The following is a 115,343-nucleotide window of genomic DNA, read 5'->3' on the forward strand; positions in this document are numbered from 1 at the left end:
GAAGGCATGGGCACGGTTTTACCGTCTTTAACAGCCACCATTGTAAAATAACAGCTATTGGTGTGTGTAGCGGTTTTGTTTTTAAAATCCTCACAAACCACTTTAATCCCCACCTCACAACTTTTAGTGCCCACATAATTCACACAGGCATAACAGGTTACTAAAGTCCCGATTGGAATGGGGTGTTTAAACAGCACGCGATCTACACTTAAGGTAACAGTAGGGCAACCACAATAACGAGTAGAGCACACATAAGCCACTTTATCTAAGAGATTTAAGAGCTCTCCGCCATGCATGACACTATTAAAATTAACCATCGTAGGGGTTACTAGAAAGGACATGACTAATTGTCTTGCATCTCCGATACTAGACATTGTATCAGCCACTAGATCTGTTGTATTGCTCATAACAGCTCCTTAGAAAAAAATAGGGTTATTTTAGTAAATTTTGGATAATGTCAGTCAAATTTTACTAAGGTTGTTTATGTTACTTTTTACCGGTGCTTGTGGGTATATTGGTTCGAGTGTGGCGCGCTATTTTTTAGAATACACGGCTTATAAAATCTGGATTGTAGATAATTTGAGTACAGGTTTTGCTATCCATGCACAGATTTTAAAAAAGCTTTATCCGGATCGTGTGTATTTTGATCAGATAGATTTAAAAGAAAGCGCTAAGCTTGAGTTTGCCTTGCAAGAAAAAGAAGCGCAGGGGCATCAAATTTTAGGGGTATTACACTTTGCAGCTAAAATTTTAGTTGAAGAATCCACCCATAAGCCTTTAGAGTACTATGAAAATAACACCCTTAACACCCTTAAATTAGCGCAGTTTTGCCTCCAGCATAATATAAAATATTTTCTTTTCTCCTCCAGCGCAGCCACTTACAAGGCTAGTTCAGAGCCTGTAAGTGAAAATGCCCCTCTTGATCCGCTTAATCCTTATGGGGCTTCTAAAATGATGAGTGAGCGCATGCTTTTAGATTTGAGTTTAGCCTCTTCTTTTAATTGCGTGATTCTGCGCTATTTTAATGTGGCAGGCGCGATACACTTTAATGATTATAAAAACGCGCTTGCACTAGGCCAGCGTACACAAAATGCCACGCATTTAATTAAGATTGCTTGCGAGTGTGCGGTGGGTAAACGCGCCTCTATGGCTATTTTTGGCTCAGATTATCCAACCCCAGATGGAACATGTATTCGTGATTATATCCACATTGATGATTTAGCGCTTGCGCATTTAGAGGCCTTTAAAACTTTGCTTGAGAAACAAACGAGCGAGGTTTACAATGTAGGCTATGGCAGGGGTTATAGTGTGGCTGAGGTTATCAATAAAGTTAAAGAAATTTCAGGGATCAATTTTTTAGTGCGCAAACAAAACAGGCGCGCAGGTGATCCTAGCTCTTTAATCGCTAATGCGCATAAAATCCTCACACAAACCACTTTTAAACCCCGCTTTGATAGTTTGGATTTGATCATACAAAGCGCCTACGAATGGGAAAAGTATTTAAGTAAATGTTAGAGGTGGTACTCACAGGGGCAAGCAGTGGCATAGGTTTAGAGAGTACACGCCTACTACTTAACAAGGGCTATAAAGTGTATGCTCTTTCTAGAAAAAGTAGCACGATTAAAGAATTAGATCACCCAAATTGCACCCGTATTGATTGTGATTTACAAGATCAAAAGCAGATAGAACAAGCTGCGCATTTTATCCTCAAGCAAAGCAATGTACTTTTTGCCCTAATTAATAATGCCGGCTATGGCCTTTTTGGCGCACTTGAAGAACAAGAAATACAGCAGGCTAAAGCTCTTTTTCAAACTAATCTTTTTGGGCTAGCTAGACTTAGCGCACTATTATTGCCTAAACTACGCACTAACGCCACCCTTAAGCCTAAAATTATCAATGTAGCCTCTAGTGCAGGGAGATCTACCACACTTTTTTTAGGCTGGTATCATGCGAGTAAATACGCCCTAGAAGGCTATAGCGATTGTTTGCGCGCTGAGCTTTTGCCTTTGGGAGTTTCTGTAATACTCATTGAACCCGGGGCGATTAAAACTAAATGGGATGAGGGTTTAAGTGAGCCTGCTTTTAAAGGGGTTTATGCTAAGGAACTAGAAAAAACCCACGCTTTTTTTAAACAAGTTTATGCTAGCGCGAGTCCTGCAAGTGAGGTTGCTAACACCCTTATAAAGGCCTTAGAATCGCCTAATCCTAAGACGCGCTATTTGGTGGGAAAATACGCGTATCTATTAGTCTATGGTAAAAAATTTTTACCGGATAAAATTTATGATCGTTTTATGCGTTGGTTTATTTTAAGGTGAGTGGTACGGAAGAGAGGAATCGAACCTCCACGCCTTGCGGCGTCAGATCCTAAGTCTGGTGCGTCTACCAATTTCGCCACTTCCGCTTAAAAAGCGATCATTGTAATTTCTACCCCTTTAAAATACGCTTAAAAGTGTTTTTAAACCTTTTAGTGTGGTTGTTTGTAGGGGATACAATTTTAATTAAAACTTAAAATCTATAGAAAAAATGGGGAGATTTTGGTAAAAAGCTTTCCTTTTTCTAGGGAGGGAATTAAATGGGTTAAAAACGCCCCCCACCCTTATAAAAGCGCTAATAGAAAATAAAGAAAGGTATGGGCTTATAAGTTTCTAGTAAAAATTTGATTATACTAGATCCTTTTTAGGAGGAAATGATGGATCATCTGAGCCGCAAGAAAATTTATAACCCCCAGAGCCAAGAGCAGGTGAGCGATCGCCAAATTTTTGGGGGTAACCCGACAAGTATGTTTGATCTAAACAAAATCAAATACCCTTGGGCGTCTAAACTGTGGAAAACCATGCTCACTAATACTTGGTTTCCTGAGGAAGTGAGCATGCATGGGGATAAAAACCACTATTTACACCTTAGCCCCCAAGAAAAAATAGGCTACGATCGCGCCCTCGCCCAGCTTATTTTTATGGATAGTTTGCAAACCAATAATTTAATTGATAATATCAACCCCTTTATCACTAGCCCAGAGATTAATTTATGTTTGGTACGCCAAGCTTATGAGGAGGCTTTACATAGCCATAGTTATGCGGTGATGGTGGAGAGCATTTCGGCTAATAGTGATAGTATTTATGAGATGTGGCGTACCGATGTGGCTTTAAAGAATAAAAATGATTGTATCGCCCAAATTTATATGGATCTCTCTAATAACCCCACCGAGTACAATTTACTTAAAGCCCTTTTTGCTAACCAAATTTTAGAGGGGATTTATTTTTATAGCGGCTTTAGTTTCTTTTATGCTCTAGCGCGCAGTGGTAGAATGCTAGGCAGTGCCCAGATGATTCGCTTTATCCAGCGCGATGAACTCACCCATTTACACCTTTTTCAAAACATGATCAACACTTTACGCAAGGAAAGAAGCGATCTGTTTAGTCCGGATCTCATCGCTGAGGTTAATGAAATGTTTAAACAAGCAGTGGATTTAGAAAGCGCTTGGGGGGCTTATATTACACAGGGTGAAATGCTAGATTTAAGCCCACAAATCCTTAGAACCTATACAGAATACCTAGCCGATACCCGTTTAGCTGTTGTAGGACTACCTAAACTCTATCACAGCCAAAACCCCATTAAATGGGTTGATCAATTTGCTAATTTTAATAGCCACCGCTCTAACTTCTTTGAGGCCAAAGTAAGCAACTACTCTAAGGGTAGTCTAAATTTTGAGGGATTTTAAGTGCATCGCATTAAAAACGCCCACATGTGCGAGGCTATTGCTAAACATTTTCCCTTAGAAGAATCGATTAAAAAAGCCATGTGTGCTATTGATCGCGAGGAATTTGTCTCCCCCAAACATTTAGCCTATAGTTTAAATGCTTTGCCTATGGGAGGGGATCAATTTGTCAGCTCCCCGCTTACTGTGGCTAAAATGACGCAATATTTAGAACCAAGTGGGGCCGATAGCGTGTTAGAAATTGGCTGTGGGAGTGGTTATCAGGCAATGGTGCTTTCTAAACTTTTTCGCCGTGTTTTTAGCATAGAGCGCATAGAAAAACTGCTTTTGCAGGCTAAAGAGCGCTTTAGAAAATTACAAGTTACTAATATCCACACTAAACTTGGCGATGGACAAGAAGGCTGGAAAGAATTTGCCCCCTACGATCGCATTCTCTTTTCAGCCTGTGCGACACATATCCCACAAACTCTTTTTGATCAACTCCTAGAGGGGGGGATTTTAGTTGCGCCTATGCAGACAGAAAAGGGGCAGATTATTACGCGTTTTAAAAAGCACAATAGCCGCTTACTAACAGAAAGCCTAGAGCCCTGCCAATTTGTACCTATCCTAGATGGAATAGAACGGGGCACTTAGGAAGGTTACATGGATTTAGCCAAAACCTGCATGTTTAATGCTATTTCTCAGATTTTCTTTTCCTTCTTTTTAGTACTCTTTTTTATCGCCTCTATGGTGATGCTTATTGGTATTGCCAGCGTTACGCTTGTAGTTAAACTTAGCTTTTTAGATTTAGCCCAGCTCTACATCTACTCTCTCCCGGGCACCATTTTTTTTATCATTCCCATTACCTTTTTTGGGGCTTGCGCTATTGGTTTAGCTAGACTTTCTTACGATCATGAATTACTAGTCTTTTTCTCACTAGGCATCGCGCCTAAACAGATTGTTAAAGCCTTTTTGCCGCTTTGTATTTTTGTTAGTCTCGTGCTTTTAATCTTTTCTCTTATTTTAATCCCGGCTTCTAAAAGCGCTTATTATTCTTTCTTGCGGGCTAAAAAAGATCGCGTAGATGTGAATATCCAAGCGGGCGAATTTGGGCAAAAACTAGGCGATTGGTTGGTGTATGTGGGGCATAAAAAGAAAGATATTTTTAGTGATCTCGTACTTTTCTCGCATAAGGGTCTTGCCTTTGAAAGTTTTATGATCGCACAATCCGGGCAAATTAAAAATCAAGAGGGCATTTTTGGGATAGAGCTTAAAAAAGGAGATGCTTATTTTGCGGATAAAAACCAGTTGCGCAAAGTCCACTTTGAGACGCTTAATCTGCGCAATAAGCTAGCTTTTTCTGCTAGAAAAGATGCCGCTTATTTGCACTCCCATGACTATATCTCTTACTGGAAAAAGGCCTTTGGACCTCATCCTGATAAAAACCAACAACGCCGTTTTACACAGGCTATTTTAGTCTCTCTTTTTCCACTCGCTAGCCTTTTTCTCATTCCTCTTTTTGGGATTGCTAACCCTCGCTTTTCTAAAAACCTCTCTTATGTTTATGTGCTTTTGGCAGTGGGGTTATATTTTTTAGGCATGCATGTAGCTAGCCAAGATGCCCCCATTAGTGGTACGATTCTTTTGCCCATTGTGTGGATGCTTGGCGCTTATGGGCTTTATAGACGCATTATTGTACGCTTTTATTAATGCGCCGTTTTAAACTTGTGCTAGCCTATGATGGTAGCGCCTTTTGTGGCTTTGCTAAACAAGCAGGTTTTCACACCATAGAGGGTAGGCTTATAAAGGCTTTAGAGAGTTTGCAAATACCAAGCAAAATTTTAGCCGCTGGGCGCACCGATAAGGGTGTACACGCCACCCACCAAGTGATTGCTTTTAATACTTGTGATATTTGGAGTCCCTCTAAACTTCTCAAACACCTAGCCCCCAAGTTAGGATATTTTATTACCTGTAAAAGTTTAGAAGAAGTACCGCTTTCTTTTCACCCTAGATTTGAAGCCACAAAGAGGCGTTATCGCTATTTTTTAAGCTTAGCCAAACCCAGCCCTTTTTTAAGCCGCTTTGTGGGCTATCACTCTTGCGGGGACATGGGTATTTTAAAACAGGCTTTAGAACTTTTTAAAGGAGAACATGACTTTAAGTTTTTTAGTAAAAGTGGGAGTGATCCTAAAAGCACAGTTCGCAGTATCTACAAAGCCTTTTGCTATCCCTACATGCTTTATAACCTGCCTTGTTTGGTACTGGTATTTGAGGCTAATTCTTTTTTGCGATCACAGGTACGGCTGATGTTAGGCGCAGCCCTAGCTTGTTCTTTAAAGCAAATCTCTTTAGAGGATTTGTACAAACAAATCACGCTCCAAAGGCGCTTTTTAATGCGATCAGTTTCGCCTACAGGACTTTATTTAAGCTCTGTGTTTTATTAATTCATTAGCTTAAGTTTGTGGGCTTATAGGGTGGGTTGGTAGGTTTAAGTTTATAGTAGAGTTTACGCTCATATAAAAACTTATACCAATAAACACCCCAAAGTATCTTAGTGGAAATGTTGCCACAGATTTAGTACAAAGGACTTTTTAGCCGACTTATGCGCTAAGTTAAATGTGAATGCCACTAAAAGCATAGCCCAAACCACCGCCAACATCATTGAGAAGTTAGAGCAATGAGAAACGATCTTAATGATTGATGAGGCTGAACACTTGCCGGTATCAAGTTTAAAGGTGTTGTGCCGTTTGCATGATTTCACAGAAACGCCTGTAATTTTGGGCGGTACGCATGAATTGTTGAAAATTTTAAAAAGGTGCAAAAAACACTACTATAGCGCTACAAACTCGAGCATGGTAATTTCTAACCATGCCTTTTAATTCCCTACAAATGCGAAATGATCACCTCGCCAAATTCAGAACTAGAAACCTCGCTAGCTCCCTCCATCAAACGGGCAAAGTCATAGGTAACTTTTTTACTAGCAATAGCCCCTTGCATGCCCTTTACAACTAAATCTGCTGCCTCAATCCAGCCTAAGTGGCGCAACATCATCTCCGCACTCAAAATAATTGATCCAGGATTGACCTTATTTTGCCCTGCGTATTTGGGTGCGGTGCCATGCGTGGCCTCAAAGAGCGCGACGCTATCATTCAAATTAGCCCCCGGAGCAATGCCAATACCCCCCACCATAGCAGCTAGCGCATCTGAGATATAATCCCCGTTTAAATTCATGGTGGCAATCACATCATATTCTGCGGGGCGTAATAAAATTTGTTGCAAGAAGGCATCTGCAATCATGTCCTTAATCACAATTTCTTTACCGGTTTTAGGGTTTTTAAGGGTGCACCATGGGCCCTTATCTAGCAACTTAGCGCCAAATTCTCTTTGTGCTAGGGCATAACCCCACTTCATAAATGCCCCCTCAGTGTATTTCATGATATTGCCCTTGTGCACAAAGGTGAGGCTACTTCGATCATTATCAATGGCGTATTCAATGGCTTTGCGCACAAGTCTTTCTGTGCCTTCTAAACTAATGGGCTTGATACCAACACCACTGGTATTAGGGAAACGGATTTTAGAAACCTTGAGTTCTTCTTGTAAAAATTTGATGAGCTTTTTGGCCTCTTGACTGCCTTGAGCAAACTCAATACCCGCATAGATATCCTCGCTATTTTCTCTAAAGATAACCATATCCACTTTACCCGGTTCCTTAACAGGACTAGGGCTACCATACCAACGCACAGGTCTTAAGCACACATAAAGGTCCATTTTTTGACGCAAAGCCACATTTAAGGAGCGAAAACCCTCCCCCACAGGAGTGGTCAAAGGCCCCTTAATAGAGACTTTAAAATGGTTGATCGCCTCAATAGTATCAGGCAAGAGCCATTGCTCCTCTGGAGTGAGCGCACTCTCATTTTTAAATTTGTTATAGCACTTCTCGCCTACAAACACTTCATACCACGCGATTTTTTTAGCTCCCTTATAAGCTTTTTGCACGCTAGCATCCACCACCTTTTGCATCACAGGCGTAATATCCACACCAATCCCATCGCCCTCAATAAAAGGAATAATAGGGTTATTTGGCACATGCAATTTGCCCTCTTTAAAAGTAATGGCCTCCCCTTCTGTGGGCTGAGATAGGTATTTTGGGTTATAAGACATAGATTCTCCTTAGAATTAAGATTGCCCAGCATTCTAGCATGAAATTTTAACACTAAAGTCAGGCGATTTGGCACATCTTCTAGGCTGTGCTGTGTTGTAAGCGGTTCTTCTAACTTGTTGTAGCCAAAACCTAGCCTCTTTAAATTTGGCCGGCTTTATAAATACAATACCAACGCAAGAGACAAACAATTAGTGGTTTTAAGGACTTCTTTAGGGAAAATCTTAGCCATGAGCGCGTGAATCTGCTATACCTACTAACCTGTGCTTAGCGCTCACGCAGGCCAGATTGAAGTGCGAAGTTATTAATAATGTGAGCAATAAAAACGCTCATTAATGCTTTATCTTGTATAATATTGCAAAAAAAGGAGTTGCATGTCTATTACGCTAATTAACAACGAGACTAATGAAAAGTTTGAGTTTGAAACTATTCCGCGCACAAGAGGTCCTCTGGCGGTGGATTTTTCTAAGCTGTATGAAACTGCTGGAATCGTTTCTTATGATCCAGGTTACTCCTCTACGGCTGGATGCCAGTCTACTATTAGCTATATTGATGGCAAAAAGGGTGAGCTTTACTATAAGGGTTATCCTATTGAGGAACTGGTAGCCAAATACAAGTATGTAGATGTGTGTAAACTTTTACTCACCGATGAGCTGCCCAAAAATGAGGAAGAGTCTTTAGCCTTTGAATTAGAATTGCGCCACAGAAGTTTTATCCATTCTACACTCATGAACATGTTTTCAGCCTTCCCCACTAATGCCCACCCTATGGCTAAACTCAGTAGCGGGGTTTCTATTTTAGCCACCCTCTATTTTGAACATGACACCATGAAAAATGAGGAGGATTACCAGACTATGGCTAGGCGTATTGTGGCTAAGATGCCTACTTTAGCAGCCATTTGCTACCGCAATGAAATTGGCGCGCCCATTATTTACCCTGATGTAGGCCGTAACTATGTGGAAAATATTTTATTTATGCTACGGGCTTATCCCCATGAGCGCTTGCGCTACACCACAAGGGGTGAAACACAGATCACTCCCCTAGAAGTAGAAGCCTTTGATAAGATTTTGACCTTACATGCCGATCACGGGCAAAATGCTTCCTCAACAACCGTGCGCAATGTCGCCTCTACAGGGGTACACCCCTATGCTGCTATTAGTGCGGGGATCTCTGCACTCTGGGGACATTTGCATGGCGGGGCTAATGAAAAAACCTTGATCCAACTCCAAGAAATTGGCGATGTGAAGAATGTGGATAAATACATTGCCCGCGCTAAGGATAGAAACGATCCCTTTAGACTTGTAGGCTTTGGGCACCGGGTGTATAAAAGTTATGACCCCAGAGCGCGGATTTTAAAACAACTCAAAGATGATTTACAGGCTAGGGGCATTAAGATGAATCCAAGACTTGATGAAATTGCTGCTAAAATTGAGGAAGTTGCCCTTAAAGATGATTATTTTATTGAGCACAACCTCTATCCTAATGTGGATTTTTACTCTGGCACTATTCTAACAGCCCTTAAAATCCCCACCCGCTTTTTTACCCCCGTCTTTGTGATTGCGCGCACGGTGGGCTGGTGTGCCCAACTTCTTGAGCATGTCAAAAATCCTAAAGCGCGCATCACACGCCCCAGACAAGTTTATATGGGTAGATAGTTGTCGTTGTATACCCGTGTTTTAGGGCTTTTTAGACCCGCTCCTTTTTTTATCGCCTTGCTTTTTTATAGCATGATCTCTTTGATCATCTTCCATGTGCCCCTCTTGCACTACATTACAGATCACAAGGGGGGATTTGGCATTATTTTTAGCCTAAGCATTGCCTACATTTGCACAACCAACATGGTTTTAGTGGCTCTCTCTTGTTTAGGTCTTAAATTTTTGCGTATAAGTTTAGCTTTTTTAACCCTTTGTAACGGGATAGCGCTTTATTTTATCAAGACTTACCGCGTGTTTTTAACCAAAAGCATGATGGGCAATGTTTTACACACTAATTTTTATGAAACCAGAGACTTATTAGGTTTGCATCTAGGGTTTTTCATGCTTTTAGGTTTGGCTTTAGGGAGTTTGTTTTTTTTTATCCCATCAAGAATACAACACTCAAAAATAAATCTCTTATTTTTCTAGGCTCAGCCTTGCTCTTTTTTACTTGGAGTTTTACCCACGCTAAGCAGTGGCTTTTTTTAGATAAGCATGCTAAATACATAGGAGGGTTAACTCTACCCTATAGCTATAGTATCAATTTAATCCGTGCTGCTTTTAACTCCCTGAACACCTCCCCCCCTAAACTTTTTTCTAACGCTAAGGCACAAAGCAAAAACCAAGTCGTGGTTTTAGTCATTGGGGAAAGTGCAAGACGGGCAAATTATGGCATTTATGGTTATAACAGACCCACCACACCCAAATTACAAGCACGATTAAACAGCCATGAAATTCTAGCCCTTAAAGCCACTTCTTGTGCCACTTATACCACCGCTGCGCTGGAGTGTATGCTCAGCTCTAAAAAAGGCTATGAAAATTTACCCTCTTTTTTGCACAGACAGGGAGTTAGTGTGGTGTTATTAAGCCTTAATAATGCCGAACCACCCATGCGCATTGATTGGCATCCTAAAAAATACAAGTGGCAAGAGTGGCTACACTCTTTAGGCGTGCCTCCCCCCTTTAATTTTGATGAAGCATTAGCCAAATCTCTTCCTTTTTTACTTAAACGCTATGAAAATAACCTTTTAGTCATTTTGCACCTCAAGGGCTCACACGGCCCACTTTATGTAGATAAAGTGCCTCCAAATTTTGCCCCCTTTAAGCCCATTTGTACCCACAAAGAACCCCACACCTGTAGCCTTCCTAGTCTAATTAATGCTTATGATAACACCATTGCCTATAACGATTTAGTACTCGATCTTTTAATCCAAGAATTAGAACAAAGCAAACGACCCGCCTTACTGCTTTACATGAGCGATCATGGCGAGAGTTTAGGCGAACATGGCATGTATTTACACGGCACACCTTTTTTAATTGCCCCTGATTTTCAAAAACAAATTCCCTTTATTATCTTTACTCATGGCTTTAAACCCTCCCACCTCCCCTCAGATCAAATTTCTTATACCCAAGATATGATTTTCTCAAGTATCTTAAATGCCTTTGGCATGCAAAAAAGCAACGCCTACAACCCCGCATGCGATCTATTCAAATGAAATTTAAAACCCTCTATTTACAAAGCTTTCCTAAATACCTCCCCATTAAAAGCCTCATCTGCTTTTTTTTAATCTTTCTTATCGGAGTGATTACCCCCTTTCCTAAAGTACCCAAACAAGAGCGCGTACCGATAGTCTTTGAGATCACAGAACACTACGCTCGCTTTGTGCCTACTTTACTCTCCTTTGCCTACCCCATATTTAAAAAAGATCCGGTAGGTTTGATTCAAATTATCCATGTAAGCATCGCCACCACCCTTACCACACACTCTCTTAAATGGGCGCTTAATTCTGTACGCCTTTTTGATCGCCGCCTAGGGCAAAGACCCAATGGGGGGAGTAAAAACATGCCAAGTGGGCATTCCTCTATGATTTTTTGCGCACTGGGTTTTTTAGTGCGCCGTTATGGTGCTCTTTGGCTGTGGTTTTTACCTCTAGCTTTTTTGACTATGGGTGCGCGTATTTACTATAACGCTCATACTATCGGCGCGCTTTTAGCCGGTCTAGCTGTGGGGGTGATCTGTGCGCTTTTTTTAACTAGTCCTAAAGAAAAATCCAAGTTTTAACATAAGTTTCTTTTTATTTCTCTATTTAAAAATCCATTCACACCCGCCCCACATTTAGCGGTTGTAGAGTTAAGCTTGCAGGTTTATAGTGCTAGGGTAAGAATTTTACTTGCGTTTATAAATCTCTGGATGGGTGGTTTTAAAACGCCTGTGAAACCAAAACCAGCTTTCCGGATGCTCTCTAATAATTTGCTCACTCAAACTTGCTTGGGCTTGCGTGGCTTCTAAAATATCTGCTTGGCTATCCTCTGTATTTTTGGCTCTAATTGGGGGATAGTAGCGTACATAGTAGTGGCTATAATCCTCGTTAAAATCAATGATCACGGCCACAATATCTATATTAAAGCGCCTTGAGAGCAAAGAGGCGATAGTGGTGTGTGTGGCCTCTTCTCCAAAGAATTTAACCACCACGCCCTCTTTAGGCGAAATATTTTGATCGACTAAAATCCCTACTAAACCCCTGCCTTGATTATAAATTTTTAATAGCTCTTTAAACGCCCCTGTTTTATTGATAAAGCGCACTCCAAAATCCTCGCGGTGTTTGATCAAAAGGCGATTAATCGCTTCTATTCTTGTCAAACGACCCAAAGACCCGCGGTAATATTGGCTGTAATACTGCGCTAAAGAAGTCCCCACCGCCTCCCAGTATCCAAAATGCATGCCCATTACCACCGCTTGGTTATTTTGCTCTAAAGACTTAAGTACATTTTCCTCATCAATGCGGGTAAAACGCGCGTCATAAATATCTTTTTTCAAAAACACCACCCGCATGCTCTCTAGAATCATAAAAGCAAAATTAGAATAACCCCGCCTAATAATGGCTTTTTTTTCTGCTTCGCTTAAGCTATCTTTAAAAGCAAAATCTAAATTAGCTTTGGCATCAAAATAACGCCGTCTATCTAGTTTGGCTAACACAAAACCCACAAAATGCACACAACCCACAAACCAGCGATGGGGGATTTTAGCCAAACAAAAGCCTAGTAAATTTGTAATCCACTCTAGCGCGTAGATACAAAAAATCTGCCATTCTTTCTTTAATACTTCTTTCATACCTTCCTTTCTAAAACCTGTAAAATCGCCTCTTTAATCGCAATAGGGGGGATCTCTTGGATAGAAAAATCTTTTTTGTCGTAGTTGGCTTTAGGATTGGCACATAAATAAACATGCCCCTCTCCTTCTAATTTAAAACGCTCAGAAGGGGTGTTGCCATAAAGAGTTACTGAGGGGATATTAAGCGCCCAAGAGAGGTGTACCACGCCTGTATCCCCACCCACCACTACAGAGGCCTGTGTGATCACAGATTTAACCTGATTTAAAGTCAGAGGGGGGAGTAATTGTGTGGGCAAATGGGGGTTAAGTTTTTCATAGAGTTCTTGGGCTTGCTCTCTTTGCTTGTGGGCTAAAAGCCACACTTCTAGCGCATACTCTTTTAAAGCAAGCCCTAATTCATAAAAACGCTCTAAGGGGTAGGTTTTATTAGGCCTAGAGGTTTCAAGCACAAAGAGCACTTTTTGGGAGTCTTTTTTAATAAAATCTAAAGGAGGGCATGGGGGGCAGAAGAAAGCTTGTTGTCTTTTTTGCAAACAATTTTGCCAATCACAAGGTAAGTAGAGGAGATTAAACGCCTCTTGCAGGATTTTTTGGTTGCGCTTGAGAATGTGCTGCTGATAGGGAATGTGCACTGTATGGCTGTAAAACAAACTGGCTAGTGATTCTCTAATAGATTGCCTATCAAAGCCTATAAATTGCCTCTTTCTTAAGAAAAAACCTAGTAAGGCAGATTTGATCAAACCTTGCATGTCAATGACTAAATCAAAAACACCTAAAGATCGCAAACTTTTATAAAAGCGCCAGATTTTTAAGGGGTTTTTAGAGTGTAGGGTTTTTTTATAGGGCAGAGCGTGCAACATATCAATACAGGGGCAGTTTTTTAAAAGGGGCGCAAAGGTTTCATCAATAAACCAGTGGATTGTTACCTTGTAGCGTTCTTTAAGAAAGGGCAAAAAAACAGCGCTTAGCACAACATCACCCAGAGAAGAAAGCCTAATAATAGCAACGGTCATACAAACTCAATAGAAAGAGCAACGGGTTTAACAAGTTTACCCACCATTTCCTGACACAAATAAGGATCGCTTTGGCAGTGAATCTTAAGGGTTTTATTCTGGAGGCTGTAGTGTATTTTAGGAAGGCGAATCAAACATAGACTTTCTGCTAGACCTAAAAGAAAGCTAAGCCATTGCAAGGTGAGAATGGGGGGCATAATGGCGCTTAAATGGGCGATATTGCTATCTTTGGGGATTTTTTTATGGCTAAATTGTACTAAAAGACAAATAATTGCCCTATCTTGGTGAGAAAAGCCATAACTTAGAGCGTTTAAACTCAAATAAGCGCTGTGTTTATGGGCATTGTAGAAATTTAAGATTTTGCCAATGCTAGAGAGTTGCCCGGCGATTTTAAGGTGGTAGAGGTATTTTTCATCTACGCCATGTAAGGGTTTGAGGGCTTCAAATAATTTAACACATTCCTTTTTAACCTCTTGGCTGTGTTTGGAGTGGGGTAAAAAGCGATCAAGCAGAGAAAGTAAAGAGGGATTAATGCCCTTTGGAAAGCTATGGTTATGCGATCTAAGCATGTCGCTTAAAAACACGCCTTCGCGCACACCCACCCCGCTAGCCACCACCACGCTTGCCTTAAAATACTCCAAAAGCATGGTAAAAATAAGTGTCCCACTTCTAATGCTATCAATGCGATCCTCGCCTACTCCTAATTCTTCTAACTCTGTATCAGAACTTGTAATGATTTGGGTTAAAAGCTTGAGATTGGGGGCAACTTGCATTTCAAAGCCGTGTACGATCTCAATGGGGTAGTTACTCTGCAACATCACCACTTTAGCCAAAGCGCGGATTGTCCCACCTACACCAAAAATACAGGTTGTTTTAAAATGGGAGGGGATTTTGGCAAATTCGGTGCGGATAAAATCTCTAGCTAAACTTAAATTACTTTTTTTATCAAAGAAAAGCTCTTTTAAGCGGATTGTGCCTAAGTTGAGTGAAATTAAATCCTTGATCTTGCCATTTTCAATAAGAGCACACTCGGTACTTCCCCCGCCAATATCAACAGTAATCCCGTCTCTGCGGTGTAATAAATTGGCGCAAGCAACCCCTCCATAAAACGCCTCTTTAGCCCCATCAATGACTCTAACCTGCAGGCCACACACCCGTTTAACTAAAGCGATAAATTCTTGAGCATTGGGCGCATCGCGTACTGCAGAAGTGGCCACGCATAAAATCTTACGGCTTTTATATTTTTGCGCAATTTCTTTAAAATCATTTAAGGCCCGCAAGGCGCGTTTCATGGGGTTTTTTTGCAAAACTCCCTTGTGTTCGTAAGTACTCTGAGAGATACGCACCTTAGATTTGATCTCATAGAGTAGATAAAATCCAAATTGGCTAGTCTTTTTAAAGATAGCCATGCGTACAGAATTTGAACCAATATCAATAACCGTTGTAACCTTTGCCATGAAGGGTTAGATTTTTTCTTGGAGAGTCAGGTATTTATACTGGAGTTCCTCTTGGCTTTCTGTATTGTGTGGATCAAGAATGATCGCATCCACAGGGCACACACTCACACAACCGGGCTCATCGCTATAACCCACGCATTCTGTGCAACGATCCGGATCAATGCTATAAATCGGATCATCTTGATCAATAGCATCTGTGGGGCATTCCTCACGGCAAGCATCGCAGGCGATACATTCTTGATTAACTAGTAAAGACATATAAAACTCCTTGTATTTTAGGGATTTTCAAAGACAACAGACAAACTCACCCCCACTAAAGCCTTTTGGCAAGCTTGGGGTTTTTTAATACCCATGTCAATTTTATAAATAACCGGGAAACATTGCTTAAGCCAGCTTGTAATCTCTAATAAAGCCTCCTCTAAAAGCCCATAATGGGCTGTGGAAAACTTATTTTGTACCACTTCTAAAACATCCATGTAGTCTAAGTATTCAGGGGCTTTTTGTTCTTTAGCAGGTGTGTAGCGATAATCAATACACAAATCCACAACAATGGGCTGGGGGTTTTTCTGTTCGCTCTCAAGAGTGCCAATAATAACCTCTAGCTGGTAGTCTTCTATGTGTAGCGTCATGGAATTAGAGTACCTTTTTTTCCTGCCCGCTTAATAGTTTTAATAAATTAGGCCAGTGCTTATAAAGCGTGATACAAAAAACAAGCACCATAGGGGTTTGTGTACCCACTTGACTTAGAATATTAATAGAGGCGGGTAGCCCTAGTTTAGGCAAAAAGAAAATAAGAAGAGTGGCGCTACCCACCCCTACAATGGAGGCCAAAGAGGAAATTTTTAACACTTTGCCTACAAAAGCCCAAAGAGCTAGCCCTAATAAACTCTCTACTGGGATTAACAGTACCACCGCACCCATTGTAGTACTCACTCCCTTACCCCCACTAAAGTTTAAATAAGGTGAATAACAATGCCCTATAATGGTTAAAATAGCCACCATCCACTGGGCTGAAAAATTAAGCCCGGCAAGTTTAGCAAGAAATACCGTAAACACTCCCTTTAATAAATCCAGCAATAAAACTGCCGTGCCTATTTTCTTGGCTTTAGAAGAATCAATGGTAGTTACTACGCGCATGACATTAGTCGCGCCAATGCCTTTACTCCCCTGTTTAGTAATATCTACATTGTAAAGCACCTTCATGATCACATAACCAAAAGGAATCCCTCCAATAAGATAACTAAGAACATAAAAAATCACATTGATATTAGTAATAAATACCAAGAAATTCTCCATCAACCACCTCTACTTAAATTGGGCGCATTATAACACATTTAAAAGGTGCGGGTATAAGGACCTGTTATCCATACACCCTGATTCCCTAATAAAAAATTGACCTTATAACCTTCTTTGATCCCTTGCTTTTTATTCTTTAAAGTGTGTTTGATAACTAGTTCTACAGGTGGGAGTTTTAGGGCAGTGTTAGGCTTAACTTTAAAGGCTAAAAAAAGCGGGCGATTATGATTAAAATCCCAACCTGTGCGCCATCTGGGCAGAGTCGTTTGGCTTTTAAGCAAACGATTACCCACCTGCACCTCAAAAGAGGCTAAATAGTAGGTACCGGGTTCTAAAAAGCGGCTTTCAATCTTAGCCTTTTTAAAAGTATCGCGCCAGAGTAAAAAAAACCAATTATTGCTCCCCAGTACAAATTCCTTTGAATTCTTTTCCCCTAGTTTGCGCCAATAAGTTTTAACCGCTGAACCTTGATAGCCAATATCAAAAGTAACCAAACTAGCAGTATGGGAGGGTTTTAGCGCGCATCCAAAAAGCAATAAAATAAAAAACAAGCGAAATATCTTCATGTCTAAACTATAGTACGCACGCCCTTTCAAAGATTAGCCGGTATCTTTTAATTTCTTTTTAGTTTTAAATCTTTACTGGCTAAAAAAATATCCACTTCTTTAGCATGCCCTAGCAATAAAAGAATATCGCCTTGCTTGAGAATCAGAGGGGATTGTAAATTGTACTCCCACTGGTTAGCATGTTTGAGGGCTACAACTTTGAGGTCTGCTTTAAACGATTCTAGAAAATCTTGTAAAGCCATATCCGCATGGGTTGCATCTACACTTAAACGCACCATGCGCATATGAGTTGTGATTTCCATGACATCTAAAAGCGGGTTTAAACTTAGTCCCTTCACTAATCTTTTAGCCGCATCTCTTTCTGGATAAATCACGCGATCTGTGCCAATTTTAGAAAGGATTTTTCCATGAATTAGAGTAGAGGCCTTTGCAATCACTTCAGAAACACCGCATTCCTTAAGAGCCATGACGCTTAAAATGGAGGCTTCTACATTTTGCCCGATACTCACAATAGCCGTATCTACTTGGGCAATTCCGGTATCTTTAAGCGCTGCAATATCTGTAGTATCAATAATAAAGAGATTATCACAAATCCCTCTAAAATTTTTAATGCTATCTTGATTAATATCAGCTGCGATTACTTGTTCTCCATTTTCTATCAATCCGCGCGCTACATGCGATCCAAATTTGCCCAAACCTAAAACCGCATAAGTATTCATAAGACCACTCCTTCTTCTGGATATTTAACGCTATGTGTCTTGCTTTTACGCACTAAAGCCATGCTAAAGGCTAAGACGCCCACCCTTCCCATAAACATTAAAACCATTAAATATAGCTTACCAAAATGGCTAAAATTAGCCGCTAAAGAAAGATCGCCCCCATTGCCTGTACTAGCCCCTACTGTGCCAAAGGCTGAACAAACCTCAAAGAGTAAATTGATGAAAAACTGGTTGTGCCTATCCTCTGTAGCGCTTAAAACCATGATAGAGATAGTGATATAAAACATGGCAATGATGAAAATTAAAAAAGATTTTTTCACAAGGTCTTGAGGGATAGCGCGTTGGAATAAAACCACTTCTTTATCTTTAAGAGCGCAATAAGCATAACCAAGTAACAAAGTTAGGGTTGTAACTTTAATGCCTCCTGCTGTACTCCCCGGTGCTGCTCCAATTACCATGAGTAAGGAACTAAAAAATAAGCTTTGATCATGCAAACCGGACATATCAATGGTGTTAAAACCTGCCGTTCTAAGATTAACTGATAGGAAAAACACACTCATGATCTTATGTGGCCAACTTAAAGTACCTATGCTAGTAGGATCATCCCACTCAAAGAGCAATAAAACCGCCATACCAAGCAGAATACAAACGCTTGTAGCGATGAGTACGATGCGCGCATGGACACTGAGTCGTGAGTGTTTGTTATAATTATAGCATTCATTCAACACCAAAAACCCTAGCCCCCCTAGAATAATCAATGCACAAATAACCAAATTCACCGCTACATTATCCCGGTAATCTGCCAAATTAGAGGAAAATATACTAAAACCGGCATTATTAAAAGCCGAAATTGCGTGGAAAATCCCCGCCCAAAATGCTTGTTTAAAAGGCATTTTAAAGATAAAACAACCCGTTAAAACTAAAGCCCCAATTCCCTCTATAACTAAAGTGAAAATAAAGATCTTTTTTAAATAAGCAATAACCCCCTGCATGTTTGGATAATCTAATGATTCTTTGAGTAAAAGCCGCCCTTTAAAATTGACCTTTTTACCAATGAGTAAAAGCAAGAAAGTAGCTAACCCCATGTAACCAAAGCCACCAGCTTGAATCAAGCCTAAGATCACAGCCTGCCCATAGCCTGTTAGATCAGTAGCCGGATTAATTGTAATGAGCCCAGTTAAACAAACCGCTGAGGTAGCCGTGAAAAAGAGATCTAAAAAAGCAATGGGTTTAGTGTGCATGGGAGTAAGCCCTAATAAAACAGCCCCCATAAGAGCTAAGAATACATAGCTGATAACAATGCTTCCAAAGATTTTATTCACAACCGCTATCTAATCCTAGAATTAATGCGTGTTGAAAAATTCTTGGATTTGTGTAGTTTGGTGGGTTTTTAATAAGGCTAATTGTAATAGCACGCGGGCTTTTTGGGCATTAAGATTATCAGGGGTAACAAAGCCATAAGCTAAATCATCAACTTCTCCTAACTCCACTACTCCGCTTCCGGTACGGCTTGCGCGCACCACAACAATTCCTTGTTTTACCGCCTCTGCCATAGCCTCAAGCATAGCGCTACTAGGATTGCCATTACCCATACCAGCCACCACAACCCCCATAACCCCTTGATTTATAGCTGCTTTTAATGAAGAAACACCACAATCTACATGGGTATAAACTAAAGCAACTGGGGGGAGGGGTTGTAAACTAGTTAGGGCTAACTGGCTTTGTAAAGTGTGTTTTCTTAAGGGTTGCATGTAGAAGTGTACTTTTGCATAATAAACACTCCCTATAGGCCCACAATTTGGCGAAATAAAGGTATGTAAACTGCTGGTATTAGATTTGGTTACTTCGCGTGCTGCGTGGATAGTATCATCCATAGCCACTAAAACCCCCTTGCCCGCACTCTCAGGGTGGGCGGCTATGGCTAAGGCGTTATAAATATTTAAAGGCCCATCTGCGCCCATGCTTGAGCCATTACGCATCGCCCCTACAAGTACCACCGGTTTATAAGTTTGCACGGTTAAATTAAGAAAATAAGCACTCTCTTCCATAGAATCTGTGCCATGCGTGATTACAAAACCTTTTATATCTTCTCTAGCTGCTAGGGTGTGGATTTGTTCTAATAATTCAAACCAAATGGAGGCGCTAATATCTTGTGAGCCGACATTGCTCACCTGCTGGCTTTCAACACATACCCCCTCTGGAATTTTTAAAGATTGCATGAGATCAGAAATTCCAACCTGAGCACTTTTATAAGTCCCGCCTGTAGAACTCTGCCCAGCCCCTGCAATTGTCCCACCTGTAGCTAACACCATCACCTTTTGCACGCACTAACTCCTTTTAGAAGCATTTTATCTAAATACGCTTAATCGTGTAAAAGAAACTAGGAAATCTCTAAAAACTTTTGGGTTGTTTTAAGTTGGCGCATTTGTAAGGCTAAAGTTTGTTGCTTTTGTTTAAGGCGCTCAATCGTAGTGCCAATCAATGTTTTAGCGCTCTCTAAAACCTCCAAATCTAAACAGCTGTGATCTAAAAATGGGCAGGCTTCTACTAGATAAGAGGCTTTTTCTAAATTATCCTCTAGTAGCGCAATTTTAAGTTCATCGGCCCAATTCATGTTGGTGAATCTCTCTCCAAGCTTCTAATAGCCCTTTGGCTACGCGCATCACTAAATCGATCTTGCTACAGTCATTTTCTACATTGGCTTGGGTTAGTACTTTAATTTGGTGGGTATACAGCCCTGTTAAATACACCGCAACTTCTCCACCTCTTTCATAATCTAGGATATTTAGAAGTTCTGTAAAGATATCCGTTACCTTATTAATGTAAGTGATTTTTCTCTCAATATCCTCCGCTTCCATGTAACGCTTGGCTTGGGCGGCAAATTTTAAGATACCTTCATAGAGCATCTCAATGAGTTTAGCCGGAGACTCTACCGTTACGGCATTTTGCTGGTACATGCTGTATGCATTTGCTTTAAACATCATTTTCCCTTTCAGATTTTAATTCTTTTTAGCGGCTGCTTGATCGATCATCATCTGCACCGCATCAAAGGATTTATTTGCCTTAGAAATACGCTCATCATAAGCTGCAAAGCGTTCTGCCATCATGTCATAACGGGTTTTAAGCATCTCCATTGCATTCTCCTTATCTCTTTTTAAGTTTTTAGCGTCTTGATCTAAAGAATCCTCGTATAACTTCAATCTCGCGTTACCACCATCGACCAAACCTTGTAAAACTTTATCTAACTTGATAAAAATCCCGTCTTGGTGAATCTCCTTACCCCCCATACTTTTAACATCGCCACCATAGAAAAAATCTTGAGCGGCTTGTGGATCGGCATTAAGCGCGTTTGTAAGTCTGCCCTCATCTAAACTCATCTTTCCATGCTCATCAAGTGTAATCCCATATTTCATGAGACTATCTACACCCTTAGCTGTTGTGATTGTAAAAGCAATGGCATTATTAATTGATGAGCGAATTGTGCGGATATCCCCCACGCCGTTAAACACGCCCGCAATTTTAGTATCTGGATCGTAACGGGTTGTTTCATCTAATTTAGGGATCAATGCATTATAGGCTTTGACAAATTCTTTAACATGATCAACAATGGCCTTGCTATCACGGGTAATACTAATAATGGCTGGTTTACCCGGTTCAGTTTTGGCTAATAAACTTAAAGAGACGCCGTTAATCACATCGTTTACTTCATTTGTAGGGCGGGTGATCGTTGCGCCATTGTAAGTAAATCTAGCATCAGAGGCACTTTGTAGCTTTTTAAAAGCAAAGAGATCGTGTAATTTAGCATAAGATTGGCTTAAGCCCTCAGACAAACCTAAACTATTTACAGCCGCTTTACCATCAGCTCCCACACCGGTTATACGCAACTCGCCGCTTTCACTATTAAGGATTAATTTCCCGTCTGTACCTACAGAAGCGTGTAACCCCTGAATGCCATTAATGGCTTTAACAATGGCTTGAGCGTTAACATCGCTAGAATTGCCCGCTGCAGTGATAGCCCCTAAATTAATAGCTTGCCCATTAAAATTAATAGTGCCCTTGATTTGACCGGATGCAATTCCTGTTGTACCTTTGAGTAAATCTTCTTGATCTGATTTAGTTTTAATAAAACCTAGTTCAGCTGCTTTAGCCCCCCCAACCTCAACTTCTAACCCTCTTTGATCATTAAGCACTAAAGATTTGCCATCATTAATTAAGCCGATATTGATTTGTCCGCTATCTACTAGGTCTTTGGTTTGTGCATTATCCTCTAGGGCTTTTTTAATAGCTGTTTGCAGGGCTTTATTTTTATCTTGTACGGAGGCCTTATCAAGATTAAGGCTAATAGGGATTTTAACCACCCCACCCTTCTCATCTCTAACCTTGATAAAAAAATCATCTTCTGTACTTTTTCCATCTGCAGTAGCGCCCCCTATGGCTAAATTAATAGGCGCATCACTAGCAAGTGTAGAAATCACACTAGAGCCAAAATACAAGCGGTTATTAGCCCCGGGGTTTTTGGTGTTAATCATTAACTGGTAGGGTTTATCCCCCCCGGTTTTCATCACAATCCCCATCACCTCGCCTCCCGTAGCATCTGTAATGGCTTGGGCGACATCGCCTACACTCATGCCAGCCTTAATATCCACCGTGTAGTTCTTATTATTGGTATAAAAGTGTAATTTAGTGTTGGCTTGGCTAAAGGCATCATCGCGATCTCTAAAATGTGTACCCACTTCATTAATATCGCCTTGAGCCAGATCCTCAACTTCTACTTTAATATCTTGCACAGGGATACCCGGGCTTACACTAGCTTTAAGCGCTCCACTGCTCACGCTACTACTGCGGCTTGTATAAGTTGAATAATCCGTTAAGGCACTAACGGGCGCTTTAAGATTGGCAAGCAAAGTTTTAATCTCAACCAAAGCTTTTTGTTTTTCAAGATTGACTTCCATTTTTCGATCAATGGGAGCCACCATAGTTTTTTCATCAGCGCTTTTAAGCTTATCAATCACATCGTAGTTTAAAACTTTGCTCCCAATCCCTAAAGAACTTAACTTTCCAATCGCCATGTTTCACTCCACCTAGTGAACTCTAACCTCTTTTATCAAAGATAATCCCCACAATATCATGCATTTTTTCTGCCAACTTAATCACCTCTTGCGAAGGAATTTGACGGATAATCTTATCTCCATTTGAATCCTTGATAGTAACCACTAAACTGCGAATCTCTTCATTGTAGCTAAAGGTCAAATCAGATCGAATCCGTCTCATTTCCTCGTTGAGCTCTTTGCTTAGCTTCTGCAAATCCTGTTCCTTTGGAGGCGAGACTTCTTGTTTAACCTCTGGCTTGACTTGTTTAGATAAAGAGACCTGATCAGCGTGGACAACTTGATCGGGGTGGTGTGTATCTAGGTGGGTCGTAAGAGCCGTGGAGATAGTCCCAATTTCACTAGACACGGGCATTCCTTATTAGATTATTTACCCAATCTAGATCGGCACTCCCTTATTTTTGTTTATACTAGACTTATTGTGTCCGCGCGATGATTTCTAAGGGATTGATGTGTTTATCTCTAAGCGTTACTTCAAAACCCAAGCGTTGATCGATACGGCCAATCACATAACCTTTTTGTATTCTAAGTCCATGTTTGATCGTGGGGGCGATTTTATCTAACTGAGAATAGATTGTGTGCATGCCATCTTTATGCTCAATGATGATAACTTTTTTAAGAATCGGCACTTCTTTAGCATAAACCACCCGCCCATCAAAGATATTGCGTACAACGGCATTAGGTTTAGTAGAGACAAGCGTAACAGATTCATTAAAAACTTTAAGCTTATAGACTGGATCAAAATAAGGGCCAAATTTTTGCACAATCCTATAGCTAGCTAGAGGCGCGATGGTTTTAGGCCCCGTATAAGAGATAGTCACAATATCACGATAAGAACTAGCCACTTGCCGTACTTCTAAAGGCGCTTCTATACCATCAATAGAGGGTGTAGGGGTTTTTAGTTTGCTTTTACGCTGTTTTTCTAATTCTTTTTCTTTAATAATATTAAGCGAGGCTAATAGCTGATCTAATCCCCTGCGCTCTTTATCTAAAGTTTCTAACTTTTTATTATAAACCACCAATTCAGCGCGCATATTTTCAATTAATTTCTTTTGCGCAGACACCATGCTTTGTAAATTCTGTTTGCGATCTCTTTGCGCATTAATAGCCGCGCTGATTTGGTTAATGTTGTTTGTGATTTGGGCAATTCTAGCGCTAATTTGCTCCTCTTGTAAAGTGAGATTGGCTAGTTGCGTCCGTGAATTTCTGTTGAGATAAGTAAAAACGGTTTGTAAAATAATATCCTCAGTGCTAGCCAAATGCTGTTTATCCAAAACCATAGCAAATAAAATATCTTTTAATAAGATATTAGTCATCGCATCTTGGATTTTATGGCGACTCTTTTTCAAATTTTCTAAAAAAATGCGGTGTTCCTCTAAAGATTTTTCTTGGGCGAGATTTTGGACTTGGTTTTTATCAATATTTCTTTGGATACCCTGAATTTGTCTGGATAGCTCCTTACTTTGCTGGTATTTTTGATTAATTGCATTCCCCAAGCTATTTAAATGGTTACTGAGTTTGGTTTTTTCTAAAGTGGTTTCTTGTAGTTTACTTTGATTAAAGCTAATATTTTTATCAATTTCCTCAATTGCCTGCCCGTATAATGTTCCTACAAATAAACACCATAAACCCACTTTCCATGTTTTCATACCGCTCTCCTTTGAATCACAACCACCCACACGCACACCAAAGATACGCTGATTGAAGCGCTTAAAAAAATGAATAGATCTTCTTGCCATATAAATAGATCGTGATCGATCTCTAAAACTTGTAAAATCATTTGGAATTTCTCTTGCATAGATAAATATAAACTTCCCAATGCAACAACTACGCTAGCTAAAATTGAATCTATTAAAGCTAATTTGAATAAAAAGCCATTTTTAATACGCATAGGCGCTCCTAAAAGCTCCATGATCTCAATGCGTTTAGCATATTTTAAATTCCACACGCTGATTTGTTTGATCAATAATAAAACAGAGAGAATCACCACAATAGAGGCAAATGCTAGGGTATTCTTTTTGAGTAGCAATAAAAGCCTATATTCTTGATCATGGGTTTTACTAAAAACTTCTACTTTCTCCACACCCGGAATTCTAAGGAGTTTTTTATGGATAGCATCTAGTTGCTCTAGAGTAGGAAACACGGCTAGTTTTAGAGAATAAAAGAGGGGTAGACTCTTTTTAAGATTAGCGATATTGGCTTGGGTGAAGTTTTGCTTAAGTCTTTCTAATAGAGTGTCTGGACTAATTAAAGTTAAAGAAGCGCTGTTGGGAATGTTCTGGCGGATAAACTGCAAAGAAAGGGGTTGTCTACTAACAATGGTAATGGCATAATTCTTAGACAATTTATCCTCTCTAATACTAACGGCGCGTTCCACAAATAAAATACTTTCTAAACTAAATAGCAAGGCAATCAAAGGGAGGAGAAAAGCCAAATGCTCCTTAAGTGTATTCATGTATCTCTCCATCCTTGATATAAATCTTGCGATAAGGGATATTAAAATTACTCGGAATTCTGTGCGTAACCACCACAATTGTAATATCTAGTTGTTTATTAGCCCCCTTTAATAAGCTCCAAATCATATCACTAGAATAGTCATCTAAATTACCCGTAGGCTCATCGGCTAGAATTAAAAAGGGCTTATGGGCAATGGCTCTAGCCATAGCCACGCGTTGTTGTTCGCCTCCGCTAAGCTCTAAGGGATAGCGATTAGACTTATAAAGTAAATCCACATGGGCTAAGAGTTTTTCAGCCTGAATACTGCATTCTTCTTTTTTATAGCCATTGATAATCATAGGCAATTTAATATTTTGCTCCACCGTCCATTCTTCAATGAGTTTATAATCTTGAAACACCACCCCAATATTGCGCCGCAGCTCGTTGATAAAAGTTTTAGAAGCCTTGTTAACACTGATATTACACACCTCCAAATCTCCGCCTAAAATAGGCAAATCCCCATATAAAGAACGCAGTAAAGTACTCTTTCCACTCCCACTAGCCCCCGAAATAAACACAAAATCCTTGCGTTCGATCTTAAAATGCGCGCCCTTAATCACCCATTCATCGCGCTTATAACCTAAAGATAAATCTCTAGCAAAAATAATACTGCTCAAAGTACACCTCCTACCCCAATATTTCCTCTAACTTTTGGTGAGCATAGCGGTGGGCTTTTGTGTTAAAAGGCAAACCCCCTATATACTCTAAACTCCCTTTATTTTTATCCAATACAAGAACTTTATTCAAGGGTGCTTGGAGATCCCCTAGACTCACCACCAGTAGCCACAAATTCTTATATTCTAGCACATCTACAACTTTCAAAAAGTAATCTTGCTCTATAACCTGATTGTGCCACAAAGTACAAGCCTTAAGAAAAGGGTTAATAGAAATTTTTGTAGTGCATTTCAACAGCAAGGGTTGTTGTGATTTATCCGGCATATCCTCTATTTGTAAATGCAAATCATAAATATCTTTATGCTGTCTCTTCCAACGGGCTTCATACTTGCTTACTACCATTTTCTGCGCGCTATTTTTAAAAATTTGCATGGTGCAATGGGGTAAATCAAGTGCTAAATGTAAACTCTCTTTGAAATAATCAAGATTATCTGTTCTAAGCCATAACAAGCTTTTGGGGCGTAGTATAGCTAGCATGTGCGCAAGGGTTTTTGCAGTCCAAATACGGCGTTGTGGATTTTTAGGCCAAGGCACTGGAAAATGTACATCTAAACCCACACAGCGCTTTGGTAAAACTTCTAAAAGGGTTCTAGCATCGGCATAGGTGATATAAAGATTTTGTAGCCCTAAGATTTTAATCTGGCGCAACACTTGTTCTATAGAGGGTGTATGCACTTCCACACCGATATAAAATTCCTCTGGATTAGACATGGCTTTATTTAATAAGTGGCGGCCTGATCCAAAACCAATTTCAAGATGAAAAGAAGAAGGGATTTTAAAAACACTCCAATCAATTAAACAAGCGCAAGGCTTAACTAGATCAAAGCCTAAATTCCCTTCTATATTTTGGCAATAACGCGCTAAAACATGGAGGGCTTGTTTGAGAATACTAATAGGAATAGGCCGTGTGGATTTTTCCCCTTTAAATAAAAGCCCTCTTTCTTGTTTTATCTTTAGAATACAAAAATCATAAAGCCCATGTTCACTAGGATAATTCACACGCAACATGCTTAAGTGTGGATTTCTCAAGCTTCTAGCTTCATAAAGAAATATAAACCCTCTTTCTTCAAAGGGAAAAGCAGGTAATTTAGCACTACTAGCGATCAAATGTGGCATAGGCTACATAAAAATACCCTGTATTTAGCGATCCAAACGCAACTCTACTTCTTTACTTGGCCGCGATTCTAACCCGTCTGCATCTACACTCACCACCTGATAGCGGTATTTTCTGCCACTTACCATATTTTTATCAATAAATTGGGTATTTAAAATATTGCCAAACCTTAAGGGCTGAGAATTAGAATTGCCATCAAAACGATAAACCGCGTAATCTTTTACCCGTCCATCTTGGATACTCTGCCACTGAATAATAGCCCGTCCATCTTCAATCGTGCCCTTAGTGATAACAGGCGTTGTGGGTCGTGGTAAAGTCATGCCACTAATTGCTCCAGCTGGCATAGCCCCCTCTAGTCCATATTTATCCACAGCCACTACTTTATAAAATCTTTGTACTCCATCTAAATCTACTAAGTCTGTATAATTTGTATTTTTCGTCTCTGCAATGCTTTTAAATTTTCCATCTGCATGATCGGCTGCATAGATTCTATAATCCACAACATCGCTTTGCTCTGAAGGACTCCATGTAAGTTTGATCTTGCGTGTTAGATCTGTACTAGCCTGCACATTAGATAAATCTCTAGGCGCAGCTTTTGTTCTGCCCACCACCACTACACTAGGTAAAGACTTAGCGCCTTCAAAACTTTCAGCAATCACGCGGTAGCGGTGCTCTTGTCCATCTGGTAGATTCTTATCAAAATACTCCACATACAACCTGTTTTTAACCACCCCAATATTAGAAAATTTCCCATCAGGACCCTCTCTTTGGATAATATAGCGCGAAATGCTTGGGTTAGGGTGTGGACTCCAAAAAATTTTAACCTCTTTGGGCCCCTCTTGGCTAGCAAAAACACTTTCTACAGGGTTAATATAAGATGTATTCACACTAATGGCCTGAGACATGTTAGAAACCCCGCCATTTTTGCCAATGGTAGCGATTTTGTAATAATACTGCGTCTGTGGCGTTAAACCCTCATCGTAGTAATGGGTGGCAAGTGGATTTTTAACCACTCCCACCCGCCTATAGGTCTGATCTTTTTGCATGCGATAGATCGCAAAACCATCAATAAGAGAGGGGACAGAGATAGGTTGCCACTCAAACCCTACAGATTGTACATCATTAATTGTTTTAATGCCCTCAACTACTGGTAAATTCGCATCAATTGTTTCTTCTCCCTTGAGGAATGAGAGGGTGTGGTTTTTATGAGGGGTTGAACAGTTCACAAATAGCAGTGTCAAACAAGTCAAGAATATAATTTTCCCGGATGAGGCCATCCCAAGCAACCCCTTGAAATTCTTTTTCTAGGCATTCTACCATATCCTCTAGAATTTGGGCTTTAAAAAGTAGTTTCTCTTGGCTTGTAGGGTGGGTCATATAGAGTAAATAAGCATGCAATAAAATACGCCCCTTGTAGTTATCTTTTTTCCCATATAGGCTATCCCCTAAAATGTGGCGACCTAAACTTTCTAAATGGGCGCGTACTTGGTGTGTACGGCCACTGTATAACTTAGCCGCAATAAGCTGGATTCCTCGCGCATTGCTAAGCAAAGGAATAAAATCTGTTTTAGAATACCTGCCTCCTTTGATATTTTGTCTTAGCGCGTTTAAATTAGTCATCTTTAAACGATTTTTAGGGTGTCGCCCTAAATAACACTCCACACGCACAGGTTTTTTTAAAGGTTCTGTAATGAGGGCTAAATAATAACGCCCCATTTCTCTTATTTGTAATTGGGTGGCTAAGTTAGCATGGGTGGTGTTATTTTTAGCAATCACAACTGCCCCACTTGTATTTTTATCTAAGCGGTGCACAATACCACAGCGTAATGCACCACTAAGAGTAGAAAGAGTAACCCCCTTAGCTTGTAAATAATCCACTAAAGTGGGTTCGTGTAGACTTGTGGCCGGGTGCATCGCCAAATAAGGGGGTTTATTAAGCACTAAAATATCCTCATCTTCATAAAGAATTTCTATTTTTAAATCCGTAGGCTTATAAACTTCTAGGGGCGCTTGAGAGGGTTTTAACACCACCTTATCGCCTATTTTAAGCTTTAATCCTCCCTTTAAAATTGTTTTATCATTAACCTGTACCCGTGAGGACTTAATGCATTGTAAGATTTGATTTTTTGCCACCCCTAAGGATTGAGTTAAAAAAGTGTCTAAGCGCTCCTCTTGCATAGCAATAAAAGTGCGTTCAATTTGTACCATTGCTATCCATTATTGTTGTGATCTTATCCTTAAGATTTTAGGCTAAGCCTCTAAGCACCATGCCCACATACTCCACTATTCCTTTAAAATAGACTTCATTGTCTTTTAAGCACAAGCTTAGCTTTTCTTGGCTGGGGGGTATGAGGGTGGCTTGTGGCATTAGATTATGTTCTTTATAAGCAGCCATAAAAACAGCAGCCATACCTGTACCACAAGCTAGGGTAATATCCTCAACTCCTCTTTCATAGGTGGCTAGTTGGATCGTGTGATTATCTATAACACAGGCGATATTGACATTGGCATTAAAACGCTCCCGCAGTGTTTGCATTAAGGCTATCTTAGTGCTAGGAATTTGTTTGAGAGAGGGCACGAAATGTACTAAATGAGGCACGCCGGTATCTAATAAAAACCAAGTTTTCCCCTCTAAATTGAGGGTTTGTAACCATTTGGGTACACCTAAATTACTTTCTACTAGGGCTGATGTTTGGCCTAAACTTTGCACCTCTACCCGGATAACTCCAGCCTTACTTAAAAAAGCATGCTGGCAGGGGGCTAAACCTTGTTTGTAAGCATAAAACCCAGCACAACGGCTAGCATTCCCACACATGCTAGCCTCGCTCCCATCAGCATTATAAAACTCCCAAGTGTAGGCTAATTCATGATGAGGGAGCAACACCACTAAACCATCTGCACCAAAACCATAATGGCGGTGGCAAAGTTGCTTGGCTAGCGCGCTATAATCACCTGATTTAAATTGGCTAGTAATTAAAAAATCATTGCCACTTGCGCAGTACTTATACAGGTGCATGCTTAACCTTTTTAGGTATTATAGTGCAAAAAATGGGTTAAATGGATGCGACCGGTATACTTCTTTTGGCTTCTTTTTGGCATTGCTTTTTATTGGATGCTTTACCTGTATGAGGATTTCTTAATGGATTTACTCATTGCTGGGTTACTTTGTGTAACTGTGTTTTGGCTTAAAGAATTTTTTGATAAACACATGCGCAATCTTTTTAGCTCTTTGCTCTGTGTATTAGTGCTATTAAGTTGTCTGGTTATTCCGCTTTATTTTCTTATTTATAAAAGCATGGATTTTATCTTCCATCTAAATTTAGAACGGCTCTCTTTCTTTATCAATAAATTTAAAACCGATCTACTGATGTATGTACAAGACTTCCCCACCTTTAGCCAATACGCGCATAAGATTTTATCCAATGTTTCTGCGCAGGCTGTCATGTCTTATATTTTGCATTTTAGTAGCGATATTGGCAAGTATAGCTTGAAATTTGCTAGCGATACGGTGATGGTTTTGGTATTTCTGTTTTTATGTTTTTTCTATGGACAGACTTTTTATAGTTATATTTTAGAAGTACTCCCTTTTGAAAAAATCCAAAGCAAGGGTATTTTTAGAGAAGTAGCCGGAATTTTACGGGTGGTATTACTCACCTCTGTTATTAATGTTGTACTGCAAGGGGTTGCTTTTGCGGGGCTTGTGGTGTGGTTTAAACTTGATTGGCTCTCTTTGGGGGTTTTATACGGATTATCCGCGCTCATTCCTATTGTAGGCGGGGCGTTAGTGTGGATACCTGTAGCGCTTTATGAGATGTACCGGGGTAATCTCACAGGCGCGGTGGTGATTGCGCTTTATTCTCTTATTTTAATCGGAGGGTTAATTGATAGCTTAATTAAGCCATGGCTTATTGGGTTTATCAAACGGCGGGTACTTAAAATTTCTCTTAAGATCAATGAAATATTAATATTCTTTTCTATTCTGGCTGGCATTAGTAAATTTGGATTTTGGGGAATTGCTGTAGGCCCAACGATCACCGCCTTTTTTATCGTGCTCTTGCGAGTCTATGAACAAGTCTTCACCTCCACAGCGCGCAAAATGCCCTCACAAGGAATTTAATTAATTTGATCGCCTTTTATACTCTTAATAATCTCTTGAAAAATCTTTAAATAGCGCAAGGGGTAAAGCGGCATTTTTGCTCCCACTTCTCAAAAGACAGGCAATCAAAAAATAACCCCAAAAATTTTAACGATCTTAGATTGGGGGTATCCCCCAATAGAAAAGTACCGTGGTTTTCTTTAAATATCTTAAATTTGTGGGGGTTGTCTTGCGGAATTGAAAAATATATTTGAGAGCCAAAAACAAAGATACAATAATCAAAAGCGCCTAATGCAAGATCGCAACATAAAAAAATATTTGCCCGAAGCTATAGAATACGCTACAGACATGGTAAAAATGGTGGCTGTGATATTCGAGCTTGCGAAGTGCCTTTTTTAGTGTGCATAGTGTGCCATGCACCCCTAAAGGGGTCGTTTCGTAAACTCACTTGCATAATGTGCCCTGCGGGGCTTTTGTTGTAGCGTGCTTATAAAGTTATCCAGGAAGCTTTATAAGCGCATGTTTGCGTATTTTTCTAAACATTATCACTTCCAGCTCCAGCCCCTAAAACTCCAGCCGTTCTCTTTGTTATATCTTTCTCTCCTTTTCTCCTCTTGCTTTTCGTGTTCTTTGTAAGCGTAATACCATTTTTCAGCGTCTTTATCGCTCAGTGCAGCGGATAAATCACAGCCCCCGTTTACATTGTCGATGACCTCCATAATTTTAGCGACAAGTTGCCCGTCTTTTTTGGGATTGCCGTCCTCGTAGGGTTTGAGAAATTCTCTTAAATCCTCTGTACACATGGTTATCATATCTGTATCCCGAGATGTGTTAGTTGGCTTGGTATTTGATATGGCTTATTGTTGTTGGGGTGGGTCTTTTGGGCAAGCATTGAGCGAGAATACAGCAGAACTTGACATTTTCTTTGGTAATAGATTGGTCAAGGTAAGGGGACTAGCAGGACTAACAGAAGAACAGGTGAAGCGTTTGGAGCGTGTGGGGGTGGTGGTTTATTTGTATGCAAAAGCTAGAGAAAAAGATAATTTTGAATTTAAGTCTAATAACCTTCCTTTGATTAGAGAAGCATTTTGTAGCGCTCTTGAAGAATGTTGGGCTTCAGATCAAATTAGTTTAGATGAAATGGTGCAGGTTGCTAAGAATGAGCTGGGGACGGAGGAAGTTGAAGCTGTGTTGGCTGGGGATTATAGATTTGCTAATGTAGATCAACATATTCTATATATATTGCTTAACGAAGTGGGCGGGATAACAAATTCGGAGCTAACAGAAGAACAGGTGGAGAGTTTGGAGCGTGTGGGGGCGATGGTTTATTTTTATGTAAAAGCTAGAGAAAAAGATAATTTTGAATTTAAGATTAGTAATTTTCCTTTGATTAAAGAAGCATTTGCTAGCACTTTTTATCGTCTTATTTCAGGTGAAATTAGTTTAGGTAAAATGATGCAGGTTGCTAAGAATGAGCTGGAGGTAGAGGATGTACAAGCCTCGTTGAATGGGAATTATAAATTTTTAAGTAAAAAGGAATTTAACGCTGGCAATAACACTGTAAGGTCTGGCAAGGGCAATGATGAGGGCAAGCATGATAAAGGGCAAAACGCAGATCAGAGACGAGCAAATGCTAATCGGGGCGAGCAAAGAGGGGAGGGACAAAGAGAGGATAGCAAAAAAGCGATAGGGGGGGATAGCAAAAAGAGCGATAAGGGGTTATCTTTTATGAGAAATCCTAGAGATGGTTTTGATCCGCTCGAATTTAGCAATGCCCACCCGATTCTTTCTAAAACCCCGTTTTTAGGCTTTCTGTGTTTGGTTGTAGATGCGTTCCGCGTGGGTAAAAAAGTTATTTCTGAGACCTCTAAGCATGGCAGTCTTTTAGAATCGATTAAGGCTAACTCTAAGTATATTCTGCCCCCCACTAAAGAGTATTTGAGCGCAAAGTGGTTAGATAGGGTCAACACGGGCGAGTCGGTGGTTAATGAGATCACTCTGGCAAAACAACATAGAATTTTGGCTTACGAGGTTTTTAATGCCTCAGAGGGGTTGGCTGGGTTTGTAGCGGATTTGGCGTATAAGGCTACTAAGTATGCACAAGATTTAATCTCTGAAAGCGCGGATGTAGGAAAAGATGTAATGGCGCGGTGTGAAAAAGATATAGCGAGTTTAAAAAGCGTTTGCTTGGAAAAATGTTTTGATATATCTGCGCTTTGCAAGAAGTTAAATGGGATTAAGGCTAAAGGTATGGCGAGGTTAACACTGGGGACAGAAATTTTAGAGCGTATTGCTGAGCTAAACGAGGAAATGAAGCAGGGGTTTGCTAATATCCAGTGGAATAGTAATTATATTCGCTCGCGGATGTTGCAATCTGTGCGTTTGCAAGAATTTGATCGCCTCGTTAAAAATGTTGAGCTCACTAATGGGCACTACCATGCCTTTGATCAGGGGGAGGTTATCAAAGAGGCAGAGGCGATGTATCCAGAGGTTAAGGCAGAGTTTGATAAGGCTAGCGATGTTTTGAGCGAAGCGGGCAAGCGTATTTCAGGTGGTTTGGAGGGGCGTGTGGATAAAATAGAGGCGATGTTAGAGGCGTTGATGTCTAAAATGGATCAAGTTGTGGGCAAGAGCCAACGCCCGCCTGAACATGGTGGTGATGATCGTTGACTTGTGCGATGTGCGCGTTATAGCTGGCTGTAAAATGAGGGGTATTAAAACTTTGTGAGTTTATCTAATGGTTTGCAGATTAAAGCTCCCAAACCCTTAACTAAGCTCACAAGGAGGCTTAAAAGACTTGGAGAGCTTAAGAGTGGATAACAGCTTGAAAACCATAAAATAGCTAAGTCTTTAGCAGATGTGAGTATTTCTACCTTTAACACCTTGTTAGAGTAAAGGGCTAGGTATTTTAGCAAAGAGATTAAAAGGGCTAATCCTTTTTATCCAAGCTCTAGGACTTGTTCTGGTTGTGGGCATTTAAAAACAGATCTAAGCTTGAGTGATCGCGTGTATTCTTGCTCTCATTGTGATTTAGTTCTTGATAGAGATTATAATGCTAGTTTAAATCTAGCTAAACATTTAGTAGGTAAAGCTCTTGCTAAATTAGCCTAGCGGACATGACGGCTGTTGGCTAAAATTCCCAAGGGCTATTTTACCAAAAAGCCACCCCTTAACTTTTTCTTGTTAGAATGCTTGCCTTTTTAAACCTATTTTTAAGGAATTGTATGCGCGCATTTAAAACTTTTTTTTGGGCTATAACACTTACATTTCCCCTTTTAGCCTTAGATAACCCGCCTCCTCCCTTAATGGGCAAACAACACCCTATTAATCTTGAAGGTGTGGGGCATAAACATTTAAATATCGCCTATGCTAGCCAATCAAAAGCCCAAAAGCTAGATATTTATTTGCCCAAACAAGGCAAAGCCCCCTACCCAGTGATTTTAGCCATTCATGGGGGTGGGTTTGCCTTTGGGGATAAAAATAGCGGGGAAGTCAACCCTTCTATGCAAGCTCTTAAAAGAGGCTATGCTGTGATCTCGGCTAACTACCGCCTCTCTAAAGAAGCCCCTTTTCCCGCCCCTATTTTTGATCTTAAAGCAGCCGTGCGCTTTATTAAAGCCCACGCATCAGCCTACCATCTCAACCCTCGCATTATCATCGCTTGGGGCTATTCTGCTGGAGGTAATTTAGCTGCCATGCTAGGCACTACAGCAGGACATCCTGAGCTTGAGGATTTAAGTTTAGGCAATGCAAGGGAAAATAGCCACATAAGCGCGGTGATAGATTTTTATGGCCCCATTGATTTTAAAACTATGTATACACAAAAACAAGAAGCGCATATGCATTTGGGCAATCCAGATACTTCCCCTGAATCGCAATATCTAGGCCAACCCCTTAGTAAAATCAAAAACTTTGTAGATTTCTCCAGTCCACAAAGCTATGTCTGCAAAAAAAGCGTACCCTTTTTTATCATGCACGGACTTTCTGATCCTTTTGTACCTCCCAAACAAAGCGCTATTTTTGCTCAAGTTTTAGAAAAAGCTATTGGGACTAATCAAGTGCGCTTTGTGGCTCTCAAGGGAGCAGGGCATGGCGGAGCAGCCTTTGAAAAACCTCAAAATTTAAATTTAGTTTTTGATTTTCTTAAAGGTCTGCATTTAGCGCCTTAAAAATCTAAAGAAAAGCAAAACTAAAAACTCTAGGTCAAGGGCTTTAATTTCTATTTTAGATTAAATTTATAGAATAGCCCGCCTTGTTACATCATTTAGAAAGGAAAACATGAAAACCTTAGTTGTTCTAGCTCATCCAGATTTAAGTACTTCTCGTGTCAATAAGGCTTTGAAAAATGCCGTTGAGAACGAAGTTATTTGGAGTGATCTTTATGGTAAGTACAAAGACTTTAAGTTTAATATTCCAGCCGAACAAGAGCTTTTAGTACAAAGTAATAAAATTGTCTTCCAATTCCCTATCTTTTGGTATTCCTATCCACCCTTGCTTAAAAAATATTTTGATGATGTTTTTGCCTATGGTTTTGCTTATGGTTCTTCTGGACAGGCTTTAAAGGATAAAGAACTTGCGCTTTGTGTGAGTTTAGGCGGTAAAGAAGAAGCCTATAGCGCACAAGGGATGATGGGCTTTGGCTTAGAAGAACTGCTTAGCCCCTTTAAAGCCACTAGCAAATTTGTAGGGGCTAAATACGGGGGGCATTTGGCTGTTTTTGGGGCCACACAAGGCCTAAGCGATACAGAACTAGCCCAAAAATGCCAAGAATATAAAGGTTTTGTTGCTTAAAGTTTGTCTTGTACAACCCGTTTAAGCAGGGGTAGCTGGGCTTGCATGCACAGGTGCTTAGCTGCTTGGGCGGCTTTGATTTTAGCCTGCATGATTTGATCTAAATCTAGCGTATATAGGATTTTTAAAAGAGATTGGATCGTAAAGTCCACCCCCACTCTTCCAATCTCATAATTTTCTATTAAAGTTTTGATCTCTACTAGTGGCGTACTCAGAACACATAAAGCACTTTGGATATATTCAAAGAATTTATTAGGCAAAGCGTATAAATGATTAAGAGAATTATTAGGGAGGGTTAATAGCCCAATATCATAGCTTTGTGTTGAAGGAATGATAGATTCTAAGGGGAAGGGTTGTTTAAAATCTATAGGCAAACCTTGAGATTGGAGGGCTTTTAAACGGCTTTTAAAGTCTTGTAAAAAGCTAGGGTGTTTACTTAAACCTATAATTGTTAAATGATAGGGCAAGGGCAAATCTTTAAGCCCTTTAGCTAATTCTAATAGATTATCAGAATGGCGCTCTGGGGCTAAAAGACCATGGTAGATCAAGCGGATACATTTAGGGTTTATAGGACTTGCAGAGAGATTAGCATAAAAGGGCGTAGAGTAGATTGTGTAGTTATTTTCTAGCTTAAAATTTGGATAAGTTGTGGCATAGAGTTTAGCAATGGAGGCATTCACACTCATGGTTTTATGTACCTTAGGCAGATAGTGGTTACAGATATGGGCAAATAGGGGGGCTGTGAAATGATGGTGGTTAATTAGGGCGGGGTAAAACTCCCGTAAATCTACAATAAGAGGGGCGGTATTTTGTATCTGTTCTAAAATAGCCGGCAATAAGGCTAAATCCTCCACAAAGAGCGCTTTAATTTGAATACGCTTGCGGTGTAAGTTTTGTATGAGGGTTTTTAGTTTTTGAGCCATTTCTAGGCGATTTTTTGTCCATAAAAGAGGAGTGAAGTTTTTTTGTTCCACCCAAGTTTTTAATTGTTCTTGCTTGGCTTGGCTACGGCTAGCTGAATTTAGCAAAGGAGCAAAGGGGATAAAATGAGCGCTAAAATCACAAGGAGGCGGTGAGAGAATAAAAAATTGTGCTTTTGGATAAAGTTGCATGAGAGCTAAAGCTAAGCGTCTAGGTCTAGGGCTAGTAGATAAACTACTCTCAGAAACCATGATTAAGGCATTAATGGTTTTTTCCTTAAAATGGCATAACTAGCCGCTACTTTATTCTTGTAATAAATTTTAATTGTTGCATGTTTACTTTGTTCAATGAGGAATAAATCGCCTCCGGAATTAATCCCATAAAATTTTAAGCGCAGGGCCATTTTAGGGGAGGTGGTGTTGATAGTTTCAATCCCTCTTTTATGAAGGGCTAGGGCTAACTCTTTGGCCACATAGTGCGTGCTTACAAATTTATTATACCCTCCCCATAAAAACATGCTTTCTAATACCAATGTCCCAAAAACTAGACTATAACGGATATAGTAGTGGCTGCGGAAAATAGGCAGATGTAAGCGGATACTACTAAGGGCTTTTTGTAATAAAACAGGCATGCCAAGAGGCCCATAACTTAAAAATTCTGGGCTTAATTCTTGGCGCAAGGAGAGCAATAAAGGCAATAAAAACCCCACAGCCCCCACCACACCAATTAAACTATCTTGTTTATATTCCTTGATTGCTTGGGCATAAAGTGCGTAGGGGTAATAGATACACAAACAAGGCGAGTATAAAATGAGCATGGTAAAGAGTGTGTTTAAAAAAAAGCCCTGTGGCATGCCTGAGACAGATTTAAAGGCGTATAAATTAATCCATAAGGCTAGAAATAAGATCAGCATGTGTGTCATTTGCTTGTGTTTAAAGGCGTATAAAAAAAACCCGGTTAGTAAAACCACATAACTTGCATCTAAAAAGGCAACTACAAGACTTAAAACATAAAAAAGCCATGTTCTGTAAGCTAATAAAGATAAAAGCGAAAGTGTAATGAGTAAACTTGCCTTACCTAGTAAAATCGCCCCTAATTGCACTCCGGGTAATAAGGCAAAGGTAAGAGCGACAAAAAGGGGATCGTAGGGTTTTTGGGGTTTTTCTTTAAGGCTTAATATATAAATTAAAATGATGTTAAGCGCATGGAAAAATAGACCGGGTAAGCGCAAGGCTAGATCTTTTTGCAAGAAATAGGCTATTTTGACAAAGGTATGCAAAGCGCGTAATAAATAGCGATCTAATAAGAATTCAGGGGTGCTAAAATAAAGTAGCGCCTCTCTATAACTCACTGAAATTTCTAGACTTTTATAAACCCCCATAGCAAGGCTAGCAGCCACCACAAGGATTAAATAAACAAAGTAAAGAGGTTTATTAGAGCTACTTGGAAGACTCAATTTCTAGCCTATTTAGATCAACTAAACTATTTTTGATTTCTAATCGCAATTAAAACCCCCGAACACACAATAAGCCCCATGCCAATTCCTACCCACAAGCTTGGCCATGGATCTCCAAGCAAAATACCAAAAAGGGTACTCCAAAGAAGACGGCTATAAACCATAGGTGAGATAAGCCCGATAGGGGCAATCATGTAGGCTCTGGTTAAAAAATATTGCCCAAATACCCCGCTTAAACCAATACCAGCCAAGCGCCACAAATCCCAATGCCAAATATCCCCACTAAAGCGCATGGGGTGATAACCTGTAGCAAAGGGTGGCAAATGGATAAAAAAACCTAAAAAGCCCAAAAAACACATGCACGAGGCAACAGCAAAGACAATCAAAGAGCCGTCATAATATTCTTTTAAGCGGTGCAAACTTGAGTAGGCAATTGCCACAATCAAGCCATTAAGTACACCCGGGAAAATCTGTATCCATGTTAATCCGCTTGTGTGGGGGTTTGAGATCAAAATCACCCCAAACATTCCTAGTAAGCCTGCTAAAAATACCCGAAAACCCACCGGTTCTTTAAATAGAAAAAAGGCAATTGCAATAGAAAAGATAGGAGAACTTTGGTTAAAGGCAGTAGCATTTGCTAAGGACATAGTGTAAATGTTGTAGGAAAATAAAGACATGCCAAGCGCTCCTAAAGACATGCGCCATAATAAAAGTAAAGTAGCGCCTTTTTTGCGGGGCTTAAAACTAAAGGGTTTGAAACAATAAAAGATCATCAAAAATACTAGCATGAAAAAAGCGCGGTAAAAGATATTTTCAGAGGGGGAAAAATACCCGCTTGCTATCTTCATTAAAGCCCCCATGATTCCTAAAGCCAGCCCGCTTAAAAACATATACAATAAACCTAGTTTGATATTCATGATAAACTCCTAAAGGGCATATACTAACACGGATTGTTAAAGGCTTTGGAGGATTTTAAATAGCAAATCTTGATTCTGCAGAGCGCAAAGTTCTTTAGCAGCTTGGTTGGTGTTTTGCTTATAAAGTGTGATGTCTTCTAAGCGCAGCTGGTGCAAGGCTAGGGCTAAATCTTGTGGGCTACTTGTTTGGCTAACCACCCCGATTTCATAGCGCTTGATAATGGCTTGCATTTCAAAATTGGGTACAACACAGAGGGCTAAACGGCTTTGGATGTATTCAAAAAATTTATTGGGCATGGCGTATTTGATATTGAGATTGCGCGGTGGGCTAAAATAAAGCCCAATATCAAAAGCATTACTAAAGGGAATGATTTGTTTAAATTCCACAGGCGAGATAATCCGGATTTGTTCCATGTTTAGGATTTGTTTGAGCTCTTTTAAGCGTGCAGGAGTACCCACTAACATTAAAGTCAGAGAAAAGCGCTGATCGCCTAAAGTTTGTGTGAGATATTCCATCATGGGTTTAAGGATTTCAAAACTGCGGTTTAAACTAGCGCCCCCATGGTAGAGAATTTGGATTTTATGAGGGTTAGTAGGCGTGGGGGTGAGGGCGTGATAAAAGGGCATGGAGTAAAATACACTGCTTTGTATTCTCTTTTTAGCATAAAGCGCCTGCACGCCTTTAGAGACGCTTAAAATATGATCGCATTTTGGCATGTAGGTCTCAACTAAACGGGTAAAAAAACCTTTAAAAAGATAGCGCCAACGGATATTACTACTATCTTGATCGGGGTAGTATTCTCGCGCATCTAAGATCACCTTAGCCTGTTTTTTATAGGTTAACACAATGGGCAAAAGCACCAAATCAAAGCAAAAGATAAAATCAAAACTTGTTTCATTTAAAACCTCTATAATTTTTAAGCGGTTGGTGGTGTAGATGAGGGCATGATCGTTTTTTAACAATACATCTAAGTAAAGCTTACATTCTTGTAAAAAATTGCGTTTAGGATAGGGTGGATAGGTGAAAATTTGCGTGCCATTTTTAGATTCTAAAGGGGTTTTACTAATCCCCATGAGGCTTAAATGGTGTTGTCCTTCTAGAAGTTTATAGATACGATAAGGGCGCGGGCTAGTTAATGGATTAGCCGCCACAAGTAAAAGGGTTTTTGGTTTCAAAATATACGCTTTTATGAGGCATTATACAAAAAAGTAAGAGGGGATAGGTTTTGAACTTTAAGGCTAATGAACCTCTGGTATTGCTCGTGGATGGCAAGAAAGAGCCCTACAAACCAAGTATTTCCCGGCTTTGTTGGGTTTATAATCTATTCCAAGTAACCCTTGTTTATAGGCTTGAAAGGCATTTTCCTCTAGACTCCATCTTTTTTCAGACGGGCTAATTTTTCTGGTCAGTTTTGTTTTGCCTCCACAGCTTATAAAATCCCAAGTGTGCCCAAAAATCTCTACCTTGCCTTTATAAGAACAATCAATATCTTCAAAGCTTAAGCCATATTGATCGGCCTCTGGATCGCTTGGATATTCCTTAGAATTTAAGAAATACTTCTCCATGTCCTTTGTATTTTTTGGGTGGGGAAAACAAACGCCTCTTGCTACTTTTCCTGAGTTATTGACACAGCGATCATGTTTGGCATCATATTGCAAATCATGGGTTTTGCATATTTTTTTCAGATCTTCTACCCTCTGTAAAGAGAGAACATGTATCTCTCCTGTAGCTTTTTTGAGCCGTTTTAAGGGTTTATAAAAATAAGATTTGAGAAAAGAATCAAGCGTTGCTTGTTCAGGGGACTCATATAACTCATACATGTCTTCATTCCAGTTCCAGTAGTGATTTCTTGCCAGCAAAGGCAAGCACAAAATTAAGATGATGAGAAAATTTTTAAGATTCATAAATATCCTTTCTTTTACGACGCTTTGCGTGTATATATCCTGATCATGTAAATAAAATCCCTCTTAGAGGCGTTATTAATTTGATCTTAAGAGATACTTATCAAGAACGCTATATACTACCCAAATGAAAAAAATATTATGGATTTTTGTGCCCTTTAGCTTTTCTTGTTTGCAGGCTTATTGTTTTGAGGGTAAGGTAGATTCTAGTTTTAATACTTTTGCAGCTTTGGCCAAGTGGACTAAGCAACTTTTAGTGGAGGCGGGGAATAAAGGGCCTTCTGTTTCCTTTAAATGTGGTTATTTTAGTGTACTTGGAAACACGCAGTTTGGCGATTCATACTACACTTTCCTAGTCCTCTTTGCAGAAGCCTACCAATATAAGAAGAAAAAGGACGAAGGATTTTGTTTAGGGGTTATAGAGAAAAAAGGGGAGGAAAGCGTGCTTTATAAGGGCTTTTGCTTGGAGGGCTTTAGTCAAATAGATCTTCATAATACCAATAATCCTAAAGTCATTAACCTTGTTCTTTATAAAAATAAGGCGCTTCTTGTTGCACAAAAACCCCCAAAGCCAGATACAAAAAAACCTCTTGTAAATTACCTCACCTTCCAGTTTTTCAAAGATCGTTTTTATTTGACCCACTTCTCAGATAACACAAACATCTTTTTTAACCATGTAGGCCATGAGTTTCCCATGTATGCGGTTAATAACGCGCTTTTAAATGATCTCTTATCTAAACAAACAAATACGGAGTTCAGCAGAACAGATACTTACACAACAAAGATCACACTTGATGGTTTGCTTTACACGCTTATTAACCAGACTACAAGTGATCAATCTCAAAAGAAACTCTCTAGTTGTTTAGAAATTAAAAGGGGGAATACAACGCTACGGGGCAAATTTTGCTTAGATGGCTTAAGTAAGGCTAACTTTGTTTATAAGAAAAATTATATCACCCTAGAATTTTCAGGGCCTTTAGGCCATGAGATTAACCGCAAAGCCTATCTCACCTTTAAAGTGGTACGCGGGATTTTTTATTTGCACCAATACAGCGAGCAAAATTTTAAGGTCAATAAAGATGGCTCTATGAAAGTCTTAAAAACACAGATTATCTACTGCCAAAATAGAGACGATCCGCAAAACAAAAACCCTATCACGCTTGATACTCTTAATAGCAACTACCAACACCAACTACTTGAGCAATGCATCAAGCGGGGCTATTGTATGTAGCCCCAAGTGCGCTTATTTACTTGCCAAAGCGCCCGCCGGTAGTAGGATAACCATAAATTGAGCCATCTTTAATTTTCATGTGATCTTCCCAAGGCAATTTATATTTACCTGCAGCTAAGTCTTTGATATAGGTTAAACCGGCATCTGGTTCACCGCCCGGTTTAGCCACATATCCGCGGTGGCCTAAATTGTAGATATTATTTTCTAAACCCCAGCTCAAACGGGCGTTATCCGCCATTTTAGGATAAATTTCTCCGGTTACAATTTCCCATGGGTTTCTATGGCCTTGAACTAGGGTTGTACCATCAAAGTTACAGATTTGTCCTTCACCAAAATAGTAAAAGACATTATCATAACCGGCTAAATTCACACTCACGGTATACATCAGGTTATGCCATGCATTAGAGCGGTTGGTTAAAATCCATTGATCATTAACCTGTGTGCTATAACCTGAGATGCGGATATACACATTACAACCCTTATAAGCCGCCTCGCGTGCTAATTCTGGAATCATGCCATCATGGCAAATACACACAGCTAACTTAGATCCGCCCGGACCCTCACATACGGGCATACCTAAATCCCCCGGATACCAAGGCTCGATAGGATTCCAAGGAAAGAGTTTGCGGTATTTTAAAATGATTTCGCCCTTAGGGTTAATGATAATAGCGGTGTTATAGGGGTTTTTGTTGGGATCGGGATTGCGCTCCATAATAGAAAATACGCCAAAAACGCCCGCTTCTTTACAAGCTTTAGCATACATTTCTGTTTCTTTTCCCGGTACATCTAAAATAAATTCTTCACTGATCCATTTAGCGGTGTTTAAACCTTGCGTACTGTATTCAGGGAAAATAATGAGTTCTACACCCGGATAACCCGCTTTAGTGGCATGCAAGGTTCTAATAATGCTTTCAATGTTTTTATCAATATCTGCCCGGCCATTAACCACAGGAACGGGAAACTGAATTGCTGCGACTAAAAACCCTTCAATGGGTTTGCCCATACTGCCAATACTGCCCATGAAAACTCCTTAGAATAAGATAAGTGGCCTAGCCACAAAAGCATACTAGGGCAGCAGTTCTAATTGAGGGTAAATAAGAAAGGGGTAACTTTTTTTGAGGTGTAGTTTATTGCGCCCCCACCCCCTCCTAGTAGATTTTTAAGATTTTTTAGTGGTGTTTCTGATGTATTGATCAGCTAAATACAAGCCATGCCCACTTTCACCCATCAACTTGATTTTATCCAAGAGATTTTTAAAGAGCACTTCTTCTTCATGCTGTTCAGCCACATACCATTGCAAAAAGTTAAAAGTAGCGTAATCTTTGTGATTTAGCATGTGATCTACCAAAGTGTTGATAGAGTGGGTGATGTGTTGTTCATGCTTATAAGCTTTTTCAAAGATTTCTACTAAACTTTGAAACGCATGCTCGGGGGCTTTCACTTCCTTGAGGTGTACGCCTACTTCATTTTCATTTAAATAGGTGATGATTTTAGTCGCATGGGCGTATTCATCACTTGCATGATCAAATAAAAACAACCCAGCTCCATCAAAACTATGGGTATAACACCAAGAACTCATGCTCATATACAAATTAGCAGAATAAAACTCATCCATCACTTGGCTATTGAGCAACTTAACGGTTTCTTGAGGCAACATAAAAACTCCTTTTACTAATTTTGTATCATTATTATATACTAAATGAGAAAACAAAGTCAAGAGTTTTTGCCTAATTTTTCTTATAATTTTATATATTTTGAGAATTTAAAGAGCAACGCAGAATTGAGTTACATAATAGGCTAAAAGAGAAAAGATATAGGCTACAGCTGTAGTAAAGACGAATAAATAGAGTACAAACTTAGTCCCGCCTGCTTCTTTGCCAAAGGTAATGGTGGCCGCAAAGCAGGGAATATAAAACATGATAAAAACAATAAAGGCAATAGCTGAGGGCAAACTTACATTTTGGGCTAGGGTTTTTCTAAAGCGCATTTGATCTTGGGGGTTATTGCCCAAAGAGTAAAGCACGCCCAAAGTAGAGACAACCACCTCTTTAGCCATAAAGCCGGTAACTAATGAAATAGAGAGTTGCCAATTAAAATCCATAGGTTTAAAAACGCCATGGATAGCCTGCCCTATGCGCCCTACTAGACTATACTCGAGATTGCTTTTTTGTAAGTTTTCTTCTAGCAGATTAAGGGCTTGTTCTTGTTTGGGAGTTTCTAGGGGGTGGGCTTTGAGCTCCTTATATGCGGTTTTATAAGTTGTAAGCGCTTGGGGGTCTTTAGGATATTGCGAGGCAAACCAAATCAAAAGAGCTCCGGCTAAAATATAAGTACCTGCCTTTTTAAGATAAGAAAGAGATCGTGTATAAATACTCATCCAGATCACTTTAGGGCTTGGCATGCGATATTTTGGCATTTCCATAACAAAGGATTCTTCTTGCCCTCTAAAAACACTGAGTTTAAGAAATTTTGCCATGAAAAGCGCGACTAATGCCCCGGTTATATAAATCATGAATAGCACAAAAGAGGCGTATTTATCAGGGAAAAATGTCCCTACAAAGAGTACATAAATAGGTAGCCTTGCGCTACAACTCATAAAACCAATGACAAAGAGAGTAATGAGCCTTTCATGCTGGTTTTGTAGCGTTCGAGTTGCCATGTAAGCAGGTACAGAACAGCCAAAGCCTGTAACAAGCGGGATAAAACTTTTACCATGCAAGCCAAACTTATGGAAAATCCCGTCTAAAAGAAAAGCGACGCGACTCATGTAGCCTGTGGCCTCTAGGAGTGAAATACCCAAATAAAGCACCATAATGAGTGGCAAAAAGGAGAGTACCGCTCCCACTCCACCGATGATTCCATCGCCTAAAAGTGAACCTAAACTTGCATTACTGATATGTGTTTTAAGATAATCACTTAGTAGAGTAAACCCCGTTTCTATAAAACCCTGTAAACCTCCCCCTAGCAAAAAGCTTAAAGAAAACACTAAAAACATCAGCGCTAAAAAGATAGGGATACCATACACCTCGTGCATGAGGTATTTATCAATGGCTTTTGTGTAGTTAGTAGAAGCGGGGGTTTGTTTACAAACTTGTTTGGCTAGTTGTTTACTAAACTTAAGGGTTTCTTGGTTGAGAATGACAGAAAGAGAGCCTTCTTTTAAGGCATGGCATAAACGCTTTTCTGCTTGTTCTTTGAGTTGTATAACAAGCTCTAATGGATTTAAAACACTCTGTGGCAAAGCCTGCTCTAATAAAAGATAAGCGCCTTGTTCTAGGCTAAGATTATGCGAATTTAAGTAAGCATGCAAATTTTCTAAGGGCTTGGTGTTAAGCTGTTTGGCTAAATGATTTAATTCTAGTTTAAAGGCCGGGCTATAGGTGATTGTGGGGGGGGTGTAGGCTTGCTGGTGTAGTGTGATGAGGTGTTCTAGGATTTTTTCTGTATTTAGATGCGTGTGAGCGGAGGTAGAAATGCAGGGAGCGCCTAGAGTTTTAGAAAGCATTTTAGTATCAATTTCTAGCCCTTCTTTACATGCTTCATCCCACATATTAAGGGCGATGAGAATTTTATGTTGCCTATTTAAAAGCTGAGTGGTGAGGGTGAGGTTGCGCTCTAAATTGGTACAATCTAATACATTTAAGATCAAATCATAATGTTCATGTTCTAAAAAGCGCTTGGTGATTTTTTCCTCAATAGTAAAATCATTGAGCGCATAAATACCGGGTAAATCAATAATATTGATTGTATAGCCACCATAAGTAACGCTAATTTCTGTTTTTTCTACGGTAACCCCTGCAAAATTACCCACTTTTAAATGCGCGCCACTAATAGCATTAATGAGCGAACTTTTCCCTACATTGGGCTGTCCTACTAGTGCAACAACGATAGTTTCCATAAAGCTAAAACCCTTAATTCTATTATGATTATCAAAATTATAACTAACTGATTATACCCAAATTACGCCACTTTTAGCACTTGCGCCATAAAACCTTTAAGCCTATTTTTAAAGTTATAGATTAGTAGAGTGAGTAGCAACACTAAGTTACAAGTTAAAAAAACCTCACTCTTTTAAATTAGCTAGTTGTAGTATCTGGCAACTCCCTTCAATTAAATCAAAGATTTTTAATAACCCCTGTAATTCGCGGTGATACACCACAATCCCACAACCTCTAATAAAAATAAAATGCTGTTTGCTAGTTTGCAAGTAGTGTAAAATATCTGTAGAGCATCGATCCCGCCAATCTTTATAATTTTTAGGATCATAGATTTCAATTTTTTGCCCTAAGAGCGAACAACCTAAATAATCTTTAGGGATTAGATAATCATGGTTTAATGAGTAGGCAATAGCATGGGGAGGTCTTGCATAGGCAATAAAACGGGCTTCTGTAAAATACTGGTAGATACTTGCATGGATACTTGTATCCATGCTTGATTCTTGCCAGCGATAATCTAACTTGTCATGTAAGATAATAAAAGACTCTTCATCTAAATTATCAAAGACGGCGTTATTTTTATTAATGATAAAACGAGTAGCGCCCATGCGCGCTGAAATAGAACCGCGAAAGATGCTAAAAAACCCTTTGCGAAACATAGAAAGCGAGACTTTTTGGAGTTGCTCTAATAACTTTTGATCCACTTCGCGTACATAGACATTCATGGCAAAGATTCTAACACATCTAATTTAAAGGGGGTAGACCATTTAAGTAGGACACTACTTCCATGCGCTAAAGAAGTCTTGATTGGGAGAGATAAAACCTGAGATTCAAGCATGAGAGTAAGCGTATTGGCATCGCTATTTAAGACTTTAGCGAGTAATCCGTCATTACAATGCGTGGGGATTTTTATTTGGCACACATGGCGCTTTGTTTGTTCTTGTATGCATACAAGAATATCAGCCATTTTATAGGCTTCTATTGGGTCGTGGGTGATTATAAAAGTTGTGAGATTAAAATGCGCACTTAAAGACTTGATCTCTTCTTGTAATTTTGCACGCATGTTTAAATCAAGAGCGTTAAGCGGTTCATCTAAACATAAAATTCCTTGTGGGCTATCAAGCGCTCTAAGAATGGCACGCCCTAAGGCAATTCTTTGGGCTTGTCCACCTGAGAGGGTGTTAATTTTGCGTTTTAAAAGCCCTTTTAATTCCATTAAATCAATAATGGCATGTATTTTTTCTAGATCGCGCTTATTAGCAAAGGTGATATTTTGATACACATTTAAATGGGGAAACAGCCCATAATCTTGGAAGACAAAGCCTACGCGGCGTTTTTGAGGGGGAATATAGATTTTTTGATCCGTATCTAGCCACACTTCCTCATTCAAACAAATCCGCCCGCTATCTGGCTTTTCTAATCCAGCTAATATACGCAACAAAGTACTTTTACCCGCTCCAGATTTGCCTAAAATCCCTATAATTTGCGGGGTTTTTAATTTAAGATTAATTTCTAAATCAAAATCCCCACCAGCGCCACTAAGCTGCTTTTTAACCGCTATCTCTAGCACCATGCCCCCTTTTTGCTATTTTAAGAAAGACTTAAGTCTAAGGCTATAGTGCAGATGATAGAGGGTAAAATCAAGCCCGTTAGCCTCCAAAGCTAAATGTGGCTTAAAGGCAGCGTAAGAACCTTTGAAATCTTGCTTTTTAGCGTCTAAATAGGCGCGCGCATAGTTATCTTCTGTATAAAGGGGCTCGCCAATAATAGGAAAGCCTAACGCACTTAAATGCAGGCGAATCTGGTGTGTACGCCCCGTGAGTGGGGAAATTTGGAGTAAAGTTTGGTTATTAAAAACATCAAAGCAAAGGATTTTAATAGTAGTGGCGCTAAACTTGCCTTGCTTATGGATTTGTGATCGCACACCTAGATCGCCTCGCAAATTAGAGGGCTCTAAAATGGGCAAAATGACACTAAAATCCCCGCTCGCATAGCTATACATATTTCCTTGTACTAAGGCGGTGTATGTTTTAATGATTTGGTGGTTGCTAAAGAGGGCGCGTAAACTCTTTTCATGTTCTTTATTCTGGCTTACTAAAATAATGCCGCTAGTTTCATAATCAAGGCGGTGGATTAAGCGCGCTTCTTGGTTATGGCTATAAACACTCTCATAAAGGCTAAAGCTGTGGTAGTTTTTAGGGTGGGAGTAGAGATTTTTAGGCTTGTAGTAGGCCTCAAAAAAGGGAGTAGAGAAAAAGGGCTTATACAGGGCTGAGGGGAGTGCTTTAAAAAAAGTAAGGGCGATTAAACCTTGAATGTTTTGGGATTTTTTAAGAGGGCTTTGATCTAGGGCTTGCAAACGACCCCTATCAATATGGCTTTGGGCTTTGGCAACACTACAACGCAGGGTATTTGCGACAAATTTCCATGCCTTAATGGGTTCTTTAATCTCAAAGATTTGGCGTACAAAGGGCATTACATGCAGGCTTGCACAAAGGCTTTTAAAAGAGGATTAGGGGCAATAAGACGGGAGGTAAACTCAGGGTGATATTGCACCCCTACATAAAAGGGGTATTTTTCTAAAGCCATAGCTTCAATCACAACTTGCCCATTTGTATCCACACTCTGCCCCATAACTTTAAGCCCATATTGTTCGTAATCTTTAAGATAGCTCTTGTTAATGGTGTAGCGGTGGCGGTGGCGCTCCTCTATTTCTAAAGTGTTGTAGGCTTTAGCAAGAATAGAGTTTTCTTTGAGGGTGATTTTATGCGTGCCAAGGCGCATGCTAGAACCCTTAAGGGTGGTGTTTTCTTGTGTTTGGAGTAAATCAATGACCTTATGCGGGGTGTCTTGTTTAAATTCTAAAGAGTGCGCGCCTTTTAAACCTAGTACCTCCCTTGCAAATTCTACGACCATGAGTTGTGCTCCCAGACACACGCCTAAAAAGGGCATTTTATTTTCTCGTGCATGCGTGATAGCCTGTATCATTCCCTCCACCCCACGCCCTCCAAATCCACCGGGTACTAAAACCCCCTGCATGCCCTGCATTTTTAAAGCCACCCTTTGTTTTAACTGCTCTATGCTTTCCCCCTCTTTGAGTTCTAACTCCTCACTATTGATAAAAACCACCTCTACTTTAACCTGTAAATGCGCCCCCACGCAAACCATGCTCTCTAAATAGCTTTTATAAGATTCGCTTAAATGGGTGTATTTACCCACAAAGGCAATAGAAATCGTGCGTTGCGGGCTAAGGATATTGTGCACTAGATCTTCCCAGATTTGTAGCTCTCTTTGATCTAAGGAGGCTTGCATAGAGAAATGTGCAAAGAGGGCTTTAAGTAGCCCCTCTTGTAAATAATTAGAAGGGCAGGCATAAATACTAGGGGCGTCTTTGGCTTGAATCACATTTTCCACGCACACATCACAGCTACTTGCAATCTTAGCCTTCAAATCTGCTCCCAAATCCTGAGCACAGCGGGCTAAAATAATATTAGCGCTCACCCCCAAACGGCGCAACTCAATAATAGAGTGCTGGGTTGGTTTGGTTTTAAGCTCCTGACTGGTGGCAATGAAGGGTACTAAAGTAACATGGATATTAGCCACTTGTACACTGCCTAGAGTGTTTTTAAGCTCACGGATAGCCTCTAAGTACACCATTCCCTCAATATCTCCCACAGTACCCCCCACTTCCACGATTAAAAAATCCTTCCCCTGCCCTAGTTTTAAAATGCGCTCTTTGATCTCCTCTACGATATGAGGAATCACCTGTATTGTTTTGCCTAAATATTTCCCCTGCCTTTCCTTTTCAATTACGCTTAAATAAATTTGCCCTGTAGTGAAATTATTCTCTTTAGAAAAGTTTTTATTTAAAAAGCGCTCATAATGCCCAATATCTAAATCTGTCTCGCTCCCATCAGCGGTTACAAAAACCTCGCCATGTTCAAAGGGGCTAAGCGTACCCGGATCAATGTTGATATAAGGATCAATTTTTAAAATATCTACTTTAAAATGACAGAGTTTAAGCAAATGGGCTAGTGAGCTACTAGCTACGCCCTTGCCTAAAGAACTTAATACCCCACCTGTAATAAAAATAAAACGCGTGTGCATGTCCCTTCCTTTTTGGATTTAATAAAGGTCTACAACTAAATAATTTGTCTTTTGATCAATCTTATACTTATACTGCCCATCTAAGATAATAAAAAAGCGATAAAAATTATCATGGGTTTCTAGCGCGATCTGCTCTACATATTTTTGATCCACCACAAGCCGTTTATCAAAACTTTCCTCGCCTCGATCAATGTCTAGTACCAAACGATAGGGTTTTGTCAAGATAAAAGAGCGCTGGATTTTAGCAGCGGTGCGCAGATAAAGCTTATTTTTATGAGCCCAAAAATCAAAATTACCTATATGATAGATATTTTCCTTAGGGCCTAAAATAGCCCCTTCTTGGCTGAATGTGAAAGGATAGTGCCAGTCAATATACTGGTTAACATCAATTGTTTTTGTATGCATTGAGGCATCTAAATCTTTATAAGTGAGGGTGATTTTAGTGAGTACTCTAGCAGTGGTTGGTAAAGTGATTTTGACATGCCTAAAATAATCTGGTATCTCATCTCCTAAATGATTTGTCATGTTATTTCCAGACTTCATCAGCGGTTCAAAAGGATCTTCACGAGCAATTAAAGCCCCTAGCAATAAAAGTACACATAATTGTTTTAACATCAAATACCCATCATCTTTTAGGAGGCTCTAACTCTTTGAGTTCAAAGAGCTGTTTTTGGAGTTTAGCATTTTCATATTGCAGATTTTGTACGCGGGCTTGTAAATCATTTTGTTTGCGTTTGAGGGCTAAAAGCACCTCAATAGAACTATCCCCAAAAAGCAAACTCCCAATATACATTCCAAAAGCAACAATGAGTGAAAACCCCAGCAACACACCCCTATAAATATAGAGAAATTGCCAAGTTTTACCCATTTATTCCCCTTCTGGCATAGCCCACTCTACATCAGACTTATTAAAAAGTTTTTCTTTAATTTTACCAGCAATTTCTGTTGCTAAATCCCCGTCATTCTTTAAGCTTAACTTAGCTGCTTCTCTTCCCTGCCCTAATTTTTTATCCAGATAGCTAAACCACGCCCCGCTTTTTTCTATCACCTCTAGCTTAACGCCATAGTCAATTAATTCCCCCGCTTGGCTAATCCCATCTCCATACATAATATCAAATTCCGCCTCTTTAAAAGGGGGCGCTACTTTATTTTTAACCACCTTGACTCTTACGCGATTACCAATGGGGTGTTCGTTTTGTTTAAGAGTAGCGATGCGGCGGATGTCTATGCGTACACTGGCATAAAATTTAAGCGCATTGCCCCCTGTGGTGGTTTCAGGACTTCCATAGCCCATAGTTCCAATTTTCATGCGAATCTGGTTGATAAAAATTAAGGTGGTGTTCATTTTGTGTAAAATTCCGGTGATCTTGCGCAAGGCCTGACTCATCAAGCGCGCCTGCAAACCTACATGTTGATCGCCCATGTCGCCTTCAATTTCTGCGCGGGGAGTGAGCGCGGCTACTGAATCTACTACAATCACATCTACTGCTCCACTGCGCGCTAAAGTCTCTAAAATTTCTAGGGCTTCTTCTCCGGTATCTGGTTGAGAAATGAGTAAATTATCTGTATCCACCCCTAATTTTTTGGCATACTGCACATCTAAAGCATGCTCGGCATCAATAAAGGCACAAGTGCCCCCCTCTTTTTGTGCCTGCGCGATAATATGTAAAGTCAGGGTGGTTTTCCCGCTTGATTCTGGTCCATAAACCTCTACAATGCGCCCCTTAGGCACGCCCCCAATCCCTAAAGCCATATCTAAACCTAGCGATCCAGTAGAGGTAGCCTCAATGTGCTCAATTTCTTTATCGCCCAAACGCATCAGCGCCCCCTTACCAAATTGCTTATCAATCTGTTTAATCGCTAACTCTAACGCCTTTTGTTTTTGTTCGTCCACAACAACCCCTTACTCAAATTTTACAGCCAAAGATTTTAACAAAAAATGACTAAAACTAACTTACATAGGCGGTTTTAAACAAAGGTTTATTTTTTATATGGCAGAATTGGGGCAATTTTTGTGATTTTTGGGAGAGGATGCGCGGTATTGCGGTGGCTTTAATAGTGGCGCTGTGTTATGCGGGGTGCTTACAACCCATGCAAGACCCCCAAGATGAAAAAGTAGACTCGCAGGTACGCTGTGGCTTTGGCTCTAGTGGGTGTTAAGCTCAAATGTTAAGGATTAATTTTTGGCAGAGGTGATAGGTGTTAAAAAGGGGGGGCTTGTTTTAGATTTGCAAAGTGAGGATTTGGAGGCTGGAGAGGCGATTTATTTTGATAATAGCCCGCCTGCTTTAGAGATTATCCGCCACTCTTGCGCGCATTTGCTAGCTCAGGCAATTAAACAGCTTTATCCGGATGCGCAATTTTTTGTAGGGCCTGTGGTGCAGGAGGGGTTTTACTATGATTTTAAAACCGCTTCTAAAATTTCTGAGGATGATTTAGGCGTGATTGAGGCAAAAATGCAAGAGATCGCCAAAAAAAAGCACCCCATTCTCAAACAAACCATGAGTCGCCAAGAAGCCTTAGAGCGGTTTAAAAACGATCCGCTTAAACACGCCGTGATGTCTAAAATTGAAGGCGATTGTTTTAGTGTTTACACGCAAGGAGAATTTGAAGATCTGTGTAGAGGCCCCCATCTACCCCATACCGCTCTTTTACAGCATTTTAAACTTACCAAACTTGCTGGGGCTTATTTGGGCGGTGATGAAAAGGCAGAAATGCTCCAGCGCATTTATGGAATTGCCTTTGCCACTAAAGAGGCGCTTAAGGAGTATTTATACCAACTAGAGGAGGCTAAAAAGCGCGATCACCGCAAACTCGGGCAAGAATTAGGGCTTTTTTGCTTTGATGAGAATTTGGGGGCGGGTTTGCCTGTTTGGTTGCCAAATGGAATGCGTTTGCGTGTGCGTCTTGAAAATCTCTTAACAAAAGCTTTACTGCAATATGGCTATGAGCCGGTAAGAGGGCCTGAAATATTAAAAAGTTCTTTATGGCAAAAAAGCGGGCATTATCAAAACTACAAAGAAAACATGTATTTTACAACCATTGATGAGGTAGAATACGGCATTAAGCCGATGAATTGCGTGGGGCATATTAAAGTTTATGAGCACGCTTTGCGATCGTATCGCGAGTTGCCCTTGCGTTTTTATGAGTACGGCGTGGTGCACCGGCATGAAAAAAGCGGGGTTTTGCATGGGCTTTTGCGCGTACGCGAATTTACACAAGATGACGCCCATATTTTTTGCCGCTTTGATCAGATCAAAACAGAAGTACTTTCTATTTTAGAATTTACTAAAAAGGTTATGGGTGTTTTTGGCTTTGAGTATGAAATGGAATTATCTACTAAACCTACTAAGTATATTGGAGAGGATCATATCTGGGAGCAGGCAACTAATGCGCTTAAACAAGCCCTAGAGGAACATAATATTTCTTTTGGAATTGATGCAGGTGGGGGGGCGTTTTATGGACCCAAGATTGATATTAAAATCACCGATGCGATTAGGCGCAAATGGCAATGTGGAACCGTGCAGGTGGATATGAATTTACCCGCGCGCTTTGAGTTAAGTTATACCAATGAAGCGGGGAATTTAGAACAACCGGTCATGATTCATCGCGCAATACTGGGTTCTTTTGAGCGCTTTATTGCCATTTTAACCGAACATTACAGCGGGAATTATCCCTTCTTCATCGCGCCGGTGCAAATTGCTTTAGTGCCGGTTTCTATAGATCAACTAGAGTATGCACAAGAAATTTATCACAAACTTAATAAACGGGGCTTTTTTGTGTGCATGGCAGATAAAAATGAGACTTTAAGCAAGCGCATCCGCTCCCTAGAAAAACAAAAAATCCCCTTTATTGTGGTGGTGGGAAAAGAGGAAGTGGCACAGGGCAGTTTAGCCATTCGTGATCGCGCTTTGGGCAAGCAATATACAATGTTGCAAGAGGAATTTTTTCAATCTATGGAGGCAAAAATGCAAGAGGTTAGTTTTTGAGTAAAGAGGAAGTTTTATTAAACCAAGCGATTCGTTTAAAAGAAGTGCGCTGTGTGGGGGAGAGAGGCGAGCAGTTTGGAATTATTTCCTCAGAAGAAGCTTTGCGTATTGCGATGAGTAAGGGCATGGACTTAGTACTCATCTCACCCACAGCTAAGCCCCCGGTGTGTAAGGTTATGGATTATGGCAAATTTTGCTACCAAAGCGAGAAAAAGCAAAAAGAGGCTAGAAAGAAACAAAGGCAGATTGAAATTAAAGAGATCAAACTTTCTACTCAAATTGCCCAAAATGATATTAATTATAAAGTCAAGCATGCCAGAGAATTTATTGAGGAGGGCAAACATGTTAAATTTAAGGTGGTGCTTAGGGGTAGAGAGAGCCACGATCCTAAAGCGGGTTTAGCGGTTTTAGAAAAGGTAGCAGAGATGATGCAAGATATTGCCAATGCCGAGAAAGAACCCAAAGCGGAGGGTCGTTTTGTGATGTGGCTTTTTGTACCACAAAAAAAGTAAATTTGTTAGAAAGGAGAGAAAATGCCCAAGATGAAGACTAACCGCGGAGCAGCGAAGCGTTTCAAGGTGAAAAAAAACCTGATTAAGCGGGGCAGTGCTTTTAAAAGCCATATTTTGACTAAAAAAAGCCCGCAAAGAAAAGCCAACCTCAACGCCCCCCACTATGTGCATGCTACAAATTTGCGCTCTGTAGCAGGGCTTTTATGTAAAGCTTAAGTTTTTCCCCCTTGTACTCAAGCAAAAAGGGAAAGTTTGGTAATAATCACACCTCAAAGGTAAAGGAAAATTATGAGAGTTAAAACCGGAGTGGTGCGCCATCGCCGCCACAAGAAAGTTCTAAAGCAAGCCCGAGGGTTTTATAGCGGGCGTAGGAAACATTTTAGAAAAGCCAAAGAACAGCTTGAACGCAGTTTGTGCTACGCTTTTAGAGATCGCAAGCAGAAAAAACGCGATTTTAGGAGTTTGTGGATTGTGCGAATCAACGCCGCTTGCCACATGCACAACACGAGTTATTCGCGCTTCATGCACGCGCTTAAAAGCAGTAGCATAGAACTAGATAGAAAAATCCTAGCCGATATGGCAATGAATGATATGCCGGCCTTTTCTAATCTGATAGAGCAGGTTAAAGCCCATTTATCACCCAGTGCATAAAAACTCTGATTCTTGGATTGGAATAAAAAACGCCCCCTTTTTAAAGGGGGGTGGTTTGCAAGAAAAGGCATTTGCCGGTTTCGTCGTGATTGCTATAAAAATTAATTTTATAATATTATTTTTTTCTGGTTAGTTTTTGTATTTTTATGTTTTTTTTAATAGCATAATGCTAGAATTCTGGCGCTAGAAATCCATTTAAACTGAAGGAACCTAATGAAAAGAACAATAATAGCCATTCCCTTAGCTACAGCACTTCTAGGTGCTGCAGAGAGCCCGCAGTCCCCGTCGAAGAAGTCTGATCACAAACATGCTCAGCATGTGCGGATCTCTAAAAAAATGCGAGCCTCTAGCTCAGGGCGCGGGGAGAGGAACGCCTTTTTTGTAGGCGCAGATTACCAACTGGGTATGTTTACCTCCACTGAACAGGCTTGTGCAAACGCGGAGCAATGTAGTGAGACAGGTGGAAAAACCGGTTATGGCAACATGGGTGAACACACCTTTAAAGGAAATATAAATGCTCGCAACCATGTGAGTAATGGTTTTGGGATTGTGGTTGGGTACAAGCACTTCTTTAAAAAGTTGCCTGAGCTTGGAATGCGTTATTATGGCTTTTTTGACTATAACGCTTCTGATTACCGCTACTTTAAAAGCATTGATCCTAATAGCAACTGGAACAATAGCATGTATCACCCTACCAATATTTTTGCCTACGGCGTAGGGACAGATGTCCTTTTTAACCCCCAAATTTTCAATAAAGAAAATTTCCATTTTGGTTTCTTTGCTGGGGCTGCCATTGGTGGATCTTCTTTTGGTCCTATGAACTGGTATTATAAAGAGTTAATGCAAACTTATGCTGGGCATATGCGAATCTCTAGTTTTAACTTCTTCCTTAATGGCGGGATTCGCTTTGGCACAAGGCATAATGGCTTTGAAGTGGGCATTAAAATTCCGCTTATCCGCACTAACTACTACACCGCTTTAGGTGATATCCCCGCCGGTCTTCCCTTTAAAGCAACTTTACAACGCGACTTTGCTTTCTACTGGCGCTATCTCGTTGACTTCTAAGATTTTACTTTTGCCCCTTATAGGGGCTCTTATGGAGAGCAAGCAACACTGGTGTGTGCCTTGGGCTTCAAACCCAAAGAGCGTTTAGGTGTTCTAGGCGCTGCGAAGTTCGATTCTTTGGCTCTCTTGCCAATCTAAGGTTTTTTACATGCAACAGATTTTTTTATGCTCTATCTCTAATGTGAGTAGCGGGGATTGTAGCGAAGATTGTGCTTACTGCACCCAAAGTTCTCACCATCAAGGCAAAATCCGCCGTTATAAATTTAAAAAGACTGAGGAAGTTGTGCAAGAGGCTAAGAGATTACATCAATTAGGCGCGCTTGGCTTTTGTTTGGTAACCTCTGGGCGTGATTTAGACTTACAAAAATGCGAGTATATCGCTAGATTAGCCCAAGCCATTAAGCAAGAAATCCCGCATCTGCATTTAATTGCTTGTTGCGGGCGCGCTGATGTATCCTCTTTAAAATTTCTCAAGCAACACGGCATAGATAGCTACAACCACAATTTAGAAACCTCAGAAAAGTTTTTCAAAAACATCTGCACCACCCACCCTTGGGAAGAGCGTTATCAAACTTGTGAAAACACCCTTGAGGCGGGTTTGAGCTTGTGTTCGGGGGGGATTTTTGGCTTAGGGGAGAGTATAGAACATCGCATAGAACTTTTAAAAGTTTTGCGATCTCTTACCCCCGCTACCACCCCTATTAACTTTTTTATCCCAAACCCTTCTTTGCCCATTAAAGAGCCGGTTTTAAGCCAAGAAGAAGCCCTAGAGTGTCTAATTTTAGCGAGGGAATTTCTCCCAAAAACGCGCTTAATGGTGGCTGGGGGGCGCGAGGTGGTTTTTGGCAAGAACCAAAGAGAGATTTTTGAGTACGGCGTGGATGCCATTGTTTTAGGGGATTATCTCACCACTAAAGGTGATTCCCCTCATCACGATCTACAAATGCTTAAAGAGTATGGCCTAAGCATTGCTACTAGCTGTGATGGGTAGGCTTTTAGAGCACATACAACAAATTTTTAAAGGCATTTTGGGTTTCTTTTATGCCTGCAGTGCCTTAACTTCTGATCGCATAAAAAAACGCTTTGAGGAAATGGCCTCGCTTTTTTATTATGCCTCCTCACTAAGCTTTTATACCATTCTCTCCCTCTCTCCTATTTTGCTCTTTATTGCTTTAGTTTTTGTTAGCCCCTTTTCCCAAGCCTTTGAAGTAGAAAAATTGCTTTTTCCAGATAGCCCGGATTTTATCAAAGTAACCCGCTCTTTTTTTAAATCCTTCATGCAAAATAACCGCGCTTTAGGCATTGTAGAAATTTCCTTTATTGCCCTTGCCTTCTTTTTATTCTGTGAAAACTACCGCTACATCGCCTCTAAAATTTTTAATGCCGAACCGCGCGATTACTTCACTTTTAAAGGAAAAAGGATTTTTGTTTTTTGGGGATTTGGTACGGGGATTGTGTTCATGCTTGTTTTACCCTGTATTCTAATTTATGATCTTAAAATGCAGGATTTAGCACAAGGGTGGCAACTCTCTTTTTTACATTGGCTAGGTTCTTATGTTTTCTTTGTTTTACTCTTTCTTATCCCCACTAATAAAACCTTTAAACGGCTTTCATGGTCTCTTGTGTGGAGTTTTATCACGAGCATTTGTTGGAATTTGATGAAATGGGGTTTTGTTTATTATGTGCTTTATAACCGCACCTACCACGAACTCTATGGCTCAATTTCTATCCTATGGTTTTTAATGTCTTATATTTATGTTTCTTGGCTACTTTTGCTCTTTGGCATGTATGGGTGTGAGGTGTGTGATCAGAATAGTAAACCCTTACTAAAGCGTTTTAATGCCAAAGATAATTGCATTAAAAAAGATAGCAACGGGTAAGCTCTCTACACTCTGCTACTTTCTCTCTAAGAGCTTTATTATTAAAGCTATTTGTTCTAAAGATTTTATCAAAGAAAAGATATAACTGCATGACTACGATGTTTTGTTGCTGTTTGGTTAGGCACTTGGTTCTTAAGATATTTTCAAGTTTTTTAAAACGGCGATACAGAGACTTATTTTCTTTATAGGCAAGCGCTTTAAAGTCCCCCATGTATTTTATAATATGCTCTATGTCATGGGGGTCTATTTTTTCAAAAGGGCAACTCTCTTGCTCCTTGGGTTTTCTAAAATCGTTTGTGAAATATTCTTGAAATTGCTTTTTAGTTAACATAGCTGATTATCTCCAATATAAGGCTTTTAATTTTTTATTGTCCATGTTTATCCTTTAAAAGGGTATTAGGCTTTTTGTTTGGCTAAAACATCTAAAATGGCATTGATAAGTTTAGGGGCTTGATCTTCGCCGTATTGTTTGGCTAATTCAATGGCCTCGTTAATCACAATGGGAGGCTTAGTACTCGTATAAAGCACTTCATAAGCCCCTAAGCGCAAAATCGCCCTTTCCATACTCCCAATACGCCTTATAGGCCAATCTTTTAATAAGGGCTGTAAAATTTGATCTAAACTTTCTAAGCGATCTAATGTCCCTTTTAAAAGTTCTAAAGCAAATTGTTGTTGGGCGTTTTTGATCTTTCTTTGGTTTAAAAAATCAGAGGCCTTTTCTAACACCGCTTCATTCCCGCTTTCATAGGCATACAATAAGCCCACAACCGCTTCTCTAGCTTGACTTCTAGTAGCCATTATAACTTCGTATAGAGATTAAGTAATTCAATCAAGGTTTGCATCGCTTCAAAACCCTTATTGCCCGCTTTACTCCCGGCGCGTTCTAATGCCTGCTCTATATTCTCTGTAGTGAGTAAGCCAAAGCTAACAGGCAACCCGTATTTTAAAGTGGTGTTAGCAATGCCCTTTGTAGCCTCTGCGCTGATATAATCAAAATGCGGTGTTCCCCCTCTAATAAGTGCGCCTAGCACGCATACCCCATCGTATTTTTTAGAAACAAGCAATTTATCTAATACAAAGGGCAATTCGTAAGCCCCCGGAACTCTAATCACGCTTAGATTTTCTAAATTGCCTCCATGCCGTTTAAAATTATCTAGTGCGCCTTCTATAAGCCTATCGCTAATTAAATGATTAAAACGAGAGGCCAAGATCGCCACTCTTTCATGCCCTTGTAAATTCAATGCCCCTTCAATGCTTTTAAATGCCGCCATGAACATCCTTTAAATAGTGTTGTGGGCAACTTTGCAGGGCTAATAAATCCTCTATCAAAGGTTGTAAATGCGCAACATCAATCATATTAGCCCCATCGCTTAAAGCATTTTTAGGATCGATATGGGTTTCCATAAAAAACCCATCTACTCCCACTGCTGCACTTGCCCTAGCTAAAAAGGGTACAAAAGAACTATCCCCCGTACTTTTACCCCCAGCACCTCCGGGCATTTGCACGCTATGGGTGGCATCAAAGATCACTGGGGCAAAGGCGCGCATGATCACAAGTGAGCGCATATCCACCACCAAATTAGCATACCCAAAACTAGCCCCCCTCTCACAAAGATAAATCCCATGCTCTAAACACGCTTGATAATGGGGGGTTTTATAATTTTTAGCACGGGTTTTTAATGCCTTCAGCGCGCTATATTGCATGTCTTTAGGGTGCATAAACTGCCCTTTTTTGATATTTAAAATCCGCTTAGTCTGTGCGGCTGCAACAATTAAATCAGTTTGGCGGCATAAAAACGCCGGGATTTGTAGCACATCTACTACTTCAGCTACTCTACCTGCCTGTGCGCTTTCATGAATATCTGTTAAGAGTTTATAGCCAAATTTATTCTTGATACTCTCTAGCATTGATAAACCCTTTTGCAATCCAGGTCCGCGGTAACTCTCTAAACTGGTGCGATTAGCCTTATCAAAACTAGCTTTAAAGTAAAAATCAATTCTAGGGTCTGTTGCTAGAGGTTTAAGAGCGTTGGCAATAGATTCTAATACAGACATTTCCTCAATCACACAAGGGCCAGCGATCAAGACGCATTTAGCCAAACTCTTTCCTTAATAATGTGGTGTATAATGGGACATTGTAGTTTGTTTTTGCTAAAAAAGGGATATGATGCAGCTGTGTTTGGCGCTAGATTTAGACAATAAGCGTGCATGCCTAGATTTATTAAAACAACTCCAAGGGTTAAATCTATGGGTCAAACTAGGTTTAAGAGGATTTATCCGCGAGGGGCCACAATTTATTCAAGAAATTAAAAACTTAGGCTTTAAAATTTTTTTAGATTTAAAATTACATGACATCAGCTCTACCATGCAAAAGGCCGCTTTAGAGTGTGCTAAATTAGGTGTGGATATGATCACTTTACATGCCAGTGCCGGGAGTGAGGCGCTAGTAGGTGTGGTAGAAAAAATGCGCGCGCTAGAAAAACCCCCCCTTTTAATGGGGGTGAGTATTTTAACGAGTTTAGAAGAGTCTCAGGTAGAACAAATTTATCATATGCCTCTGCAAGATCAAGTTTTACACCTCGCACAAATCTGTTTTAAAAGTGGTTTAGACGGCGTGGTGTGCTCTGTTTTTGAAAGTAAGGCCATTAAACAGGCTACTAGCACGCATTTTTTAACTCTAACCCCTGCCATTCGCCCCTTTACATATTCTTTAGACGATCAAAAACGGGTGGGTAATTTAGAAGATGCTAAACGCGCCCTAGCTGATTTTATTGTTATTGGCCGCCCGATTTATAACGATTCTAACCCTCTACAAATCACCATTAAGATTTTAGAAAAGATAGGAGAATAACATGGAGTTTTGCACTAGGGGGAGTGATCTTATTAGCTTTAGAGGCCAAGAAATTGGATTTGTACCTACAATGGGGGCTTTACACTCCGGGCATGCTAGCTTGATTCAAAAGGCTAGGGCGCAAAATAAGATCGTGATTGTTTCTATCTTTGTTAACCCGACCCAATTTGGCCCCCATGAGGATTACAACCAATACCCTAGAACGCTGCAAGCTGATTTAGAACTGTGTGAAGATCTAGGGGTAAGCGCTGTTTTTGCCCCAGAACCTAGCGAAATTTATCCTTTTAAACAGAAAATCACTCTCCAACCGCCCCCCTACTTGCTAGGTTTTGAAAATGATGCGCGCCCACATCATTTTGAGGGCGTTTTACAGGTGGTGCTTAAACTCTTTAATCTAGTGCGCCCGAAGCGGGCGTATTTTGGACGCAAAGACGCCCAACAACTTTTAATTATCCAGCATATGGTGGCTGATTTATTTTTAGAGATAGAAATTGTACCTTGTGAGATTGTGCGCGATTCTGATGGGCTAGCTTTAAGCTCGCGCAATGTGTATTTAAGCCAAGAGCAACGCCAAAGCGCGCTTAAACTCCCTCAGGCCTTAATGCGCATTAAAAAAGCTATCCAAGCAGACGAAAATCAGTGCGCTAATTTAATCCAACTAGGTTTAGAGACCTTAGAAGGGCTGAAGGTGCATTATTTAAGTATCTGTGATCACCACTTAACGCCCTTAGATCAAATACAACCAACAAAAACCCTTATTTTATGCGCGATTCAAGTAGGGGCTGTGCGTTTATTAGATAATTTATGGGTGTGATGAGAGCTAAAGATTTATTTTATAAGCGCTAAAATCTATTTACAATTTAGAAAATTCACTTAAAGGCAGCATGATGCTTTTAAATGCCATTATTGAAAAAGATGAGTTTGGGTATTTTGCCTATGTGCCTACCTTGCAAGGTTGCATGACGCAAGGAAAAACTTACGAGGAAATTCTAAAAAACATCAAAGAAGCTATTGAGCTTTATTTAGAAAGTTTGAGAGCTGATGCGTTAGTTCTTATTTCTAATAAAAAGATTTAGCAAGTTGCTATTAAAGTGGCTATTAATGGCTGATCTGCCTAGACTTACAGGTTTGACAAGTTTTACCCTTTATTCAAGTGAAATTTTACACCCCTATAAGACCTAACTTAAGAAAATTACCAAGCGCGCTATAAGATTTGTAAATATTTCATTAGACCTTTAGATTACTCATAGATTACTCATAGATTACTCATAGATTACTCATAGATTACTCTTTGTTACCTAATTGGTAATATAATACCAGAGTACTTAAGTGTGGATTTTTTTCATGGTTAGGACGATAGGATTAGTTTTATTAGTGTTGGCTGGTTTGATCCCAAGCAAAGGCTTGGCTACTGATTTTGACATCCGCAACGGGTTATTTGTGGGCGCTCAGTATGGTATGAACAACGAACAATTAAGTAGCCAATCCCAAGTCCCCTGCCCTATCTGTGCTTTAGACAAAAACGCGATTAGCTTGCCTACCCTAGATAGCAAGGACAAATACCCGCCCTCTGTTGTAGGGTGGGTTAATAGCCTTGATTCAAATATCACGCAGGCTTTAAATGAGCTGACTAATCTAAATAATCTTTTATTACAGGCTGAAATTGATAATCAAAGCCTAACCTCTCGTACTAGTATTTCTCTATCTGATATTGCAGATTTACCCACACTTGAGGCGCAAATTCAAAGTACAATGGCGGATTTAAAGGGCTATATTGATGCCCATGCTGATAGTAGCCAAAATCAAGGCGTGCTTTCTAAATATGCCTCTATGTTGTCAGAAATTGAAAGTCTTAGTAAACAAATCAGCACTGAGGTAAATAATTATAATAACGCGATAAGCACACAACAGCAGAATTACGACAAAGCAAAAACAGAGTATCAAAATAAGTTAAGCCAATATAATACAGATAAAACACAATATGAAACAGCTAATAGCGCCTTAGGAAATGCTATAGGTCAGGCTATTAAAGATGTTTCTGATAAAACTACGGGGGTTCAATCTAGCCAAGCTTTAGGGGAGGTTACAACTGATATTAATAATATTATGAGCGGTTTAAAAAATATAGAAAGACCTGATTCTTGGCCATTCACTGGGAGTTATTCGCAAGCTACATACAATAGTGCAGTGAGTGCTGGTAAAAATCTAACTGGAGTAACTTATACATGCTCTAATGGGTCATGTACGAGTAATGATTCAAGTAAAATAGCTAGCGATTTAAGTGATAAACAATATATAAGCATATGGCCATGCTTTTATGAGCCTAAATGCAGTTTGAGCACAGAGACTAGAGAGCAGATGCTTACATATTTTACTGAAACGATGAGTTGGTTTAGTTATATGGCTGGTTTAGTGGCTGGCAATAGTGCGCAAAGACAAGAATTAATTGATGATTACCGAACTTTTATCCAATTATTTGATCAACAACTTTCTAATAATGGCTCACAAATGCTTATCCCCGCTAGCTCAGCCATGCAGCCTGCCCCCACTATGACTACCCCTAATACTTTAAGTTTTAATTACAAAAACTTTGCAGACGCCATTAAGGCAGTAGACACCACAAGAACGAGTTTAACGCCTATGATGACAACAATCAACCGCTTCACTAAACCCTATGCCAATAGAAGTTATAACGGCTCACTCTTGCTAGGCTATCAATCTTTCTTTAGTAAACATTTTGGCTACTCTATTCAGGGCTCAGTGGGTTATGGCTATATAGCAAGCCCGCTTTTTAGACAGCAAAACTTTGGCATGAATGTGCTTAGAAACTTACAAGATGTATCTGTTAATCTAGGCGCTGATCTGTATTGGGATTTTAACGCGCCTAAAGGCAATACGGCCGTGTTTTATGGGCTTTTTGTGGGTTTATCTGGGGGGAGCATGAATTATGATCTAAGCGCGCAAAGTGATATTTGGCGGGCTTCTTATGATTTTGATTTAGATTTAGGTTTGCGTTTTCAGTTTGGGGCAAATATTGTTAAAGTAGGGGCTGATATTCCCTTGATTAAACACAATATTAACTGGCAAATAGGAGTAACTGGGCATGCACCTATTAATTTTGAGATGCAACAAGGCGTGCAAGCAAGCGGGTTTTTTATCCAATACGATCGCTTAATTTTATGGCGTGCCTCTAGTTTTTGGGCTACTGTCCACCGCCACTTAAGAAAGAGAGCAAGAATTCGCCGCGTTTATGACCCGTATAGATTTTAATCCGCCCTTTGGAGAGAAAACTCTCTATGCGGGCAAACACTTTTAAGATTTAAACTTATTTGAAAGATTTTTTCATGTCAATGACATGTCTAAATAAAGCATTAGAGTGGGTTAGATCGTAGAAAACTGAATCAATATCTTTACCCTCAACGAGTTTAATTTCTGGGTAGATGTTGTGCAAAATAGAAAAGTCTAGCATTTCTTGGGTTTCTTTGATTCCGCCTACCAAAGAGCCATAAACCTTTTTGTTTGGATCAAAAACAAGTTGGGCAATACTGATAGTTGGCATCACATTAAAGGGAGGCAAACCCACAATGGCTAATTCCCCGCCATAAGCCAGACAGCGCACATAATCTGTTAAATCATAGCTAGTTGGGATTGTAGAGAGAATAAAATCTAAATTGGCATGTTTGGCGTCTTTAACAGAGCTATAGTAATGTTTAGCGCCCATATCCATTGCCATTTCTTTTTTAGATTCACTTCTTGCAAACACGCTTACCTCCGCTCCCATGGCTAAAGCATATTTAAATGCCATATGCCCTAATCCGCCAAAGCCCGCAATGCCTACTTTAGTGCCCTCTTTGACTTGTGCAAATTTTAAAGGGGAGTAAGTGGTGATCCCGGCACAAAATAAGGGCGCGATTTTTTCAAAAGGGGCGTCATTAGGTACTCTAATCACATAATCCTCATCTACCACGATACAATTAGAATACCCGCCCATGTGGGGTTCGTTGTTGTGGAAGTAATCCGGACAGTTATAAGTATGAACAGCCTTTCCTTGTTCACAAAGTACTTCATGGTGGTTTAAACAATTAGAACATTGTTTACAAGAGTTGACAAAAGTACCCACTCCAGCGCGATCGCCTACTTTAAATTTATGTACATGAGAGCCTACAGCGCTTACAACCCCTACAATTTCATGCCCGGGGATCATCGGATAAATCCCCTCTCCCCATTCGCTATAAGCCGCATGGATATCGCTATGGCAAATCCCGCAGTAGTGAATATCAATCACAACATCTTTTTCACCCATTGCATGTCTAGTAAAATCATGCTCTTTAAATTTGCCGTCTTTAGAAAAAATGGCAAAACCTTTGGCTTTAATGCGTTCCATGTGTATCCTTTGATAAAAAATAATAGGCTAAGGGGGCCATTCTAGCGCTAAAAAGTTAATCCTTAGCGCTTTGTGTGAAACTACTAACTAAGCAAAAGATTTTTTCATATCAATAACATGTCTAAATAAAGCATTAGAGTGAGTCAGATCGTAGAAAACTTGATCAATGTCTTTTCCCTCAACGAGTTTAATTTCTGGGTAAATATTATGCGCGATAGAAAAATCTAGCATTTCTTGGGTTTCTTTGATTCCGCCCACCGCAGAGCCATAAACTTTTTTATTAGGGTCCATAACTAATTGGAAGGCATTAACACTAGGAATTACGCTAAAGGGAGGCAAACCCACAATGGCTAATTCCCCGCCATGATCTAAGCAGCGCATATAATCTGCAATTTCATAGTTAGTTGGAATGGTAGAGAGAATAAAATCTAACTCCGCATGTCTAGCATTTTTAACAGAGCTATAATAGTGCTTAGCGCCCATATCCATCGCCATTTCCTTTTTAGCCTCACTTCTTCCAAACACACTCACCTCAGCACCCATTGCTAAAGCATATTTGAGTGCCATGTGCCCTAAACCGCCAAAACCAGCGATGCCTACTTTAGTGCCCTCTTTGACTTGTGCAAATTTTAAAGGCGAATAAGTGGTGATCCCGGCACAAAATAAAGGCGCGATCTTTTCAAAGGGCGCATCGTTAGGGATTTTAATCACATAATCCTCATCTACCACGATACAATCAGAATACCCGCCCATGTGGGGCTCATTATCATGGAAATGATCTAAACAGGCATAAGTATAAACCGTCTTTTCACAAAGCATTTGTCTATGATTGACACAATGTTTACATTGTTTACAGGAATTGACAAAAGTACCCACTCCAGCGCGATCGCCTACTTTAAATTTCTGTACATGAGAACCTACGGCTGTAACAACTCCCACAATTTCATGCCCGGGGATCATCGGATAAATCGCAAACACATCTCCCCATTCGCCATAAGCCGCGTGTAAATCGCTATGGCAAATCCCGCAGTAGTGAATATCAATTAAAACATCATTTTTACCTAGAGCGTGGCGGTTGAAGCGGTGTTCTTGAAATTTTCCGTCTTTAGAAAAAATGGCAAAACCTTTGGCTGGTATCATAATGTCTCCTTTTTTCTTTTTAAGATTCATTGAAATTTAAATATTTTTTAAGAGCTAATGTCCTAGCCCGCGCGCGATTTTACTATAAAAATGCTAATAAAAATCATCTACCAAAATACTTAGCTAATAAAGGGACTTGGAATAGAAAATCAAAATTAACCACGCCTTTAATAAAAGCTTTTTTAGCTTTAGCGTGGTTTGTTGCTTGGATACTTTTGCGGACTGTATTGACATCTTGGTTTTGATAGGGCAATAAAGCATTTTGGACAAAATGAAGGACTTCAGGCACGGTTTTAGCGTGTGCCATTAATTGGTGTTTGAGTAAATAATGATCATGGTAGAGCCATAAAGAGCGCAAAGACAGAGTAGGCAAACCACAATAACAGCTTTCTAAATTCATCGTTCCCCCTCCGCCTAACATGAGATCACTATGGGCGTATAAATTAGGGGCGCTAAATTTTTGTTCTAAGATGATCACATTTTTAAGGTGGCCAAAGGCTTTTTTAAGAGGTTTAGCACTGTAGCGCGGGAGGATTACCAAATTAACATCTAATTCATTTAAAACAGGGATACTTTCATAAAATAGGGTTGTAGGAGTAGATACATAGTGGGCTTGTTCTTCTTGGCGCAATAAAAGAGTGGGGCGGTTGCAATTTAAACCACAGGTTTTTCTAAAATCTATCTCACTAGGCTCTTTTAACCACAATACCGGATCAATAAAGGGATAGAAGATCACTTCTTGTGCACCTGCTAATTTATAAGCCTCAAGAGGCACGATGAAAGGAGCAAAGATCACATCTGCTAGGGGGGCGCTGAGTTTAGCTAGTTTTGTAGGTGGCATGATCTCTTGTTTATTATGAGGCTTAGAACCTAAGCTTGGGGTGTCTAAAAAGTAGGCAATAGGGATTTGTAAAGCAAAAGCACTTTGTATAGCCTCTACACTTGCACCCACTAGCAATAAATCCGGGCGCTTTTTGGCAAAAAGTTTTAAAAACCAGCGGCTACGCCTTAGACGCTCTGTATACTTTTGCTCTAAACTTTCCCCCCGCCCGCCAAAGCATAAATAAGGCATGTGATAAAGGTCTAAAAGCGCGCGGGTTTCTTGGTAATTAGGGCTACTGCGGGTTGTAATAAGAACTTCTGTTTGCAATAAGGGGAGTAATTCTTTAAAGAATAAAACATATTTAGGATCAATAATATCTAGCCAAATCAAAGCGATTTCACTAATCTTTCTAACATCGTATAAACAAAACGCGCGCTAATCTTAGCACTTTCATGTAAAAAGAGATCAAAATCAGCGGGGGCTTCTCCATTTGCCTTATCGCTCACACTTCTAAGTACACAAAAGGGGATATTAAAATCCCGGCAAATACAAGCCATGCTAGCCCCCTCCATTTCCACCACAGCCGCGCCAAAGATTTTATGCCATGTTTGTTTGATTTCAGGGTTATTTACAAATTGATCGCAAGTGGCCACGATGCCCTCTTTAAGCTCTATATTTAAAGAGTGCGCCACATCTTTAGCTAATGCATTCAGGGTACTATTACTTTCTACAAATACGCTACTCTCAGGGATAAAGCCTAAGGGATGCCCAAAGGCGCTTAAATTAACATCTGCCTGACAAAGTTTAGTGGCTAAGATTAGATCGTTAATTTCTAAATCAGTGGCCAAACCCCCCGCTACGCCGCTAAAAATAAGCGCCTCCACACCATAGCGTAAAATCATAATGCTAGCCGTTGTGGCGGCATGTACCTTGCCAATTTTACTATAGGCTAAAATCAGGGTGGTGTTTTTAAAGGGAATAATATAAAAAGTGTTATTGCCTACTTTTTCTGCTCTATGCTGGCTAAATATTTCTAAAAGCGGGGTGATCTCCTCTTGCATCGCTCCCATAACTCCAATGGTTTTAAAAGTAGGCATTTTGCTCCTTGTGTTGATGATTAGTTTATTTTAACACATTAAGCTATCCATTAGTAGCGATAAGCTAAAATCTAACTTTGTGCTTGTGGACAGGTGGGTGAGTTGGCTGAAACCACATCCCTGCTAAGGATGCGTAGCCGTAAGGTTACCGAGGGTTCGAATCCCTCCCTGTCCGCCACTACTTCTACACTAGCAAATAGCGTTAGTTTATATCCTGCTTGTATTTTGTTGTTAGCTATAGAAAAATTTTAAAAGATGAGAGCAAAGCCCCGGTGGCAACCGGGAGAATGAGAACTAGTTGTGTTGTTCCTCATGTTCATGGTGATGGTGGTGTTCGCCATGGTGGTGGTGATGGTGGTGGTGATGGCCGCCGTAGTAGTGGTGATGGTGGTGATGGTGGTGTTCTGCACCCTCTTCATGCTCATGGCAACATTCATCATTATGATGTGACATTTTCGTATCCTCCGGAAGTAAAATATTCTCAGTGTTAAACCGAGTGGGGGCATTCTATCTAAGAAAAACTATATTTTGGTAAACAGCGTTATGAAAGATCAAGTTTGTTTGAAAAAAAGCACGCATTCTTTTTCTAAAGTGTATAACTCATAACGCAAGGTTTTAAAATTTGGAGTATCTAGTGTGGGGGATAAGATGTATTTAAAACATTCCTCCAACACGCGCGCGCTCTCTTGTGCTCGTTTAAAATTGGCTTGTAACATGTGCAAACAAGATTGTGTATGCATGCAATCATAAGAACTAAGTACATCTGCATCGCTATTTCTTTGCGTGTATAACAGATTAAAATCAACTTTATTTTCAACAAAAATAGAAGTCGCTGTGTGGCGGATTGTTTTAAGGCGTGTGGCTAAATCCTGATGATCGCAAAGATAGCGCATCATATCCTCAACCACTCTAACCCCCTCCTTTAAACGATTCAAATTGGCATCTAAAAGACGCCAAATGGGTTTAGTCGTTGCGACCACCCATAATACCCATGATTTGTAGGAGCGAAACAAAGACATTTAGAAAATCTACATACAAAGCCACAGCGGCTTCTATAGGGCTTTCATAACGACCTCTAATGATGTTTTGCGTATCATAGGCAATAAAAAGGCTAAAGAGAATCACACTCACACCGGCAATAGCTACTTGCATGAGAGGAGAACCTAAGAACAAGTTAATCAAAGAAGCCACCAAAACAACAATCACAGCAATAAAGAGCATTTTGCCCATATTAGCTAGATCGCTTTTGGTTTTGATCGCATACACACTCATGATGCCAAATATGATAGTTGTCATGCCCAAAGCCTGCCAAATAGCGCTTGCCCCTGATCTAGCAATTACAAATCCTAAGAGAGGTACTAGAGTGATACCAGATAAAAAGGCAAAAGCAAAGAGCATTAGCAAGTTAACAGTGGGCATCCTGCGGGTAAACATCAACCCAAAAAAGGCGGCGATTTCACCAATAAAGAAAGCCCATTTATACTGGACAACAACACCAAAATGCATCAGCCCTATTAGCGCGCCAATGGTAGCCAAAAGAAGGCTACCGGCGAAGAACTTATAGGTCGTTTTAACAAAATCAACTAAGACTGTTTCACTTTGTTCTGCATGGAAAGAAGTTTCCACCTGCGAACGATTATATAATGCCATGGTAAGACTCCTTTTATCAAAAAAGTGCTAGGATTGTAGCAGATTGCTATTAATTTATTGCTTAATATTCATAAAATCGCTGTATTTAGCTTGAGATAGGGGGATTTGTTGAGGGTTGCAATTAATGGTTTTGGTAGGATTGGTCGTTGTGTGGCTCGGATTTTACTTTCTAAATATGCGGGAACTTTAGCGCTTATTAATGATCCAGCAGATAGGGAAGTTTTAACCTATTTATTTGCGCATGACAGCGTGCATGGGGTTTATAAGCCGGAGGTATCTTTAGAGGGGGAAAAACTTTGTGTGGGAAATGACTATGTGCTTTTTAAGCAGTGTCAAAATCCGCAGGATTTAGACCTTTTAGGGATAGATATTCTCTTAGAGACTTCGGGGAAATTTAACACCTATGAGGATTTAGAGGTTTTTAGGCAAAGGGGGGCTAAAAAAGTGATCTTAGGCGCGCCCTTTGCACCCAGTGCCTCAGATTTAGCCAAAAAAGCTACTTTTGTATTGGGGGTTAATCACTTTGCTTACAAGAAACAAGATATTATCTCTAATGCCTCTTGTACCACCAATGCCCTCGCGCCTCTTTGCATGCTTTTAGACACACATTTTGGGATACAAAGCGCTTTACTCACCACCATTCATAGCTACACAAAAGGACAAGCCCTTGTTGATGGGGTTTTAGGCACGGATAAACGCCGTAGCCGCGCTGCTGCTAATATTATCCCAACCACCACCAGATCGGCTATGGCTCTTTATTATGTTCTGCCTAATCTTGAGGGGAAAATGCATGGCCGTAGTGTGCGCGTGCCGACTATGGATGTTTCTATGGTGGATTTAAGTGTGTATTTACAAAAAGAGGTAGATACGCAAACACTTCTCACACTTTTTAAAGAAGCTAGCCAATCTAATCTTAAAGGCATTTTAGAAGTAGATAGTTCTTATAAAGTGAGTAGCGATCTTGTGGGCAATGAGGCTAGTTGTGTACTGATAGAGGACATGACTTTTAGTCTAGGTAGGCATGCAAAAATCATGGCGTGGTATGATAATGAATGGGCTTATGCTAAACGGCTAGTAGATTTAGCCTTTTACATTGCCTAAAACATACTAGCGCTTTCTAGCATAGATGGGTGGGTGTAGATCATATCCTTAAGAATAGAAAAACTTAGGTTTTGATTAATGGCTAGACTAAAAAGGTTGATATACTCATAAGAAAGCGGGCAGTGCAAACTAGCCCCTAAAACCCGCCCCTTAGGGCTATCCTCAACCAGTACTTGTAAAAGCCCTGTTGTGTCTTCTAAGATTCTAGCCCCGGGAATACTAGCTGTTTGGAGGGTTTTAACCAGCACCGGTTGATCTTGAACATCGCGCGCACGCAGGCCTACATGGCTATAAGGGGTTTCTATATAAAGGACTTCCGGTAAAACATTGCGGTTTAAAGTGGTGCGTTTTTTCTCTCCATAGAGATGATCAAAGACGATACGATAATCATCTAAGCTTACATAAGTGGTAAACATTTCCCCACCTTTGACATCACCAATCGCATAAATATTTCCCTCGCTATCTGCATTGGCCACTAAAAAGCTATTGGTTAAAATTTCTTGGTGCGCGCCTAATTTGATACCAGCCTTTTCTAGGTGTAAATCAATGGTATTTGGTTTGCGGCCTGTGGCTAATAAAATCGCATCGGCCTCTAGGCTACGCTCTTGTTTATTTGAGTCGTTATAAGAGACGCGATGGCCTTTGATCTCTTTAACCTCTGCGCCTAAAATAATCTCTATTCCTTGTTGTGTGAGGGTTTTATAAATACTCTCTTGAAATACTTGATCTTCTTTGGGTAAAAAGACATCTCCTCGCACTAATACACTCACCCGCGTAGCCGTTTTATGGGCATGGTGTCCAAATGAGCTAAACATGCTAGCAAATTCTAAACCGATATAACCCCCACCCACCACCACTAAATGGGCGGGTAAAGTGTTTAATTGCATTAAAGAAGTGCTGTCATAGACATTATTAGATTTGATAGAAATAGGGGGGTTAAGGGGGATAGAACCGGTATCAATAACAATATAGGCCGCGCTAATTTCTTGACAACTATCATCATAATAGACCATGAGGGTATGGTTGTCTTTAAACCCTGCATGCCCATCTATAAGGTGGACTCGTGCTTGTATCAAGGCTTCATAATTTCTTTGGCGCAAAATAGCCACCATTTTATTTTTAGCCTCAATGCTTTCTTTATAACCATTAGCCCCTTTTTTATGTGTGGCCATGTGCAATAAGGCTTTAGAAGGGATACAGCCGGTGTTAATGCAAGTCCCGCCATACATCTCTTTAGACTCTTCTATGAGAGCAACCCGTTTACCTAGTTTAGAGGCAGCAATTGCTAAAGTTTTGCCCCCTTTCCCAAACCCTATTACAACTAAGTCATAATCAAACGCCATAGCTACCTCTTTGTTTTTGACAATGCTAGCACTTTTTAAAAACCCCTAGTTTAACGCTAGCCACCTGCGCTGTATTATTAAAGATGTTTAAATTGTAACATCAAGGACATGCGAATCCACCAGTTGTTCTAGTTCCTCTGTATTTTCCACCGCGCGTTTGAGTGCATCATCGCTGTAATAATGGCCGTGGTAGTTGTGCGTTTTATCCCCATGTGTATCCGGTTTTGAATCTGAAGATTCTTGATTTTGACGGTAGTGTTGTTCCTCTTTATCTTCATGCACGGCTTTATTTTCCTCTAAAGCGCGGGTTGCTTGGACTACTTGTAAGCGCTCTAAAAATTCTTGGTGGTTAACTTCAGAGAGTTTAGGGAGAGCGTTTTGATTGACAATAGAACTATAGGGGGTATTTTGATTGACATAAGTTACATTGCCTACCATGGAGACTGCCATAGAGTACTCCTTTAATAAAATTTAGGCTTAAAGCCTAAAAAGTATATCGGCTTAGTTAGCGGTGGATTTTGCGTAAAACATAATTGAGCAAGTCATAACTATCTAAGGCTACCGTGAAATACACTTGATAAGAGGATTGTGTGGTGTGGTAATTGCTCATGGTGTTGTAGACAAATTGGGTACGGATAGTGGCAAAAGAACTTCTAAATTCGTAGTAAATATCCAGACGATTATAGAGTGGAGCTTGGAAGAAAGGCACGCCGCGATAAATCGGTGTGGGGCAATAATTGCTAGAGCTAGAACAAATCTTATCAATGTAAATATCATTGTATTCTTTATAGTGAAAATCCTCACCCTGTCTACTGGCAAAAAACATGTCATAAATGCCAAAGCCTTTATATTGCATATGCGTATCCATAAACAAACCCGTACCCACTCTAAAGGGCACATCAAGGCCAATTCTGCGTAGTCTCTCCAAATTCCCCAACACCCCTATAGAAAAATCTAATTTTTCCATAAAGGGTGCGGCGTTGATTAAATTAGTTTTAGCATAGGCTTGGTAATAGAGGCGATCTAATAAATAAACCGATCCAGTAGAGATACTACCGGAGGTATTAGGCCAATTGAGCAAATATTGATCTTCTACATGGAAATACTCCGCATTGCCCCCAAATATTAAAAACCCTTTGAGGGTAGAGAGTTCGGTATAACCCATGAAACTAAAACGATCCATGCCATTACCCAAATTGTTATGCCCAAATTTACAGATATAACAATTCCCCCCAAACCAATCAAGCATAAACTCTCCCTCTAAGGAGGTGGATTTATAAGGGTCTTTTATGGGTTTATACTGGACTAAAAATCCTCTAGCATTAGGATCAATAAACCAGTAGTAGGGCGCAAACACATTAAGTGGGTAATGGCCATTGAGATATTTTCTAGGAAAAATCCCCCCAAAAAAATTAAAGGCGCGTCCTTTAGCTTGGTAATAAAGCGTGGGGCCCCATCTGGAAGGGAAATTTAGTTTGTAGTTGTGGATATTTTGGAAAAAAAACGCTCCCACCATTATTTTTTGTTCTACATTTTTGGTATTAAACGCAAACCCAATTTCAGGGGTTAAACGGGTGTTAAGGGTGGTGTTAGTATTAGGCCAATAAGTTGTAGAACCTTCATGGTCCATGATGAATAGATTAAACCCTAAGTTATAGCGCATATGCTCGCTAAAGTGCATGCCATAGAGTTTAGGGATAGAGAGCCAAATACAGATTAAAAAAAGGCAGATTTTATTTGTAGGCGATTTTAAAAGAGCAAACAACATGGGTCATCCTTTAAGCCGACAAGAAAGCCTAATTATACTATAATAGGTAGATTTTATCAGAAAGGATGTTGCATGTTCCACGAGTACAGAGATGAGATTAAAGAGTTGAGCAATAAAAACCCTCACTTTCATAAGATTTTTGAGGAACATAACGCTTTAGATGATGAAATCGCGACTTTAGAGGCTAGCGGTACAGATGATCTAAAAATCGCAACTCTAAAGAAGAAAAAACTCCATCTTAAAGATGAGATTTATCGCATGATTCAAGAACATAAAGATGCGCGCGCACCTAGCCATTAAAGGTGTTTAAGGATTTTATAAGCTTCTATAACCTCTAAAAACCGCTGTTTGTAAATGCTTTTGCGCTTGGAGGTATTGGGGGCAGTATCTGGGTGGTAAAGTTTAGCCAGTTCTAAATAGCGGTGTTTGATTTCCTCTTTAGAATGCATCACCCCTAACCCTAGCGTGCGCAAGGCTTTTAAAATCAATTCTTCTTGTTTGGTTAAATGCAAAGTTTGGGTGGGGTAAATAAACTGGATATAGGCGTGTTTAAAATGGGGATTTTTAAGATTCATCAGGATTTGCAAGGCGTCTAAATGGGCATGGGTTTCGTGTAAAAAATCTTTTTTATTGCTCTTGTCTGAAAAAGGTGTTTCTAGCAAAATATGAGCCGGAAAAGTGGCGTGTAAAAATTCTCTAGCTAGATAATTTGTGTAGTAAAAAACCAATCTAGAATGCATATACACCACATGGATTTCTACTTTATGCACCAATGCTAGGTGGGGATTGTAGATTTTTTCTAACTCATGGTTTTCTTTAAACACAATGGGTAAATGGGCGTGATCTAGGATTTTTTGCAATAAGATTTTAAACATGTCCGGGTGGTTAAAGGGGTGCAGGGCGTATTTAGCATAAAAAAGGCGGTTTAATAAGTAGGTTTTTTTAATGCTCTCTTGTTCAAGCAAAATTAAAGTACGCTTAAAACGCACATGTTCAGGGAAGTGTTTTTCAACATAAAGGCTAGTTTTGGCGTATAATGAAGGGTCTAAGCACACCTCAATAAATTGCCCGGAGTGAGATTTTTTAGAAGAATCAGCCAAACAAAACGGGGGCGCTTTGGTTTTAATCTGCATGCTTTACTATAGCACCTTTTTTATAAGGTTCTATAAAGCTAAATGTACCTCTTTTGATCTCATAATAAATCACCCATATGGCCACCATAAGCGCTAGAAACTGCGAAAGTGGGTAGGCGATCCAAATGCCTTGCAAACCATAAAAATGGCTTAAAATGGGGAGTAAGATCGCGATAAACACAATGGTTTCACACAGAGTAATTAAAAAAGAGCTTTTGGTGCGCTGGATAGATTGGAAAAAGACCGCACAAAATAAGTTAATGCCTAAAAAAATATGCCCAAAATAGTAAATATCCATTGCATGCTTGGTGTCTTTAAGAAAGCTAAGGTCTGTAAGTTGCTTTTTATCCACATAGAGTTTAAGCAAATACGGATCAAAGAAGTAAAACAAAATATACAACCCCACGCCCACGCAAAAAGCCACCTTCAAGCCAAAAATAAAGGCCATACGGACGCGATCTAAGCGCCTAGCACCATAACTAAAGCTAGCAATAGGCTGGATACCCTGCCCGATAGAAAGTAAAGTTGTCCAAAAGACAATCCCGTTGTACATGATAATGGCATAAATAGAAACCCCGCGCTCGCCTACTGTATGCATGATAGTTTGGTTAAACATGAGCATGACAATGGCTGCGCTAAGTTCAGAAATGCTTTGGGGTAGACCGCTTTTGGCTGAGGAAATCACGCTAGCTAAATTAAAACGCGCCACAAAATAAAGTTGGCCTTTTTTAAGCAAAAAATGAGAAAGCAGCACCGCAAAACCCACCGCATGCCCTACTACTGTGGCAATGGCGCTACCTTCAATCCCTATTTCAAAGACATAGAGTAATAAATAATTAAAGATCACATTGATCAAAGAGCCAATAAGCATAGCCACCATTGCTAAAATAGGGCGTTTATCATTGACCACAAAAACATCAGCTAGGGGGTGTAAAACCAAAAAGAAAGCGCCCATGAAAACCACTTTGGCATAACTAGAAGCCATAGGTAAAATTGCATCGTTGCTACCTAGCATCTTAACAATAGCTTGACTGAAAGGCACTAAAGCTAAGCTAATACAAGTAATGCTAATGGCTACAAAATAAAACACAGAGCTAAATACAAGCCGGGCGCGCTTGGCGTGATCTTTGCCTAGAAAATAAGAAGCAATGGAGGCGGCTCCTAATCCAAAGAGCAGTTCAAAGGCAATAAAAGTAGGGAAAATAGGCCAACACACCCCAATAGCCGCTAAAGCTTGCTTGCCTAATTTATTGCCCACAAACATGCCATCAATCATAGAATAGGTAGAAAGTGAGATCATAGAAAAGGCAAGGGGGATAAAATAGTAAAAAAAGAGTCTAGGAATGGGGGTGGTTTTTAGATCAATGGCCATGTCCTGCTCCTACAAACCTATAAAATTCTATAAATCTATAGGCTAAAAGCATGGGATTTTTGTTGGTTTCTTAGTTTCTGGTTAGTTATTAACTGACTTGTTTTTACATCAGTTAATAAAACCGCCATGTCTAGGCTAATTTGGCTAAGAGCCCTGATGAAGTGTTTAACTAGTTTTAAGCTAGCGTTATAGTCTAAATCAAGAAAACCACAATGGGAGCAATACACTCCCTTAAAATCTCTATCGTTTGGAGAATTGTGGGCTACGTCTTGCCTTGCGTTTCCCATATTTTTTCCGCTCAACCACACGAGAATCCCTTGTTAATAAACCCTTAGGTTTTAAAATCGCCCTAAAAGCGCTATCATAGCTATCTAGTGCTTTAGAAATGCCATGTCTAAGTGCTTCTGCCTGTGCACTATACCCGCCCCCAAAAACCACTGCTTTAATGTTAACAAGGTCTTTTTGTTGGGTCAGAACTAAAGGTTGCATCACTTTCATCTTGATAGATTCATGCCCGCCTAGCCAAGTGTCTAAATCCATGCCATTAATATCAAGCTCGCCTTTGCCATGCCAGAGCCAAACTTTAGCAATGGCGCTTTTTCTTTTTCCTGTGGCATAAAATTTTGTCATCTAGTTATCCTTTCTTAACTTGGGCAGTGTGGGGGTGTTTTTCATCTTTATAAACCTTTAATTTTTTAAGCATCGCGCGCCCTAACTTCGTTTTAGGCAACATGCCACGCACGGCTAGGAAAAAGAGTTTTTCCGGTGCTTTTTCTAACATCTCCTCTAGCGTTTTGCTTTTAGTGCTCCCAAAATAACCCGAATGGGTGAAATATTGCTTATCGCGTAGCTTATTAAGCCCGGAGAATTTCACATGGGAGGCATTAATCACCACCACAAAATCCCCACAATCCACATGGGGCGTGTAAAAGGGGCGGTGCTTGCCTCTTAAAAGGGTTGCAACCTGTGTAATCAGGCGTCCAAAAATTTGATTTTTAGCATCCAGTACAACCCATGCGCGCTTGATCTCAGTTGCTTTAATAGACTTTGTCATCTCTTTCCTTTCAGTCAAAAAGCGCTATTCTAGTCTTTAAAACTGAAGTTATGCTGAATTTAAGATATTTTTAATAATTCTAATCTGTAATGGAAATTTTAAAACTCCCTATCCCTAGCCCCACCTGTTTAACTTTAACTAATTGGTTTTGAGTGCGGGGTGTTATAAGTGTTTATTAGCAAAAATGCGTGTTTGGTAGGTTAAAAAACGCTGGCTCTCTGCATCTAAGTTATAGCGTTTATCATAAGCATTTTGTACCGCAACTTTTAAAATATCTCTTTGATCTTGATAGTCCTCCTCCTCCCACATGTCTAAAACCACATGGTAGAGCTGGATATTTTGTACTAAGAGTTCAAATACCCGCCCTCTATCTTTCAAATAAAGATGTTCATCAGCGGCATAATCCATTAAATTAACACAAATGCGATCAAAAACACGGCAAACTAAACATGGACTGATTGTTTTTTCTAGGTAGTGCTTAGCCCTTTCTAATTGTGCTTGCAAATTAAAGCGATCAGAAAAAAGCAACACCGATAAGATCAAAATGTCCACATTTAAACGCTTGCCTAAAGACCTTGTTTGCCATTTGATGATCCATTTTTTGATTTTAGACATCTGTGTGGGGTAGAATGCTTTAGTGCTTTCTAAAACTTTATCCATTTTAATCCCTTAAAATTTCTTTTTATTCGTATCCTCTAAAATATTTGTAGCGATGCGTTCAATATCTTGGCTAATGCCCAAACACCCTTGGGCAATGTCTAAATTATGGGCTAAATTCGCATCAAATTCTCCCATAGCCTTATTAATATCTAATACAGCTGAAGCTTGGCTTTTAATGGCTGCTGAATTATCCGCAATGCTTTGTAATAAAACATTAATGCTAGATTCAATTTCACTTAAAGATTTTTGCGTGCGCTCGGCAAGTTTTCTTACCTCATCGGCTACCACCGCAAACCCGCGCCCGTGTTCACCGGCTCTAGCCGCTTCAATAGCGGCATTAAGGGCTAATAAATTGGTTTGATCGGCAATATCTCTAATGATCTCTACAATGCCTTTAATATCTTGGCTTTGGGTGATCATTTCATCGCTCTTAGTGCTAACATCGTTGATATGCTGGGTGATGCCTTCAATGTTTTGTGTGGTTATTTTAATCCCCTCAGATTGTTTAGTAGAGCTTGAAGAGAGTTTTTCCATGTTGGCTTTTAAATCAATGGCTTTTGCATTAAGTGTATTTGCAAAAGATAAAGAAGTGCTAAGCATTTCACTAACCTCTGTACCTAACTGGTTAACAGAAACTTCAATCTCTCCTTTAGCATTCTCTACTCTTGCGGTAAAATCTAAATCTTGATAGGCATGCACCACAGCTAAGATTTTATTTAAATCCGAGCCGATTTTTTTCTCTAAATCACTCACCATAGAATGGGTAACACGGATAAGCTCAGAGAGTTTAGGTGTTTTAGCATTGGTATGGCCTTCATTAAAGACAATGATTCCTTTTTGCACATCAGAGGCTAACTGGGTGGCTTCTATCACTGCGTTATTATCATCATGGAAAGTTTGCTGGATATTGGCCACATTAGAATTAATAGAGTCTAACATCCAACCAATTTCATCTCTTTGGGTGGAGTGATAAACCTCAAGTTTGACATTTTCCTCATGGTTTAAAAGCCTAAAGAAACTATCCAAAGTCGCCACAACTCTTGAAATCCGCCAAACAATTTGGTTTTTAATGTAAAAAACCATGATAGCAACGGCGATTAAAAGAGCCACTAGACAAATTAAAACGGCTGCAAACTGCGCCTTGTGCACGGTGTGATACACATCTCTTCTTAAAATAGCCGATCCAATGATCCAATTAACCGGCACAGTCAAGTTGCCATAAGGGTTTACATCATAAAGCGCTAAAATGATATTGCCATGCAAGACATCAGAATAAAAACTAGTGGTCATGCTATCGCCCGGTCTAGCCATTTTTCTAAAATCAATCACTTCTCTAGCCTCAGCTGCTTGCATGACATCTGTAAAAACCTTGCCTTGTAAAGCGTGGTTGCGGTTAATCGCAAAAATGCGATCTCCAGAGCCTACAATAAATCCATTTTCGCCGGAATGGGAGGGGAAGTAGCGATCTTGGATATAATCAAAACTCACAAAAATCCCCGCAACTGCTTTTAAATTATGCGCTTGATCTACAATGGGAGCGGCGATGATAAAACCAAAGTAGCTAATCCGATCGGCAAATTCCATGTAATTTGTGTGGGTGCGGCTAAAGGTGCGGGTTTTAATCACTCGAGAGACAACATCAGATCTCCAAAGAGATTTGGTGTTATTAGAGAGTGCAACTGAACCATCGGGTTTTTGCGTAACCTCGTAGCTAGAAACAGGTTTATTATCTTGCAAGAAAATTAAAAAAGCCCCCTTGATAAAATTGTTATTAATGCAAAGTTTAGTGATGTTGTCTTCAAACTCAGCACGGCTTGCATTTTTAAGCAAGGTATAGCCACTGCCTGAAAAATAGTTAGCATAATCAACCAGTGTTCGGTGCACATTTTGGAGTTCAATAGAAATTTTGGTGGCCTGACTTTTAGCGCGGATTTTAACCGTTTCATTGGCGCTATTGACTAGTACAGAGGTAATTTTTGTAGTGTAATAAGCCCCCAAAGAGAGGAAGGATAAAACCAAAATCGCAGAAATTGCCAAAGCTGTTTTAGTGCCTAACTTAAGGTTTTTGAAAAAAGGCATGGAACTCTCCTAAGTTTGGATTAAACCGGTGTTTTAGGCATACTTTCAATATAAACACTCTGAGAGGGGAAAGCAAAACTCAAGCCATTATCCTCTACTATTTTCATAATCTTAAGCATCACATCCTCTTTAACGGCTAACCATTCCCCCCAAACGATGGTTTTAGAAAAACAATACACAAAAATATTGATCGAACTATCGCCAAAATTATCTAAAAATACAAATAAATTAGATTTATAACCGGCTAAATCATCTAGCGAGACGATGTTTTGATAACCCATCATGATTGCGTGGTGATCGCTACTGAGTTGTTGTTTGGAGGCTGCGTCTAGATCGCTATCTTTGGCAATCTTAGGGTGCTGCTCAAGCATGGTGCGAATCCCTAGTACGCATTTTTGCAACGCCTCACTAGAGGAGCTGTAGGTAAGCCCGATATTCATTTTAATGCGCCGCCCGACTTTGCGGCGATTCCAGTTGCGAATAGATTTACCGGCTAGCTCAGAGTTTGGGACAAAAAATAAGGCATTATCAAACCCTCTAACCGTGGTGCGTCTTAATCCCATTTCTACTACCGTGCCCTCCACTTCGCCACACACAATCCAATCCCCCTGAGAAAAGGAATTATCTAGCAACAAAATCACAGAGGCAAAGAAGTTAGCCAACACATCTTTAACTGCCAAAGCCACAGCCAACCCGCCAATGCCCAAAGACGCCACGATCGTAGAAATATCAAAGCCTAGTTGTTTGAGTACCCATAAGGTAGTGATGACAAAGATAAAAAAGTAGGCAATTTTTAAGATTAAATTAATCACCTCTCTTCTTAATCCATTGCTCTTAGAGGCTAAAGTGGCAATAAGGGCTGCTCCATAAGCCTTAAACAAGGCCATAAAAAGCCAAGCAAATAGCAAAATATAAACCACACCCAAATACATAGAAAACTTAGTCGGAGTGGGGTGGGGGTAGTATAAAATGTCAATAGAAATATCAAAGCTATAGATAAATAAAAAGGTAGAAATGGGGGTGATGATGCTTTTGCGGATTTTTTGTTGTACCTCTGTATTTTTACGGGTGAAGCGCACAAAATAATCTAGGACTCGGATAAAAAGGGCGGTGATGAGTCTTCTAAGGGCGAGTAAAAATACAAGTAAAACCAAAGAAAGAACAATTTTAGCGCTTTGTAAGCCATTAGAGCTAGGAAAGACATGCGCAATTACACCGGCTACGCGTTCTAAAATCCATTTTAAATCAATGCTTAGCACGATGTTTTTAGAAAGCACTTGGCCCGGGTGTTTTTGGATATAGCTAAGTACTTCAATGTAGGTTTTGAGTTTGGTTTTATGCGTGTCTAAGAGTTCTTGGAAATGGTGCTGTTTGAAATTATCTGTATTAGAAGGGAGTACATAGGTTTTAGAGGCGTATTCTTCTAGTGTGAGCAAGTAGCGGGTGGTGATGCTTTTGACATCTTTTTCTTGGCTAAAAAAATCTAGCGAGGTGCGCAATTCCTCTAAAAAGTCATACATGCTAGCATCTACTTCTAAGTTTCTTAGGCGGATTGTATCTAGGATGTAGGTATAAAAGTCCTTGTCGCTATTTTTAAGTAAGGCCTCTTTAAGGGCTTTTTGTTGTTTGAGATTAGCATCAATGTTAATCCCGATTTGTTCTTGTGCGCCTAACAGCTTGAGCGCAAAAGAGTGCATTAAATCACTTTTTTGATCGGCATATAAAGAAATTTCAGATCGTTTATTGGGGTCTTTTTGATAACGCAAAATCACCCCATTAATTTGGTTGATTTGATTAAGCAGGAGGTATAAATCTATCGCATCGCTATCTGTACTATCTGCTCTCACCCCTAGAAAACATGCTAAAAATAAGAAAAGAAAAAACTTGATTCTCATTTTAACACGCACTCTTTAAAGGTGATACCCCGGTGTTTATAAGAGGCAAATTGATCTAAACTAGCCGCACTGGGTGAAAGCATACCAATTTGTCCGGGGCGTAGGTTTTGTTTGATATTTTCTACCGCTATTCTTAAATCATGGCATAAATGCGCGCGGATATGATAATCTTGTGCCATTTGCATAACCATTGGCGCACTCACTCCAATGGCATATATTTCTACTTGCATGTGGGCTAAAACCTCAAATAATGGCTTTAAATCCATGCCCTTTGTATCGCCCCCTAAAATTAAATGGATATAACAGCCTTTGAAACGATCTAGGGCTTTGAGCGTGGCATCAATATTAGTCGCCTTGCTATCATCTACCCATGTATTTTGATCTTGATCTAAAAATATCTCAATGCGGTGGGGCTGGATCATATAGGTGTTGAGTAAATCATAATCTGCTACTCCAGAATAAAGCTTAGCTACACTCAAGGCTAATAAGGCATCCAATAAAAAAGGCTCTTCAAAGCGCACTCTAGAAATTTGTAACCCCATTTGTACAGCGAGATGTTTAGAATCTTGGTAAAAAATTAGCTGGGGGGGATTGATAAGGGCTTTAATTTTAGGGTGATCTTTTAAAGAAGCGTGTAAAAATACATGCCCTTCTTGTTGCATGAAAGATAAGGGCTTGAGTTTTGCCTCTACATAATTTTCATGGTTTTCATGCCAGCTTAAATGATCTTGAGAGAGAGGCAAGAGGATATAAATTTGGGGCACTAAATGGTTGGTGTAGTGCAAAGTAAAAGAACTGGTTTCTAAAATCCACACATAGGGGGGTTTGCGCTGCTCTGCTTTAATTTGGGTGTAAAGATCGATCAAAGGAATTCCAATATTGCCCCCCACTTGGGCGTTACTAGATTTTAAAAGCAAACCTAACATTCTAGCGGTGGTGGTTTTGCCATTTGTACCGCTAATAAAAATGATAGTTGGAAAAGGAAGATGTTTGCGGTTAGTCTGCCAAAGCCCTTTAATGTAATCATATTCGCTACATAAATGTTTACTAGCCAGTACTAGCGGGTGGTTAAAAGGAATGCCCGGGCTCACAATTTCTAGTTGTGAGGCATAGGGGTTAAACATTTTAGAGGGAAGCCATTTTTGGTTATAAGGGTCTAACGAGGGGGTTAAAACCTGATCATCATAGATACAATAGGGAATATTTTTCTTATGCAAATAAGCCGCAAAAGCCCGGTTAGTTTGCCCATATCCAAGTAATGAGATCATAAAACTCCACCATTATTAAACCTTAAAAAGGCACTAGGATAACATAGCTAGGTTAAAATAAAGAAAATTTTAGCGTACTTTTAAACTCAATAACGCCACGATATTACTCAAAATCGCGGTGATCCAAAAGCGCAAGATGATCTTATTTTCCGGCCAGCCCTTAGATTCAAAATGATGGTGCAGGGGCGCCATGCGGAAAATCTTTTTCTTGCAGGTTTTATAGCTAGTAACTTGTAAGATCACCGATCCAGTCTCTAGCACAAACACAAGCCCCATTAAAATGAGTAAAATTTCATTATTAGTAATAATAGCCATGTAGGCAATAAAACCCCCAATAGATAAGCTCCCGCTATCCCCCATAAATACTTCTGCTGGAAATGCATTAAACCACAAAAACCCCAAAAGCGATCCAATCAAGGCCGCAGAGATCACCATAACCTCCCCGCTATGGCTCACTTTAGGATAGAGCAAATATCTACTAAACTCAGCATTGCCCACCACATAAATAAACACACTCAAGCTTAAAAGCACACAAATACTAGGCACGGTGGCTAGGCCGTCTAATCCATCGGTTAGATTTACCGCGTTGGAGGTGGATAAAAACACCAAAATCCAAAACCCCACTAATAAAAAGGGGTGGCCTTCAAAGGAAAAAATAGGGTGTTTAAGGAAGGGAAAATAAAGGCTTTTTTCACTCATGAGATGATAAAGAGCGGTGGCAATGATCAGAGAAATAAAAGTAAGAATGCTAAATTTGTAATAAGAGGTGATTCCGGCATTGCTTTTGCGGCTAATTTTGGTGTAATCATCTTGCATGCCTAGAGCTCCAAAGGCTATAAGGGTGAAAAGCCCTAGCAGTACAAAGAGATTATCTAAGCGGGCGGTTAAAATAGAAGCGATGCAAGTTGTGGCCATAAAAACAACCCCGCCCATAGTAGGCGTGTCTTTCTTATTTTGGTGGGGGATATAAGTTGAAATAGGCTGGTTGGCTTTTTTGCGCTTAGCCCAGATAATAAACTTTGGCATAGCATAAATACAGCCAAAAAAGCTGAGAAAAAAAGCCAAGCCTGAGCGGAAAGTGAGGTATTGGAAAATATTAATATTAAACCACGAATACAGGTAATAAAGCATGTTAAACTCTGAAGAAATTAAAATTGGGGATATTAAATAATTTTAATGCACCCCCACTTAAATCGCGCTGATTTATTAGGCGTGCGCTGTGATGTTAAGGCAGATCAGGGTATAATGTAGGTTTGATCAAAGGAGTTTTAATAATCAAAATGTATAGGATAAGGAGTTTAAAATTTATCTATTTTTTGTTGCCTTTAGTGTTTTGTGGGGTGTTTTTGGGAGGGTGTGTGTTAGTGCGCTTATTAAATAAAAATTTTAACCATAACCAGTACCACATTGTGCGGGTTGTCTTAGACGGACAAACCTTTAATTTTAGAGATTTAATTTTAGAAGCCCAAAAACCCTATGTAGATTCTGAAAATCATACGCCTACAAATGCGCAGGCTAAAGATAAATTAGAATTACTCCAAGAGGAATTAAAGCGCAATATTAAAAACCTAGATATTAAAGATTTGCCCCCAGATGCCTCTATGATTCGAACCGATATTAGCCGTTTACAAGCAGATATAGAGAAAAACCAACAGATGGCCAAACAAAGCAAGATCAAAAGCACACCTATGGGGCATGTGGAGTTTGATCAAAAAGAACTCCATGCTTATGGGGTGATTTATTGCAATAAATATTTTATTAGTTATAGCTTTAGAGATGACGATCACCTCAATATTGAGGATAAGGGCATTTCGCGTAAGGTGTGTAGCAATGAAAAGCTTATGGCATTTGAATTAGCCTTTTATAACCACTTGAAAGGCACTTTTAATATCACGCGTGGTAAAAACACTTTGCTTTTAGAAAATCCTAGTATGCAAATTTATTTACAACACTGATGAATCAAGTCAATACGCTTACTTCCTCTAAACACCAAATTAAAGGTTCTAGCTTTTTAGGCTTTTTACTCCCCTTTGCTGGTTTTAAAAACACCCTAGAGCAACTTAAAAAAGAGCATTGTAAAGCCCGCCATATTGTCTATGCTTACCGCTATTTGAATGGCGATAGGCTAGAGGAGGTTTTACATGAGGATAGAGAACCTAAGAATAGTACTAAACCTCTTTTAGAGATTTTAAGGCGGCAGGATTTGATCAATACAGCTATTATTGTGGTGCGCTATTTTGGGGGCGTACTTTTAGGGGTTGGGGGGTTAATGAAGGCTTATGGCTTGGCACTCCAATTATGCTTACAAAACAGCGAATTAATCCCCTTTATCCGCCCCATTTGTATCAGCCAATGGGTGTCTTATCCGGCTTTACCAATTCTAAGCGCAAGGGCGCGTAAGTATGGGGTTAAGATCACTAAACAAGAATTAGAAAAAACAGGTACATGGGTGGTACTTACCGGTACTCTAGAATCTATTAAAAAAATGTTAGGAAATTAATATGCAGGTGTATTTATGGCTTAAAATGCTTCACATTGTAGCTATCATCTCTTGGATGGCAGCCTTGCTTTATTTGCCAAGATTATTAGTCTATCACCGCGAAAATTACGATAAACCGGAGTTTGTAGCTATTGTGCAAGTCCAAGAATCTAAACTTTTTAATGCCATTGCCACCCCAGCCATGATTATTAGCGTGCTTAGTGGGCTGGGTTTAATTTATGTTTTAAATCCAGCCGCGCTATTTTCTCATGGCTGGTTACATCTTAAATTGCTTTTTGTACTGGTTTTATTACACTTTCATTTTATGTGTAAAAAGTGGATGAGAGAGCTTAAAAAAGAGGGGACTTATAAGAGTTCGCGTTTTTTTAGGTTTGCAAATGAAGTACCAACGATTTGTATGATCGTGATTGTCTTTGCAGTAGTGGGGAAATTCTTTTAATGCGTAATTCTCAAAAACAAGAAAAAATCATCGGCATGTTTGATGCCATTGCTAAAACCTATGATATAGCAAATCGGGTTGTGAGTTTTAGACAAGATCAAAAATGGCGGCTTAAAAGTATCCAAGAGGCTTTGCGCCATGTTTATGCCTTTAGGGGGCATTTAAACGATCTTTATGTTGCTGATGTGGCTTGTGGGACGGCGGATATGTTGCTTTGTATCCTAGAAACCTTAAAAAATTTCAAGGGTAGCATTGCTAGCATACATGGCATTGATCCTTCCTCTGAAATGTTGCGCCTAGCACAAGAAAAAATCACACAAGCCAATTTAGAACGCCCTGAGTGTGTAACTCTAGCTTGCTTAGAGGCTAAAAATTTACACACCTTGCAAGATAATAGCATTGATTTACTCAGTATCGCCTATGGCTTGCGCAATGTAGTGGAGCGCAAAAAAGCTTTAGAGGAGTTTAGCCGTGTTCTTAAAAAAGGAGGGGTGTTACTTGTGTTAGAGTTTATGCGTCAGGATCAACGCGGGATTTTAGGCTCGTTAACGCATTTTTACGCTTCTAAAATCTTACCTATTTTAGGTACGATCATTAGCCGTAATTATAAAGCCTATGCCTATTTGCCCTCCTCTATTGAACGGTTTGTCAATAGCGATGAATTAGAGGATGAGTTAAGCGCTGTGGGGTTAGATGTGGTAGAAAGAGCGCATTTCATGTATAAAAGCGTGTCTAATATTTTGGCGGTAAAACTTTAATGCACTTATTTCTCATGCAAATGGCGCATTTTGATTGGGAATTTGTACAAAAAAGTGTGAAACAAATGCCGCCTCAAGCACTTGTTATTTTCCCTGAATATGTACTCACCCCCTTTTTTTTAGAGATATTAGAGAGTGAGGCACAAAAAATTAATAGCTATAGCTTAGCGCGTTTAGAACAACTCGAGCAACTCGCATACAAACACCAGCTTTATATGAGTGCACCTCTTATTTTGCAAGAACAAAAAGGCTTAGTGAAACAAATTGCCTTAATCACGCCTCAAGACACACAATTTTATACCCAGCAAAAACTCATGCCCTATGATCACTGGAATGAAGCGCGCTTTTTTAATAACCCCCAGCCTACTAAACTAAGCACGCCTTTAACTTTTATGCTAGAGGGGATTAAAATCGCCCCTCTTTTTGGTTATGAATTGCATTTTGATTTAATTTGGCTGTGCATGCAAGAGGAGGGGGTTGAGGTGGTGCTTTTAAGCACGGCTAGTACCTTTGAATCTTTTGAGCGCTGGCGTGCTGTGTGTAAAGCTAGGGCGTTTTGTAATTCTATGCTAGTGGCACGGGCTAATCGTATCGGTATGGTGCGTTCTAAACAAAGCAATTTACCATGGCGTTTTTATGGGGATAGTTTTATTGCTCTGCCTAATAGCAATATTGCTAGCAGTTTAGAAGGCGATCAGGGGATTTTACACCTAGAGGTGCATAAGGAATATTTAGAGGCTTGGGCTAAAGAATGGGGGTTTAGGATCACAAGAGGAGAATTAACATGATTGATAAAAAATTACTACTCCATGATTTTGAGGCAGTACAGGCTAATCTAGCCAAACGATTCTTAGACCCGCAGATTCTTAAAAATCTACAAACGCTTTTATTAGAATATAAAGCACAAAAATTAGCCCTAGAACAAGCCCAAGAATTTAAAAACAGAACCTCCAAACTCTTTTTTGAAAAGCAAAAAAACCACGATCAAGAAGCCTTAAGTCTTAAGAGTGCTTTAGAAGAGAATAAAGAGAAAATAGGGCATTTAACCCACCGGGTTAATACTTTAGAGGAAGAATTAGAAGTTTTATTACACAGCATTCCTAATTTATTAGACCCCATTACCCCCTTTGGTAAAGATGAAAGCGAGAATATAGAAATTACGCGTATTTTAACGCCTAAAAATTTTGATTTTAAGCCCAAAGAACACCACGAACTAGCCCAAAAAAATGGCTGGATTGAATTTGATAGAGGCGTTAAAATCGCTAAAAGCCGTTTTAGTGTGTTGCGCAAAGAGGGGGCGTTAATTAGCCGTGCACTCATTAATTTTATGCTTGATTATAACGCCTCACACGGCTTTGAAATTATCAACCCCCCTATTTTAGTCAATTCTACGACTCTTTTTGGCACGGGTCAACTCCCCAAATTTAAAGAAGATCTTTTTAAAGTTGAAGCAGAGGATTTATATTTAATCCCCACCTCAGAGGTGAGCTTGACTAATCTTTATGCTGATGAAATTATTCTCTCTGAGGATTTGCCTATTTTAATGACTGCTTATACGCCATGTTTTAGAAAAGAGGCCGGTAGCGCTAGTAAAGACACACATGGCATTATCCGCCAACACCAATTTGATAAAGTAGAATTAGTGGCTATCACCCACCCTACAAAAAGCGATTCTATGCAGGCTAAAATGTTAGAAATTGCTAGCGGTATTTTAAAAGCTTTAGAATTGCCCCACCGCTTTGTTCAGCTCTGTAGCGGGGATTTGGGTTTTAGTGCGAGTAATACGGTAGATATTGAGGTGTGGTTACCCGGGCAAAATTGTTACCGCGAAATTAGCTCGGTGAGTAATACCCGCGATTTTCAAGCACGGCGGGCTAAGATTCGCTATAAAGAAAATAAGAAAAATGCCTTTGTTCATACCCTCAATGGCTCTTCTTTAGCTGTAGGCCGTACGCTAGTGGCTATCATGGAAAATTACCAGACAAAAGAGGGGCTTATAAAAATTCCTAAAGTATTAGAGCCCTATTTAACCCGCTATATCTAAAGGTTAAACATGGTTGATCAAACCCCAGAAACCCCCCAAACACAACAAACCCCACAAACCCCACAAACCCCGCCTAAAGAAAACTTTGTCCAAGCTTTAAAACGCCTCTTTAGCCAAGAAAGCCCGCTATTAGAAGTTTTACAGGCTAAAACTTTTAGAGAAAAATTTATCGCCCTTAGAAGTAGACCCCGCCTGTATTTATCTGTTTTGGGAGGAACGGGGCTTGTTGCTTTAATTGTTGTTGTTTCACTGATCATGAGTTTTGTGGCGCATAACCGGCGTTTTGGGGAAAGTAGCGCGCAAAAAGAAGCCGCCGCCCAACAATCCAGAAAACTCAGTAAAATAGAACAAAGTCAAGGTTCTGTTTTAAATAATCTCCCGGTTTTAAAAGAAACTTCCCATGTTAATCTGAATGAAGAGCATATCAACACCATGATTGAAAAGGCAGATATTCTTTACAGACAAGGGCAAACCGATGAGGCTTTGCGTATTTTTGGCAAAATCTCGCACACTTCCTCTAATCTTGCTAACCACAATTTAGGGGTGCTTAAAATGCGCCAAAAAGACTATAGCGGGGCTTTAAAATTCTTTGAGGATGCTCTTTTAACTCAAGAAAATATTAGCGTCAATGCCATTGATGCGATGGTTTCTGCCTTTTATCTCAACAATATGGATCTATACACCCGTTATTTAAAACTCACAACCGATCATTTAGTCCAACTGGATAAACAACCCATTTACCCCTACACCTATGCGCTTAGTTTGTATTATGGGGGGCATTATTTTGAAACCCTTTCGGCTTTAATTAATCCAGATACAGAATTATTTAGCGCGCAAAGAAATCGTTTAGCCGCTAAGATTTTCATGATGTTTGGAGATGAGGCAAATGCAATTAAATATCTTAAAAATGCCGCTACCTCTAAAGATGATAAAACTCTAGGGCTTTTATATGCCAGAATGGGGGATTATGACCGGGCTATTCGATCCTTGCGCCGTTATAATGATGCCTATCCAGATGATCAAGAAGTCTTAGTAGCCTTAGAACTGATTACCTTGCGCATGGGAAATTTTATAGGGGCGCAAAATGTTTTAGGCGCTTTATTACATGGGCTCAAAAGAGACAAGCACAAAGAGAAAATTTTAAGCGATACCTACCCGATTGAGCCTAGACTCAACCGGCATTTCTTTGATAAACAAGCGATTCGTAAAAGTTTTTGGAGTACAAATTTACGCGATGGGGTGGGTTTTCCTACCGGTAGAATTCTCTTTTACTACGCGCCTTTTAAATTTATGGATTTAAGAAATTCTTTAAATGCTATCCATGAAGGGGTGTTTTCTGTAGACACTAGCATTAATCAAGATTTTATAGATGCGATCAATTCCTTAGAAAAAGGTAGAAATACCAGCAGTGCAGATTTACACACCATCGCCGGGTTTAAATATCTTGGTACTTCTCATTTACGCCTAGCCCTTAAAGAATTTAAACTCTCCTTAGAGGCTAATCCTTATAGCTCCACTGCCCACTACAATACCGGTCTAATCTATGCCCAACTAGATGATTTCCACCGCGCCTCTTTTCACTTTAAAAAAGCCTATTATCTTAATAATTACAATGTTTTAGCCGGTATTTTTGCTGTGATTGCAGAACGGCTAGATTATCGCGATCCTAGTGTGCTACTTAAAAAAATCACCACAGATTTTCAAACTTTGCATTTTAAAGATAGAATCCAAAGAGACTTTTTAAATTCCTTTATCAACTACCTTAATGATACAAACAATGATGATTTAAGCTGGTTGGATAAGATTGCCAAACCTTTAAGTATCCACTATGCTTTAGGGGTGGTTTATGCCCACCGTGCGGATGATAAAAAAAGGCTAGTACAGTATTTTAGCGCGCTTAAAAAAATGCGCCCTACGGATATGCTCACTAATGTGATGTATGAGATGATGCTTAAATACCACGGGGATATCCGCCAAATACTAGGCGCTTATGCTTTTTTAACTAGTAAAAAAGTGGATTTTGACAAACTCATCCATGGCGCGGTTTTGGCTAGAAAATTATATATATTTCTGGGCTTTATCACCGGGTTATCAAACCGCCAAGAGGAGACGCTCAATACCCGTTTGAGTGCTGCTTCAAATGATGAGGATAGAATGGATTTATTGCGCATGCTAGGTTTGATGAGTATCTTCCAACAAAAATTTGAAAAAGCTATTTCTATTTATAACTTCTTGCTAGATAAAGCAGGCGATCACGAAATAGAAGTGTATGAACTAGCTAGCTTGTCTTATATCGCTTTAAAACGATTTGATAGCGCGGCTTTGATCTTAGAATTGGCTAAAAACATCGATCCACAAAATTACGATGTGCGCTTTGGGCTAGGCTTACTTTATCAAAGACTAGGGGATTTAGAATCGGCTTTAACTAATTTTAATACCATTAAAAGCTATAACTTCCACTCCATTTATTATCAATTCCAAATCAAAACCCCTCAGAATGCGCAGGATTTGCCATGAATAAAATAGAGACTCTCATGCAAAATCTTAACCCGGCACAAAAAAGAGCGGTAGAGCATGTACAAGGTCCCTTGCTTGTTTTAGCCGGAGCAGGCAGTGGCAAAACTAAAACGCTAACCACCCGTTTAGCCTATTTAATTGGTTATGTAGGAATTCCCCCTGAGAACACTTTAACCCTCACTTTTACCAATAAAGCAGCAAGTGAAATGCACCAGCGCGCCATGAAGTTAATAGGTAGGCGTACTTATAAACCCACGCTTTGTACTTTCCATAGCTTTGGGCTTAACTTTTTAAAACAGCATATGAAGCGCTTGGGGCGGGGGTTAGATTTTGAGCTTAAACACCCTAATGAACTTTTAAAGGCCTTAAAACCCGCTTTACTTGCCTATAAAAAAGATACGCGTATAGATGATGATCGAATGTTTTTAAATTATTTAATGAAACGCTTTTCACAGATTAAAAACCACCTCATCACTCAAGATGAATGTAAAGATGTGTGGCGTGCTTTTATGTATTACACAGAAACTTTAGAAAAAGAAAACTGGGTGGATTTTGACGATCTAATTGCCTTGCCTTATATGATTTTAAACTACGATTTAGAATTGGCTAGGTGTATAAGTGAACACTACCAATACATTTCTATAGATGAATACCAAGACACAAACCCCCTCCAGCTTAAACTCATTAAAACCTTTTGTTGTGCCCATGAGAATCTTTGTGCGGTGGGCGATGATGATCAAAGCATTTATGGGTTTAGAGGGGCGGATATAGAAAATATTTTAAATTTCCCTGAATATTTTCCTCAAACTAAAATTATCAAACTAGAACAAAATTACCGCTCCACAGAAGAAATTGTAACTTGTGCTAATGAGCTCATTATCCACAATAAGCACCGCTACCAAAAAACCTTAATTAGCCAGAAAAACAAAGTCCCATGTAAAAATTTAGAAGCCCCGCACTTCACAAACACCACAGAAGAGAACGACTTTATTACTAAAAAGATTTTAGAAGCGGCTAATCGGGGGGTTGTCTATGAGGATATGGCTATTTTGTACCGCTTTAATTGTCTCTCTAAAGAGGTAGAAAAAGGTTTATTACAGGCTAAAATCCCCTACACGATCATAGGCGATATTAGTTTTTATGAACGGGCTATCATCAAAGATCGCCTAGCCTATTTACATGCGCTTATAAATTCTAATGCAGATGATTGCATTTTGCGCTTACTACCTAAACTCAAACACATCGGTAAAAGCAGTTTAGATAAAATTAAAAATCTATGCGCTAGAGAATTAAGCAGCATTGCTAAAGTCTATCAAGCAGGCTTATTAAAACCCCTATTATCCCCAAGTGCCTATGCGTCTTTACAGGATTTTTTTACCCTTCTTTTTGATCTGGCAAAAGATGCTCGCTTTATCAAAAATATAGAACAAGCGCGTATTCTTTTTACAAGTTATTTTAGAATATGTCAAGAAGAGCTAGAAAAGCAAGAGCTAGCCAATTCTGATGAAGAGGCCAAAGAGGAGTTAAATTATCTTTCACGCTTAGAAGAGACTTTTATAAGTTGCATGGAGGATAGTTTAGAATTAAAGGGCGTGGCTAGTGTACAAGATTTTTTAGAACAAATCATTTTAGAAACCCCTATTGTAGATTCTAAGGGCGTTAAATGCATGACTGTGCATAAAGCTAAGGGGTTAGAGTTTAGCGTGGTTTTTGTTATAGGCTTTGAGGAGGATTTTTTCCCTTACAAGAATGCAGAGAATCAAGAGGAGGAGCGCCGTTTGGGCTATGTGGCTATCACACGCGCTAAAGAGGAACTTTATTTATGTAGCGCACAAGAAAGGAATTATTTTGGAACACTCCAAGCAGGTTTAGAACCTTCTCATTTTTTAAAAGAAGCCAAATTGCCATGCCAAATTTTAAAGATTGGGGATTGTGTGATGCATAACATCTTTGGTAAGGGTGTGATTGAGGCTTTAAATGAGAATCGTATCCAAGTGCGCTTTGAGTCTAATACTTATTGGCTTATGGCTTCTATGATTAAGAAGGCCTAATGCGCTTTTTGCTATTTTTTATCTGTCTAACCGGGCTTTTTGCTAAACCTTCACTTTCTCTTTTAGAACAAGCTATTTCTAAAGCCTACACCCGGTTTTATGCCAAATACCCTTTTAAAATCCAAGCCATTAAAGTAGAGTTAGCCAGTGGCAACATGTTAATGCTAGATCAGATTTTAAAAGTCGCTAGCCCTGAGGATCTACAATGGCGCACGCAACAATTTCTCAATAAAGAGGGTGTGTTAAGTTTAGATCAAAAAATCTGGATTAAATATAGCCTAAATGCCTCTATTGGTATTTATAAAAGTAAAACCATGCTTAGAAAAGATCAAAATTTAGATGCGAGTAATACTTATTCTGAAAATATCCCTTTCACCCACTTTAATACCTTGCCCATTGATGCCTCTTATATCAATAATAGCAGCGCGCGCAGTTTCATAGCCCCCCATACCATTTTAAGTATAGATAGAGTGGGGCCTAAAATTTTAATTTATAAACATGAAATCTTTAGCGCCACATTCAAAGAAGGCCCTCTTTTTTTAGAAACCTCTTTACAAGCCCTAGAAAATGGTGTGTTAAACCAAGTGATTCAGGCATTAAATGTGCGCAGTAAAAAGGTGGTACAGGTTAGAATCACCGGATTATTAAAAGGAGAGGTGCTGTGAAATTAGTAGTGGGCATTAGCGGGGCTAGTGGGATACAGCTAGCTTGGCGCTTTTTAGAGTGTGTGCCTACAGAGATTGATTTATTTATCGTTCTTAGCCCACATGCCCAACAAGTAGCGCGCTCTGAAATGAATATAGATTTAAAACAGACTCTTAAAAATTGGCATAGACCTTTGCAACTCTTTAGCCATAAACAAATTGATGCCCCCATAGCCTCCGGAAGTTTTGGCATAGATGCGATGGCTATTATTCCAGCTAGTCTAAATACGCTTAGTAAAATCGCGCATGGAATCTGTGATGATCTTTTAAGCCGCGTGGCTGCTGTAGTGCTTAAGGAACAAAAAAAACTACTATTAGCCCCTAGAGAATTACCTTTGCATAGCATTGCCCTAGAAAATTTACTCATTCTAGCAAAAGCACAGGCCATTATCGCCCCTCCCCTACTCACCTACTACATACAGCCAAAAAGTTTAAAAGACATGGAATTATTTTTAGTGGGCAAGTGGTTAGACGCTTTGGGTATTTCCCACTGCTTATATCCTAGATGGAAAGCCAATGCTTAAAAAATTAGCCATTTATCCGGGCTCCTTTGATCCAATCACTAATGGGCATTTAGACATTATCCAAAGAGGCAGTGAATTATTTGATAATCTAATAGTGGCAGTAGCTAAATCTAGCGCGAAGTGCCCCATGTTTTCTCTTGCTAACCGGTTAAAAATGTTACAACTTGCCACAGCGCATTTATCCAATGTCAAATGTTTAGCCTTTGAGGGGTTATTAGTTGATTTAGCCAAAGAAAATAACTGCCGGTGTATAATCCGCGGGCTTAGGGCGGTGAGTGATTTTGAATTTGAGTTACAAATGTGTTATGCTAACAAATCTTTAAATCCGGATTTAGAAACATTATATTTTATGCCCTCCTTACAAAATACTTTTATTAGTTCCTCTGTTGTGCGCAGTATTTTAAGCCATAAGGGGCAAATAAAGCACCTAGTTCCTCCCGCAGTTTTAGAATTCATCTTAAAGAACGCCTGATGTTTATTGCCATAGAGGGGATAGATACCAGCGGTAAAAGTACCCAAATCAATCTTTTAAAACAAACCTTTCGCGGTGCCTTATTCACCAAAGAACCCGGGGGTACACCTCTGGGTCAAGCTTTGCGCGAAAAAATTTTAGATCATAAACTATCTAGCCATGCTCAATTTTTACTCTTTTTAGCAGATAGAAGTCTGCACATAGAGGAGGTGATCAAACCTAATTCTGACCGGTTAATTTTTAGCGATCGTTCTTTAATCTCAGGGCTTGCTTATGCGCCCTATTTGTTACAAGAGGCCATTGATTTACATAAAATACATGGGCTATTAGAAGTAATGCCAGATCTTGTTTTTGTTTTAAAACTAGATCATAGAGAGTTAAAAAAAAGGCTAGATAAAAAAACCTCTATGGATTGTATTGAATCTCAGGGAGTGGCATTTTTAGAACACACACAAAAACGCTTACTAGAGGCATGCCAAATGTTAAAGCTTAAAACGCATATTTTAAATGCCTCTAAAAGCCCCAATAGTATCCATCAAAGTATTCTAGAGAAGTTAGAAAGCCACCTTGGGTCTTTTAAACATAATAAGCTTGCTTAAGAAGTTTTAACACACCCCCTGCTTAAGCTAGAGAATTAATCCTTAAGGCTAGCTATAAGACTAACTGAGTTGCAACCATGCCAGTTTTAACTAGTTTTCATTTTTAAATCAAGCAATAGAGCCGCCATTTGCTAGGCTAATTTAGCCAAGAGCTTTGACTACAAAATAAAGACATGAAAAATGGTAGAGTTTTTAGAATTTTGTATAATTTATATGGCTGTTTTTAGCCCCTTACTCTAGCTTTATTGCACAAAACCTTTAGCATGCATCTAATGCTTTAGCGCGCGGGTGGCAAACTCTAATGCTAGTATTATGCTACAAGTTAGAATTTCTGCTTTCGCTTAAACTTTGCGCATTCTTTAGTACATCTCCTACCCACAAAGACGCCACCACCGCCACTAAGTCTACATTCCCTAATTGATCTACATTAAAGGGCGTGATTCCTCCAATAGCACAGATTGGGATTTTTAAACAGACTCTGGCCTCTTGTAAAATTTTTAAATCAATACGGGGGGCATTTGGCTTAGTTCGTGAGGCAAAGCAGGCCCCAAAGGCAACATAATCTGCCCCCATTTGTTGTACTTTTAAAGCCCTTTGTAAATCTCCATAGCAAGAGACACCAATCACCCCCTTAAAAAGCGATCGCGCCTCTTGCAAAGAAGTATCCTTAGCGCCTAGATGTAACCCAAAAACCCCACACTCTAGCGCTAGCTCTAATCTATCATTTAAAATAAAGCCCACATTTTTTTCTGCGCATAAAAAAGAGAGTTCATTAACTAGTCCGCGCAATTCTTTATCTGAGTGGCTTTTATCCCTAAGCTGGAAAAGTTTAACCCCGCCTAAAATGGCCTGTTCAAGTAATTTTGGCAAATTATGATAGGGTGTGAGTTTTTCATCACTGATTGCATATAGCCCTTTTAATTCTATTCCCATTCAATAGTTCCCGGGGGTTTGGAGGTGATGTCATAAACCACGCGGTTAATCCCCTTAACTTTGTTGATAATCTGACTAGCCACTTCCTCTAAAAAAGCAAAGGGCAAAGGCGCACACTGCGCGCTCATGCCATCACTAGCCTGCACGGCTCTAAGCGCTAAAGTATTTTCATAAGTACGCCTATCGCCCATTACCCCCACTGAGCGCACATTGAGTAACACACAAAAGGCCTGCCAGATTTGATCATAAAAATTAGCTTGTTGCAAGGCCTTTATAAAAATGGCATCTGCCTCTCTTAAAATCTCTAGATTTTGTGAATCTATAGCCCCTAAAATACGAATCGCTAGCCCGGGCCCGGGGAAGGGGTGGCGCTTAAGCATAAACTCTGGCAAACCTAACTCCAATCCCAAAGCGCGTACTTCATCTTTAAACAACTCTTTTAAGGGTTCAAGCAGTTTAAAATCCATTTTTTCAGGCAACCCGCCTACATTATGATGGGACTTAATCACCTCAGAAGGTCCTTTAATGCGCACTGATTCAATCACATCCGGGTATAAAGTGCCTTGTGCTAAAAACTTGATTTTACCGTTAACCTCTAATTCTTGTGCCTTTTTTTCAAAGACTTCTATAAAAGTATGCCCTATGATTTTGCGTTTACTCTCAGGATCAACTACTCCACTTAAGCGCTCTAAAAATAAAGAGCTTGCATCAATAACATGTAAAGGGATAGAAAGCCCTTGAAACATTTTAACAACCTGATCTTTTTCTCCTAACCGTAAAAGTCCGTGATCTACAAAAACCACCTCTAGTTGCCCGGGCAAAGCTTGAGAGCACAAACACGCCACCACACTTGAATCCACCCCCCCACTCACCGCGCATAAAACCCGCTCTTTGCCCACTTGCTCTTTAATTTTTAAGATTTCTTTCTCTGCAAAAAATTGCATGTTCCAACTAGGCTTGCATTGACAAATCTTAAGTGCAAAGTTTTTTAAAATCTCCTTGCCTTGTGTGCTGTGCACTACCTCCGGGTGGAATTGCAGGCCAAAGATAGCCCTTTTTTTATGTGCAATGACACAAAAGGGGGCGTTTTCACTCTGTGCTAACACTTTAAATTCTACTGGTAAAACCTCTATATAGTCAGCATGGCTCATCCACACCACACCCCCGCTAACTCCCTCTAACAAAGCATGCGTGTCTAAAAGCTCTAAATTGGCCTTGCCAAATTCTTGCTCTTTAGCAAGTCTTACCTCCCCACCAAAGACCTTAACGATTAATTGTAAGCCATAACAAATCCCTAAAATAGGTAAGCCACTTTGAAAAATTTGTAGATCGCAAAAATAAGCCTCCTTATCATAAACACTTGCCGGACCCCCGCTTAAAATAAAACCTTTGGGTTTTTTAGCTAAAAGAGTCTCTAGGGGGCAGTGATAAGGGTAGATTTCTGCATACACCCCTATTTCGCGCAGTCTTCTAGCAATAAGCTGGGTATACTGGCTTCCAAAGTCTAAAACAAAAATAGCATCGCCCATTACAAACCTTTTAGCGGGGTAAAGATAGTGTGGTAATCTATGCGAAAACCTTGTATGCTCTCTTGAGCTCTAGGGCTTTCTAGCCATTTTAAAAAAATCTTACCTTCTTGTGAATGGCATGGATTAGCCCAAAAATAGCGCATATGCAAAGGTTTATAAAGCAGAGGTGGGAGGGTGTTTTTCTTTTGTAAATACAGGTGGTAACTAATTAAAATCAAATCGCTAGACTGGTAGGGCTTAAAGGTGTGTAACATCATTTTAAGGTGGGGCGTATTTTTTAAAATATGAAGCACCTTAGCCGGTTTTTTACCCTGAAAATAGCCTTGCCATTGTTTAGAACCTAAGAGTAATAATTCCTCTTGAAAAAGCGCTTTTTCTGCTTTGATTTTGCTACCCTGCAAAGCGCTTTTAGAGAGAATATAGCCCTGTGCCATGCAAATATGCTTAGGGGGTTTGATCCAGTTAATTTTTTGGGAGTTATCTTGTTGAAAAACCTCTTGGAGTAAATCTAAAAACCCCTCTTGGTTGCTTAAATCGCTTGCAATCACAAGAGGCTTAGCACATAAAGGAAAAGCCAGCAGAGCTAGCATTAAAAGGCGCATTAAAAGGCGCGTAAAATGGTTTTATTAAGTCGCTCGCTAAAGGCTTTAGCGTTTTTAAGTGCACCCTTTTCTAAGAGCTTAGCGCTATCAAAGAGCAGATGGGCTATATCAGAAAGAATAGCCTTATCCTCAATTTCTTTGAGTTTTTGGATAATGGCATGACTAATATTAAGTTCTAAAGTTTTAGGCTGGTTGGGGACATCTTGACCCATTTGGCGCATTAAATTAGCCATCATCGCGCTTTGCTCCTCACCTACTAACATCACCGCAGAACTCAAATCTTTAGCCAAAGTAACATCTTTGATTTCCTCTTTTAGCGCTTCTTTAAAAGCTTGCAGTACGGGGCTAAATTCTTTTTTCTCTTCCTCGCTAACTTCAGCTAAATCTAACTCTTTAAGGGTTTCTGCAGCACTAGCATCTTTGAGGGGTATTTTTTCATACTCGCCTATGCCCGGGATTACAAAGCTATCCACCTCATCGCCCATAAGCAAGACATCAAAACCCTTTTTGGCGTATTTTTCTAAAAGCGGAGAGGCTTTTAATAGATCTAAATTATCGCCTAACATGTAATAAATGCTCTTTTGATCAGCTGGCATGTTTTCTTTATAAGATTTAAAAGAGAGAAACTCCGCCCCGCTAGAGCTAGCAAAGCGCAATAAATCTAAAAGCTTATCTTTGTTTTCAAAATCGCTATGCAAGCCCTCTTTAAGCACCCGCCCAAACTGTGTATAAAACTTTTTATAGTCTTCCTCATTCTCACTTAAGCGTTCAAATTCGGCTAGGATTTTCTTAGTGGAGGCGCTTTTGATATTGGCTAGGATTTTATTTTGCTGCAAAATCTCGCGACTCACATTTAAGGGCAAATCCTCGCTATCAATGATCCCCCGGATAAAGCGCAAATACTGGGGCAAGAGTTCTTTATCATTATCGGTGATAAAAACCCGCTTAACATAAAGTTTAACTCCGGATTGATAATCCACACGGAACAGATCAAAGGGTGCTGTGCTAGGGATATAAAAAAGGGTGTTGTATTCTAAATGCCCCTCAACTTTGTTATGTATCCACGCCATAGGTGCGCTATTATCATGGGCAAAGCTTTTATAAAATTCTTTGTAATCCTCCTCTGTAAGCTCGCTTTTATTCATGCGCCAAAGGGCTTTAGCGCTATTAATTTGGGTGCATTTCTCTTCCGTGATCTCTTTTTTATTATCCCCCTCGCCTTCAAATTTGCTTTCAGTATAGGTTAGAAAAATAGGGAAAGGGATATGCTCAGAGTATTTTTTAACGATATTTTCAATTTCATAGCGGCTCGCAAACTTAGCTTCTTCTTCTTTGAGATAAAGCGTAATTTGTGTACCTTGCAATTCTTTAACACAAGGACTAATCTCATAACTACCCTTGCCATCGCTCACCCATGCATAAGCTTGGCTATCTAAAGCCTTTTTACTCTGCACCACAACTTTATCAGCCACCATAAAACTAGAATAAAACCCCACCCCAAACTGCCCAATCAGCGCGCTATCTTTCTTTTGATCCCCGCTTAAATTAGATAAAAAGCTTTTCGTACCAGATTTAGCGATAGTGCCTAGATTAGAGATCAAATCGGCCTCATCCATGCCAATGCCATTATCTACAATGGTTAAAGTTTTAGCCTTTTCATCAAAGCTTAGATCAATGCGGGGGACAAATTCTAAAGTTTTGTATTTCTCATCGCTCAGGGTTAGATAATTGAGTTTATCTAGCGCATCAGAGGCATTAGAGATAAGCTCTCTTAAAAAGATTTCTTTATGGGAGTAAAGCGAATGAATCATTAAATCTAAAAGCTGGTTAATTTCGGTTTGAAACGAATGTTTTGAGGACATGCAGACTCCAAAAATTAAAATAAACGACCATTATAGCACAAGTGCTTAAAATGTGCTAACATACCCTAAAACTTAAAGGATATGCATGCAAGCTTTGCTAGATTCCCTGCCCTCCTCTTTGCTCAAAATTGGTATTCTTTTTAGTGGGCAGGGTTCTAACATGCAAAATCTCATAGAAACCTTGCATCTTAAACCCCTTATGCGTTTACAAAACAACCAACCTCTTATCTTAAAAGTAGAGATTTGCGCAACTAATAACCCTAAGGCTATGGGTATAAAGCGCTGTAAACAACTAAATATGCCCTGTGTGGTGTGTTCTAATGAAGAAGAGCTGTTTGAAATTTTATATCCTTGCCATTTGATTTGTCTGGCCGGTTTTAATCAGATTCTAAGTCCTAAGTTTTTAAAGCACTTCCTCACAATTAATATCCACCCATCTTTTTTACCAGAACACAAGGGCAAAGACGCGATCAAACAAAGTTTTTTGAGTCAAAAGGGCACGGGGGTGAGTGTGCACTTTGTAGAGGAGAAAGTAGATAGCGGGCCTATTATTTTACAAGAGGCTTTAGAAGTTAAAAAAGAAGAAAGTTTAGAGGATTTTGAAAAAAGAGTACATACACTTGAATACCAACTCTATCCTCAAGCCCTTTTAAAAGCCCTAGAATTGCGCTTTTTAACATGAGCGATCTTTTCACTTTAGCCACCATTGCGCCTTTAATTGTACTAGCGCCTTATATGAGTCGTCTGTTTAAAATGCCGGTGGCTGTTTTAGAAATTTTGCTAGGGGCTTTGGGGGTTTATTTTGGATTGATTAGATCTAATCATAGTTTTGACATGCTAGCTGAGGTGGGGTTTTTATTTTTAATGTTTCTTTGTGGCATGGAAGTAGACTTATACATGTTTAAACAGATTAAAAAGGCTGTTTTAAAAAGAATTTTTGGCTACTTTGCCATTTTGTATATCACCTCTACTCTCATCGTTTTAGGCTTGCATCTGCCTGCTCTTTATATTATTGCTTTGCCCATTGTGAGTTTGGGCATGATCATGACTTTAGTGCGCGATTATGGCAAAGAACCGCCATGGCTAGATTTAGTGCTTAAGGTGGGGGTATTGGGTGAGCTCACTAGCATTGTTTTACTTGTGGTGGTGGATGGGATTTATTTGCACGGCTTTAGCATGAATTTATACAGAGCCTTGAGCGTTTTACTTGTTTTCTTACTTGCTATTGCTAGCCTTATTAAAATATTTGGCATTTTGTTTTGGTGGTTTCCGGGGTTAAAAGCTTGGATCATGCCAAGTAATGAGGCCAATCAAGACATCCGTTTTACACTCACCCTTTTCTTTATTTTAGTAGGGATTGTAGCGTGGCTTAAGCTAGAAATGGTGCTGGGGGCTTTTTTAGCCGGTACACTAGTTTCTACCTTTTTCCCCCACAAACACGAATTATTTGACAAGCTTAATGATATAGGGTTTGGCTTTTTTGTCCCCCTCTTTTTTATCCATGTAGGCTCCACCCTAAACTTGCATTTAGTACTAGGCAACTACACCATCATCACCCATGCCTGTTTAGTCATGGTTGCCATGCTTTATTTGCACCTTAGCACCAGCTTTTTACTCTTTAGGACACATTTTAATAAGAGCAAAAGCACGGTATTATTCGCACTAAGTGCCTCTATGCCCTTAACCTTTTTGGTTACCACTGCTAGCGTAGGCTTGCGGGTAGGGGCTATCAACCAAGATACTTATTATTCTTTCTTGCTAGCTGCTATCTTTGAGGGGATTTTATTTACTACCCTCATCAAAACGCTACAAAAACAGCCCCTCCGTTAATTGCTATTAGAAAGATTTTAGAAAGTGTAGATATATCTTAGGTATAAAGAGTAATCGCGCTTCAAGCTGTAGTACAACCCTGCGGTTCGGATAAATTTATTAACCAGCATAGGCAACTTAACCCCTAGCTCTACACCATTGTGTTTATAAATATTGGTGCGAAAACCAAAGTTTAACCACACATTAAAATTCCCATGGCTAGGTAAGCCTGCCAAAGAAGCATAAGGGTCATGGGCGCGAATAGCAGCTTTCCATGCATTAAGAGCGCTAGATTGCCAAGTATTACCTCCAATGGCAAAGCCTGCAAACACACCCACACTCGCATTTTTGCGATCAATAAAGTTACCTAAAGCATCAACCCCGATACCATAAGCAGTCATGTTTAAGACAACATTTTGATCATAACCTACCAAACTATATTGTGGCCCCAAATCAGAAAGCCCATAATCAAAGAAGCCATAATAGCGAATACCTGCCCACTTAGTTTTAGCATTGGGGACTTTGAAGAAAAACTTTTGACCAATCATCACGCCAAAGCCATTCATAGCCCCATTGCCATACTTAGCATGCCAACTTACATTCCTGCCCTGCCAGTTGTTGTATTTAGGACCCGTTCCTGGAGGGTAACTTACCCCACCTTCTGTTGTGTTGTAAAGATTGGTATTCATTCTGCCTTGCCCAATCTGATAACCAACCCCAACAAATGTACCATTCTCTTCTGCCACCAGAACCCCCATTACCCCAAAGGCTAGAGGGACACCGAGTAGAAACTTTCTCATCACTATCCTTTAACACCATAATCAAAAATTAAGTTAGACTGCGATCATAACATGTTTAAACTCAGAAAACAAGAATTTTTGTATTTTTTTATTCTAAGAACTCACTCTTGTAAAATCGGAGTATAATACGAGGCTACTCCACCATAAAGAGTTTCTTTGCTAGATCACATCAAAATCTACGGCGCTCGGGAAAATAATTTAAAAAACATCGATCTAGAAATCCCTAAAAACCAATTCATTGTCTTTACGGGTCTGAGTGGTTCGGGTAAGAGTACTCTAGCCTTTGATACGCTGTATGCAGAAGGGCAACGGCGCTATTTAGAATCGCTTAGCAGTTATGCGCGCCAGTTTTTAGACAAAATGGGGAAACCCGCTGTGGATAAAATTGAAGGCTTGATCCCGGCAGTAGCCATTGATCAAAAAAGCACTAGCAAAAACCCGCGATCGACTGTGGGTACAATCACTGAAATTTATGACTATTTGCGCCTACTTTTTGCCCGCATTGGATCGCAACACTGCCATAACTGCGGTGCGCCTATTAGTTCTATGCGTGTTAGCGATATTTTAGATCAGATTCAACAAGATTTTAAGCAAGCAAAAATCCTCATTCTTGCCCCCCTTATTGAAGATAAAAAGGGTAGTTTTACAGATACTTTAGAGGCCCTGCGCCAAAAGGGTTTTGTGCGCGCCCAAATTGATGGGGTTTTAGTGCGTCTTGATGAGCCGCTTAAACTAGCCAAAAGTAAAAAACACACCCTTAAAGTACTCACCGATCGCCTAGAGGTGCGAACCGAAAATCAAGCGCGCATGGCACATGCTATAGAAAAGGCGTTAGCTGAGGGGTTTGGGCGGGTAGAAGTTTTGGATTTAGAGAGCCATAAAAGCCGCCACTACAGCGAACATTTGGCCTGTTTTAATTGTAAAATTAGCTTTGAACCTTTAGAGCCCTTGCGTTTTTCATTTAATTCGCCCAAAGGGGCATGTGAGGAATGTCTAGGGCTTGGTACTAAATTAGGGCTAGATATTCATAAAATTCTTGATCCAAATAGTCCCTTGCAAGAGGCTACCCAAATTCTAAGCCACAACAACTATTACAAGGCGCTTTTTGAAGGGTTTTGTTTAGCCAATCATTTAGACCCCTTAAAACCTTTTAACCAGCTTAGCCCCACACAACAAGAAGCTTTTTTGTATGGCAATGGTAAAGAAATCCGTTTTTCTTGGAAACAAAAGAGTTTAGAAAGGCCTTGGCTTGGCATTGTCCAGATTGCCTATGACATCTTTAAAGATAGCCATGATTTGGGACAATACATGGGCGAAAAAATTTGTCCAAGTTGTCAGGGGCATCGGCTTAAACCCTCTTCTTTAAGCGTACAAGTTGCTGGGCTTAATATCTCTCATTTTTTAGACATGCCCATTAGCGCCGTGTATGCTTTTTTAAAAGAGGAAGGGCATTTTAATTATTTAAACCCGCAAGAAAGGCGCATTGCTACACCCATTTTAAAAGAAATTATGGAGCGGGTGTTTTTCTTAGTAGATGTAGGGTTAGGCTATTTGACTTTAGGCCGTGATGCACGCACACTAAGCGGAGGAGAAAGCCAGCGTATCCGCATTGCTAGCCAAATTGGAAGCGGTTTAACCGGGGTGCTTTATGTGCTAGATGAGCCTAGTATTGGTTTGCATGAAAAAGACACCCTTAAGCTGATTAAAACCCTTAAAAATCTCCAGCAAAAGGGCAATACACTTATTATTGTAGAACACGATAAAGAGACAATCAAGCAAGCAGATTTTGTGGTAGATATTGGACCAAAAGCGGGTAAGCACGGCGGGGAGGTGATTTTTAGTGGCAAGATAGAGGCGCTTTTAAAAAGTAGCCACCCCACCGCCCTTTATCTACAAGGGCTTAAAAACATCACCCGCCCGCCTCATATTCTAAAGAAACCCGCGCATTTTTTAGAGCTTAAAGAAGTTAATCTGCATAACATTAAAAACTTGCAGGTGAGAATTCCGCTAAGCCAATTTGTCTGTGTAACCGGGGTAAGTGGGAGTGGGAAAAGCTCTTTAATTTTACAAACTCTCTTGCCCCTTGCACAAGAGCGGCTTAATCACGCTAAAAAGGGGGTTGTGAGTGGGCTATGTGAGGGTTTGGAGCATTTAGACAAGGTGATTTATTTAGATCAAGCCCCCATAGGCAGAACCCCAAGAAGTAACCCAGCCACCTATACAGGCGTGATGGATGATATTCGTGAGTATTTTGCCCAAAGCAAAGAGGCTAAGATTTTAGGCTATAGCGCAAGCCGTTTTAGTTTTAATATCAAGGGGGGGCGTTGTGAGAAATGCCATGGCGAAGGAGAAATTAAAATTGAGATGCATTTTTTACCCGATATTTTAGTGCAGTGTGATAGCTGTAAGGGGCATAAATATAACCCCCAAACCCTAGCCATTAAAATCCGCAATAAATCTATCGCTGATGTGCTGGCTATGAGTGTGGAGGAGGCGCTAGAATTTTTTAGTAAAATCCCTAAAATTGCGGGTAAATTACAAACACTAATTGATGTGGGTTTGGGCTACATCACTTTAGGGCAGAGCGCGACGACACTAAGTGGAGGCGAAGCCCAGCGTATTAAACTAGCTAAGGAACTTAGCCGCAAAGATACCGGTAAAACCCTTTATATTTTAGATGAACCCACAACAGGACTACACTTTGAAGATATTCAACTTCTTTTAAATGTTTTGCATTCGCTCGTAGAGTTAGGTAATTCTATGGTGGTGATTGAACACAACTTAGATATTGTGAAAAACGCGGATTATATTATTGATATGGGCCCTGAGGGGGGGGATTTAGGCGGGAAAATTATTGCCACAGGTTCGCCAAGCACTTTAGCTAAAAACCATTCTAAAACAGGGAGTTATACGGGAAAATTTTTAGCACAGGAGTTAGGGCTAGACACATAAGATATAAGACTCCATTATATTTTTTATATTTTCATTATAACAAAGCTGAAACTTACTTTAAAAAGCTTTTGGTGCCAGAGTGGCTCAGACTTAAGATTAGCTTGGATATTATTTTATATATTATCTAAGGCTTTTATATGGGTTTTAAAACTAGAATTTTATTAATTTTAGCGACTTTATTATTCGTTGCTTTTAGCATAATGATGTTTGTTGTTAACATTGTTGTCAGTTCTAATATCACTAAGGCAATCCGCCATTCCTCAGATGCAGCTGTTACTCTTATTTCTTATTCTCTCAAAGAGTGGAATGACTCTATGAGTAGTGCATTAGCACACACCGTGAAAGATTTAGAACAAATAGAGTTTACAAATATCCCTAGTGTTATTAAGGTTTTTTCCCTTGTACGCGATGGGTTAAATGCTGAAAATGTTTATGTAGGCCTTGTAGATGGGCGCACAATTGGCACGATGGGGCAAGTTCCAAAGGGTTATGATCCTAGAAAACGCCCTTGGTATCAAGAGGCTATGGCTAAACAAGGGTTAGTTATTAGCGATGTTTATAAAGACATGTTTACTAAAAAAATAACCCTAACCTATAGTATTCCTATTTTTAAAAATGGGGCTTTAGGAGGGGGTACTAGCCGCAGATATTAGTTTAGAATCTATGGCTAAAAATGGGCGTAGATTTGATTTTAATGGCGTACGCGTCCATGTTTTAGATAAAAAAGCCTTTATCATCCGTTCCTCTAAATTTAAAGCCGGTTCTAATTACTACAACAGCCATTCTTACCCGGGAGGTAAAGAACTTACAGATACCATTTTTGCTAATAAGAGTGGTTTTATAGAACATAACGCTCAAGGGGTGGAAAAGTTTTTTGTCTTCACCACAGTGCCGGGTTTGGAGTGGAAGATTTTAGGGGTGATCAATAAAGAAGATGCGTTTAAAAACCTGAGGGGTTTACAGACTCTTTTGTTTGCTATTGCTATTAGCGCGATTTTGTTAATCTTAATGATACTCTTTGGGGTGATTCATATTTTCTTTAAACCTCTGATTAATTTAAGAGATTTGATTAAAGAACTTGTCTTCCAAGAGGGTGATCTCACTAAGAGACTCAGCGTCAAGGGCAAAGATGAAATTGCCAATATTTCTTATAATATCAATGCGTTTTTAGAAAAAACACAGGGGGTTGTTTCTCAAATTAAAGAGGTTAGCTCTGAAAATTCTCATATTGCTACAATTTTACAAAAAAGTTCTGAGGATGCAAAAAATTGCGCAGAAAAAGAAACAGAAAAAATTGCCTTAGTACTTAAAAATGGCGATAAAATCATGGGGCATATCCACACGGGAGCCAGTAGCGCGCAGCACAATAACACAAATTTAGTTTCAACTGGAAATGCCCTAGAAGAAGTGCGCACCAAAATAGAAAGCTTTAGTACCCATTTGGCAAATAATGCTAAAACCAGTGTAGAACACTCCAATAGATTAGAGCGTACCTCTCTAGACACACAAGAGATTAAAGGGGTATTAACCATTATTGAAGAAATTGCCAATCAAACCAATTTATTAGCCCTTAATGCGGCTATTGAAGCGGCTAGAGCCGGTGAACACGGGCGCGGGTTTGCGGTGGTGGCTGATGAAGTTAGAAAGTTAGCTGAAAAAACCCAAAAATCTTTAGGAGAAATCCATAGTAGCATTAATGGTGTGGTGCAAAGTGTGAATGATATTAGCCAAGATTTAAATAACAATGCCCAAGAGATTGTAAAAGTAAGCCAAGACGCTCTTAATTTGCAAGCAGTCGTAGATGGCAATGTTAAGAGTATCCAAACTATCATTGGCGCCACTGTTGAGGATGCAAAGGCTTTTAAAGAGGTTGCCACCCTCACACAAGGAATCATCACAGAGATTTATAAAATCAGTGAATTAAGCACGACTAACCAAAAAAATATCCAAGCGGTTTCAGAAGCTAGCGTCTCTTTAAACAAAACAGCCGATGTTTTTAACCATGAACTCAATAAATTTAAAGTTTGATTTTCTCACCACTAGCTAAAAACCTAACTCTAAAAAGAAGATCTATAAGATAGGCTGTAGGCTTTGATAATTTAATCCCCTAACTTTTAAATGCGGGGGTTAACTTTAGCAGTGGTTGTATTTGGCTTGTTTCTGTGTTGAGAAGATTTGGTTCTTACTTTGTGAGCAGAGATTTTACAAGGAAATAGTGGCATTTATTCCACCCGCTAAAGATGAGTGGGATTTCTAGCTATCAAAACTTTAGGCTTAAAATTCGTGGATTATTTTTGGTGGAAGTTATTCTATTTTCTGCCGTTTTTTCCATTTAGATAGATTCGCGTTATAGCTTTCTAGCTTGGTATTTTGGGATTTTGACACACTCCCCGCGCGTTAAGCTTGCAGGATAGCGAGTCCTTACTCTGGTGGCTATAGCACAAAACTTTTAGCATACCACTTATGACGCTGGTGCTAAATTAACCTTAAAAGTACACTCAAAAATTAACTTTAAGCCTTTTTAGTAGGATTTTAGATAATCTAAACCACACTTTTTCCTAAATCTATCAACCTCTAGTTGTCTCATCTTGAAACTTTATTATGAGAATAGTTAAACATTTAATATTTTTTGCTATTATCACACGAGAGTAAACGAATATAAAATTTACCGATTTGAGGAGGTCTTGATGGAAAATCCAGTAGTTTGGCTAAAAATTTGTTTAGAGTTGACCTTCTCTTTTATTATTCGTATTAAAGAGAGCTATGCAATTACCACCTTTCACGCACAGCAAGGGATTTTTAAAAGGCATCTCTTGATGTGTTTAAGGGGTTGTCTGATGATGCGGTAGCTAAAATCAAAAGCATTTGGAGGTGTTAGAGAGTTTCAAGTTGGGCTTGTAGAGTCCTCCCCTGTGTAGGGTTGTTATATACTATGGAGAATTGTGATGAGAAAAGCTATATTGCTTTCCAAGAGTTTGGTCGCCTTTTTAGGTTTGTTGTCTGAAACTAGCGCCTTTGATTTGCGCAATCTTGAATCTTTTGCCAAATTTAAAGCGGGTACGGAAATGTTTTCTAAAATAGGGTTTAACAACAAGCCTATTAACACTAACAAAGGTCTCTATCCCACTGAAACCTTTATGACGGTCGTGGGTTATCTCCAATTAGATTTTCCCGAGCTTTTACCCAAAAGTTCAACAGCCAATGGACACCATATGTCAGGGAGTTTAGGGGGCTTTGCTGGGGGGCTTGTTTATGATGGCACAAAAGACCTCATCAATGAAGCCACAGGTAAGCCTTATGGGGCTATGAACTGGAACTACTTTGGCTATTTTGCCGGATTAGTTGGGCAAAAGCCTTGGGGGCAGTGTTGGTATGGCGCTGGAGGGGGCAATGAGTCTAAATATGTGGGCTTAAGTGCAGCGCAATTACAGGCAATGTCTGATGCTACAGTGATTGGTGGGGTTAATGCGGCTGATTGTGTGCAAGGTTATGCGCATAATACCCGCGATTATGTGATTTATAACGCCTATATTGACTATTCCTATAAAAATATCTTTAGATTCCGCGGAGGCCGCTATGAATCCCCAGCAGACTACATGAGTGGTTATACGCAAGGGATAGACATGACCTTAAATTTAGGGCATTTTAAGTTTTGGTGGTTTAGCTCCTTTGGACGGGGTTTTGCCTATAACGAGTGGCTTTATAACTTTTACTCACCTAAAACCTATGTTTTAGCTAATGGTAAAAAAATCAACCCCGGGGTGCATGCTTTCTACATCACATGGAATTATAAGGGTTTTAGCATCGTGCCCTTTGTGTATTTCTCACCTGATAATGAATATAGCCCTTGTTTTACTCTCTTGTATGATAGTAAACCAAACTTTAAGGGGGTGGGTTGGCGTTCTCAAACCGATATTACGGTTTTAAACCCCTTTTATGCTAAACGCTTTTGGAACACTTACCAATTTGGCATGATCTCTAGGGAAAACGCCCATAGTTTGATGATCAAACAGCGCTTTGACTACAACAACTACAACTTTGGTGGCGGGATTTACCAAAACTTTGGCAATGCTAACTGGATGATTGGCTACCATGGTAACCGCTTGGGTTTTGACTTTTGGACTAACACCGTTTATGCCAATACGCTTAACTCCCTCTCTTATATGATGGATTCTAATGCCTTTACGGCTTTTCTCTTTGGCGGGGGTGTGTATAAAAAATTACTCTATGGTTTTATCGGCCGTTTAACCTATGGGCCTAGAGCCAATGAACAAAGCTTTGCGGTTAACTTTGGTTACCAATTTTCTAAACACTTTTATGCAGATATTAAGGTGGAGTTTTATAACCAACTCATGCACAGAGGTTATAAAATTGGCTGGAATGGGCCTTTCTTACCCGATCAACCCGGTACCGATCAGGATAGAAGCCATATTTTTACAGAAGTTAAAGTGAGTCTTTAAGATCAAGAGGGTAGATGCGTAAGGTTAGTTATGGGAGTGCGTTTTTTTATGCGTGTTGTGTGGGCTCTTTGGGGGCATTTGATTATAAATTTAGTAGCGTGGCTGAGTCAGTATCTAAGGTGGGTTTTAACCATTCGCCGATTAATTCTAAAAAAGGCATCTTTCCTACTGAGAGTTTTGTAACTTTAACTTTTAAAACCCAAGTGGATAGCACGCTTTTTAATAAGGGCAATCATAAAGTGAGCGGGGGACTTGGGGGGAGTATTGGCGCTTTAACTTATGATGACACCACCACGCTTATTGATCAAAGCACGGGTCAGGTTTATGGCTCTAAACTCACTTATTTTTATATGGGGCGTTGGATTGGTTTTTTAGGTAATGCCCCTTGGAAAAAATCTAATGTAGAAACCACCCACCATGCCCGCCCTTATGTGCTGTATAACGCCTTTTTACGCTACGATTATAAAAATATTTTCAGCATTATTGCCGGGAGATATGCCTCCAAAGCGACATTTATGAGTGGGTACACGCAAGGCTTTGAAGTCTCTTATAAATTCCCCTCTTTTTTTAAATTGCGTTGGATTAGCTCCTTTGGGCGCGCTTTAGCAGTGGGTGAATTTATAAGGCCGTGGTATTCTCCGGTTACTACGACAAATAAAAAAGGGCAAGTGGTTAATTTAGGAATCCACGCGGTGGGGTTAAATTATGATACCCGCTATTTTTCAGCCGTCTCTTTTGTCTATTTTTCTCCTAACACCTACACCACCCCCGGTTTTAAATTGTACTTTAATAGCAACCCGCTTTTTGATGGGATTGGCTTTAAATCACTCACCACCATAACCGTGATTTTTCCTATTTATGATCCCCGTGTTTATGATAGCTGGTATCGTGGTTCTATGTATGGCAAATGGGCTAGTAATATTTATATCCGCCAACGCTTTGATTACGATCAATATAACTTTGGCGGGGGGTATTTCCAAAACTTTGGCAACCCAGCTGCTAAGATTTTCCAATACGGAAGCCCTGTTGTGATTGATTCGCGTGATGATAGCGTTTATGGCGGATTGATGAATAACATGCTCTCGCCTAATTCTATCACCGGCTATTTATTTATGGGTGGGGTTCATAAAAAGATTTTTTGGGGTTTGGTGGGTAGATTAACCTTTTCACCCAGAGCCAACGAGCAAAGCCTAGCGTGGAATTTAGGGATTAAATGGAGTCATTACATCTCTACTAATATTAAGATTGAATATAACGAAGTAGACACCCACAAGGGCTATAACATCGCTAATTGGTACACATTAGACCCAAGCGTGGGTGCTACGCATCAAGATAGGAGTTTTTTAATGACAGCAATCAAAGCGCAGTTTTAAACCATTCTATTTTAAGGAGATCCAATGGCTTTAGATTTTCATAGACATTTGCGGTTTTCTTTCCTTTCTCTAGGTCTTTTTTCTCTTTCACAAATTAATTTTTTAGAAGGCTATGATTTTAAAATCACAGGCCGGTTAGAAAACTTTTCTAAAATCGGGTTTAACCATTCTGCTATCAATACCAAATACGGCATTTATCCAACTGAAAGTTTTACAGATATTGTCGGGTTTGCTCAAATCAAAATAGGGCTTTTGCCTAAAGCCATAGAGGAAAATGGGCATACACTTAGTTTTAGTTTAGGCGGGACGATGGCAGGTATCCCTTATGATGGCACGAAATATTTAAAAGATCAAAACGGGCAAATTTTTGGCTCAGTGGTGCATAATTTCATCGGGGGTTATCACGGGTATTTTTATAATAAGTATTTTAATCAGGTTTCAGGGGCTTACCATGCAAGACCTTATGTACTAGATACCGCCTTTTTACAATATGATTATAAACATATCTTTGGGTTTAAAATTGGGCGTTATGAAGCCAATATTGATTTTATGAGCGGGTCTAACCAAGGCTTTGAGTTTTACTACAAACCTACAAGAAATCTTAAGCTATGGTGGTGGAGCTCTTATGGAAGGGGGCTAGCTTTTAACTCTTGGCTTTATCAATTCTACGCCACCACTACCTATAACCAACCAAATGGCACTAGGGCTAACTATGGCTGGCATGGCATCACCGCCACTTATGATTATAAAAACTTAAGCGCGCAGGCTTTCTTTTATTTTTCTCCAAAGACTTACAACGCCCCGGGCTTTAAACTCATGTATGATACGAATAAAAATTTCCAAAATGTGGGTTTTCGCTCCCAAACGCTCTTAATGGTTACCATACCCGTTTATGATTCAGGTTGGTACAATTCTAAAACCCACACTTGGAGTATCTGGGATGCAGTGAGTAATGGCACAGGGGCTTTAGGCCAAATCATTGGCAAATACGGGGTTACTTTAAATATCCGCCAAGTTTTTTGGTGGAATCACTGGTCTGTTATTTTAGGGCTTTATAATACTTTTGGTAACTCAGATGCCTATTTAGGAAGCCACACCATGCCAATGGGGAATAACACCTCTTATGTGAACAACTATGTAAGCGCAAGTACTGTCGGGTATGACTTTTGGGATAACACCGCTTATGACGGCCTAGCCGATGCGCTAACCAATGCTAACACCACAACCATTTATGGCTCTGTGGGTAGCTTTTATAAGAAATTTGCATGGCATATTTTTGGTCGGGTGAGTAATGCTAATCATAACGCTCAAGGCCATTTAGGCCGCGCAAATGAGTACTCAGCCGCGCTTAGTTTAGACTATGCTTTTACAACTTCAGTTTTTGTACACTTCAAACTAGAATACTACGGCGCATATATCCATCAAGGCTACCAAGTGGGCTATTTTGGTAAGCCAGAGTATAACAACCCTGATTTTAAGGCTAATTATCAGGATCGTAGCCACATCATGACCAATATCACTTTGAAATTTTAAGAGAAATATTATTAAAGCGCTTAAGATAATATTATTAATGTTTGTTAAATTAGAAAAAATTGGTTTTCATTTAAGAAAAAAAATATCTAAACTATATTAAAATACGCGAACACAATCATGGTCTCGGGCATAGCTCGATTGGAGTTTTTGCGAGCATGTTCTGTGTAGATTTCATCTCGAGGTTATACCGTTATTATGAAAAGGCAGCACCTATGAATCAAAAAAATAAACAGACAAAGCCAGAAGGTGGAACTAGCTGTTGGGGTAAGTGGGCTAGGGGTGCCCGTAAGCTACGCAACACGCTCACGCCCGCTTTGCTCGTCTCTTCTTCTTTTGGGCTTTCTGGTTTGGACGCTCTGAGTTATGAGGTCCATGGGGATTTCATCAACTTCTCTAAGGTGGGGTTTAATAACTCCCCGATTAACCCAGTCAAAGGGCTTTACCCGACTGGTACTTTTGTGGAGTTGACAGGTAAGTTAGAAACCACTCTACACTTAGGTAAAGGTTGGAGTGCAACTGTTGGGGGTGCTCTTGGTGGCATGCCCTATGATAGTACGCGTTATGATAAATACGCCAATGATATTCAAGTCCCACAGGCTTGGAAAAATGCAGCAGCAGATTGTCATGACAACAGCGCCGGGGGCTTTTGTATTCCCTTCTGGGGCTCTGCTAACCAAGTTGGTACTTATCAGTACGCAATGGCACATG

The 115,343-nt window shown here is 39.8% G+C and carries 119 protein-coding genes and 3 tRNA genes (2 of these 122 cut by a window edge); 54 read left to right on the plus strand and 68 right to left on the minus strand.

The annotated features are described in order from the left end of the window. Positions 1–407, minus strand: partial view of an acyl-CoA thioesterase gene (locus G6Q06_RS00545; protein WP_163533059.1) — the 5' portion only. The gene continues 94 nt to the left of window position 1, outside the view; 407 of the gene's 501 nt are visible here — the first part of the coding sequence; it begins with the start codon at positions 405–407; its stop codon lies beyond the left edge, outside the window. A gap of 76 nt (positions 408–483) precedes the next feature. On the opposite strand from G6Q06_RS00545, the gene galE reads away from it, so the two are divergent. Both galE and G6Q06_RS00555 read left to right on the plus strand, forming a co-directional pair. Next, on the plus strand, positions 484–1,515 hold the full coding sequence (gene galE / locus G6Q06_RS00550) for a UDP-glucose 4-epimerase GalE (RefSeq protein ID WP_205435691.1): 1,032 nt from the start codon (positions 484–486) through the stop codon (positions 1,513–1,515). Continuing rightward, positions 1,509–2,315: an SDR family NAD(P)-dependent oxidoreductase gene (locus tag G6Q06_RS00555; protein ID WP_240329128.1), complete on the plus strand. Its 807-nt coding sequence runs from the start codon at positions 1,509–1,511 to the stop codon at positions 2,313–2,315. Before galE ends, G6Q06_RS00555 begins: the two co-directional genes overlap by 7 nt. A 1-nt stretch (position 2,316) precedes the next feature. Here the strand turns inward: G6Q06_RS00555 and G6Q06_RS00560 are convergent. Next, positions 2,317–2,401, minus strand: a tRNA-Leu gene (locus G6Q06_RS00560). A gap of 288 nt (positions 2,402–2,689) precedes the next feature. On the opposite strand from G6Q06_RS00560, the gene G6Q06_RS00565 reads away from it, so the two are divergent. The 5 genes from G6Q06_RS00565 to G6Q06_RS00585 all read left to right on the plus strand — a co-directional run bounded on the left by G6Q06_RS00565 (position 2,690) and on the right by G6Q06_RS00585 (position 6,573). Next, positions 2,690–3,718, plus strand: a complete 1,029-nt coding sequence (locus G6Q06_RS00565; RefSeq protein WP_163533058.1) for a ribonucleotide-diphosphate reductase subunit beta — start codon at positions 2,690–2,692, stop codon at positions 3,716–3,718. Then, the gene (locus tag G6Q06_RS00570; protein WP_163533057.1) at positions 3,719–4,348 is read left to right on the plus strand and encodes a protein-L-isoaspartate(D-aspartate) O-methyltransferase; all 630 of its coding nucleotides are present in this window, start codon (positions 3,719–3,721) and stop codon (positions 4,346–4,348) included. Positions 4,349–4,357: 9 nt separating this feature from the next. Continuing rightward, positions 4,358–5,404, plus strand: a complete 1,047-nt coding sequence (locus tag G6Q06_RS00575; protein WP_163563846.1) for an LptF/LptG family permease — start codon at positions 4,358–4,360, stop codon at positions 5,402–5,404. Further along, positions 5,404–6,138 (plus strand): tRNA pseudouridine(38-40) synthase TruA, encoded by a 735-nt coding sequence (gene truA / locus G6Q06_RS00580; RefSeq protein WP_163565388.1) that lies wholly within the window; start codon positions 5,404–5,406, stop codon positions 6,136–6,138. The genes G6Q06_RS00575 and truA overlap by 1 nt, the downstream gene beginning before the upstream one ends. Before the next feature lie 249 nt (positions 6,139–6,387). Further along, entirely contained in the window at positions 6,388–6,573 is a 186-nt protein-coding gene (locus G6Q06_RS00585) for a hypothetical protein (protein WP_163565389.1), read from the plus strand. 4 nt (positions 6,574–6,577) lie between these two features. Here G6Q06_RS00585 and icd read toward each other — a convergent pair whose 3' ends face one another. After that, positions 6,578–7,855: an isocitrate dehydrogenase (NADP(+)) gene (gene icd / locus G6Q06_RS00590; RefSeq protein ID WP_163563848.1), complete on the minus strand. Its 1,278-nt coding sequence runs from the start codon at positions 7,853–7,855 to the stop codon at positions 6,578–6,580. 372 nt (positions 7,856–8,227) lie between these two features. Here icd and G6Q06_RS00595 point away from each other — a divergent pair, with 372 nt between their 5' ends. Genes G6Q06_RS00595 through lpxE form a run of 4 tightly spaced genes read left to right on the plus strand, consistent with a single transcriptional unit; the run spans position 8,228 to position 11,609 of the window. Next, positions 8,228–9,508: a citrate synthase gene (locus G6Q06_RS00595; RefSeq protein WP_163534993.1), complete on the plus strand. Its 1,281-nt coding sequence runs from the start codon at positions 8,228–8,230 to the stop codon at positions 9,506–9,508. After that, entirely contained in the window at positions 9,509–9,976 is a 468-nt protein-coding gene (locus tag G6Q06_RS00600) for a phosphoethanolamine transferase domain-containing protein (protein ID WP_163563849.1), read from the plus strand. It begins immediately after the preceding gene. Between the two features lie 8 nt (positions 9,977–9,984). Then, positions 9,985–11,043: a sulfatase-like hydrolase/transferase gene (locus G6Q06_RS00605; protein WP_240328919.1), complete on the plus strand. Its 1,059-nt coding sequence runs from the start codon at positions 9,985–9,987 to the stop codon at positions 11,041–11,043. Then, the gene (gene lpxE / locus G6Q06_RS00610; protein ID WP_163563850.1) at positions 11,025–11,609 is read left to right on the plus strand and encodes a lipid A 1-phosphatase LpxE; all 585 of its coding nucleotides are present in this window, start codon (positions 11,025–11,027) and stop codon (positions 11,607–11,609) included. Before G6Q06_RS00605 ends, lpxE begins: the two co-directional genes overlap by 19 nt. 105 nt (positions 11,610–11,714) lie before the next feature. Here lpxE and G6Q06_RS00615 read toward each other — a convergent pair whose 3' ends face one another. The 21 genes from G6Q06_RS00615 to dapF all read right to left on the minus strand — a co-directional run bounded on the left by G6Q06_RS00615 (position 11,715) and on the right by dapF (position 30,119). Then, complete coding sequence (locus G6Q06_RS00615; RefSeq protein ID WP_163563851.1) at positions 11,715–12,659, minus strand: lipid A biosynthesis lauroyl acyltransferase; 945 nt, start codon at positions 12,657–12,659, stop codon at positions 11,715–11,717. Continuing rightward, positions 12,656–13,672, minus strand: a complete 1,017-nt coding sequence (waaC, locus tag G6Q06_RS00620; RefSeq protein WP_163565390.1) for a lipopolysaccharide heptosyltransferase I — start codon at positions 13,670–13,672, stop codon at positions 12,656–12,658. The genes G6Q06_RS00615 and waaC overlap by 4 nt, the downstream gene beginning before the upstream one ends. Then, positions 13,669–15,129 carry a Ppx/GppA phosphatase family protein gene (locus G6Q06_RS00625; protein ID WP_163533048.1) on the minus strand — a complete coding sequence of 487 codons (1,461 nt, stop codon included), beginning with the start codon at positions 15,127–15,129 and terminating at the stop codon, positions 13,669–13,671. Before G6Q06_RS00625 ends, waaC begins: the two co-directional genes overlap by 4 nt. A 6-nt stretch (positions 15,130–15,135) precedes the next feature. After that, positions 15,136–15,387 (minus strand): YfhL family 4Fe-4S dicluster ferredoxin, encoded by a 252-nt coding sequence (locus G6Q06_RS00630; protein WP_034377090.1) that lies wholly within the window; start codon positions 15,385–15,387, stop codon positions 15,136–15,138. 17 nt (positions 15,388–15,404) lie between these two features. Continuing rightward, a complete protein-coding gene (locus G6Q06_RS00635; RefSeq protein WP_163563854.1) occupies positions 15,405–15,758 on the minus strand; it encodes a dihydroneopterin aldolase in 354 nt (117 codons plus the stop codon). Between the two features lie 4 nt (positions 15,759–15,762). Beyond that, on the minus strand, positions 15,763–16,425 hold the full coding sequence (gene plsY, locus G6Q06_RS00640; RefSeq protein ID WP_163533046.1) for a glycerol-3-phosphate 1-O-acyltransferase PlsY: 663 nt from the start codon (positions 16,423–16,425) through the stop codon (positions 15,763–15,765). A gap of 38 nt (positions 16,426–16,463) precedes the next feature. Beyond that, complete coding sequence (locus G6Q06_RS00645) at positions 16,464–16,991, minus strand: hypothetical protein (RefSeq protein WP_205435694.1); 528 nt, start codon at positions 16,989–16,991, stop codon at positions 16,464–16,466. Between the two features lie 47 nt (positions 16,992–17,038). Then, positions 17,039–17,710, minus strand: coding sequence for a potassium channel family protein (locus G6Q06_RS00650; RefSeq protein WP_163565392.1), 672 nt, complete (start codon positions 17,708–17,710; stop codon positions 17,039–17,041). Then, complete coding sequence (locus G6Q06_RS00655) at positions 17,707–19,032, minus strand: TrkH family potassium uptake protein (RefSeq protein ID WP_163563857.1); 1,326 nt, start codon at positions 19,030–19,032, stop codon at positions 17,707–17,709. Before G6Q06_RS00655 ends, G6Q06_RS00650 begins: the two co-directional genes overlap by 4 nt. Positions 19,033–19,053: 21 nt before the next feature. After that, entirely contained in the window at positions 19,054–20,022 is a 969-nt protein-coding gene (locus tag G6Q06_RS00660) for an asparaginase (RefSeq protein ID WP_205426661.1), read from the minus strand. 68 nt (positions 20,023–20,090) lie between these two features. Further along, complete coding sequence (locus G6Q06_RS00665; protein WP_163565393.1) at positions 20,091–20,324, minus strand: hypothetical protein; 234 nt, start codon at positions 20,322–20,324, stop codon at positions 20,091–20,093. After that, the gene (gene fliS / locus G6Q06_RS00670; RefSeq protein WP_034377085.1) at positions 20,308–20,691 is read right to left on the minus strand and encodes a flagellar export chaperone FliS; all 384 of its coding nucleotides are present in this window, start codon (positions 20,689–20,691) and stop codon (positions 20,308–20,310) included. The genes G6Q06_RS00665 and fliS overlap by 17 nt, the downstream gene beginning before the upstream one ends. A gap of 18 nt (positions 20,692–20,709) precedes the next feature. Further along, entirely contained in the window at positions 20,710–22,779 is a 2,070-nt protein-coding gene (fliD, locus tag G6Q06_RS00675; RefSeq protein ID WP_163565394.1) for a flagellar filament capping protein FliD, read from the minus strand. Between the two features lie 22 nt (positions 22,780–22,801). Next, positions 22,802–23,173, minus strand: coding sequence for a FlaG family protein (locus G6Q06_RS00680; protein WP_163534981.1), 372 nt, complete (start codon positions 23,171–23,173; stop codon positions 22,802–22,804). 61 nt (positions 23,174–23,234) lie between these two features. After that, on the minus strand, positions 23,235–24,467 hold the full coding sequence (locus G6Q06_RS08385) for a murein hydrolase activator EnvC family protein (protein ID WP_205435695.1): 1,233 nt from the start codon (positions 24,465–24,467) through the stop codon (positions 23,235–23,237). Beyond that, on the minus strand, positions 24,464–25,273 hold the full coding sequence (locus G6Q06_RS00690) for a cell division protein FtsX (RefSeq protein ID WP_163565395.1): 810 nt from the start codon (positions 25,271–25,273) through the stop codon (positions 24,464–24,466). Before G6Q06_RS00690 ends, G6Q06_RS08385 begins: the two co-directional genes overlap by 4 nt. Further along, positions 25,260–25,931, minus strand: a complete 672-nt coding sequence (locus G6Q06_RS00695) for a cell division ATP-binding protein FtsE (RefSeq protein ID WP_163498764.1) — start codon at positions 25,929–25,931, stop codon at positions 25,260–25,262. Before G6Q06_RS00695 ends, G6Q06_RS00690 begins: the two co-directional genes overlap by 14 nt. Positions 25,932–25,941: 10 nt before the next feature. Next, the gene (trmB, locus tag G6Q06_RS00700) at positions 25,942–27,105 is read right to left on the minus strand and encodes a tRNA (guanosine(46)-N7)-methyltransferase TrmB (protein WP_163565396.1); all 1,164 of its coding nucleotides are present in this window, start codon (positions 27,103–27,105) and stop codon (positions 25,942–25,944) included. Between the two features lie 24 nt (positions 27,106–27,129). Next, entirely contained in the window at positions 27,130–28,380 is a 1,251-nt protein-coding gene (locus G6Q06_RS00705) for a fibronectin type III domain-containing protein (RefSeq protein WP_163565397.1), read from the minus strand. Next, the gene (locus G6Q06_RS00710; protein WP_430734570.1) at positions 28,307–29,302 is read right to left on the minus strand and encodes an RluA family pseudouridine synthase; all 996 of its coding nucleotides are present in this window, start codon (positions 29,300–29,302) and stop codon (positions 28,307–28,309) included. The genes G6Q06_RS00705 and G6Q06_RS00710 overlap by 74 nt, the downstream gene beginning before the upstream one ends. A gap of 46 nt (positions 29,303–29,348) precedes the next feature. Further along, entirely contained in the window at positions 29,349–30,119 is a 771-nt protein-coding gene (dapF, locus tag G6Q06_RS00715; protein WP_163565399.1) for a diaminopimelate epimerase, read from the minus strand. Positions 30,120–30,164: 45 nt separating this feature from the next. Here dapF and G6Q06_RS00720 point away from each other — a divergent pair, with 45 nt between their 5' ends. Then, positions 30,165–31,220 carry an AI-2E family transporter gene (locus G6Q06_RS00720; RefSeq protein WP_163533032.1) on the plus strand — a complete coding sequence of 352 codons (1,056 nt, stop codon included), beginning with the start codon at positions 30,165–30,167 and terminating at the stop codon, positions 31,218–31,220. A 524-nt stretch (positions 31,221–31,744) separates the two neighbouring features. Here the strand turns inward: G6Q06_RS00720 and G6Q06_RS00725 are convergent. Further along, positions 31,745–32,011 carry a hypothetical protein gene (locus G6Q06_RS00725; RefSeq protein WP_163565400.1) on the minus strand — a complete coding sequence of 89 codons (267 nt, stop codon included), beginning with the start codon at positions 32,009–32,011 and terminating at the stop codon, positions 31,745–31,747. A 79-nt stretch (positions 32,012–32,090) separates the two neighbouring features. Here G6Q06_RS00725 and G6Q06_RS00730 point away from each other — a divergent pair, with 79 nt between their 5' ends. The 4 genes from G6Q06_RS00730 (at position 32,091) to G6Q06_RS00745 (ending at position 35,990) form a co-directional block, all read left to right on the plus strand. Next, positions 32,091–33,869 (plus strand): hypothetical protein, encoded by a 1,779-nt coding sequence (locus G6Q06_RS00730; protein WP_163565401.1) that lies wholly within the window; start codon positions 32,091–32,093, stop codon positions 33,867–33,869. Positions 33,870–34,118: 249 nt separating this feature from the next. Then, on the plus strand, positions 34,119–34,310 hold the full coding sequence (locus G6Q06_RS08815; RefSeq protein WP_163565485.1) for a zinc ribbon domain-containing protein: 192 nt from the start codon (positions 34,119–34,121) through the stop codon (positions 34,308–34,310). Positions 34,311–34,423: 113 nt separating this feature from the next. Then, a complete protein-coding gene (locus G6Q06_RS00740; RefSeq protein ID WP_163565402.1) occupies positions 34,424–35,368 on the plus strand; it encodes an alpha/beta hydrolase in 945 nt (314 codons plus the stop codon). Positions 35,369–35,477: 109 nt separating this feature from the next. After that, entirely contained in the window at positions 35,478–35,990 is a 513-nt protein-coding gene (locus G6Q06_RS00745; protein WP_163565403.1) for an NAD(P)H-dependent oxidoreductase, read from the plus strand. Here the strand turns inward: G6Q06_RS00745 and G6Q06_RS00750 are convergent. The 5 genes from G6Q06_RS00750 to G6Q06_RS00770 all read right to left on the minus strand — a co-directional run bounded on the left by G6Q06_RS00750 (position 35,987) and on the right by G6Q06_RS00770 (position 41,189). After that, complete coding sequence (locus G6Q06_RS00750; protein ID WP_163565404.1) at positions 35,987–37,162, minus strand: glycosyltransferase family 4 protein; 1,176 nt, start codon at positions 37,160–37,162, stop codon at positions 35,987–35,989. The genes G6Q06_RS00745 and G6Q06_RS00750 overlap by 4 nt on opposite strands. Before the next feature lie 2 nt (positions 37,163–37,164). Beyond that, entirely contained in the window at positions 37,165–38,367 is a 1,203-nt protein-coding gene (locus G6Q06_RS00755; RefSeq protein WP_163565405.1) for a hypothetical protein, read from the minus strand. A 26-nt stretch (positions 38,368–38,393) separates the two neighbouring features. Next, positions 38,394–39,284, minus strand: coding sequence for a DMT family transporter (locus tag G6Q06_RS00760; protein WP_163565406.1), 891 nt, complete (start codon positions 39,282–39,284; stop codon positions 38,394–38,396). 36 nt (positions 39,285–39,320) lie between these two features. Next, positions 39,321–40,460, minus strand: a complete 1,140-nt coding sequence (locus G6Q06_RS00765; RefSeq protein ID WP_240329129.1) for a capsular biosynthesis protein — start codon at positions 40,458–40,460, stop codon at positions 39,321–39,323. A gap of 63 nt (positions 40,461–40,523) precedes the next feature. Beyond that, entirely contained in the window at positions 40,524–41,189 is a 666-nt protein-coding gene (locus G6Q06_RS00770) for a hypothetical protein (protein ID WP_163565407.1), read from the minus strand. 148 nt (positions 41,190–41,337) lie between these two features. Here G6Q06_RS00770 and G6Q06_RS08460 point away from each other — a divergent pair, with 148 nt between their 5' ends. After that, entirely contained in the window at positions 41,338–42,417 is a 1,080-nt protein-coding gene (locus tag G6Q06_RS08460; RefSeq protein WP_240329130.1) for a hypothetical protein, read from the plus strand. A 16-nt stretch (positions 42,418–42,433) separates the two neighbouring features. Here the strand turns inward: G6Q06_RS08460 and G6Q06_RS00780 are convergent, their stop codons facing one another. The 10 genes from G6Q06_RS00780 to recA form a co-directional block, all read right to left on the minus strand. Continuing rightward, positions 42,434–43,438, minus strand: a complete 1,005-nt coding sequence (locus G6Q06_RS00780) for a formamidase (protein WP_163533024.1) — start codon at positions 43,436–43,438, stop codon at positions 42,434–42,436. Between the two features lie 138 nt (positions 43,439–43,576). Continuing rightward, positions 43,577–44,074 carry a ferritin gene (locus G6Q06_RS00785; protein ID WP_163533023.1) on the minus strand — a complete coding sequence of 166 codons (498 nt, stop codon included), beginning with the start codon at positions 44,072–44,074 and terminating at the stop codon, positions 43,577–43,579. A 105-nt stretch (positions 44,075–44,179) separates the two neighbouring features. Next, the gene (gene feoB, locus G6Q06_RS00790) at positions 44,180–46,315 is read right to left on the minus strand and encodes a ferrous iron transport protein B (protein WP_163565408.1); all 2,136 of its coding nucleotides are present in this window, start codon (positions 46,313–46,315) and stop codon (positions 44,180–44,182) included. A 165-nt stretch (positions 46,316–46,480) separates the two neighbouring features. Continuing rightward, the gene (locus G6Q06_RS00795; RefSeq protein WP_205426632.1) at positions 46,481–47,077 is read right to left on the minus strand and encodes a class II aldolase and adducin N-terminal domain-containing protein; all 597 of its coding nucleotides are present in this window, start codon (positions 47,075–47,077) and stop codon (positions 46,481–46,483) included. Continuing rightward, complete coding sequence (locus G6Q06_RS00800) at positions 47,074–47,922, minus strand: ATP-binding cassette domain-containing protein (RefSeq protein WP_163565409.1); 849 nt, start codon at positions 47,920–47,922, stop codon at positions 47,074–47,076. Before G6Q06_RS00800 ends, G6Q06_RS00795 begins: the two co-directional genes overlap by 4 nt. A 15-nt stretch (positions 47,923–47,937) precedes the next feature. Then, positions 47,938–48,828: a pseudouridine synthase family protein gene (locus G6Q06_RS00805; protein ID WP_163565410.1), complete on the minus strand. Its 891-nt coding sequence runs from the start codon at positions 48,826–48,828 to the stop codon at positions 47,938–47,940. Continuing rightward, complete coding sequence (locus G6Q06_RS00810) at positions 48,828–50,459, minus strand: CTP synthase (protein ID WP_205435698.1); 1,632 nt, start codon at positions 50,457–50,459, stop codon at positions 48,828–48,830. The genes G6Q06_RS00805 and G6Q06_RS00810 overlap by 1 nt, the downstream gene beginning before the upstream one ends. An 18-nt stretch (positions 50,460–50,477) precedes the next feature. Next, on the minus strand, positions 50,478–51,074 hold the full coding sequence (locus G6Q06_RS00815) for an AMIN domain-containing protein (protein ID WP_240329131.1): 597 nt from the start codon (positions 51,072–51,074) through the stop codon (positions 50,478–50,480). A 10-nt stretch (positions 51,075–51,084) separates the two neighbouring features. Next, a complete protein-coding gene (locus G6Q06_RS00820; RefSeq protein WP_163534291.1) occupies positions 51,085–51,327 on the minus strand; it encodes a hypothetical protein in 243 nt (80 codons plus the stop codon). After that, positions 51,328–52,353 carry a recombinase RecA gene (gene recA / locus G6Q06_RS00825; protein WP_163498746.1) on the minus strand — a complete coding sequence of 342 codons (1,026 nt, stop codon included), beginning with the start codon at positions 52,351–52,353 and terminating at the stop codon, positions 51,328–51,330. A gap of 137 nt (positions 52,354–52,490) precedes the next feature. Between recA and G6Q06_RS08680 the strand changes: the two genes are divergently transcribed. The 9 genes from G6Q06_RS08680 to G6Q06_RS00865 all read left to right on the plus strand — a co-directional run bounded on the left by G6Q06_RS08680 (position 52,491) and on the right by G6Q06_RS00865 (position 58,556). Beyond that, on the plus strand, positions 52,491–52,619 hold the full coding sequence (locus tag G6Q06_RS08680; RefSeq protein ID WP_275896936.1) for a hypothetical protein: 129 nt from the start codon (positions 52,491–52,493) through the stop codon (positions 52,617–52,619). Positions 52,620–52,642: 23 nt separating this feature from the next. Next, the gene (gene thrS, locus G6Q06_RS00830; RefSeq protein ID WP_163565411.1) at positions 52,643–54,448 is read left to right on the plus strand and encodes a threonine--tRNA ligase; all 1,806 of its coding nucleotides are present in this window, start codon (positions 52,643–52,645) and stop codon (positions 54,446–54,448) included. Beyond that, the gene (gene infC / locus G6Q06_RS00835; protein ID WP_163533016.1) at positions 54,445–54,960 is read left to right on the plus strand and encodes a translation initiation factor IF-3; all 516 of its coding nucleotides are present in this window, start codon (positions 54,445–54,447) and stop codon (positions 54,958–54,960) included. Before thrS ends, infC begins: the two co-directional genes overlap by 4 nt. A gap of 21 nt (positions 54,961–54,981) precedes the next feature. Further along, a complete protein-coding gene (gene rpmI, locus G6Q06_RS00840) occupies positions 54,982–55,176 on the plus strand; it encodes a 50S ribosomal protein L35 (RefSeq protein ID WP_006565320.1) in 195 nt (64 codons plus the stop codon). Between the two features lie 72 nt (positions 55,177–55,248). Beyond that, positions 55,249–55,611, plus strand: a complete 363-nt coding sequence (gene rplT / locus G6Q06_RS00845) for a 50S ribosomal protein L20 (protein WP_163533014.1) — start codon at positions 55,249–55,251, stop codon at positions 55,609–55,611. Between the two features lie 213 nt (positions 55,612–55,824). Next, the gene (locus tag G6Q06_RS00850; protein WP_163533013.1) at positions 55,825–56,676 is read left to right on the plus strand and encodes an outer membrane protein; all 852 of its coding nucleotides are present in this window, start codon (positions 55,825–55,827) and stop codon (positions 56,674–56,676) included. Positions 56,677–56,710: 34 nt separating this feature from the next. Then, a tRNA-Sec gene (locus G6Q06_RS00855) sits at positions 56,711–56,808 on the plus strand. A gap of 16 nt (positions 56,809–56,824) precedes the next feature. After that, positions 56,825–57,667: a biotin synthase gene (locus G6Q06_RS00860; RefSeq protein ID WP_163565412.1), complete on the plus strand. Its 843-nt coding sequence runs from the start codon at positions 56,825–56,827 to the stop codon at positions 57,665–57,667. Next, entirely contained in the window at positions 57,660–58,556 is an 897-nt protein-coding gene (locus G6Q06_RS00865) for a YihY family inner membrane protein (protein ID WP_240329132.1), read from the plus strand. The genes G6Q06_RS00860 and G6Q06_RS00865 overlap by 8 nt, the downstream gene beginning before the upstream one ends. Here G6Q06_RS00865 and G6Q06_RS00870 read toward each other — a convergent pair. The 4 genes from G6Q06_RS00870 to kdsA form a co-directional block, all read right to left on the minus strand. Next, positions 58,534–58,887 carry a hypothetical protein gene (locus G6Q06_RS00870; protein WP_163533011.1) on the minus strand — a complete coding sequence of 118 codons (354 nt, stop codon included), beginning with the start codon at positions 58,885–58,887 and terminating at the stop codon, positions 58,534–58,536. The genes G6Q06_RS00865 and G6Q06_RS00870 overlap by 23 nt on opposite strands. A gap of 65 nt (positions 58,888–58,952) precedes the next feature. Then, complete coding sequence (nusB, locus tag G6Q06_RS00875) at positions 58,953–59,354, minus strand: transcription antitermination factor NusB (RefSeq protein ID WP_163565413.1); 402 nt, start codon at positions 59,352–59,354, stop codon at positions 58,953–58,955. Beyond that, a complete protein-coding gene (ribH, locus tag G6Q06_RS00880) occupies positions 59,354–59,827 on the minus strand; it encodes a 6,7-dimethyl-8-ribityllumazine synthase (RefSeq protein ID WP_163534284.1) in 474 nt (157 codons plus the stop codon). The genes nusB and ribH overlap by 1 nt, the downstream gene beginning before the upstream one ends. Then, the gene (gene kdsA, locus G6Q06_RS00885) at positions 59,814–60,656 is read right to left on the minus strand and encodes a 3-deoxy-8-phosphooctulonate synthase (protein WP_163565414.1); all 843 of its coding nucleotides are present in this window, start codon (positions 60,654–60,656) and stop codon (positions 59,814–59,816) included. The genes ribH and kdsA overlap by 14 nt, the downstream gene beginning before the upstream one ends. Positions 60,657–60,723: 67 nt before the next feature. Here kdsA and pyrF point away from each other — a divergent pair, with 67 nt between their 5' ends. The 4 genes from pyrF (at position 60,724) to G6Q06_RS00905 (ending at position 64,677) form a co-directional block, all read left to right on the plus strand. Next, positions 60,724–61,407, plus strand: a complete 684-nt coding sequence (gene pyrF / locus G6Q06_RS00890) for an orotidine-5'-phosphate decarboxylase (RefSeq protein WP_205435699.1) — start codon at positions 60,724–60,726, stop codon at positions 61,405–61,407. Position 61,408: 1 nt separating this feature from the next. After that, positions 61,409–62,221, plus strand: coding sequence for a pantoate--beta-alanine ligase (gene panC / locus G6Q06_RS00895; protein ID WP_163563887.1), 813 nt, complete (start codon positions 61,409–61,411; stop codon positions 62,219–62,221). Between the two features lie 73 nt (positions 62,222–62,294). Further along, the gene (locus tag G6Q06_RS00900) at positions 62,295–62,483 is read left to right on the plus strand and encodes a type II toxin-antitoxin system HicB family antitoxin (RefSeq protein WP_205435702.1); all 189 of its coding nucleotides are present in this window, start codon (positions 62,295–62,297) and stop codon (positions 62,481–62,483) included. A 268-nt stretch (positions 62,484–62,751) separates the two neighbouring features. Further along, positions 62,752–64,677 carry a hypothetical protein gene (locus G6Q06_RS00905; RefSeq protein WP_163565416.1) on the plus strand — a complete coding sequence of 642 codons (1,926 nt, stop codon included), beginning with the start codon at positions 62,752–62,754 and terminating at the stop codon, positions 64,675–64,677. Between the two features lie 55 nt (positions 64,678–64,732). On the opposite strand, the gene G6Q06_RS00910 is transcribed toward G6Q06_RS00905, so the two are convergent. The 4 genes from G6Q06_RS00910 to G6Q06_RS00925 form a co-directional block, all read right to left on the minus strand. Then, positions 64,733–65,791, minus strand: a complete 1,059-nt coding sequence (locus G6Q06_RS00910) for an NAD(P)-dependent alcohol dehydrogenase (RefSeq protein ID WP_163565417.1) — start codon at positions 65,789–65,791, stop codon at positions 64,733–64,735. Between the two features lie 87 nt (positions 65,792–65,878). After that, positions 65,879–66,934, minus strand: coding sequence for an NAD(P)-dependent alcohol dehydrogenase (locus tag G6Q06_RS00915; protein ID WP_205435746.1), 1,056 nt, complete (start codon positions 66,932–66,934; stop codon positions 65,879–65,881). Between the two features lie 100 nt (positions 66,935–67,034). After that, positions 67,035–68,144: a DUF354 domain-containing protein gene (locus G6Q06_RS00920; RefSeq protein ID WP_163565418.1), complete on the minus strand. Its 1,110-nt coding sequence runs from the start codon at positions 68,142–68,144 to the stop codon at positions 67,035–67,037. Continuing rightward, the gene (locus tag G6Q06_RS00925) at positions 68,141–68,851 is read right to left on the minus strand and encodes a 5'-methylthioadenosine/adenosylhomocysteine nucleosidase (RefSeq protein ID WP_163565419.1); all 711 of its coding nucleotides are present in this window, start codon (positions 68,849–68,851) and stop codon (positions 68,141–68,143) included. The genes G6Q06_RS00920 and G6Q06_RS00925 overlap by 4 nt, the downstream gene beginning before the upstream one ends. A gap of 87 nt (positions 68,852–68,938) precedes the next feature. On the opposite strand from G6Q06_RS00925, the gene G6Q06_RS00930 reads away from it, so the two are divergent. Beyond that, positions 68,939–69,029 (plus strand) — tRNA-Ser (locus tag G6Q06_RS00930). A 116-nt stretch (positions 69,030–69,145) separates the two neighbouring features. Here G6Q06_RS00930 and G6Q06_RS00935 read toward each other — a convergent pair. The 3 genes from G6Q06_RS00935 to G6Q06_RS00945 all read right to left on the minus strand — a co-directional run bounded on the left by G6Q06_RS00935 (position 69,146) and on the right by G6Q06_RS00945 (position 70,501). After that, entirely contained in the window at positions 69,146–69,304 is a 159-nt protein-coding gene (locus tag G6Q06_RS00935; RefSeq protein ID WP_205426628.1) for a hypothetical protein, read from the minus strand. 98 nt (positions 69,305–69,402) lie between these two features. Beyond that, positions 69,403–69,831 carry a thiamine-phosphate pyrophosphorylase gene (locus G6Q06_RS00940; RefSeq protein ID WP_240329133.1) on the minus strand — a complete coding sequence of 143 codons (429 nt, stop codon included), beginning with the start codon at positions 69,829–69,831 and terminating at the stop codon, positions 69,403–69,405. After that, complete coding sequence (locus G6Q06_RS00945; RefSeq protein WP_163565421.1) at positions 69,815–70,501, minus strand: Bax inhibitor-1/YccA family protein; 687 nt, start codon at positions 70,499–70,501, stop codon at positions 69,815–69,817. Before G6Q06_RS00945 ends, G6Q06_RS00940 begins: the two co-directional genes overlap by 17 nt. 108 nt (positions 70,502–70,609) lie before the next feature. On the opposite strand from G6Q06_RS00945, the gene G6Q06_RS00950 reads away from it, so the two are divergent. Then, entirely contained in the window at positions 70,610–71,602 is a 993-nt protein-coding gene (locus G6Q06_RS00950) for a type I glyceraldehyde-3-phosphate dehydrogenase (RefSeq protein WP_163563895.1), read from the plus strand. Here G6Q06_RS00950 and G6Q06_RS00955 read toward each other — a convergent pair. The 3 genes from G6Q06_RS00955 to G6Q06_RS00965 all read right to left on the minus strand — a co-directional run bounded on the left by G6Q06_RS00955 (position 71,599) and on the right by G6Q06_RS00965 (position 74,713). Continuing rightward, positions 71,599–72,945, minus strand: a complete 1,347-nt coding sequence (locus tag G6Q06_RS00955; protein WP_205435704.1) for an FAD-dependent oxidoreductase — start codon at positions 72,943–72,945, stop codon at positions 71,599–71,601. The two genes, G6Q06_RS00950 and G6Q06_RS00955, sit on opposite strands and share 4 nt — an antisense overlap. An 87-nt stretch (positions 72,946–73,032) precedes the next feature. Next, positions 73,033–73,395, minus strand: a complete 363-nt coding sequence (locus G6Q06_RS00960) for a hypothetical protein (protein WP_163563896.1) — start codon at positions 73,393–73,395, stop codon at positions 73,033–73,035. Positions 73,396–73,450: 55 nt separating this feature from the next. After that, complete coding sequence (locus G6Q06_RS00965) at positions 73,451–74,713, minus strand: hypothetical protein (RefSeq protein WP_205435706.1); 1,263 nt, start codon at positions 74,711–74,713, stop codon at positions 73,451–73,453. A gap of 72 nt (positions 74,714–74,785) precedes the next feature. On the opposite strand from G6Q06_RS00965, the gene G6Q06_RS00970 reads away from it, so the two are divergent. Continuing rightward, a complete protein-coding gene (locus G6Q06_RS00970) occupies positions 74,786–75,013 on the plus strand; it encodes a YdcH family protein (RefSeq protein WP_163534272.1) in 228 nt (75 codons plus the stop codon). On the opposite strand, the gene G6Q06_RS00975 is transcribed toward G6Q06_RS00970, so the two are convergent. The 9 genes from G6Q06_RS00975 to mraY all read right to left on the minus strand — a co-directional run bounded on the left by G6Q06_RS00975 (position 75,010) and on the right by mraY (position 85,305). Continuing rightward, positions 75,010–75,846 (minus strand): J domain-containing protein, encoded by an 837-nt coding sequence (locus G6Q06_RS00975; RefSeq protein WP_240329134.1) that lies wholly within the window; start codon positions 75,844–75,846, stop codon positions 75,010–75,012. The two genes, G6Q06_RS00970 and G6Q06_RS00975, sit on opposite strands and share 4 nt — an antisense overlap. Further along, a complete protein-coding gene (locus G6Q06_RS00980) occupies positions 75,836–77,218 on the minus strand; it encodes an MATE family efflux transporter (RefSeq protein ID WP_163565422.1) in 1,383 nt (460 codons plus the stop codon). The genes G6Q06_RS00975 and G6Q06_RS00980 overlap by 11 nt, the downstream gene beginning before the upstream one ends. A gap of 240 nt (positions 77,219–77,458) precedes the next feature. Further along, the gene (gene rpsI / locus G6Q06_RS00985) at positions 77,459–77,848 is read right to left on the minus strand and encodes a 30S ribosomal protein S9 (protein ID WP_006564281.1); all 390 of its coding nucleotides are present in this window, start codon (positions 77,846–77,848) and stop codon (positions 77,459–77,461) included. Between the two features lie 4 nt (positions 77,849–77,852). Then, positions 77,853–78,272 (minus strand): 50S ribosomal protein L13, encoded by a 420-nt coding sequence (gene rplM / locus G6Q06_RS00990; RefSeq protein ID WP_163532995.1) that lies wholly within the window; start codon positions 78,270–78,272, stop codon positions 77,853–77,855. Between the two features lie 162 nt (positions 78,273–78,434). Then, on the minus strand, positions 78,435–78,938 hold the full coding sequence (locus tag G6Q06_RS00995; protein ID WP_163565491.1) for a hypothetical protein: 504 nt from the start codon (positions 78,936–78,938) through the stop codon (positions 78,435–78,437). 3 nt (positions 78,939–78,941) lie between these two features. Beyond that, on the minus strand, positions 78,942–81,011 hold the full coding sequence (locus tag G6Q06_RS08685; RefSeq protein WP_163565423.1) for a methyl-accepting chemotaxis protein: 2,070 nt from the start codon (positions 81,009–81,011) through the stop codon (positions 78,942–78,944). Positions 81,012–81,031: 20 nt separating this feature from the next. Then, positions 81,032–82,906 carry a mechanosensitive ion channel family protein gene (locus tag G6Q06_RS01005; RefSeq protein WP_205435709.1) on the minus strand — a complete coding sequence of 625 codons (1,875 nt, stop codon included), beginning with the start codon at positions 82,904–82,906 and terminating at the stop codon, positions 81,032–81,034. Continuing rightward, the gene (gene murD / locus G6Q06_RS01010) at positions 82,903–84,174 is read right to left on the minus strand and encodes a UDP-N-acetylmuramoyl-L-alanine--D-glutamate ligase (protein ID WP_163565424.1); all 1,272 of its coding nucleotides are present in this window, start codon (positions 84,172–84,174) and stop codon (positions 82,903–82,905) included. The genes G6Q06_RS01005 and murD overlap by 4 nt, the downstream gene beginning before the upstream one ends. Positions 84,175–84,243: 69 nt before the next feature. Next, positions 84,244–85,305, minus strand: coding sequence for a phospho-N-acetylmuramoyl-pentapeptide-transferase (mraY, locus tag G6Q06_RS01015; protein ID WP_163565425.1), 1,062 nt, complete (start codon positions 85,303–85,305; stop codon positions 84,244–84,246). A gap of 149 nt (positions 85,306–85,454) precedes the next feature. On the opposite strand from mraY, the gene G6Q06_RS01020 reads away from it, so the two are divergent. The 12 genes from G6Q06_RS01020 to tmk are packed head-to-tail and all read left to right on the plus strand — an operon-like array spanning position 85,455 to position 96,782. Then, complete coding sequence (locus G6Q06_RS01020) at positions 85,455–86,129, plus strand: META domain-containing protein (RefSeq protein WP_240328630.1); 675 nt, start codon at positions 85,455–85,457, stop codon at positions 86,127–86,129. Further along, complete coding sequence (locus G6Q06_RS01025) at positions 86,129–86,674, plus strand: YigZ family protein (protein ID WP_163532991.1); 546 nt, start codon at positions 86,129–86,131, stop codon at positions 86,672–86,674. Before G6Q06_RS01020 ends, G6Q06_RS01025 begins: the two co-directional genes overlap by 1 nt. Before the next feature lies 1 nt (position 86,675). Continuing rightward, the gene (hemJ, locus tag G6Q06_RS01030; protein WP_205435712.1) at positions 86,676–87,113 is read left to right on the plus strand and encodes a protoporphyrinogen oxidase HemJ; all 438 of its coding nucleotides are present in this window, start codon (positions 86,676–86,678) and stop codon (positions 87,111–87,113) included. Further along, positions 87,113–87,871, plus strand: coding sequence for a bifunctional demethylmenaquinone methyltransferase/2-methoxy-6-polyprenyl-1,4-benzoquinol methylase UbiE (gene ubiE, locus G6Q06_RS01035; RefSeq protein ID WP_240328926.1), 759 nt, complete (start codon positions 87,113–87,115; stop codon positions 87,869–87,871). The genes hemJ and ubiE overlap by 1 nt, the downstream gene beginning before the upstream one ends. Further along, positions 87,871–88,659, plus strand: a complete 789-nt coding sequence (locus tag G6Q06_RS01040) for a carbon-nitrogen hydrolase family protein (RefSeq protein ID WP_163563903.1) — start codon at positions 87,871–87,873, stop codon at positions 88,657–88,659. The genes ubiE and G6Q06_RS01040 overlap by 1 nt, the downstream gene beginning before the upstream one ends. Beyond that, positions 88,656–89,915 (plus strand): serine--tRNA ligase, encoded by a 1,260-nt coding sequence (gene serS, locus G6Q06_RS01045; protein WP_205435720.1) that lies wholly within the window; start codon positions 88,656–88,658, stop codon positions 89,913–89,915. The genes G6Q06_RS01040 and serS overlap by 4 nt, the downstream gene beginning before the upstream one ends. A gap of 9 nt (positions 89,916–89,924) precedes the next feature. Beyond that, complete coding sequence (locus tag G6Q06_RS01050) at positions 89,925–92,432, plus strand: tetratricopeptide repeat protein (protein ID WP_163565426.1); 2,508 nt, start codon at positions 89,925–89,927, stop codon at positions 92,430–92,432. Continuing rightward, complete coding sequence (locus G6Q06_RS01055) at positions 92,429–94,483, plus strand: ATP-dependent helicase (protein ID WP_163565427.1); 2,055 nt, start codon at positions 92,429–92,431, stop codon at positions 94,481–94,483. The genes G6Q06_RS01050 and G6Q06_RS01055 overlap by 4 nt, the downstream gene beginning before the upstream one ends. After that, entirely contained in the window at positions 94,483–95,148 is a 666-nt protein-coding gene (flgA, locus tag G6Q06_RS01060) for a flagellar basal body P-ring formation chaperone FlgA (RefSeq protein WP_163565428.1), read from the plus strand. Before G6Q06_RS01055 ends, flgA begins: the two co-directional genes overlap by 1 nt. Further along, positions 95,145–95,711 carry a UbiX family flavin prenyltransferase gene (locus tag G6Q06_RS01065; protein WP_163565429.1) on the plus strand — a complete coding sequence of 189 codons (567 nt, stop codon included), beginning with the start codon at positions 95,145–95,147 and terminating at the stop codon, positions 95,709–95,711. Before flgA ends, G6Q06_RS01065 begins: the two co-directional genes overlap by 4 nt. Beyond that, the gene (gene coaD / locus G6Q06_RS01070; RefSeq protein WP_163565430.1) at positions 95,704–96,183 is read left to right on the plus strand and encodes a pantetheine-phosphate adenylyltransferase; all 480 of its coding nucleotides are present in this window, start codon (positions 95,704–95,706) and stop codon (positions 96,181–96,183) included. Before G6Q06_RS01065 ends, coaD begins: the two co-directional genes overlap by 8 nt. Continuing rightward, positions 96,183–96,782 carry a dTMP kinase gene (gene tmk, locus G6Q06_RS01075; RefSeq protein ID WP_240329136.1) on the plus strand — a complete coding sequence of 200 codons (600 nt, stop codon included), beginning with the start codon at positions 96,183–96,185 and terminating at the stop codon, positions 96,780–96,782. The genes coaD and tmk overlap by 1 nt, the downstream gene beginning before the upstream one ends. A gap of 315 nt (positions 96,783–97,097) precedes the next feature. Here the strand turns inward: tmk and thiE are convergent, their stop codons facing one another. The 4 genes from thiE to htpG are packed head-to-tail and all read right to left on the minus strand — an operon-like array spanning position 97,098 to position 101,708. After that, the gene (thiE, locus tag G6Q06_RS01080; RefSeq protein WP_163565431.1) at positions 97,098–97,715 is read right to left on the minus strand and encodes a thiamine phosphate synthase; all 618 of its coding nucleotides are present in this window, start codon (positions 97,713–97,715) and stop codon (positions 97,098–97,100) included. Beyond that, a complete protein-coding gene (gene guaA, locus G6Q06_RS01085; RefSeq protein WP_163565432.1) occupies positions 97,706–99,244 on the minus strand; it encodes a glutamine-hydrolyzing GMP synthase in 1,539 nt (512 codons plus the stop codon). Before guaA ends, thiE begins: the two co-directional genes overlap by 10 nt. Next, entirely contained in the window at positions 99,244–99,834 is a 591-nt protein-coding gene (locus G6Q06_RS01090; protein WP_240329137.1) for a hypothetical protein, read from the minus strand. Before G6Q06_RS01090 ends, guaA begins: the two co-directional genes overlap by 1 nt. 11 nt (positions 99,835–99,845) lie before the next feature. Beyond that, positions 99,846–101,708, minus strand: coding sequence for a molecular chaperone HtpG (gene htpG, locus G6Q06_RS01095; protein ID WP_163565434.1), 1,863 nt, complete (start codon positions 101,706–101,708; stop codon positions 99,846–99,848). A gap of 85 nt (positions 101,709–101,793) precedes the next feature. Between htpG and G6Q06_RS01100 the strand changes: the two genes are divergently transcribed. Both G6Q06_RS01100 and G6Q06_RS01105 read left to right on the plus strand, forming a co-directional pair. Next, positions 101,794–102,390: a formyltransferase family protein gene (locus G6Q06_RS01100; protein ID WP_163565435.1), complete on the plus strand. Its 597-nt coding sequence runs from the start codon at positions 101,794–101,796 to the stop codon at positions 102,388–102,390. Continuing rightward, complete coding sequence (locus tag G6Q06_RS01105) at positions 102,387–103,538, plus strand: cation:proton antiporter (protein ID WP_205435723.1); 1,152 nt, start codon at positions 102,387–102,389, stop codon at positions 103,536–103,538. The genes G6Q06_RS01100 and G6Q06_RS01105 overlap by 4 nt, the downstream gene beginning before the upstream one ends. A 17-nt stretch (positions 103,539–103,555) precedes the next feature. Here the strand turns inward: G6Q06_RS01105 and G6Q06_RS01110 are convergent, their stop codons facing one another. After that, a complete protein-coding gene (locus G6Q06_RS01110) occupies positions 103,556–104,317 on the minus strand; it encodes an outer membrane protein (protein WP_163565436.1) in 762 nt (253 codons plus the stop codon). 156 nt (positions 104,318–104,473) lie between these two features. On the opposite strand from G6Q06_RS01110, the gene uvrA reads away from it, so the two are divergent. From uvrA to G6Q06_RS01145, 7 genes are all read left to right on the plus strand, one after another. Beyond that, positions 104,474–107,269, plus strand: a complete 2,796-nt coding sequence (gene uvrA, locus G6Q06_RS01115) for an excinuclease ABC subunit UvrA (protein WP_163565437.1) — start codon at positions 104,474–104,476, stop codon at positions 107,267–107,269. 203 nt (positions 107,270–107,472) lie between these two features. Further along, positions 107,473–107,922, plus strand: a complete 450-nt coding sequence (locus G6Q06_RS01120; protein ID WP_163565438.1) for a cache domain-containing protein — start codon at positions 107,473–107,475, stop codon at positions 107,920–107,922. Between the two features lie 10 nt (positions 107,923–107,932). After that, positions 107,933–109,297, plus strand: a complete 1,365-nt coding sequence (locus tag G6Q06_RS01125; RefSeq protein WP_163565439.1) for a methyl-accepting chemotaxis protein — start codon at positions 107,933–107,935, stop codon at positions 109,295–109,297. Positions 109,298–110,214: 917 nt separating this feature from the next. Beyond that, on the plus strand, positions 110,215–111,729 hold the full coding sequence (locus tag G6Q06_RS01130) for an outer membrane family protein (RefSeq protein WP_163534252.1): 1,515 nt from the start codon (positions 110,215–110,217) through the stop codon (positions 111,727–111,729). Between the two features lie 14 nt (positions 111,730–111,743). Further along, the gene (locus G6Q06_RS01135) at positions 111,744–113,102 is read left to right on the plus strand and encodes an outer membrane family protein (protein ID WP_163565440.1); all 1,359 of its coding nucleotides are present in this window, start codon (positions 111,744–111,746) and stop codon (positions 113,100–113,102) included. A 24-nt stretch (positions 113,103–113,126) separates the two neighbouring features. After that, positions 113,127–114,635 (plus strand): outer membrane family protein, encoded by a 1,509-nt coding sequence (locus G6Q06_RS01140; protein ID WP_205435726.1) that lies wholly within the window; start codon positions 113,127–113,129, stop codon positions 114,633–114,635. A gap of 212 nt (positions 114,636–114,847) precedes the next feature. Continuing rightward, positions 114,848–115,343, plus strand: partial view of an outer membrane family protein gene (locus G6Q06_RS01145; protein WP_163534250.1) — the 5' portion only. 1,178 nt of this gene lie beyond the right edge of the window; only the first 496 of its 1,674 coding nucleotides appear in the window; the start codon lies at positions 114,848–114,850; the stop codon falls past the right edge of the window.

This window comes from Helicobacter suis (genome assembly GCF_902196135.1).
GTDB classification, from domain to species: Bacteria; Campylobacterota; Campylobacteria; order Campylobacterales; family Helicobacteraceae; genus Helicobacter; species Helicobacter suis_A.

Coding starts and splice junctions, on each gene's coding strand:
- galE (WP_205435691.1), top strand. CDS start 484: ATGTTACTTTTTACCGGTGCTTGTGGGTATATTGGTTCGAGTGTGGCG.
- G6Q06_RS00555 (WP_240329128.1), top strand. CDS start 1,509: ATGTTAGAGGTGGTACTCACAGGGGCAAGCAGTGGCATAGGTTTAGAG.
- G6Q06_RS00565 (WP_163533058.1), top strand. CDS start 2,690: ATGGATCATCTGAGCCGCAAGAAAATTTATAACCCCCAGAGCCAAGAG.
- G6Q06_RS00575 (WP_163563846.1), top strand. CDS start 4,358: ATGGATTTAGCCAAAACCTGCATGTTTAATGCTATTTCTCAGATTTTC.
- truA (WP_163565388.1), top strand. CDS start 5,404: ATGCGCCGTTTTAAACTTGTGCTAGCCTATGATGGTAGCGCCTTTTGT.
- G6Q06_RS00585 (WP_163565389.1), top strand. CDS start 6,388: ATGATTGATGAGGCTGAACACTTGCCGGTATCAAGTTTAAAGGTGTTG.
- icd (WP_163563848.1), bottom strand. CDS start 7,855: ATGTCTTATAACCCAAAATACCTATCTCAGCCCACAGAAGGGGAGGCC.
- G6Q06_RS00595 (WP_163534993.1), top strand. CDS start 8,228: ATGTCTATTACGCTAATTAACAACGAGACTAATGAAAAGTTTGAGTTT.
- lpxE (WP_163563850.1), top strand. CDS start 11,025: ATGCGATCTATTCAAATGAAATTTAAAACCCTCTATTTACAAAGCTTT.
- G6Q06_RS00615 (WP_163563851.1), bottom strand. CDS start 12,659: ATGAAAGAAGTATTAAAGAAAGAATGGCAGATTTTTTGTATCTACGCG.
- waaC (WP_163565390.1), bottom strand. CDS start 13,672: ATGACCGTTGCTATTATTAGGCTTTCTTCTCTGGGTGATGTTGTGCTA.
- G6Q06_RS00625 (WP_163533048.1), bottom strand. CDS start 15,129: ATGGCAAAGGTTACAACGGTTATTGATATTGGTTCAAATTCTGTACGC.
- G6Q06_RS00630 (WP_034377090.1), bottom strand. CDS start 15,387: ATGTCTTTACTAGTTAATCAAGAATGTATCGCCTGCGATGCTTGCCGT.
- G6Q06_RS00635 (WP_163563854.1), bottom strand. CDS start 15,758: ATGACGCTACACATAGAAGACTACCAGCTAGAGGTTATTATTGGCACT.
- plsY (WP_163533046.1), bottom strand. CDS start 16,425: ATGGAGAATTTCTTGGTATTTATTACTAATATCAATGTGATTTTTTAT.
- G6Q06_RS00645 (WP_205435694.1), bottom strand. CDS start 16,991: ATGAAGATATTTCGCTTGTTTTTTATTTTATTGCTTTTTGGATGCGCG.
- G6Q06_RS00650 (WP_163565392.1), bottom strand. CDS start 17,710: ATGAATACTTATGCGGTTTTAGGTTTGGGCAAATTTGGATCGCATGTA.
- G6Q06_RS00660 (WP_205426661.1), bottom strand. CDS start 20,022: ATGGTGTTAGCTACAGGTGGGACAATTGCAGGGGCTGGGCAGAGTTCT.
- G6Q06_RS00665 (WP_163565393.1), bottom strand. CDS start 20,324: ATGAATTGGGCCGATGAACTTAAAATTGCGCTACTAGAGGATAATTTA.
- fliS (WP_034377085.1), bottom strand. CDS start 20,691: ATGTTTAAAGCAAATGCATACAGCATGTACCAGCAAAATGCCGTAACG.
- fliD (WP_163565394.1), bottom strand. CDS start 22,779: ATGGCGATTGGAAAGTTAAGTTCTTTAGGGATTGGGAGCAAAGTTTTA.
- G6Q06_RS00680 (WP_163534981.1), bottom strand. CDS start 23,173: ATGCCCGTGTCTAGTGAAATTGGGACTATCTCCACGGCTCTTACGACC.
- G6Q06_RS08385 (WP_205435695.1), bottom strand. CDS start 24,467: ATGAAAACATGGAAAGTGGGTTTATGGTGTTTATTTGTAGGAACATTA.
- G6Q06_RS00690 (WP_163565395.1), bottom strand. CDS start 25,273: ATGAATACACTTAAGGAGCATTTGGCTTTTCTCCTCCCTTTGATTGCC.
- trmB (WP_163565396.1), bottom strand. CDS start 27,105: ATGCCACATTTGATCGCTAGTAGTGCTAAATTACCTGCTTTTCCCTTT.
- G6Q06_RS00705 (WP_163565397.1), bottom strand. CDS start 28,380: ATGGCCTCATCCGGGAAAATTATATTCTTGACTTGTTTGACACTGCTA.
- dapF (WP_163565399.1), bottom strand. CDS start 30,119: ATGCACCTGTATAAGTACTGCGCAAGTGGCAATGATTTTTTAATTACT.
- G6Q06_RS00720 (WP_163533032.1), top strand. CDS start 30,165: ATGCGACCGGTATACTTCTTTTGGCTTCTTTTTGGCATTGCTTTTTAT.
- G6Q06_RS00725 (WP_163565400.1), bottom strand. CDS start 32,011: ATGATAACCATGTGTACAGAGGATTTAAGAGAATTTCTCAAACCCTAC.
- G6Q06_RS00740 (WP_163565402.1), top strand. CDS start 34,424: ATGCGCGCATTTAAAACTTTTTTTTGGGCTATAACACTTACATTTCCC.
- G6Q06_RS00745 (WP_163565403.1), top strand. CDS start 35,478: ATGAAAACCTTAGTTGTTCTAGCTCATCCAGATTTAAGTACTTCTCGT.
- G6Q06_RS00750 (WP_163565404.1), bottom strand. CDS start 37,162: ATGGTTTCTGAGAGTAGTTTATCTACTAGCCCTAGACCTAGACGCTTA.
- G6Q06_RS00760 (WP_163565406.1), bottom strand. CDS start 39,284: ATGAATATCAAACTAGGTTTATTGTATATGTTTTTAAGCGGGCTGGCT.
- G6Q06_RS00770 (WP_163565407.1), bottom strand. CDS start 41,189: ATGAATCTTAAAAATTTTCTCATCATCTTAATTTTGTGCTTGCCTTTG.
- G6Q06_RS00780 (WP_163533024.1), bottom strand. CDS start 43,438: ATGGGCAGTATTGGCAGTATGGGCAAACCCATTGAAGGGTTTTTAGTC.
- G6Q06_RS00785 (WP_163533023.1), bottom strand. CDS start 44,074: ATGTTGCCTCAAGAAACCGTTAAGTTGCTCAATAGCCAAGTGATGGAT.
- feoB (WP_163565408.1), bottom strand. CDS start 46,315: ATGGAAACTATCGTTGTTGCACTAGTAGGACAGCCCAATGTAGGGAAA.
- G6Q06_RS00795 (WP_205426632.1), bottom strand. CDS start 47,077: ATGAATGTCTATGTACGCGAAGTGGATCAAAAGTTATTAGAGCAACTC.
- G6Q06_RS00805 (WP_163565410.1), bottom strand. CDS start 48,828: ATGCCCTTTGTACGCCAAATCTTTGAGATTAAAGAACCCATTAAGGCA.
- G6Q06_RS00810 (WP_205435698.1), bottom strand. CDS start 50,459: ATGCACACGCGTTTTATTTTTATTACAGGTGGGGTATTAAGTTCTTTA.
- G6Q06_RS00815 (WP_240329131.1), bottom strand. CDS start 51,074: ATGTTAAAACAATTATGTGTACTTTTATTGCTAGGGGCTTTAATTGCT.
- G6Q06_RS00820 (WP_163534291.1), bottom strand. CDS start 51,327: ATGGGTAAAACTTGGCAATTTCTCTATATTTATAGGGGTGTGTTGCTG.
- G6Q06_RS08680 (WP_275896936.1), top strand. CDS start 52,491: ATGCGCGGTATTGCGGTGGCTTTAATAGTGGCGCTGTGTTATGCGGGG.
- rpmI (WP_006565320.1), top strand. CDS start 54,982: ATGCCCAAGATGAAGACTAACCGCGGAGCAGCGAAGCGTTTCAAGGTG.
- rplT (WP_163533014.1), top strand. CDS start 55,249: ATGAGAGTTAAAACCGGAGTGGTGCGCCATCGCCGCCACAAGAAAGTT.
- G6Q06_RS00850 (WP_163533013.1), top strand. CDS start 55,825: ATGAAAAGAACAATAATAGCCATTCCCTTAGCTACAGCACTTCTAGGT.
- G6Q06_RS00860 (WP_163565412.1), top strand. CDS start 56,825: ATGCAACAGATTTTTTTATGCTCTATCTCTAATGTGAGTAGCGGGGAT.
- G6Q06_RS00865 (WP_240329132.1), top strand. CDS start 57,660: ATGGGTAGGCTTTTAGAGCACATACAACAAATTTTTAAAGGCATTTTG.
- G6Q06_RS00870 (WP_163533011.1), bottom strand. CDS start 58,887: ATGTTAACTAAAAAGCAATTTCAAGAATATTTCACAAACGATTTTAGA.
- nusB (WP_163565413.1), bottom strand. CDS start 59,354: ATGGCTACTAGAAGTCAAGCTAGAGAAGCGGTTGTGGGCTTATTGTAT.
- ribH (WP_163534284.1), bottom strand. CDS start 59,827: ATGGCGGCATTTAAAAGCATTGAAGGGGCATTGAATTTACAAGGGCAT.
- pyrF (WP_205435699.1), top strand. CDS start 60,724: ATGCAGCTGTGTTTGGCGCTAGATTTAGACAATAAGCGTGCATGCCTA.
- panC (WP_163563887.1), top strand. CDS start 61,409: ATGGAGTTTTGCACTAGGGGGAGTGATCTTATTAGCTTTAGAGGCCAA.
- G6Q06_RS00900 (WP_205435702.1), top strand. CDS start 62,295: ATGCTTTTAAATGCCATTATTGAAAAAGATGAGTTTGGGTATTTTGCC.
- G6Q06_RS00905 (WP_163565416.1), top strand. CDS start 62,752: ATGGTTAGGACGATAGGATTAGTTTTATTAGTGTTGGCTGGTTTGATC.
- G6Q06_RS00910 (WP_163565417.1), bottom strand. CDS start 65,791: ATGGAACGCATTAAAGCCAAAGGTTTTGCCATTTTTTCTAAAGACGGC.
- G6Q06_RS00925 (WP_163565419.1), bottom strand. CDS start 68,851: ATGCCTACTTTTAAAACCATTGGAGTTATGGGAGCGATGCAAGAGGAG.
- G6Q06_RS00935 (WP_205426628.1), bottom strand. CDS start 69,304: ATGTCACATCATAATGATGAATGTTGCCATGAGCATGAAGAGGGTGCA.
- G6Q06_RS00945 (WP_163565421.1), bottom strand. CDS start 70,501: ATGGCATTATATAATCGTTCGCAGGTGGAAACTTCTTTCCATGCAGAA.
- G6Q06_RS00955 (WP_205435704.1), bottom strand. CDS start 72,945: ATGGCGTTTGATTATGACTTAGTTGTAATAGGGTTTGGGAAAGGGGGC.
- G6Q06_RS00960 (WP_163563896.1), bottom strand. CDS start 73,395: ATGGCAGTCTCCATGGTAGGCAATGTAACTTATGTCAATCAAAATACC.
- G6Q06_RS00965 (WP_205435706.1), bottom strand. CDS start 74,713: ATGTTGTTTGCTCTTTTAAAATCGCCTACAAATAAAATCTGCCTTTTT.
- G6Q06_RS00970 (WP_163534272.1), top strand. CDS start 74,786: ATGTTCCACGAGTACAGAGATGAGATTAAAGAGTTGAGCAATAAAAAC.
- G6Q06_RS00975 (WP_240329134.1), bottom strand. CDS start 75,846: ATGCAGATTAAAACCAAAGCGCCCCCGTTTTGTTTGGCTGATTCTTCT.
- G6Q06_RS00980 (WP_163565422.1), bottom strand. CDS start 77,218: ATGGCCATTGATCTAAAAACCACCCCCATTCCTAGACTCTTTTTTTAC.
- rpsI (WP_006564281.1), bottom strand. CDS start 77,848: ATGACAAAATTTTATGCCACAGGAAAAAGAAAAAGCGCCATTGCTAAA.
- rplM (WP_163532995.1), bottom strand. CDS start 78,272: ATGACAAAGTCTATTAAAGCAACTGAGATCAAGCGCGCATGGGTTGTA.
- G6Q06_RS08685 (WP_163565423.1), bottom strand. CDS start 81,011: ATGCCTTTTTTCAAAAACCTTAAGTTAGGCACTAAAACAGCTTTGGCA.
- G6Q06_RS01005 (WP_205435709.1), bottom strand. CDS start 82,906: ATGAGAATCAAGTTTTTTCTTTTCTTATTTTTAGCATGTTTTCTAGGG.
- murD (WP_163565424.1), bottom strand. CDS start 84,174: ATGATCTCATTACTTGGATATGGGCAAACTAACCGGGCTTTTGCGGCT.
- mraY (WP_163565425.1), bottom strand. CDS start 85,305: ATGCTTTATTACCTGTATTCGTGGTTTAATATTAATATTTTCCAATAC.
- G6Q06_RS01020 (WP_240328630.1), top strand. CDS start 85,455: ATGTATAGGATAAGGAGTTTAAAATTTATCTATTTTTTGTTGCCTTTA.
- G6Q06_RS01025 (WP_163532991.1), top strand. CDS start 86,129: ATGAATCAAGTCAATACGCTTACTTCCTCTAAACACCAAATTAAAGGT.
- hemJ (WP_205435712.1), top strand. CDS start 86,676: ATGCAGGTGTATTTATGGCTTAAAATGCTTCACATTGTAGCTATCATC.
- ubiE (WP_240328926.1), top strand. CDS start 87,113: ATGCGTAATTCTCAAAAACAAGAAAAAATCATCGGCATGTTTGATGCC.
- G6Q06_RS01040 (WP_163563903.1), top strand. CDS start 87,871: ATGCACTTATTTCTCATGCAAATGGCGCATTTTGATTGGGAATTTGTA.
- serS (WP_205435720.1), top strand. CDS start 88,656: ATGATTGATAAAAAATTACTACTCCATGATTTTGAGGCAGTACAGGCT.
- G6Q06_RS01050 (WP_163565426.1), top strand. CDS start 89,925: ATGGTTGATCAAACCCCAGAAACCCCCCAAACACAACAAACCCCACAA.
- G6Q06_RS01055 (WP_163565427.1), top strand. CDS start 92,429: ATGAATAAAATAGAGACTCTCATGCAAAATCTTAACCCGGCACAAAAA.
- flgA (WP_163565428.1), top strand. CDS start 94,483: ATGCGCTTTTTGCTATTTTTTATCTGTCTAACCGGGCTTTTTGCTAAA.
- coaD (WP_163565430.1), top strand. CDS start 95,704: ATGCTTAAAAAATTAGCCATTTATCCGGGCTCCTTTGATCCAATCACT.
- tmk (WP_240329136.1), top strand. CDS start 96,183: ATGTTTATTGCCATAGAGGGGATAGATACCAGCGGTAAAAGTACCCAA.
- thiE (WP_163565431.1), bottom strand. CDS start 97,715: ATGGGAATAGAATTAAAAGGGCTATATGCAATCAGTGATGAAAAACTC.
- guaA (WP_163565432.1), bottom strand. CDS start 99,244: ATGGGCGATGCTATTTTTGTTTTAGACTTTGGAAGCCAGTATACCCAG.
- G6Q06_RS01090 (WP_240329137.1), bottom strand. CDS start 99,834: ATGCTAGCTCTGCTGGCTTTTCCTTTATGTGCTAAGCCTCTTGTGATT.
- htpG (WP_163565434.1), bottom strand. CDS start 101,708: ATGTCCTCAAAACATTCGTTTCAAACCGAAATTAACCAGCTTTTAGAT.
- G6Q06_RS01100 (WP_163565435.1), top strand. CDS start 101,794: ATGCAAGCTTTGCTAGATTCCCTGCCCTCCTCTTTGCTCAAAATTGGT.
- G6Q06_RS01105 (WP_205435723.1), top strand. CDS start 102,387: ATGAGCGATCTTTTCACTTTAGCCACCATTGCGCCTTTAATTGTACTA.
- G6Q06_RS01110 (WP_163565436.1), bottom strand. CDS start 104,317: ATGAGAAAGTTTCTACTCGGTGTCCCTCTAGCCTTTGGGGTAATGGGG.
- G6Q06_RS01120 (WP_163565438.1), top strand. CDS start 107,473: ATGTTTGTTGTTAACATTGTTGTCAGTTCTAATATCACTAAGGCAATC.
- G6Q06_RS01125 (WP_163565439.1), top strand. CDS start 107,933: ATGGCTAAAAATGGGCGTAGATTTGATTTTAATGGCGTACGCGTCCAT.
- G6Q06_RS01130 (WP_163534252.1), top strand. CDS start 110,215: ATGAGAAAAGCTATATTGCTTTCCAAGAGTTTGGTCGCCTTTTTAGGT.
- G6Q06_RS01135 (WP_163565440.1), top strand. CDS start 111,744: ATGCGTAAGGTTAGTTATGGGAGTGCGTTTTTTTATGCGTGTTGTGTG.
- G6Q06_RS01140 (WP_205435726.1), top strand. CDS start 113,127: ATGGCTTTAGATTTTCATAGACATTTGCGGTTTTCTTTCCTTTCTCTA.